Source organism: Mycobacterium sp. shizuoka-1 (genome assembly GCF_002723835.1).
In the GTDB taxonomy this organism is placed as follows: domain Bacteria; phylum Actinomycetota; class Actinomycetes; order Mycobacteriales; family Mycobacteriaceae; genus Mycobacterium.
Genome location: NZ_BEWG01000020.1, coordinates 1 through 110,587, shown reverse-complemented (window position 1 = coordinate 110,587; position 110,587 = coordinate 1). Strand labels below are relative to the sequence as shown.

Below are 110,587 nucleotides of genomic sequence, written 5' to 3'. Positions count from 1 at the left end.
CGCCGACCTGCCGCCTGCGCCGGCCGACCTGCCCCCGGCACCGCAGCCAGACGTCGTCGCCGTCTCGCAGGACGTCGTCCCGCCGGCCGCCGCGCCCGTGATCGACACCGCGCTGCAGGTTCCGGCTCCCGAGGCGCCCGTGGCGGCCCCCGACGAGCAGACGGTCACCGTCACAGCGTCGTCGATCCACTTCCTGCCGCAGGCCCCGGCCGACCCGGCGGTTCCGCCGACGTTGCCGCCGGTGCCCGCGCCGGCCCCGGCCGATCCCGCCGCCGCACCCGCGCCGGCGCCCGGCACCAACGTGGTCGCCGCAGACCAGACCGGTCAGCTCCCCCCCGACGGGATGCCCCACCTGACCAGCCCGGAGAACCTGCCGCCGGGGACCAGCGACCAGCCGGAAGGCCCGCAGGACGGTCCCAACGTGACCTACCTCAAGGAACTCTGGCACGCGATCCAGACACAGCAGATCAGCCGTGGCGACGCGCTACTGGCCCTGACTCAGCGCCCGCTGAACACCCCGGTGACCAACGACCCGAGCATGGGCACGCCGCCGGTGGACCCGAACGCTCCGGCCGCACCGCCGGCGCCGGCCGATCCGAACGCTCCGGTCCTGGTTCCGCCTGCGCCCGCCCCCGCGCCGGCACAGTAAGCGGCTCAGGCCGAGTTCACCCACTCGGCGGTACCGTCGGCGAAGAACTGGTGCTTCCACACCGGTAGCCGCTCCTTGACGGTGTCGACGAGCCGGGCGCACGCCTCGAACGCCGCCGCCCGATGATCGGCCGCCACCGCGGCCACCAGGGCGGCGTCACCGATGTGCAGCGAACCGACCCGGTGGCTCGCGGCCATCGCCCGGACTCCGGTCGCCTGAGCGGCCACCTCGGCCAGCGCTTCGAACAAGGTCTGTTCGGCCAGCGGGTGCGCGGAGTACTCCAGCCGGAGCACGTCACGGCCGCCGTCGTGATTGCGCACCACACCCGCGAAACCCACCACTGCGCCTGCGGCGTCGTTGGCGACGAGTTCCTCGTGCTCGGTCAGCGAGATCGGGCCGTCGACGAGCGCGGCTCGCAGGATGCGGGTCATGGGCGGTGGTCTCCTCCGGACAGTTGGTCCAGCGCATGGTCGAGGACGTCGGCCAGCACCGACAGCCCGTCGCGTACCCCGCCGGGCGACCCCGGCAGGTTGACCACCAGCGTGCGTCCCGCGACGCCGCACACCCCCCGGGAAAGCACCGAGGTCGGCACCTTGGGCAGCCCGGAACGCCGAATCGCGTCGGCCAGGCCGGGAATCTGGTAGTCGAGGACACCGACGGTGGCCTCCGGCGTCGCGTCTGTCGGGGAGATCCCGGTGCCGCCGGAGGTGATCACCACGTCCGGCCCGGCATCGATCGCGGTGCGCAGGGCGTCGCCGACCGCGCTGCCGTCCACCACGACGACCGGGTCGGGGACGGCGAAACCGCGCTCGGCGAGCCAGGCGACGACGATCGGGCCGGTGCGGTCTTCGTAGACACCGGTCGCGGCCCGGGTGGAGGCGATCACCACCCGTGCGGACCGGTTGTCGTCGCTCACGCCGGGCGCACCCACAGGCCGGTCTTGCCACCCTCCTTGCGCAGCACCCGGATGTCGTCGAGGCGGGCTGCAGGGTCGACAGCCTTGATCATGTCGTACACGGTGAGGGCGGCGACGCTGACGGCGGTCAGCGCCTCCATCTCGACGCCGGTGCGATCGGTGGTGCGGACCGAGGCGGTCACGCCCACCTCGCCCTCGCCGATCGTGAAGTCGATGTCCACGCCGGTCAGCGCAAGGTGATGACACAGCGGGACGAGGTCACTCGTGCGTTTGGCGGCCAGAATGCCTGCGACTCGCGCGGTGGCCAGGGCATCGCCCTTGGGCAGCCCGCCCGAGGCGATGAGGGCGACCACCTCGGCGGTGGTGTGGACAGTACCGGCGGCCACCGCGGTGCGGGTGGTGGCCGCCTTCTCGGTGACGTCGACCATGCGCGCCGCACCGTGCTCGTCGAGGTGCGAGAGCCGGGGCTGCGGGCGGCTGGTCACCGTTACTTGTTGACGACGGTGACCGGGTGCAGATACGGCAGGTCGGAAGCCGGCAGCGGGAACGTGATGTCACCGAACGGGGAGAGTGCACCCACCCGATCGGCAGCCAGTTCGCTCACGGCATGTTCTTCCGGATCGCGGGTCGGCCAGCCGTTGTCGACATACGGAGTCTTCTTCTGAGCCACGGCAACATTCTGACACTCCTGTGCCCGGCTTGTGCACACAGGCGCCTGTTTTACGCTGGTCAACAATGACTGAACAGTCCGGACGCGAAGCGACCCGGGAATCGGCCCCAGGGTTGCCGCTGGGCGCCTGGCTGGCCGATCTGCCCGACGAGCGGCTGATCCGGCTGTTGGAACTGCGCCCAGATCTCGCCCAGCCCGCCCCGGGCAGCATCGCGGCCCTGGCCGCCCGGGCGGTCGCCCGCCAGTCGGTCAAGGCGGCCACCGACGAATTGGACTTCCTGCGGCTCGCGGTGCTCGACGCGTTGCTGGTGCTGCACGCCGAGACCGCGGCCGTGCCGGTGGCCAAGCTGCTCGCGCTCATCGGGGAGCGCGCCGACGAGCACGCGGTGCTGCTCGCGCTCGACGATCTGCGCGAGCGCGCCCTGGTGTGGGGCGACGACACCGCGCTGCGGGTGTCGACCGAGGCGGCCGCCGGCCTGCCCTGGTATCCCGGCCAAGCCATCCTGGAGGACTCCTCCCGCTCGGGCGCCGAGATCTCGGCCGCTCTCGACGCGCTCGACGAACCGCAGACCGAATTGTTGGAGCGGCTGTTGATGGGCTCTCCGGTGGGCCGGACCCGCGACGCGGCTCCGGGGGCGCCCGCCGACCGGCCGGTGCCCCGGCTACTCGCCGCCGGCCTGTTGCGCCAACTCGACGCCGACACGGTGATCCTGCCGCGTCAGGTCGGTCAGGTGCTCCGCGGCGAGGAGCCCGGCCCCGTACACCTGAGCGCGCCGGACCCGGTGGCGACCACCACCACCGTCGCCGACGTCGACTCCGCGGCGGCCGGCGCCTTGCTCGACCTGATCCGCGAGATCGAGCTGGTAGTCGAAAACCTCTCCGCCGCACCGGTTCCCGAGCTGCGTAGCGGCGGGCTGGGGGTGCGCGAGGCCAAACGGCTGAGCAAACTCACCGGGATCGACGAGCTGCGGCTGGGGCTGGTCCTGGAAGTCAGTGCGGCGGCCGGGCTGATCGCGAGCGGCACACCGGATCCGGAGCCCGCCGACGGCGCGGGCCCGTACTGGACGCCGACGGTGGCCGCGGACCGGTTCCTGGAGACGCCGACCGCCGCGCGCTGGCATCTGCTGGCCAGCACCTGGCTGGACCTGCCGTCCCGGCCCGGCCTGATCGGCAGCCGCGGCCCCGACGGCAAACCCTATGCGGCACTGTCTGATTCCCTGTACTCGACGGCCGCGCCGCTCGACCGTCGGCTGCTGCTGGAGCTACTGGCCGAGCTTCCGCCAGGGTCGGGGGTGGACGCGCTACACGCCTCCCGCGCGCTGATCTGGCGTCGGCCCCGCTGGGCGGCGCGACTGCAGCCCGAGCCGGTCGCGCACCTGCTCGACGAGGCGCACACCCTGGGTCTGGTCGGCCGTGGCGCGCTGAGCTCGCCGGCTCGCGCGCTGCTGGCCGAGGGCGAGAATGCCGCCGTCGAGGCGATGGACGCGGTGCTGCCTGCACCGATCGACCACTTCCTGGTGCAGGCCGACCTGACGGTGGTGGTGCCCGGTCCGCTACAACGCGATCTCGCCGACGAACTCGCCGCGGTGGCCGCGGTGGAGTCGGCGGGTGCGGCGATGGTGTACCGGGTGAGCGAGGCATCGATCCGGCATGCCCTGGACACCGGGCGCACCGCGGGCGCATTGCACACGTTCTTCGAGCGTCATTCGAAAACTCCTGTCCCCCAAGGGTTGACCTACCTGATCAACGATGTCGCCCGGCGACACGGCCAGCTGCGAGTCGGCATGGCATCGTCGTTCCTGCGCTGCGAGGACCCGACCCTGCTGGCCCACGCGGTGGCCGCCCCGGCACTGGGACATCTGGAGGTGCGGCTGCTGGCGCCGACCGTCGCGGTGTCGCAGGCGCCGATCTCCGACTTGCTGGCCGCGCTGCGAGCGGCCGGCTTCGCCCCGGCCGCCGAGGACTCCTCAGGGGCGATCGTCGACCTTCGGCAACGCGGCGCGCGGGTGTCCGCCCCGCAACACCGCCGGCTGTTCCGCGCCATGCCCAAGCCCACCGCGGAGACCCTGGCCTCGGTGGTGGCCGTGCTGCGCCGGGTGGACTCCGCGACCCCCTTCGCCAACGTCCGCCTGGATCCGGCGGTGTCGATGGCGCTGCTGCAGCAGGCTGCCATGGAGCACAAGGACGTGGTGATCGGCTACGTCGACGCGGCCGGGGTGGCCACCCAGCGGGTGGTGCGTCCGCTGGCGCTCAGCGGCGGTCAGCTGTTGGCCTGGGATCCGACGCAGGGCCGCCCGCGGGAGTTCGCCGTGCATCGCGTCACGTCGGTGATGTCGGCCGACGCTGGATAATGGGGACATGAGCTTTACCCGAGTGGGGGCATCGTGACCGAGGGCCCCTTGATCGTGCAGTCCGACAAGACGGTGCTCCTCGAGGTCGACCACGAACTGGCCGGTGCCGCCAGGGCGGCGATCGCCCCGTTCGCCGAGCTGGAACGCGCACCAGAACACATCCACACCTACCGCATCACTCCCCTGGCGTTGTGGAACGCCCGCGCCGCGGGCCACGACGCCGAGCAGGTGGTCGACGCGCTGGTGAGCTTCTCGCGCTACGCCGTGCCGCAGCCCCTGCTCGTCGACATCGTCGACACGATGGCCCGCTACGGGCGCCTACAGCTGGTCAAACATCCGGCTCATGGCCTGACGCTGCTCAGCCTGGACCGGGCGGTCCTGGAAGAAGTCCTGCGCAACAAGAAGATCGCCCCGATGCTGGGCGCCCGCATCGACGACGACACCGTCATCGTCCACCCCAGCGAGCGCGGCCGGGTCAAGCAGATGCTGCTCAAGATCGGCTGGCCGGCCGAGGACCTGGCCGGCTACGTCGACGGCGAGGCGCACCCGATCGATCTGGAGCAGGACGGCTGGGAGCTGCGCGACTACCAGCAGATGGCGGCCGACTCGTTCTGGGACGGCGGTTCGGGTGTGGTGGTGCTGCCCTGCGGGGCGGGCAAGACGCTGGTCGGCGCCGCGGCGATGGCCAAGGCGGGGGCGACGACGCTGATCCTGGTCACCAACACCGTTGCGGGCCGGCAGTGGAAGCGCGAGCTGATCGCCCGGACCTCGCTGACCGAGGACGAGATCGGCGAGTATTCCGGTGAACGCAAGGAGATTCGCCCGGTCACCATCGCCACCTACCAGGTGATCACCCGGCGCACCAAGGGCGAGTACCGGCATCTGGAGCTGTTCGACAGCCGCGACTGGGGCCTGATCATCTACGACGAAGTTCATCTGCTGCCCGCGCCGGTGTTCCGGATGACGGCCGATCTTCAGTCCCGCCGCCGGCTCGGGTTGACCGCGACGCTGATCCGGGAGGACGGCCGCGAAGGCGACGTGTTCAGTCTCATCGGCCCCAAGCGGTACGACGCTCCGTGGAAGGACATCGAGGCCCAGGGCTGGATCGCACCTGCCGAGTGCGTCGAGGTGCGCGTCACGATGACCGACAACGAACGCATGCTGTACGCGGTCGCCGAGCCCGACGAACGCTACAAGCTTTGTTCGACCGCGCACTCAAAGATCGCGGTGGTGAAGTCGATCCTGGCCCGCCATCCCGACGAGCCGACCCTGGTGATCGGCGCCTACCTCGACCAGCTCGACGAGCTCGGCACGGAATTGAACGCCCCGGTGATCCAGGGATCGACGAAGAACGCCGAGCGGGAGCAGTTGTTCGACGCGTTCCGCCGGGGCGAGGTGAAGACGCTGGTCGTGTCCAAGGTGGCCAACTTCTCCATCGACCTTCCGGAAGCCTCGGTAGCCGTGCAGGTTTCGGGAACGTTCGGATCGCGCCAGGAGGAGGCCCAGCGGCTGGGCCGGCTGCTTCGCCCCAAGCACGACGGCGGCGGCGCGGTGTTCTACTCGGTGGTGTCTCGCGACAGCCTCGACGCCGAGTATGCCGCCCACCGACAGCGTTTCCTGGCCGAACAGGGCTACGGCTACGTGATCAAAGACGCCGACGACCTGCTCGGCCCGGCGATCTGAGAATCGCCGCGCCAAACGTTGCCACAATGTCCCGGTAGCAAAACCTCGCTCTCTGGTCAGCGCTACGGCGGTACCGCGAAAAGAATGTGTCAGCGAACACCGCGCCAACACGCTAGTCTTCGCCACGGTACGTGGTCGGGTGACAAAGGGGCGTTCGTGAGTACAGCAGGCTTCATCGGTCGGGTTGGTGGGTTGGCGGTCGCGCTGGGCGTCGGCGCCGCGGCGTTCAACGGCGCAGTCGCCTGGGCCGACAGTGCCGATTCGGGAGCCTCGGCGACGCACGCCGGTTCCGCCCGCTCGGTGTCGGGCACCGCGGGCGCCACGACGGGCCCGGCCAACAAGGGGCCGGCCAAAGCCGCCTCGGCTCGCACGCGCCCGAGCACCGCCGTGCGCACCCGGTCGACGACCATCCAGACGGTGACGTCGGCCGCTCCCACGGCGGCGTCGAGCACCCCGGCCACGCCCGATACCCCGGTGGTGCCCGCGGATTCGTCTCTGGAACTGGCCGCGCTGGCCTACAGCCGGCGTGACACGGGCGTCTCGGCTCGCCCCGCGGGCGCGGTGTCGCTGGCGCCGGAGGCCTCGGTCCAGGCGGTGACCACGCAGAACACCGCGTTGATCATGGGTCCCAGCGGGGTGCCGATCCCGAAGCCCAGCTACATCCAGAGCGTCTTCAACCTCTACATCAAGCCGAGCTACCCCGATGCCATCCCCTTCCAGCTGGACACCCCCGAAGGTCTCTACCCGATCACCGGGGTGAAGAGCCTGCCGCTGAACGTCTCGGTCTCCCAGGGCCTGGAGATCCTCAGCGCGGCGATCGCCGAGCAGATCGCCGCCGGAAACACCGCGACGGTGTTCGGCTATTCGCAGAGCGCGATCATCGCCTCGCTGATCATGAGCCAGCTACCCGCGAGCACGCCGGTCGAGTTCGTGCTGGTCGGCAACGAGATGAACCCCAACGGCGGGCTGTTGTCCCGCTTCCCGGGGCTGCAGCTGCCGAGCCTGGGACTGAATTTCTACGGCGCGACGCCTCCGAACGCCTTCCCGGTCACCAACTACACGCTGGAATACGACGGCTTCGCCGATTTCCCGCGTTATCCGCTCAACGTGGTCTCGGTGCTCAACGCCGGGCTCGGCATCGTGTTCGTCCACACCAACTACGCGAAGCTGACCCAGGAGCAGGTCGACCAGGCGATCCCCTTGCCCACGTCGTCGCCGACGCAGCACTACTACATCATCCCGACCGAGGACCTTCCGCTGCTGGCGCCGCTGCGGCTGGTGCCGGTGATCGGCAAGCCGCTGGCCGATCTGGTGCAGCCGTCGCTGCGGGTGATCGTGAACCTGGGCTATGGCGACCCGAAGTACGGCTGGTCGACCGAGGGATATGCCAACGAACAGGTGCCCTTCGGGATCGTGCCGGACGTCGACTGGGGCGAGGTGGTCCAGCTCCTTGCCGCCGGCGTCGCGCAGGGCGTTAAGGACTTCGGAACTGATGTCGGCCCGGGCGGCATGATGCAGCACGAGCTCGCCGCGCTGCGGTTGCCCGCGCCGGGTGCGATCGCGCTACCGACACCCACCGACGCCATCACCGACGTGAAGAACCTGACCACCGATATCGCCTACGTGGTCTCCCGGGGTGCGGCGTCGCTCTATGCGGCGGCGCTTCCGACCGCCGACATCGTCAACGCGATCGTGACGATGCTGCCCGCCTACGATGTCGCGCTGTTCCTGGACGGGATCACCCAGGCGCTGCGCGGTGACGTGATCAACGGGCTGATCAACGCGGTCGGCCGCCCGCTGGCGGCCAATGTCGGATTGGTGACCACATCGGCCCTGATCGAGCTGCTGGTCATCGGCCAAGCCGTCGAGGGACTGTTCGGCAAGGAGACCAACGTCTAGTTCGTCACAGCGAAAGGATTGTCGCCGAAGCGGTTCCCGGCGCACCGTACACCTGGGCCAGGCCGACCCGGGGGTTGCCCGGCACCTGCCGCTCGCCGGCCTCGCCGCGTAGCTGGCGCACCAGCTCGTGCATCTGCCGCAGGCCCGACGCACCGATCGGCTCGCCGTTGGCGATCAGCCCGCCGTCGGTGTTGATCGGCAGGGAGCCGTGGATTTCGGTGGCGCCGTCAGCCAGCAGCTTCTCCTGCTCGCCGTCGGCGCACAGGCCGGTCTCGGCCATGTGGATGATCTCCGCACCGGCGTCGGTGTCCTGCAATTGGGCGATGTCGACGTCCTCGGGCCCGATGCCGGCCACCTGGTAGGCCGCCTTGGCGGCGTAGACGGTCGGTGACACATCCTCCTCCAGCGGTGCCGACGTACCGTGTACCTCGTAGGCGCCATAGGTCCGGGTGCGAATCTCACTGGCACGCACATAGACCGGCTTGTCGGTGAACCGGTGGGCGATGTCGGCGCGGCACATGATCACTGCGGCGGCGCCCTCATCCGGAGCGCAGAACATGTACTGCCGCAACGGGTAGTTCAGCACCGGCGAAGCCATGATCTCCTCGACCGATATCTCCTTACGGCGGAACGCATTCGGGTTGAGCACGCCGTTGCGGAAGTTCTTGTTGGCCACCCGCGCCAGCGTCTCCTCGGAAATGCCGTGGTCATGGATGTAGCGGTTGGCCTTGATGCCGAAGAACTTGGTGGTGACGAATTGCCCGTTCTGGGCGTACCACTGCGGCAGAGCCAGTTTGGCCGGGTCGTCGGTGAACGCACCGCGCGGATGCTTGTCCAGACCCACCGCGATGCCGATGTCGTACTTGCCGAGCCGGATGGTGTCGGCGGTCTGCTGGATGGCGCTGGCCGCTGTCGCGCACGCGTTGAACACATTGGTGAAGGTGATCCCGGTCAGCCCGACAAGGCGGGTGACCGCGTCCGGGTTGGACACTTCGTAGCTGCCGCCGAAGCCGAACTGGATGTCTTTCCAGTCCGCGCGGGCATCCTGCAGTGCCAACTCGATGGCCTCGGCGCCCATCTGCATGGCGGTCTTGTCGAATCGGCCGAACGGGTGCAGGCCGACTCCGACGATCGCGACGTCGTTGCTCATGTACTCAGCCCTCCGCCGGCGCGAAGGCGAACGTGACGACCTCGTTGCCGTCGCCGTCGGCGGCGAACGGGATCATGGTGAGCTCGACGTCCATGCCCCACTTCAGTTTTGCCGGATCATTCTCGGTCAGCCGGCCTTCGACCCGGATCACGTCGCCGAGTTGCACCAGCCCGACACCGAACGGAACGAAGTCCTTACCGGTGGGGCCGATGTAGGGCGCCCCGGGCGGGAAGCCCTGCGTGGTCCAGGCCACCAGGGTGCCGCGCCGGGGCAGCGTGACCTCGTTCATTCCGGCCGCACTGCACCGCGGGCAGCGTTGTTGGCTGGGGAACACCACCGCCGAGCAGGCGGCGCATTCACTGCCGATGAGCGCAGGGTTTTCGTCCGGCCATGTCGAGATCTCCGGGGCCAGGGCCTTGTGCATCGCAACGATCCTCCGTCGTCCTACTCGGTAGGCGGATCGTACAACACAGTTGGCGCGATATGAAAACCTCATTCTCATCTGGGTGCACGCGCTTCTCACGCCAGCGCGGGGATCACCTCACGCTCGAACAACTCGATGCCGGAGCGGTCGTAGGCGGCCTCGGGGAAGTAGCAGATCACGTACTCGCAGCCCAGGTCCCGCAACTCGGTCAGGTTCGCGATCACCTGCTCCGGGGTACCCGCGGCCGACCCGGGTGCGCTGACCGTGGTCATCATGGCATCGGCGGCCGCATCTCCGCAGACACCGGCCAGCCGGTCGCGCACCCGTTGCACCCGCGCGGTGACGTCGTCGGGCGAGCTGCCGACGATCGCGTTGACGTTGGCCGAGCGGACGATGGCGCCGAAGTCGGTACCGACCTCCTGGCAGTGCTCGGCAAGTACCTGCGACTTGTGGGCGAAGCCGTCAGGATCGGCGGTGAAGTTGGTGTACTGCGCATACTTGGCCGCGATCTTGAGCGTCACCTTCTCACCACCACCGGCGATCCACAAGGGAATTCCGTTCTCCTGCAACGGTTTAGGCGCAACAATCGCGCCGTCGACCTGATACTGCTTGCCGGCGAAACTCACCCTGCCGTCCTGCCAGGCCTCGCGCATGATCTGCACGCCCTCGTCGAGGCGCGCCAGCCGCACGCCCGCGGACGGGAATCCGTAGCCGTAGGCCCGCCACTCGTGCTCGTACCACCCGCCGCCGATCCCCATCTGCACCCGGCCGCCGGAGATGATGTCGGTGGTGGCCGCCACCTTGGCCAGGTACGCCGGGTTTCGGTAGCTCATGGCCGTGCACATCTGGCCGAGCTTGATCCTCGAGGTGCTGACCGCGTAGGCGGCCATCAGTGTCCACGCCTCGTGAGTGGCCTCGTCGGTGGGCACCGGCACGGTGTGGAAGTGGTCGTAGACCCAGAGCGAGTCCCACGCTCCAGCGTCGGCGTGATCGGCCAGATCACGCATTACCTGCCAGTGTTTTTCGGTGGGGATGCCGACCAGATCCAATCGCCAGCCCTGGGGGATGAACAGTCCGAATCGCATGGCCCGACTCTACGGCGCGCGAGCTAGCGTGAAGAGATGGCACTTTCCACAGATGAACGTGAGCAGTTCCTGGCCGAACCACACATCGCGGCGTTGTCGGTGTACGCCGGCGATGCGCGCGGACCGTTGACCGTGCCGATCTGGTATCAGTACACGCCCGGTGGCGAGCCGTGGGTGCTCACCGGCGCCGGCTCCCGCAAGACCCGGCTGATCGAGGCGAGCGGGTATTTCTCACTGATGGTCGAGCACGTGGATCCCAGCGTGCGCTACGTGGCGGTGGACGGCCCGGTCAGTCGTATCGAACCAGGCACCGACGAGCAGCTCGTCGAGATGACGAAGCGCTATCTGTCCCCGGACAAGGTCGAGGCCTACCTCGAGTACGCACGCCGGGAACTCGGCGACCATGTGGCGATCTTCATGCGACCTCAACACTGGTTGTCCGCCGATCTCGGGGCGATCTGACCGGCGCGCCAAACCCGGATACCGACCCCCGGACGGCAATCGGCCCCTCCCATCCGGGAGGGGCCAATGCTCCCCCTTGCCTCCTCATTCCCCTGGCGTAATGCCCATCACACCGCAAAACTTATCTGAGAGCAAGCTGAGATGTTGTAGTTCAGCAAAAATTTCTCGGAACGTAGGCAAATCAACTCCGGCATGCCGCCCAAATATCCGAATTTGACAAATGTCGAGGCCAGAAGCCCTTCCGGGAAACGCCCGCGACGGCAAATCGGGGGCCAACCCGACGATAAGGCAATGCGGCCAGCAACTAGGCCTGAAAAGCTGGGGCGTGGCTGCCGGACAAATGTTTGCCGTCTCGGGCAGGCCTGGGATTTATCCGAGGTAGACCCCAACCAGGCGCCGCATCGTGGATTTGCGATCCGATCGCGATCGCCCCACGACGGGTACCGGGCGCCGCGCCGACCGCCGACAGTCCCGCCAGAGTTCTGGCAATGACCGAAACGGGCCGGGCGCCTTACGCCGAGGCGTGGGGGTACATGGCGGCCACATCGCGAAGCGCAACCTTCAGCGACGGGTTGCGGGGCAGCTCGGCGAGGACGACCACCGCGACCGGCACGCAGTGCTTGGGCAAGGCCTCCCGGACCATGCCGATCAGCTCCGCCGGCTGCGGCGCCGGGCACCCGGGAATTGTCTCCACCGCCGCGAACGGGACCTCGCCGAGCCGGGCATCGGCTACCCCGACCACGGCCGCGTCGCGGACCGCCGGGTGGGCGACCAGCACTCGGCGCACCGTCTCCGGCAGCACCTTGAACCCGCCGCGGTTGATCGCGCCGTCTGCACGGCCGTGCAGCGTGACGAAGCCGTCGGCGTCGACGGCGGCAAGGTCGTTGGTGCGGATCCAGTCCGGGCCGATGGCCGCGATCCTGGCCTCCAGCACGCCCTGCTCCCCCACCGGGAGTTCGGTCCCGTCACCGGGATCGACGATGCGCACCTGTGTTCCCGGCATCACCCGCCCACTGCTGGCCCGCTTGGCCGCGCCGAACTCGCGGTAGAGCTCGGGTGTCCAGGTGCACACTGAACCGGCGAATTCCGTTGCACCGTAGGCCAAGAGGACAGGCACGCCGTACCGCTGCTCGAACGCGTCCCGGGTCTGCGGATCCAGCGGGCCTGCCGCGCTGATCACGTATTCGAGCGAGGACAGGTCCTCGCGCGGCAGGTCGGCGTCCAGCAGCATCCGTACGGCAGCGGGCTGCAGACCCGAGCGGGCGACACCATAGGTCTTCACCACGCGCACCCATTCGGCGACGCTGAACTTCTCCAGCAGTGCGATCCGTTTGCCGACGTAGGCACCGGTGATCAGCTGGCACACCCCGCCGATACCACCCAGCGGCCAGTACATCAGCTCGGGCGGATCGTCGGCAGCGGCGCCGCCGATCGCCACGCTGCGCACGGTGTGTTCCAGCACCGCGGCGGGTATCGTGTGCCGTTTGGGCGGCCCGGTGGTCCCGCTGGTGAGGACCCGAAGGCCGGTCGAGCCATCCCGGCCGGCCGCATGCAGTCGCGGCGAAACCCGTTCGACACCGCAAATGCGTTCCGCCGCAGAAAGTTCCGCCGATACGGCGATCCCGGCGGTGCCGGTGCGGCGGGCGGCGGCGATCACCGGCTCGGTCCAGTCCTCCCGGTCGGCGACGACCGCCGCCAGTTCCAGCGCTTCGATGTCGCGACCGATCGCGTCGGCCGATTGGAAGGAATAGATCATCGACACCCACCGGCCCGCGCCGAGCAAGCCCACCACGGCGGCCGCGTGCGGTGGCCGGTTGCGGGCCACCACACCGACCGCGGCGCCGGGCGCCACCCCAGCCGCCCGTAACGCGTCCTCGATCGCGTCGGCACAGCCGGCGATCTCGTCGCCGGTGTACCACCGGCCCCCGAATTCGATACAGGGCGCGCCGCCGTATCCGCCCAGGCTGGCGGCCAGCCTGCTGCCGATCGTCGCGGCGTCGCTCACCGGCCCCACGCTAGGCCGAGCACACGCAAAAGTCCCCGAAACATCGAGGTTTCGGGGACTTTGCGGCTGGTCGTGAACGGCTACAGCAGCGACGCCGGCGGGTTGAACCGCTCGCCGTACTTGGCTGCCAGCTCTTTGGCCCGGGCCACGAAGCCGGCCTTGCCACCGTGCGGGTAGCCGACGATCAGCTGAGCGGCGCCACCGGTCCACGGCGGGAAGCCGATACCCATGATCGAGCCGATGTTGGCGTCGGCCGTCGTCGTGATCACGCCTTCGTCGAAGCACTTCTGGGTTTCCAGCGCCTCGGCGAACAGCATCCGGTCGATCATGTCCTGCAACGGAATCTGCGAGCTACCGGAGTTGAACGTCTCCCGCAGGCCGGGCCACAGCTGGGTCCGCTTGCCGTCGACGTACTCGTAGAAGCCGGCACCGGACAGCCGCGACGGACGGCCGATCTCGATCATCTTCTCGACGACCGCTTCGGCCGGATGCCCGGTGTAGGTGCCGCCCGCGTCTTCGACACCCTTGCGGGTGGCGACGGCGATCTTGTGCATCAGCTCGAGGTTGAGTTCGTCGGACAGCTGCAGCGGCGGGGCCGGGTAACCGGCCTGCGAACCCGCATGCTCGATCGATGCCGGCTCGACACCCTCGCCGAGCATCGCCAACGCCTCGTTGACGAACGTGCCGATGACGCGGCTGGTGTAGAAGCCGCGGCTGTCGTTGACCACGATCGGGGTCTTGCCGATGGCCAGCGTGTAGTCGAACACCCGAGCCAGCGCCTCGTCAGAGGTCTTCTCGCCCTTGATGATCTCCACCAGGGGCATCTTGTCGACCGGGGAGAAGAAGTGAATGCCGATGAAGTCGTCCTGACGCTTCACGCCGGTCGCCAGTTCGGTGATCGGCAGGGTCGAGGTGTTCGATCCCAGCAGCGCGTTGGGCTCGACGATGTCCTCGATCTCGCCGAACACCTTGTGCTTCAGCTCGACCGACTCGAAGACGGCCTCGATGACGAAGTCGACACCGGCGAAATCGGCGGCATCGGCGGTCGGGGTGATCCGAGCCAGCAGCGCGTCCGAGCGCTCCTTGGTGGTCTTGCCACGCTCGAGGGCCTTGGCCTCCAGCTTCTCGGAGTAGCCCTTGCCCTTCTGGGCCGCTTCCAGCGTGACGTCCTTGAGGACCACGTCGAAGCCGGCCTTGGCCGAGACATAGGCGATGCCCGCGCCCATCATGCCGGCACCCAGCACACCGATCTTGGTGATCGGGGTCTTGCCGATGCCGTCGGGCCGCGAGCCACCGGAGTTGATGGCCTGCAGGTCGAAGAAGAACGCCTGGATCATGTTCTTCGCGATCGGCCCGGTCACCAGTTCGGTGAAGTACCGGCTCTCGATACGGGTCGCGGTCTCGAAGTCCACCTGCGCACCCTCGACGGCCGCGGCCAGGATGTTGCGCGGGGCGGGCATCGGCGCGCCCTTGAGCTGCTTGCGCAGCAGCGACGGGAACGACGGCAGGATCGCTGCCAGCGCCGGGCTGCTCGGGGTACCGCCGGGCATCTTGTAGCCCTTGGCATCCCACGGCTGAACGTGCGCGTCGGGGTTGGCCTTGATCCACGCCTTGGCGGCGGGCACCAATTCCTCGACGCTGCCGACGAGTTCGTCGACCAGGCCGTTGTCCTTGGCGGCGGCCGGCTTGAACCGGGTGCCCTGGGACAGCACGTTGACGAAGGCGTTCTGGATACCCAGCATCCGCACCGTGCGGGCCACGCCGCCGCCACCGGGCAGCAAGCCGAGGGTGACCTCGGGCAGACCGATCTGCACACCCTTCACATCGGCGACGATGCGGTGATGGGTGGCCAGCGCGATCTCCAGGCCACCGCCGAGTGCGGCGCCGTTGATGGCGGCGACGACCGGCACACCCAGGGTCTCCAGCGCGCGCAGGTCGCGCTTGATGTCCTCGACCTCGTCGAAGATCTCACCGGCGTTCTCTGGGCCGGCATTGATCATGCTCTTGAGGTCACCGCCGGCGAAGAAGGTCTTCTTGCCGCTGGTGATCACCACACCGGTGATCGAATCCTTTTCTGCGACAAGCCGTTCGACGGCCTTGTGCATGGATTCCTTGTAATGCTCGTTCATCACGTTGGCCGACCCGGTCGGGTCGTCCAGCGTCAGCGTGACGATGCCGTCGGCATCCTTGTCCCACGCAATCGTGTTCTCTGCCATGACTTTTCCTTAGACCCTCTCGATGATGGTGGCGACACCCATGCCGCCGCCGATGCACAGCGTGATCAGCGCGCGCTTGGCGCCGCGGCGCTCCAGCTCGTCGACCATGGTTCCGGTGATCATGGCGCCGGTGGCGCCCAGCGGGTGGCCCATCGCGATGGCGCCGCCGTTGACGTTGAGCTTCTCGTTGGGGATGTTGAGGTCCTTCTGGAACTTCAGCACCACCGAGGCGAATGCCTCGTTGAGCTCGAACAGGTCGATGTCGTCCACGGTCAGGCCCGCGCGAGCCAGGACCTTCTCGGTGGCCGGGGTGGGGCCGGTGAGCATGATCGTCGCGTCGGCGCCGGTCGTCGCGGTGGCGACCACGCGGGCGCGCGGGGTCAGGCCCTGAGACTTGCCCGCCTTTTCACTGCCGATCAGCACCAAGGCGGCGCCGTCGACGATGCCCGAGCTGTTGCCGCCGGTGTGGACGTGGTTGATCTTCTCGATCCAGTGGTACTTCTGCAGCGCCACATCGTCGAAGCCGGCCATCGCAGCCAGGCCCTCGAACGCGGACTTCAGCTTGCCGAGACTTTCCACCGTGGTGCCGGGACGCATGTGCTCGTCGTGGTCGAGGATCACCAGGCCGTTCTGGTCCTTCACCGGGACCACGGACTTGGCGAAGTAGCCACCCGACCAGGCCGCGGCGGCGCGTTCCTGGGACTGCGCGGCGTAGGCGTCGACGTCCTCGCGGGAGAACCCCTCGATCGTGGCGATCAGGTCGGCGCCGATGCCCTGGGGGGCGATGTAGTTGTCGAAGGTGAAGGGGACGTCGGTGAACATCGCGCCGCCGTCCGAGCCCATCGGGACGCGGCTCATCGACTCGACGCCACCGGCGAGCACCAGGTCGTCCCAGCCGGAGCGGACCTTCTGCGCGGCGGTGTTGACGGCCTCCAGGCCCGAGGCGCAGAACCGGTTGAGCTGCACGCCGCCGACGGTGTCGGGCATTCCGGCCGCCAGCACGGCGGTGCGGGCGATGTCGCCGCCCTGGTCACCGACCGGGGACACGCAGCCGAGGATGACGTCGCTGATCAGGCTCTCGTCGAGGTCGGGGAAGCGCGAGCGCATTTCCTCGATCAGCCCGACCACCAGGCTCAGCGGCTTGACTTCGGTGAGCGATCCGCCGCGCTGCTTACCGCGCGGGGTGCGGATGGCCTCGTAAATGAAGGCTTCTTCGGACATGTGTGTTCTCTCCAGGTCCTGTTCGGAGTTGGTGTGACGATCGTTCGACGGGTCGTCCTCTGATCGCGAAGCTTAGCAACCTCGCCCAACCGGATGGTTGGGCGGTCGCGCGGACCGGGCCACCCGCCCCACCCCGCGACGAAACCGCAGACCACCCGCGCCCGACTAAGCTCCGCGGTTATGACGGGTTTCAGTGTCGCCGGCCGCCCCGCTCCGGTCGCGGGGCTGCAGCCCTACGCGGTGACGATCTTCGCCGAGATGTCGGCGTTGGCCGCGCGCATCGGTGCGGTGAACCTCGGTCAGGGCTTCCCGGACGAGGACGGTCCCGCCGGCATGCTCTCCGCGGCACAGGAGGCGATTGCCGACGGGGTCAACCAATACCCGCCGGGGCTGGGCATCGTCGCGCTGCGCGAGGCCATCGCCGCCCAGCGCAAGCGGCACTACGGCGTCGACTACGACCCGGAGAACGAAGTGCTGGTCACGGTCGGCGCCACCGAGGCAATCGCCGCCGCAGTCCTCGGCCTCGTGGAGCCGGGCTCCGAGGTGTTGTTGATCGAGCCGTTCTACGACTCCTATTCCCCCGTCGTCGCGATGGCCGGCTGCCGCCGCGTCGCGGTGCCGTTGGTGCCCGACGGCCGCGGGTTCGCCCTCGATGTCGACGCCCTTCGCGCCGCGGTGACACCGCGGACCCGCGCGCTCATCGTCAACTCACCGCACAACCCGACCGGCATGGTCCTGGCCGATCACGACCTGCAGGCGCTGGCCGCCCTGGCCGTCGACGCGGACCTGCTGGTGATCACCGACGAGGTCTACGAGCACCTGGTGTTCGACGGCAGACGGCATCTGCCGCTGGCGGCCTATCCGGGGATGGCCGACCGCACGGTGACGATCTCGAGTGCGGCCAAGATGTTCAACTGCACCGGCTGGAAGATCGGCTGGGCCTGCGGCAGTCCCGAGCTGATCGCCGGGGTGCGGGCGGCCAAGCAGTACCTGACCTATGTCGGCGGCGCGCCGTTCCAGCCCGCGGTGGCCTACGCGCTCAATACCGAGGACAACTGGGTTGCCGCGCTGCGCGATTCGCTGCAGGCCAAGCGAGACCGGCTGTCCGCGGCGCTGACCGAGCTGGGCTTCGCGGTACACGACAGTGCGGGCACCTATTTCGTGTGCGCCGATCCGCGACCGTTGGGCTATTCCGACAGCACCGAGTTCTGCGCGGAACTCCCGCACCGGGCCGGGGTCGCCGCGATCCCGATGTCGGCGTTCTGCGACCCCGCGTCACCGCACATCGGTGCATGGAATCACCTGGTGCGCTTCGCTTTCTGCAAACGCGACGACACGCTCGACGAAGCCATCAGCCGGCTGGGCGCCTTAAAGGGCGGCCGCGACCTCCCATAGGGTGGCGGGTGCAGCGACCTGCGATCGCAACGGGCTGAGCACGAGATCGGTTGCCCCGGCGTCGAGATAACGCCGCAGCTGGCGCACCACCGCGTCGACCGATCCGACGGCGGCGAGTTCGGCGACACCGTCGACGCCCTCGCGGGCGATCACGTTCCGATACGACGGAATGGTGGTGTAGAAGCCGAGTTCCTCCGCGGCCACCTCACGTCCCACCCGCTCGTCATCAGTGACCATAACCGGGACCGCGGCGATGATGCGCGGACGCGGGCGGCCCGCCTCGGCGGCGGCCTTACCGATCACCGGGGCGATGAATTCGCCGATCGTGCGAGGGCCGGCGAGGTACGGCAGCGTCCCGTCGGCGAGTTCACCGGTGATCGCCAGCGCTCGGGGACCCATCGCCGCCACGTATACCGGCACCGGCGTGCCACCCGGCACCCCGACCTCCCACTCCGGGTCGGCCGACAGCTCAGAGCCGTGGAAATGCACTGCGCCGGTTTCGAATACCGACCGCAGCACGGTCAGATGCTCACGCAGCCGGGTGATGGTGTTCGGCCAGACCTGGCCGAACGCCACCCGCTCCGGGGCATGGGCGCCCAGGCCCAGACCCAGGCTGAAGTTGCCGTGGCTGGCCGCCTGCGCGGTCTGCGCCAGCCCGGCCACGATCAGCGGGTGGCGCGGGTTGAGCGGAACCACCGAGGTTCCCACGCCCAGCCCGGGCACCGCCGCCCCGACCACCGCGGCCAGTGCGATGGCGTCGAGGTCGAACCGCTGCGCAAACCACACCTGCCGGACGCCCGCGGCGTAAGCACCGCGGGCTTGGTCGATGACATCGTCCACGGCGTTGTCGGCGTTGGGGTTCGGTAACAGCACCACTCCGGTCGTCATGCTTGGGCCAACACAGCCCGGCCCGGAAGACATTCCGATCTACTCGGGCTGAAGCGAACCCTTGCTGTCGAGCACATAGCGGCGAAGACCGTCGGTGGCGGCAGCGAGCACCAACTTCTTGGCGCGCTTGACCAGGAACTGCGGCAGCGGAGTGGACGGCTCCAGCGTGATGTCGAACCGGACACGGGTCGCGTCGCCTTCCCGGCGAAGGGTGTACTCGCCGTGCTGGGCGTGCTGCTGCGCGGTCCGGTCGGCGTCCCAGACCACCCAGTCGCATCCCCAGTGGTATTCCAGGACCTCGTGATCCACCAGGCCGAGCAGGCGGACGGTGACCTCCACGCGTCGCGGCCGGCCGTCGGCGTAGCGGTCCACCACGTGGGCACGTTTGTGGACCGACGACCACGTCGGCACCGCCTCGACATCGGCGAGCACGTCGAGGATGGCCTCCGGCGGGGCGTCGATCACGATCTCGCGCGATGCCCGAACCGCCACAGCAGCAAACCTAACCATCGGATCGACCGGCCGGGTCGACTTTGGCTCAGTTGGTCGGCTACCAGCCGATCTCGGACAGCTCGGTGGTGCCTTGTGGCGGTACACCGATCGATCCGGTGGCGCTGCGCGAGAACCGGGGCGCGGGCGCGGCCTGCTGGGTGCCGTCGACGTCGACCAGGGTCCCGCGTGCCAGCAGGTGTTCGCTGGCGGCGGCCTCGGCCCAGCCGAGCACCGGCGTGACGCACGCATCGGTGCCGGCGAAGATCGCCGTCCACTCGTCGCGGGTCTTGCCGGCAAATGCCGAGCTGAACAGCTCCCGCATCTCGGGGTATCGCGCGACATCGAGCTGGCCGGGCACCTCGTCGGTCGACAGCCCGAGGCCCGCCAGCAACTGGGCGAAGAACTGCGGTTCGATCGCGCCGACGGCCATGTAGCCGCCGTCGGCGGTCTCGTAGGTTCGGTAGTAGGGCGCCCCACCGTCGAGCAGGAAGGACTCGCGCTGGTCCTTGAGACTGCCGGTCGCCTTCATCGTCCACATCATCTGGGACAGCACACTGACCCCGTCGACCATGGCGGCGTCGATGACCTGGCCTTGGCCGGAGCGCTCCCGTTCGTACAGCGCGGCGACGATGCCGAGTAGCACCAGCATCGATCCGCCGCCGAAGTCGGCGACCAGGTTCAGCGGCGCGACCGGCGGACGATCCCGGTAGCCGATGGCGCTCAGCGCCCCGGTCTGCGACAGGTAGTTGATGTCATGGCCGGCGGTCTGCGCCAGCGGGCCGTCCTGCCCCCAGCCGGTGATCCGGGCGAAGATCAGCCGGGAGTTGGCCGCCATGCACTCGTCCGGTCCGATGCCGAGGCGCTCACAGGTGCCCGGGCGGAAGCAGTCCAGCAGCACGTCGGCCTTGCCGGCGAGGTCCAGTAGCGCACCGGGCTCGGATTTGACGTCCAGGTCGACCACCCGCTTTCCGCGGTGCAGCAGGTCGATGTTCTCGGCCGGCATCGTCAGCCCACCGGGACGGCGGACCCTGACCACGTCGGCGCCCAGGTCGGCCAGAATCATGCCGGCGTGCGGTCCCGGGCCGATCCCACCGAGTTCGATCACTCTCACCCCGGCCAGGGGTCCCGTATTCGTCACGGACGTAAGGTAACTCAGCCGCCCTTGTGCACCTTCAGCACCTGCTTGCGCAGCCCGTCGGTCGCGGTCTCCATTGCGCCCTTGATGGTGCGCTTGACCACGAAGCCGGGCAGCGGCACGGCCAGGTCGATGGACAGGTCGAAGCGCAGCTTGGTCTTGTCGCCGTCAGGGGTCAGCGTGTATTTGGCGTCCTGCGACCGCAATTGGCCGGCCTTGACCAGGGTCCAGCTCACCACGTTGTCGGCCCAGGTGTACTCGACGATCTGTTCGTCGGTCAGGCCGGCCGCTTTGATCTTCATCTTGACCGTTCGCGGCCTGCCGTCGTCGTAGGCCTCGAGGACCTCCGCGCTCTGGTACTGAGGCGACCAGCTCGGCGTCGACTCGACGTCGGCGATGACATCGAGGATCGCCTCGGGGCCGGCTTCGATCACGACTTCACGGGAATCTTTGACTGCCATGGCGTGACCATAGTTGGTGGCGCCGGTTTATATGCGGGTTCCTACGAGCCCGGCGGCACCAGCATGGATTGCCAGGTCTTGTTGCCGGGGTCGTGCTGGCCGATGACCAGCGGAGGCAATGCGGCGCCGGTGCCCTGTGGCGGTGGCAGGCGCGGGTCGGCGCCCGGCGGATACTGTGGCACTCCCTGCCCGGAGAAAGTCGCGTTCGGGTCACCCTTCCAGTTGAAGCCGTCGTTCAGCGGCACGTAGTTCTGCTCGCTTTCGCACATCTCGACCGTCGGCGCGCGTTTGCCCGGATTGTTCTCACACGGAATGTTGCGCACGCCACGGACATTCATGGCGGAGTCCTGCGGGATCCGGCAGTACAGGTCACCGGCGGGGCGCTCGGGGTAGTCGACATCCGACGGCGACCGTTGCTGATCGACGGGCAGGAAGCCGGTATTGCACGGCGGCGGCAGGTTGAGGTTGAGGTTGAAGTCGAGATAGATGCCCCGGTAGGCCTGTTTGACCCCGGAGTCGGCGACCGCGATGGCCTGCATGACGGAGGTGCCCTGCGGGAAGAGCACCAGCAGCTGTTCGATGTCGTTGCGATAGGTGACCGCGACGTCGCCGAGGCTCACCAGGTTGGCCAGCAACACCGGCAGGGTGGGCGCCACCCGGTCGAACAACGCCCTGCTTTCCTCGAGCGCCGGCCCACCGGTGTTGAGCAGGTCGGCGAACGCACGATCCTGGGTCTTGAGCTGACCGGTGATCGAGGCCATGTGCGCGGCCCAGGCGGCGATCGAATCGGAGGTCTGCACCTGCGAATTCAGCACCGGCGGCGCCTGGTCGATCAGCTGGGTCAGCGGTCCGACGGTCTTGCCACCCTCGATGGCCAGTGCCGTGGACCCGTCGACGATGCGGGACAGTTCGGGTCCGAGGCCGCCGACGGCGGTGGCCGCCTCATCGACGACGGTGCGCAGGTTGTCCTGGGGGATCGCCTGCAGCGCTGTGTTGGCGGCGTCGAGCAGCCGGCCGATGTCCGGCGGGTTCGCAACGTCGGCGGCCGGAATGACGTCGCCGTCGCGCAGCGCCGCGCCGGCTCCCGGTTGCGGGGTGAGTTCGAGGAACTGCTCGCCGACGGCCGAGCGGCTGTGCACCGCGGCGCGGACCGGAGTGGGGATCGGGGTGCCGGAGTCCAGCTTCAGCACGGCACGCACACCGGTGCGGGTGACGTCGATCGAGGCCACCCGGCCGATCTCGGTCCCGCGGTAGGTCACCACCGATGTCGGGTACAGCCCGCCCGAGGTGGGCAATTCGACCGTCACCGTGTAGCGCCCGACCCCGAACAACGCAGGCAGATGGACGAATCCGAACAACATCACACCGACGGAGACCAGCGTGACCGCAGCCAGGATCGCCAGCTGGGTCCAGACCTGGCGCGACAACCGCAGCATGTCAGTAGCCCCCGAAATGGTACGGGGCGATCAGCGGATTGACCGCGGTGTACGGGCTCGGCATCTGGCCGATCGTGCGGCCCCATTGCATTTCGAGCTCGGTCAGATTGCCCTCCCACCGCGTCCCGGTGAACAGGCTGCTGTCGATCCGGCTCAGAGTCAGGTCGATGATCAGGGTGATGTTCGCGAAGTCGCCCCGAAACCAGTTCGGGATCGTGCTTTTCACCCACGGATAGGTGGACAGGAAGTCCAGGCCTCGGGTCAAGGCCGGCCCGGCGTTGGCCAATTCACGCAAGACCGGAGCGATATTGCGCAGGTTGTCCACGAGCGACTGCTTGGTCTGGTGGACGGTGTCGGCGGCGATGGCACCGAACTTGCCCAGTGCGTCGATGGCGTTGGCCAGCTTGGTCCGCGAATCGGCGAGCACCGCAAGCGCTTGCGGGATCGTCGTGAGTGCCTTGTCCACTGTCTGGTCTTTGGCGGCGACCTGTCCGGCCAGATCGTTGAGTCGTTCGGTAGCGGTGATGATGTCGTCGGTCTGGGCGTTGAGCCGGTCGATGAACGTATCCAGCTGGGTGAGCAGGCTTTTCATGTCGCTCTCGCGACCGGACAGCGCGGTCGCGAACGCTTGGTTGATCTCCTGCAGCTGGCCGAGTCCGCCGCCGTTGAGCAGTACCGACACCGATGCCAGCGTCTGTTCGGTGGTGGGATAGGTACTGGCTCGCGTGAGCGGGATCAGCGATCCGTCCTTGAGTTCGCCCTCGGGCGCGACATCGGCGGGCGGTGCCAGTTCGATGTGCATGGAGCCCAAGAGGCTGGTCTGCCCGACCTTGGCGGTGCTGTTGGCCGGCAGGTGGACGTCGCCGTCGATGCGCATCGTGACCAGCGCGTGCCAGCCCTGCACCTCGATTTTGGTGACGTTGCCGACGTTGACGTCGGCGACCCGTACCCGGGTGTTCTGCTGGATGGTCACCACATCGGGCAGTTGCGCGAAGACGGTGTAGGAGCCGGGGCCGGTGCCGGTGGTTCCCGGCAGGCTCAGCGAATTTAGGCCGCGCCATTCGCATCCCGGGATTGCCGCCACGCAGCAGAGCGCCAGTGCCCATGCCACCAGCCGCCTCACGGGGAACCGTCCGGCACCATCAGACCCACCAGCCCGGCGCCGGGGTCGGTCGGCGTCGCGGGTGCTGCACCCGGCACTTCGGCGGCCAGCGCGCCGGCTCCGTCGGTGGGCCGCGCGGGCACAGCCGGCGGCAGATGGGGGTTGAGCCGGTCTTCGCTGTAGGTGATCTCGTTGGGCCGCGCGACGGTGCCGACGAATGGGTTGCCCCCCAGCGGCGGGTAGTTGTACTGGCGGTTCTTGATGATCGGCGCCAGATACTGCGTGCACAGTTTCGCGGACTGTTCGGCCCCCTCGCGCGACGCCGCCTGGATTGAGCTGCAGATGAATTGGACGGTATCGGCGAAGTTGACCGGGGCCAGGATGCCGGTGATGGCGCTCTGCGCCGGTTGGTAGATGTTGGTGAAGTTCGCGAACACCGTCGGGGCGATGTGCAATGCCTGCTTGATGTCGCCACGGCTGTCGTTGAGTGCGGTGGTGATCGCGTTGAGATGGTCGAACGTCACCCCGAGACCCTCTTTGTTCTCGGCGACGAAGCCGCGCAGATCGTTCACCGCACCATCGAGGCCGCGGGTGGCGTCGGCGATCTCGTTGGGAGAGTTGGACAGCACCGTGGTGACATCGGCCAGGTTGGTGTTGAACGAGGCGAGCAGATCACTGCTCGAGGACAGCGCGGACACCAGCAGTTGCAGGTTGCGCACGGTGCTGAAGATGTCTCCGGCGTGATCGCCGAGGGCCGATGCGGCCTGCGACAGCTTGATCACGGTGTCGCGCGCGGTGTCTCCTTCGCCCCGCAAGTTGTCGGCGGTGGTGTTGATGAACTCGCCGAGCGGGCTGGGACCACCAGGGGTGGTGGGTTGCAGGGAGCCGGTCAGCTTCTCCAGCTGACGACGTAGGTCGTCCCATTCGATCGGAACGGCGGTGCGCTCGATCGGGATGGTGGCGCCGTCGGTCAGGGTGGGCCCGGCCGAGTAGGCCGGGATGAGTTGGATCGCCCGCGCCGAGACGAGGGACGGCGACAGGATGGCGGCCTTGACGTCGGCGGGCACCTGGTACTGGCGGTCGACGGAGAATGTGACCTTGGCGGAATTCTGTTGCGGTTCTATCTTGTCCACCGTCCCGACCGCGACACCGAGGATGCGGATCTCGTCGCCGGTGTAGAGGCCGTTGGTGTTCGCGAAGTACGCGACGTAGGTGTTGCGCGCGACGGTGTGCCCCCAGGGGGTCGCGACGAGGGTGATGGCGACAGCGAGTGTCGCCAGCAGGCTGATGGCGGTGGCGAGCCGGACAATCCGGCGACGGGTCATCAGTTCGCTCCGTCCGTGGCCGGGACGGGCGGGACGGTCGGCGGCGGGAGTTCCCCGGGCGCGGGTGCGGTGGCCGGTGGGCCCGGCGGCGGACCGCCCGGCGGTGGGGCCGGCAAGGGTTCGCGATAGGGGTAGCGGCCGGGGAACTGCGTGGGCAGATTGGGATCCTGATTACCGGTGATCGCGTCGGGCAGAGTCAGATTCGGCTCACCACCTTGCCCGGTGCGAGGGAAGGGCACTGGCAGGGGCGGAGTCGCCGGCTGGCCGACACCGGGTTCGACCAGCTGCGACGGCAGCAGGGTGTTGGGATCGAGCCCCAGGTCGGAGAACGCGGCATCGATGAACGGCTGGGAGAACTGGCCCGGCACCAGGTTGACCAGTGAGGCCTTGAAGAACGGGCCGGATCCGAGCACCTCGCCGAACGACATCGCGTAGCGCCGCAACAGATAGAGGGTGCGCTGCAGTTCCTGCTTGCGCTTGTCCAGGATACCCAGCACGCCGTTGAGCTTGTCGACAGCCGGTTGGAGCTGGGTCCGGTTGTCGTTGACCAGACCGGAGATCTGCGCGGACACCGCGGCCAGGTTACCCATCAGGGCATCCACCGAATGACGTTGTGCCACAAGTTCGGCCAACAGAGCGTTGGCATTGGCCACCAGCTGCGCGATCTGATCGCTGCGTTTGGCCAGCACCGCGGTGACCTTGTTGGCGTTGGTCAGGAGGTCGCGCAGCTTGGCGTCGCGGGCGTTGAGGGTGTCGGAGAAGCGGGCCACGCCTTCCAGGGCGAGCTTCAGGTCGGGCGGGGTGTCTTTGAAGGTGTCCGCCAATGTCTCGAGCGCCGAGGACAATTGCGTGGTGTCCAGTCCGCTGATGGTGGTGGTCAAGTCCCCCAGCGCATCGGTGAGGTCATACGGGGACGTGGTGCGTTCCAGCGGAATGGGCCCGTCGAGGGTGCCCTCACCGCGCGGGGTCAGCTCCAGATACTTGGTGCCCAACACGGTTTCGGTCTTGATCGCGGCCTCGGTGCGGTCGCCGAGCTCGACGCCGTCGCGCACGGTGAAGTCCACCAGAACCTTCGTGCCGGCAAGGGTGATGTGGGAGACTCGGCCCACCCCGAGTCCGGACACCCGCACGTCGCTGCCGGTCTTGATGCCGCCGGCCTCGGCGAAGTAGGCGGAGTGGTCGCTGGTCCCCTTGAGGAACGGGATCTTGTCGTAGGAGAAGACCGCGGCCACCAGCGCGGTCAGGGTGAGGACTCCGACGATCCCGACGGTGAGCCGGTTGCGCTCGGCCAGGGGTTTGATCTTCATTTGGGTGTGCACCGTCCCGTGTCCTGGCCCGCGAGTTTGACGAACACGGGTTGGCCGCCCTTGCCGTTGACTTTGAGGATGGCGTCGCAGAGGTAGAAGCCGAAGTAGTCGCCGTACAGACCATTTCGGGCCAGCACCTGGTAGGCGTCCGGCAGGGTCTTGACCAGATCGTCGACGTAGTCGTGGTCGGCCATCACCTGGCCGGCGAACCGGTCGGTCTGCACCACGGTGTCCTTGATCGGCGTTCGTGCCTCGGTCAGCAGATCGGCGACCGACCCTGCCGCGGCGTTGATGTAGGCGACACCGTTGCCGATGTCGGTCCGGCGTTCGGCGAGGCCCGCGACGAGTTGGGAGAGCTTGTCCAATCCGCTGGAGAACTGCTCGTCACGCGCGGCGAAGGTGCCCAGCACGGTGTTCAGATTCGTGATGACCTCACCGATCAGCTGGTCGCGGCCGGCCAGTGTCGTGGTCAGCGCCGAGGTCTGGGCGAGCACCGACGAGATCGTGCCGCCCTGGCCCTGGAAGACCCGCAACAGCTCACCGGAGAGCGCGTTGACCTGGTCGGGATCCAGGGCACGGAACAGCGGGCGGAACCCGCCGATCAGCGCGTCGACATCGAGGGCGGGCGACGTGCGGGCGAGCGGAATGGTCTGGCCCGGTTGGAGTTTGCGCACCGATCCCGGGCCCTCCTCCAGCGACAGGTACCGATCGCCGATCAGGTTCTCGTAGCGCACCACCGCCCGGGTTCCCTCGGTGAGCTGCAGGCCCTTGTCGACGACGAACGCCACGGTGACCGTGCCGTCCTTGTGCAGGCTCATGTCGGTGACCTTGCCGACCTCGACACCGGCGATCCGCACGAAATTGCCGCCCTTGAGGCCGGACACGTTCGTGAACACCGCCGAATACCCTGCGCGCGAGTCGAACCGGAACTGACCGAACACCGTGACGAGGATGAACATGAACAGCAGGCACATGACGCTGAACAGCGTCACCCGGGCGATCGAGCGTGCGGTTGCCGACCTCATGGCTGCCCTGCCGGTGGCGGCGGGTACAACGGTGTGCCGTCGGGCGCGTATTCGGGTGCGCCATACGCCGGCGCCCCCGGGTACGCGGGCCAGGGTCCCGGCGCCGGACCGCCCGGGTATCGGATCTTGGGATCCTCAGGCACCCCCTTGGTCGCCGGGAAGTAGTTGGCGAACCCCGGGAAGCCGATGCCGGGGTTGGGTCGCACGTCCAGGCCGGTACCGAAGCCGGTGTCGGTGACCAGGTACTTGACCGGGAAGTTCTTGCTGGCGTCGGGCAGCGAACCGCAGCTCGGCTTGCCGCCGGGGCCGCCCTTGGCGTTGACCACCGGCAGGTTGTCCGGATAGCGGTAGGGGTCGTCACCGGCCAGCAGCGCCGCATCCATGATCACCGATTTCCCGTTGCCGCCCAAGGCATCCCGGCCACCGTTCTCCAGGAACCATTGGGCGCCCTGGAACAGGCAGGTGTAGGTGGGCGAGTACTTGAGGAAAAGGGCGGTGGTGGGGTCCAGTATGTTCATCGCGCGGACCAGGTTCGTCTGGTTGGTCCCGATCGTGCTGATCCCCGACTGGGCGAAGCCGATCGCGGACAGCAGCAGGTTGTCCAAAGCCCCGGCGTTGTCGGTGAGGGTGACACTGGTGGCGGTGAAGTTGTCCAGGATGGACAGGATGTCGCCGGCCGCGTCCGAATACGTCTGTGCGGTCTTACCGAACAGCTGCCAATCCCGTTGTACGGTGTCCATTCTCGGGTTGACGGCCAGCAGGACGGTGTTGGCGTCGGTGATGGCCTGGCCGATGCGGCCGCCCTTGCCCCGTACCGATTCGGCCACCGCGGACAGCACCGCGTTCAGCTTCGCCGGGTCGATCGATCGCACCACCGACTGCAGGTTCTCGAAGACGGTGTTGACCTCCGAGGTCACGTTGCGCGAGCGCACCAGGGCCCCGGGTGTCAGGTGACCGGTCTCGCCGGCCGGGATGATCAGGTCGACGTATTTGGCACCGAATGCGGTGCTGGACTTGATCTCCGCCTCGACGTTGCCCGGCAGGTATCCGAACGGCCCGGGATCGATCTTCAGATTCAGCGTCGAGAGGGTGGCACCGTCCGCGCCGCGCTGCGTGCCGATGCCGGACACTTCGCCGATCTGTACGCCGCGGAGTTTGACCTTCGCGCCGTCCTCCATGACCAGGCCGGCCCGGTCGGAGACCAGGGTCAGCGGAACGGTTTTGCGCAGCGCGCCGGTGAACAACAGCGCCGTCAGCGTGGTCAGCGCCGCGATCACCAGGATCAGCACGGGGGCCCACCAGATCGGATCGATCCCGCCCCGCCGGGGTGCGTCGGCCACGGCTACCCCGACAGGTGGAAATTGCCGGACTGCCCGTAGACGGACAGCGTGATGGTCAACAGGATGAAGACGCCCGCGGTGATCGATGTCCGCACCGCGCGCCCGACGGCCTCCCCGACACCGGCCGGGCCGCCGGTCGCGGTGTAGCCGTAGTAGGTGTGTACCGCCATCACGGCGGCCGCCATCGCCAGCGCTTCGACGAACGACCACAACAGGTCGGTCGGGTGCAGGAACGTGGTGAAGTAGTGCTCGTAGACGCCGCGGGATTGGCCGTAGACGATCGTCGTGCCGAACTTGGTGGCGACAAAGGACATCAGGACGGCGACGGTGTAGATGGGGATGACCGCGATGATCCCGGCGACGATGCGGGTGGAGGCCAGGTAGGTGACAGCGCGAATGCCCATCACCTCCAGGGCGTCGATCTCCTCGTTGATCCGCATCGCGCCCAGCTGCGCGGTGGCGCCGGCGCCGATGGTGGCGGCCAGGGCGACACCCGCGGTGGCGGGGGCGATGAACCGGACGTTGAGGAAGGCACCGAGAAACCCGGTGAGAGCCTCGATGCCGACGTTGGACAACGTGTTGTAGCCCTGGACCGCGATCAGGGCGCCGGTCGACAGCGTGAGGAAGCCGACGATGACCACGGTGCCGCCGATGACGGCGAGCGCGCCGGTGCCCATTCCCATCACCGCGATCAGCCGCAGCACCTCGGCCGGATAGCGCCGGATCGCCTCGCCGGTGGCGGCCAGCGCGTTGCCGTAGAAGACGGTCTGCTCGCCCAGCCTGCGGGTGGAGTCGACCGCTCGCTGATGCAGGTCGGTCACGGCGCCACCTTCACCCCGAACGCGGTGGCCAGGATGTTGATCAAGAACAGCGCCATGAACGCGAACACCACCGTCTCGTTGACGGCGTTACCGACGGCGGTCGGTCCGCCACCGACGGACAGCCCCTTGTAGCAGGCGATCAGACCGGCCGACAGTCCGAACAACAATGCCTTGGCCAGGGAGACGATCACCTGGGGGAGCCCCGTCAGCAGGGTCATGCCGGCGACGAACGCCCCGGGGGTCACATGCTGGAGGTAGACCACGAAGAAGTAGCTCCCGGCCAGTCCGACGACGGCGACCACCGAATACAGCATCAGGGCAACGAAAGTCGCGGCGATCACCCGCGGTACGACGAGTGCCTGGATGGGGTTGACGCCGATGACCTTCATGGCGTCGATCTCCTCGCGGATGGTGCGGGCACCCAGATCGGCGCACATCGCGGTGGAGCCGGCTCCGGCGACGACGATCGCCGTCACCACCGGGCCGACCTGTGTCACCGAGGCCAGTGCGGCTCCCGCGCCGGACAGGTCGCCCGCGCCGACCTCCAGCAGGACGATGTTGAGCGTGAATACGATGAGCACGGTGTAGGGAATGGACAGCACGAGCGTCGGCACGATCGATACCCGGGCGACGAACCAGATCTGGTCGAGCAGCTCACGCCAGGCGAACGGCCGACGGAAGGCGGCCGCGAAAGTCTCGCCGACCAGGACGACGAAGTCCCCCACCGAGAAAACGGGCTTGGACCACGCGGCGCTGTTCACGGATGGATGAGGGGTGACCAGCGGCGCGGCGACGACGGCGTCATCGCCGCCTCGCGCCAGCACCCCTCTGCGGATCCCATGGGTAGTCCTCTCGTCCTCAAGCCTGCGCCGGACGGTAAGAGGGCACCGATGAGCTGTCAACGCACCCCGACGGATCCCGGAGGTGGTCAACTACCGGAATCGGCTGGTTGTACCAACGGTTTTGATTTCACTCAGCCGGATTAAATCGGCCCGAGCAGAAAACGTCCCGGCAGCCTCTTCGGCCGACAGTAAGCTCGCAGCATGGGTGAAGCGGTTGATCCTTCGGTCCCGCCGAGCGGCTCGGGCTGCGTCGAATGCGATGCGGCCGGCGGCTGGTGGGTGCACCTGCGCCGCTGCGCGGCCTGCGGCCACATCGGCTGCTGCGACGATTCACTGATGCGGCACGCCGCCGCGCATTGGCGGGAAAGCGGGCATCCGATCATCCGGTCGTTCGAACCGGGCGAGGACTGGTTCTGGGATTACCAGACCGACCAGTACTACGACGGACCGGACCTGGCCCCGCCGGAGAGCCGGCCCGTCGAGGAGACCACGCCGGGCCCGCGTGGTCGCGTGCCGACCGACTGGGTGGAGATCCTGCGCAGCCGCGCCGACTGAGTCAGTGTGTCGGTGCCGCCCCGGCGGCGCAGCGACACCGTGGCGCAGGCATCGTCGGTCAGCGTGGTGTCATCGACGACCACACGCTTCTTGCGCAGTACCGCGCGCCCGCATGCGATGAACGGCACCGGAGCGGCGACGGCGTCGGCGGAGATCTGCACCGAGTCGACGTATCGGGTCCCGATCTCGGCGGCGTCGAAATGGACCAGGTAGCGGATGGTGAAAAGCCAGGTGCCATCACGGCGCTGTTCGCCGCGGACGATCAGGGAGCCGTCACCGATCCTGGCCATGCATCAGATCGTCCTCCGCCCGGCCGCCCAAACGCGGCTGCACACGCCGGGAGTTACGCCAATCCGGAGGCGGCCATTTCCTTTTCAAATTCCACGCGCATCCGCTCGGCGAACTCGGTGACCGCCTTGAGCGGACGCAGCATCACGGTGAACTCGTCGATCAGCCCGTCTTCGCGGGTGTGCAGAAAATCGCAGCCGTTGATGTCGAGGTCGCCGACCTTGGCGGTGAAGACCAGCGCGTGGTCGGCTTGTCCTTCACCACCGATCTCCTTGACGTAGGTCAGATCGGCGAACACCCGCGACACCGCACGGAGGATGACGCCGATCTGCTCGCGCCCCTGGTAGGGCTTGTGGGCGATCGGGCTGCGGAACACCACATCCTCGGTGCACAGTGCGGGCAGGGCATCGAAATCGCCGGCTTCGACGGCGGCACGGAAGGCATGCATGGGCTCAGCATGCCACGGGTGTCGATCGGCGACGACGGCGGCGGCCCGGGGAGAAATCCGAATGCGATTGGGCGCCCGATGTGACAGCGTCGCAGGTGTGGCCGGCCCGATCTCCGTATCCCCCGATGTGACGCTGCGGTTCGCTGACGATGACGACTGGCCGGCCATGAGACGGCTGGCCGCAACCTGTTTCGGGTCCTTCCGCGACCCCGACACGGTGGCGGTCTGGCGCTCCATGACACCGCAGGGTGGCGTGGTCCTGGCCTGCGACGGTCCCGATGTCGTCGGCATGGCATTGGCGTTGGATCTGGAGTTGACCGTGCCGGGCGGCCGGCCGTTGCGCACCGCGGGCATCACCTGGGTGGCGGTGGCGCCCACGCATCGCCGGCGCGGACTGCTGCGGGCGATGTTCGGCGAGCTGCACACGTGGATCGCCGGCGCGGGTTATCCGATCGCCGGCCTGCTGGCCAGTGAAGCCACCATCTACGGCCGGTTCGGCTACGGTCCGGCCACCGAGGAGATCACGGTGTCCGTCGAGCGCCGGGGCACCGAGATGCACCCGGAGATTCCGCGCCTCGGCGGTGTGCGGGTGGTGGACCCGGTCGAGCACCGCGATCAGCTCGCCGACATCTACGAGCGCTGGCGGCGGCGCACACCCGGCGGGTTGCACACCCCGGCGGCGCTGTGGGACGAGGTTCTCGCGGATCGCGAATCGGCTCGCCATGGTGGCAGTGCCTTGTTCACGCTGCTGCACGACGACGGCTTCGTCATGTACCGAACACACCTTGGCGACACCAAGTCGGTGGAGGTCACCAAGTTCACGGCCGTGACCCAGGATGCCTACGTCGCGCTGTGGCAGACCCTGCTCGGCCTGGACTTGATGGGCACCATCACCGTCGACACTCACCCCGGTGATTCGCTGCAGTACCTGCTTGCCGACCCGCGGCGGGCGCGCATCGTCGGCACCGAGGACGCGCTGTGGCTGCGCATCATCGACATTCCCACCGTCCTGGAGGCCCGGGCCTACTCCCACGATGTCACCGCGGTGCTGGAGGTGTCCGACGGCCAGCTCGGTGGCGGCGGCCGCTATCGGCTGAGCGTCGCCGACGGGAGCGCGCGCTGCGTACCGAGCGACGCGACACCCGATGTGCACCTTTATCTTTCGGTGCTGGGCAGCATCTATCTCGGCACCCACCGGCCGTCCGCGTTCGCGGCCGCGAACCGGCTGCGGTGCGCGGACCCCGCGCACCTGCGCGATCTGGACCTCGCGTTCGGCTGGGAGGTTCCCGCCGAACTGGGGTTCGGGTTCTGAGCGCTCGGCGTCAGTCTTCGACGATGCCGTCGCGCAGCGACTCCAGCGCGGTGCGACAGAGCCGGGCCAACTCGGCCAGGGACCTGTCCTCGCCGACCATCCACAGCTCCATCGCCCCGAACACCGCGGCGGCGATGCACCGGGCCGTCACGATGACACGCAACCGCTCGTCGGGTGTGGTCGGCGTGCTGCTCTGGGACAGCTGGTCGGCGATGGCGTCGGCGAACTCGGCCTCCACCTGGCGGGTGTGCCGGACGATGCGGCCGGGATCGAGTTCCTTGGCCCGCAGCGCGGCGATCTGGGCGACGGCGTCGGGGTCATATGGCGAGGCGTCGATGGCCGACTGCACCGACTCGATGATCGACTCTCCCGGGGAGCGGGCGTGCAAGGCCGCACGGAACCACTCCAGGCCGACGTCGTAATCGGCGAACAGCAAGTCCTGCTTGGACGTGAAGTGCCGGTAGAAGGTGCGCAAGGAGACACCCGCGTCGGCGGCGATCTGCTCGGCGGAGGTGTCCTCGACGCCCTGGGCGAGGAAACGCACCAGGGCGGCGCGCCTCAGCGCGTCGCGGGTGCGCTCACTGCGCGCAGTCTGAGCGGGCCGAACCACTGGAGTAACGTACCGCACAAGGAATTGTCAAAATTGACAAAACGTGGAGCGATCTTCACTACAGTTACGAAGCCATGACGCTCCTCGTTCATGCAGTGCTGGCCGTCCTCGTCATCGCGTGGATCATCGGATCCAATCCGTCGATCTTCAAACGGCCGGCCACCGGTCCCGCGGTCAGTGCGCTCGAGATCCTCTATTACGTGATCGGCCTGGCCTCGATCGCGCTCGGCTGGTATTTCAACATCCAGTTCGTGCACCAGTACGCCGACGGCAGCGGCAACGTCTTCACCGGAGCCGGCAGCTGGTGGCAGTTCATCACGCTGGGTTACGACAACCCGGCCGCGGCGTCAGCCAGTCAGGACTACACGATCGGAAACGTCCTGCTGCTGCCGTTATTCACGATCATCGACGGCTACCGGCGCGGGATCCGCCGGCCGTGGCTGTTCTTCGTGTCCAGCCTGTTCACCAGCTTCGCGTTCGCCTGGGCCTTCTATCTGGCCACGGTGGAGCGCCAGCGGCTGCACGAGAAGGCGGGTCAGACCGTCGGCGCCAGCGTCGGGTAGTCGACGTAGCCGGCCGGGCCCGGTGAGTAGAAGGTGGCCACATCGGGCTCGTTCAGCTCCGCACCGGAACGCAACCGGTCGATGAGGTCGGGATTGGCCAGATAGGCCCGGCCGACCGCGGCGGCACTGATGGCACCCCAGCTCGCCAGGTTCTCCAGCTGACAGAAGCTGGTGTCGACCTCACGGCCGGTGTTGAGGATGAACGGTCCGGGCCACAGCGCCCGCACGACGCCGAACTCGGCGGCGTCCGGATTGATCAGCACGTGCAGGTAGGCCAAGCCCAGTGGCGCGATCCGCGCCAGCAGCGCCTCGTACGCCGACACCGTGTCGATCTCGTTGACGTCCCCTGCGCCGTTGCCGGGCGAGATGCGTAACCCGACGCGGTCGGCCCCGATCTCGTCGGCGACCGCCTCGACGACCTCGGCGGTCAGCCGCGCGCGGTTCTGTGCAGATCCACCGTAGCGATCGGTGCGGGTGTTGGTCGCATCGGCGAGGAACTGGTGCAGGAGATAGCCGTTGGCGGAATGGATTTCGACACCGTCGAGTCCGGCATCGACGGCCCGGCGGGCGGCCGCGCGGAATTGCGCCACCACACCGGCGATCTCGTCGGTGCGCAGCGCACGGGGCACCGGGAGCGGCTTCTTACCGGTCGGGGTGTGCGCGACCATGTTCGCCGCGATCGCCGACGGGGCAACCGACTCCGCACCGTTGATGTCCGGGTGCGCCATCCTGCCGACATGCCAGATCTGCATGAACATCAGTCCGTCTTGGGCGTGGACCGCCGCGGCCACCTCGGCCCATTTCTGCTCGTGCCGATCGGTGTAGATGCCGGGGGTGTTGACGTAGGCGCCGTTGCCGACCTGAGCGACGGCGGTGGCTTCGGTGATGATGAGGCCGGCGGACGCGCGCTGCCCGTAGTACTCGACCTGCAGGTCGCTGGGCGTGCCGTCGGCCTCTGCGCGCGAACGCGTCAACGGAGCCATGAACAGGCGGTTGCGGGCGATCTTCGCCCCGATGGCGATCGGCTGGAGCAGAGCTGCGTCGTCGGTCAGGGTGAACGTCATGCTTGCCTACAAGTGCGCGGATGGGCGGATTCATTCCCTCGGCAGACAGTTCCACCGAACCTGTTGTTGTCGGGAGGAATCGCGAGTGGGGGTGTCGACAGTTACAGGCTGGGCGAACGAACCTCGTCGATGAAGGCGCGAACGGTGTCCTCCGACGCCGTCGCGGGCAGCCCGACCATCACCCGGTCGATGATGCCCGCGCAGTGTTCCCGCAGGGCCGCGGCCAGCCGATCGAGCGGCGCGACCACGGCGAACGTCGACAGGATCTCGTCATCGATCAGCGTCGCCATCGCGTCCCATTGACCCGCCAGCGAGAGCTGGTGCAGCTCGGTCTGAAGGTCGCCCCAGCCGTGCAGTTCCAACACTTTTCGGTACGCCGGAGTCGAGGCGTAGAACGCGATCTGCTTGCGTGTGCCCGCCGAGGCGGCCGCGATCTCGGCCTCGTCCAGCCCGGTGACCACGAATACCGGTGCCATCACTTCGAAGTCGGCGCGGGCGCGACCGGACTTGGCCATTCCGCGGTGCAGCGCCGGGATCGTCACTTCGTCGAAGTACCGCTTGGTGGTGAAGGCGTGCGCGATCAGGCCGTCGGCGACTTCGCCGCACATCTCCGTCATCAATTCGCCCACCGCGGCGATCGCGACTTTGGGCACGCCGTACGGGTGTGGCTCGGGAACGAACATCGGCGTCATCAGCCGGTGGGTGTAGAAGTCGCCGTCGAAGCTCAGCTTGGTGCCGTCTTGCCAGCAACCCCAGATCGCATGCAACGCAAGGACGAACTCACGCATCCGGCGGGCCGGCTGGCTCCACGGCATGCTGAACCGCTTCTCGATGTGCGGTTTGATCTGCGTGCCCAGCCCCAGGATCAGCCGTCCGCGGGAGAACTCCTGCAGATCCCAGCCGATGTTGGCCACCGTCATCGGGTTGCGGGCGAACGCCACCGCGATGCTGGTCCCCATCTCGATCCGGGTGGTCTGCTCGGCGACCAGCGTGAGCGGCAGGAACGGGTCGTGATTGATCTCGGCGGTCCAGCATCCGTCGTAACCGAGCCGTTCCACCTCACGCGCGGCGTCACCGACGTCGGCGAGCCGGCCGATGACACCCCGGTCGACCTTGAGACCGCCGACCTCGCCCATGGCGGCAGACGCTACAGTAAGCACTTCAGTACGGTCAACGCCGCCACGGTTAGGACACGTCGATGAGCAACGCGCAGGACTGGCAGGACACGCTCCACGACCTGAACCGCCGTCGGCAACACGCGCATGCGATGGGCGGTGAGGAACGTGTCGCCAAGCACCACGGCAAGGGAAAGCTCGACGCGCGCGGCCGAATCGACCACCTCCTCGACCCGGGCACCTTCCAGGAGTTCGGCACCCTGGTCGGCGGCGAGATCGCCGCAGACGGACTGGTTGCCGGGGCCGGCCGTATCGACGGAACACCGGTCATGGTCGGTGCGGAGGACTTCACCACACTGGCCGGCAGCATCGGACCCGGCGGTAACGCGAAGCGCTATCGGCTCGCCGAGCTCGCGCTGCGCAACAAGATCCCGCTGGTGATGCTGTTGGAGGGCGCCGGATTCCGGGCAGCGGGCGGTGAGCACTACGGCCGCACGCCGACCGACCTGATCGCGCAGGCCCGGTGTTCGGGCAAGGTGCCCACGGTCTCTGCGGTCCTCGGACCCTCCGCCGGGCACGGCGCGCTGGTTGCCCCGGTGTGCGACTTCACCATCATGAGCCACCAGGGTGCGATCTTCACCGCCGGTCCCCCGGTCGTGAAAGAGTCCACCGGAGAGGATATCTCGAAAGAGGACCCGGGCGGCCCGGACGTGGCGCTGGCCAGCGGCGTCATCCACAACGTCGCCGAGAACGACGAGGCCGTGCTCGACGAGATCCGCCGCTACCTATCCTATTTTCCCTCCAGTGCATGGTCATATCCCCCGACCCGGCTGTACGACGAGGACGCCGGCCTACGGCCGACCCCGGAACTGCTCGACATCGTCTCGCGCGACAATCGCCGCATCTACGACATGCGCACCGTGCTCGACGTCGTGTTCGACGACACCGACTGGCTGGAGATCCAGCCCAAGTACGGCCAGGCGATCATCTGCGCCCTGGCGCACCTGGGCGGCTATCCCGTGGCGGTGGTGGCGAACCAGCCGACCACGCTGGCGGGTTCCATCGATTCGGACGCCGCGGACAAGGCGGCGCACTTCATCATGGTCGCCGACTCGTTCCACCTGCCGCTCATCTTTTTGGCCGACAATCCCGGAATGCTGCCGGGCAGCAAGTCAGAGCGCAGCGGTGTACTGCGCAGCGGGGCAAGGATGTTCGCGGCACAGACCGCCGCCACGACCTTGAAGCTGCACGTCACGTTGCGAAAGGCCTTTGGATTCGGATCGATGGTCATGTCGCTGCTGGGATTCGACAACCAGGGTGCAACGTTCGCGTATCCCGGAGCCACCATGGGCGCGATGAGCGCCGCGGCGCTCAGCCGCGCCTCCCACGCCGACGAGGACGTCACCGAGATCCTGAAGAACATGGAACTCGAGGCGTCCTACCGTTCCGCGGGCACCCTCGGCTTCGACGAGCTGATCTCGCCGGAGGAGACCCGCAACGCGCTGCTGCTGGCGCTGCAGCGCGGTGTCTACAGCCGTCAGCAGGCGGCCGAACCGGTCAGCCGGACCGTCATCACGCCCTAGCGTCGGAATCGCGGTAGGCCGTGACGACCGGCTCCAGCTCGTCGGGGGTGGCGCCGTGCATGATCACCGCGTCGGCACCGTAGTCGAATTCCTTGCGGATCCGGTCGGCACACTGCTGCGCCGAGCCGGTGGCCGACGGCTCCAGCCACTCGTCGGGGATCAGCGTGGCGATGTGCTCGATCTGCTGCGCGGTCGCCTTGTGATCGATGCCGCCGCCGATGGACTGCACCACCGAGTCGGCCCGGAAGCGTTCCAGCACCGCGGGATCCCAGTTGTTGGTCCTGACCATCAGGTCGCCGTAGCCCTGCAGGTAAGTGGCCAGCCGGGCCACCGTCTTCTTCAGCCGCAGCTCCTCGGGGAGATGATCGCCCACCGTCGCGAAGCAGGACCACACCCGCACAGTGTCGGGGTCACGGCCGGCCTGCTCGGCGGCGTCCTTGACGGTCTTGACGCTGCGCGCCAACGTCTCCGGGGTGAAATAGGTATGCAGGATCACGTCGTCGAAGGCGCGGCCGCCCAGCTTGAGCGTGTTCGGACCGAATGCCACCAGTGCCAGCCGGATGTCTTCGTTGAAGTCGGGATCCAGGAACAGGATCGGATACTTGCCCAGTGGGCCGTCGTGGTTGAAGATCAACTCGCCGTGCCACAGCCGCCGCATCACGTCGGCGAAATCTTCCATCTGCGCCGTGGTGACTTCGGGTATGCCGAATGCGCCATAGATCGCCGCGATGCCCCGGCCGATGCCCAACGTGAACCGGCCACCGGAGAGCCGGTGCATCGTGGTGGCCCACGACCCGGTGATCAGCGGGTGGCGGGTGTTGTGATTGGTTGCCGCCGTGGCGATCTGCATGCGGGTGGTGACCGCGCATGCGGCGCCCACCAGCGACGACGCCTCCTTGACGTTCCAGCGTTCGGAGATGAAGCCGGTGCCGAAGCCCAACTCCTCACCGCGACGTGCCTCGTCCATCAGGGTCGCCGGACCCTCACCGCCGGCACCTGCCAACAGGTAGAAGCCGAGCTCATCGAGCACACGTTGACTCACGCCCACACTCCTTGTTTGTAGCCGCAATTCCAGACTTCGGTGATCCTGCCATCGACCACCCGGAAGATCTCCATGCTGCCGATGGTGGTCTCCATGCCGTCCTTGAGGGTCATCGGCGACTGATAGACGATCGCGACGTGTTCACCGTCGTCACCGGCGACCACCAGGTTGAGGTCGAAGCGGATCTTCGTAAACATCTCCAGGTGGTCGACCACGCGCTTGACGGCCTCATCGTGGGTGAGCACCACCGCCTCACCGACCTCATGGCGGATCACGCTGTCGCCCAACAGTTCCTCGGCAAGTGCGATGTCCCGAGTGTTCCAGACCACCAGGTTGTACAACTCGACGACCTCGCGCGCCGTGCGGCTCATCGGAACTCCGCCACTGCGTCGATGTCGGCGATGGCGGCCACCGCCCGGTCGGTCAGCGTCAGACACAGGTCGCGGGAGCGTTGCGGCAACGTGTCCCAGCCGAGCAGGGTGATGACCGGAAGCACCATCAGGAAGCCGACCGCGAGCCGGTAGTGCCGCCACGCGTCGTCGAACGAATAGCCGACGTCTCCGAGAGCGTCCAGGTAACCGTGAAGCAACGCTTCGTCGTTGCCGCGGCGAACGTCGGTCGGCAGTCCCTGACTGACCAGATAGGCGATGTCGGCCGCCCCGGCGCCGACGCAGGCGAACTGGAAATCCACCACTTTGATTCGGTCGCCGGCGAAGAACATGTTGTCGGCCCGGATGTCACCGTGCAGGAGCATCGAGCGTTCGGTCAGGCCGGCGAGCGCGGTCGCGGCGTGTTCGGTGAACCGCTCGGCGAATCGGGCCACCGAATCGGGTACCGGCGCGCTGCAGTGGGCACGGTACACGTCCCACCCGGAGCCGAAGGCGGGTACCAGCAGATCACGCACCGCAGGCATGTCGATGCTCGGAAATGCTTGTAGGACCGAGATATTGGCCGGCTGTACCGACCAGGTGTGCAGGCCGGCGAGTTGGGCGATGCACATCTGGGCCCGCTCGATGGACAGACCGGCCAGGTGGTCGGCGTTGTCCCAGTCGCGCAAATCCTCCAGCACGAGTACGAAGTCGGCGGAGTCGTCGGCCATCCGCGCGGCATAGACGTGCGGAGTGTCCAGTGGTGCACGGCCGGCGATCTCGCGATAGAAGGCCACTTCGCGGCGGTACCCACCGAGCAACTCCATCGCGCCGCGGGCGGCCGACTGCGCGGCCAGCTTGGCGATCACTGTGTCCGCAACGCCGTCGCCGGTCAGATGCAGGCGGTACAACAGCGACGAGAATCCGGTGTCCTGGGCGATCTGTTCCGCGACGACGCCGGTGACCGTCGTGCCCAGCGCTTCGGTGAGCCACGTCGCGTCGACGGCGTCGATGCCGGACGGCACCGCTGCCGTCGCTGAAGTCACCCTCGGAAGATAGTTGTCGCATGTTTAATATGCAAGGGTGCCCTCTCCAGCACGCGGCTTGACCCAACCCGAGCGCGTCGAGACCTCACGGCGTCGGTTGATGGCGGCTGCGGCGGAGCTGATCGTCGAGAAGGGCTGGGAGGCAACCACCGCCGCCGAGATCGGCCGGCGGGCGGGATACAGCCGCACGATGGTGCATGCCCGCTTCGGCGGCAAAGAGGCCATCCTGGAGGACTTCCTGCACGAGTACGTCAGCCGGCTGAGTCCGGATCGCCATCCCGGCGCCACCGGAATGGACCAGGTGCTCGCCCACATCGACCGGATCCGCGACCTCTACGCCCACGATCCCGATGTGCTGCGTGCGATGTTCGTCTCGACCTTTGAGTCCATGAAGACCACGTCCCCTTTACGGGACCGGGTCAGCGCCCAGCTGGCCGACGGCATCGCCAATGTGGCCGACGGACTGCGAAAGGGGCAACGGGACAACTCCGTTCGCTCAGGCCTCGATCTCGACCGGGCGGTCAGCGACATCACGGCGGTGTTCTTCGGCGTCGCATTCCTGTGGATCGCGCTGCCCGCGGGCTTCGACCTGGACACCGAGCTGGTGCACGCACGCGAACGCATCCTGCGGGACTACGGAACCTGAGCCACCGCGGCCAGGAACCGTTCGTCTGCACCTTGTAGTAGTTCAGTGCAATGAGCGATGAAGCGATTCCCGGCCGGTGGCCGTGGCGGTGTGAGAATGTGGTTACCACCCGGTGGCGAAAGGACTGATCGTGATCAAGGTGATGGACGGAATCCGGGTGCTGGAGGTCGCACAGTTCACGTTCGTGCCTGCGGCCGGCGCGATTCTCGCCGACTGGGGCGCCGACGTCATCAAGATCGAACACCCGGTGCGCGGCGACACCCAGCGGGGCTTTCTCTACATGGGCGGTTTCCAGCTGGACCCCAACCGTCATCCGCTGATGGAGCATCCGAACCGGGGCAAGCGCAGCGTCGGGGTCGACATCTCCACACCCGAAGGACAGGAGGTGATCTACGAACTCGCCAAGACCTCCGATGTGTTCCTCACCAACTACATGCCGGGAGTCCGGCAGAAGAACAAGATCGACGTCGAGCACATCCGGGCGGTCAACCCGAACATCATCTATGCCCGCGGCAGCGCCTATGGCGACAAAGGACCCCAACGCGATGTCGGCGGCTATGACGGGACCGCGTTCTGGACCCGAAGCGGGATCGGCTACGCGCTGTCCCCCGAGGATCTCGGCGGCATGCTGGCCCAAGGCATTCCGGCGTTCGGCGATTCCATCGGCGGGATGAACATCGCCGGCGGCATCTCCGCGGCGCTGTTGCATCGGGAACGCACCGGTGAAGCCCTGGAGGTGGACGTGTCACTGATGAGCACCGCGTGGTGGGCGGCGGGCGCGAGCGTCACGCAGGGCATGGACACCGGCGAATGCATGCGCGCCGAGATGCCGAAATCCGGTGGCTCACCATTCAATCCCTTCCTGGGCAACTACGTCACGTCCGACGGCGGCACGATCAACCTGTGCATCGTCAGCCCGACCAGGTACATCCGCGACACCTTCGAGCACCTCGGGATTCCCGAACTGGCCGACGACCCACGGTTCTGCGAGGTGATGCCGCTGATGGAGAACGCGCAGGCGGCCGGTGAGCTGATCGCGGCCGCCGTCGCCGCCAAACCGTTCGGCTATTGGCGGGACCGACTCACGACGATGCGGGGCCAGTGGGCGCCGTATCAGAGCCTGGTCGACCTGGCTGCCGACGAGCAGGCGGTGGCCAACGACATGATCGCCGAGGTGGAGGCCGCCGACGGCGGCGCTCCGTTCAAGGTGGTCCGCGGGCCGGTGCAGTTCAACCACGAGCCGCTGGAGACCACCCGGGCCCCGCAAGCCAGCGAGCACACCGAGATCGTGTTGATGGAGATCGGCATGGACTGGGATCGGATCGAGGCGCTCAAGGAGTCGGGCGCGATCGCCTAGATGCGCTCGACGCGCACCGGGACGCAGGTCAGCCAGGTGGTCTTGTGCTCGGTGGTCATCTTTTGACCGGCGGCGCGTAGGCGGGCTTGCCCAGTCCCAGGACGTATTGCGCGATCATGTTGCGGAACACCTCGAGTGTTCCGCCGTAGATCCCGGACAGCGGTGCGAACCGGTAGACGTACTCCGATGCCCCGTCGTCGGCCGCCCCGTCGGTGCCGACGGGAAGCGCGGCGGCAGCACCTAGCACGTCCATCAGGTCCGGGCCGATGTCGCGCATCGTCTGTGCGATCGCCACCCGGCCGAAGATGCCCGGTGCGCTCAGTGCGGCCTCCACGCGCGCCGCGCTGCGGCCCAACCGATAGGCCACCGCCCCGTCGTCGACCGGGCGCTTGCCATTCGGGTCGAGTCGGCCGACGTTGGCGGCGACCTTGTCCACGGCGGTGGCCATGAAGTTGGCCTGGTGCATCATGATCGACACGTCGGCCAATCCGTCGGCGGCCGCGGCCACCGCACCGTGCTCGACGTTGAGGGGTTCTCGCAGCACCGTCCAGCCACCGTTGACCTCACCGAGCCGGTAGCGGTCGTCAACGCGGACGTCGGTGTAGTAGACGATGTTGGTGCGGTCACCGTCGACGGTGCGGATGCCCTGGATCTCGATGCCCGGCAGAGTCAGCGGCACGAGAAACATGGTGAGACTCTGATGTTTCGATGCTGCCGGATCGGTGTTGGTGATCAGGAAGACGTACTGGCAATTGTGCGCCCCCGTGGTGAACATCTTCGAGCCGTTGATCACCCAGCTCGCTCCGTCCGCTTCGCGCATCGCCCGGGTCTTGCAGGTGGCGACGTCGGAACCGCCATCGGGCTCGGTGTAGCCCAGGCACAACCGGACGTGCCCGCTGAACACACCCGGCAGCACCTCGGCCTTGAGCTCCTCGGAACCGAACGTGTCGACCGAGCGCGCCACCATCGAGGTGGTCCCCCAGGTGACCCAGGGGACATGGAAGCGCCGCTTCTCCAGCTCCCAGATGCGCCGGCGCACCCGGGAGAAACCGCCCTGAGATTCCGGCTTCCACTCGGCCTCCAGATAGCCGGCCGCGCCGAGCGCCAGGTGCACGCCCTCGTGGAAGTTGTCGCCGGTCTCCCGGTCGTGCGCGATCACCTCGTCGGTGATGTGGGTCCGCAGGAAGTCGCGGACCTCGTCGAGGAAGGCCTGGTCTTCGGCATCGAGCTCGACCCGGCTGAAATCCATTGCGGTTGCCTCCTAGGCGGTTTCGCGGTCGGCGATGATGTGGGCGATCTGTGTGGCGGCCGCACCCGGGTCTCCACCGGCCAGCGGCCAGCCCCTGGCCCGCACCAGGTAAGCGGTCGCGGCGGCTTCGGACGACACCCCGAGACCGCCCTGGATGTGCACGGCCATGGTGGCCGCCCGTGCCGCCTCCTCGGCGAGGAACACGAACGCCGAAGCCGCCAGCTCGGGCCGGGTGTCCGGCTCGTTGTCGAGGAACCAGGCAGCGCGACGCGCCAGGTTGCGGCCCGCCTCGACGGTGATCACCATGTTGGCCAGCGGGTGCGAGATCGCCTGCAGGGTGGAGATCGGTACCCCGAGGGTGTAGCGGGATTTGGCGAACTCGGCGGCGATGGTCATCGTCTCCTCGATCAGGCCGACCAGCGCCGCCGCCGTCAGCAGGCGCCATTCGTCGCGCGCTCGCGCAAATCTGGCGAGCGCGTCGGGTCCGCCGCCCAGCACGGTGCGACGGTCCGCTGCTGCGGGATCCACCCAGGCCATCGGCAGCTTGCCGATGTTGTCGACCCTGACCGGACGGGTTCCGAACGTCAGCGACACCACTTCGTCACCGTCGCACACGACGATCTGATCGGCGATCGCACCGATGGGGATCAGCCGTCTTGCGGCCGTGCTCGCCGGGGCGACGTCGAATCCGGCGATGTGGTTGCCGGTCATCACCTCGTCGGTGAGCGCGTCGAACCCGGCGAGCAGTCTCGCGGTGCAGACGTGGTCGATCCAGGGCACCGGAGCGATCACGCGTCCGAGTTCCTCGGCCACCAGGGTCAGATCCACCAGCGTGGCCCCGTCGCCGCCCGCGGATTCCGGGACTGCCATCGAGGTGGCGCCCATGGCACAGAGGCGTTCCCACAGGCTCTTGTCAAACCCGGTGGCCTCGGCGGCCCGCACAGTGTCGATCGTGGCGTGGGCCTTGAAGAACTGCCGATAGGCATTCTGCACATCGGTGTGATCCTCGGTGAGGCTGTAGTCGAGCCTGCGCAGTTCGTAACGGTCCATTCAGCGCTCCCTGAAGAAGAACTCGGCGGCGTTGTTGTAGAGGTAGTTGTCGAGGACGTCGGGCGCAAGATCCAGCGCGGCGGCCTCGGGGACGACGCGCCGCATTCTCAGTACCGGCCAATCGGAGCCGAACATCACCTTGTTCGGCCCGCGAGTGCGCATGTAATGAAGCAGGTTGTCCGGCAAGCGCTTCGGTGACCACGCCGACGTCATCAGCCGCAGGTTCTCGTACTTGATCATCAGCCGGATCGCGATGTCCCACCAGGGGTCGGCACCGTGGATCATGCACAGCCGCAGCTCGGGGAACCGCACGCACACCCGGTCGAGGTGGATCGGATTCTGCACCTCGCCGGGGATCGGCGGGCCCGGCAGGCCGGTGTTGAGACACAGTGGCAGGTCCAGCTCCGCGCATTTGGTGTAGAGCGGATAGTAAACCGCGTCGCTGGGCGGATACTGCGCATCTCCCCAGAAACTCGGCCCCACAGCGGCATACACCACTGGCAGGTCTGCCACGACCGCGGCCAGCGCACGCAGGGTCGGCATCGGCGTGAGCAGGTTGAGCCCACCCATGGCCAGCGCGAATCGGTCGGGGCGAGCGCGGGCGAACCTGCGCGCGGTCACGTGCGGGGTGACGATGTTGTCCATCAAGACGGCCTTGCGCACCCCGTGCTCGTCCATCTCGTCGAGCAGCTCGGCCATGTCCACCGGGGCGAACATGGACGGTGGCCCTTTGAAATAGTCGTCGCGGACCTTGAGCATCCAGCTCGGTTGCTGTTCGGTCTCGCCGAAGTGGACGTTGACCAGACCGTCTATCACTTTTCGCGTCATGACAACGAGACCTTGCTGCCGGCCAGGAAGTTCGCCCGCGACCGGTCGGGGACAGCCTCGGCGATCGTGTCGAGCACCGCGCCGATCGTCCATTCGGGCATGCTCAGGCCGCCGATGACACCGAGATGCCGAGCAACTCCAAAGCATTGTCGCGCATCACCTTTCGGGTGTCACTCGCGCTGAACTCGGGAAACTGCGGGATGTCGGCGGTGAATGACATCGGATCGGCGAGGCCCTCGCCGTGCGGCCAGTCGGAGCCGAACAGGATCTTGTCGACGCCGATCGTGTCGGCCAGCAGCTTGACGTCGTCCTCGTAGTACGGGGCGATCCACACGTTGGTCTTCAGCTGCTCGACCGGGTCCGCCCTGAAGTGGTAGGGCGCGGTGTTGGCGGCTTTCTTCAGCCGCTTGATCAGGCGGTACACGAAGTACGAGCCGTTCTCGATGCTGGCCACCTTCAGCTTGGGGTGCCGGGTGAAAACCTGGTGCACGATCATCGACGCCATCGAATCGTGGATGGCGCGGTCGTCGAGCAGCACGTTGTCCAGCGGATCACGCCTACCGAAGCCTTCGAAGGTTCCCGCGCCGCCCCAGAGTGCCGAGATGGCAGAGTAGCCACTGTCCGAGAGGTGGAACACCACCGCAACGCCGGCCTCAGCCAACCGGGCCCACACCGGGTCGTGGGACGGGTCCCCCAGCGACCGGGGCTTGACCCGGCCCGGGACGGGTGCCGGCCGCACACACACGATCTTGGCGCCTCGGGCCAGCACGAACTCGACCTCGGCGACCGCGGTATCCGGGTCGGCCAGCGAGATGATCGGCGCCGAGAGGAACCGGTGGTCGGGCCGGTCGAATCCCCAGTCCTCGTCGAGCCACAGGTTGAAGGCGTGCACCGAGGCCATGGTTGCGTCGATGTCGCGTTTGAGGGCCTCCTCCACGCCACACGCGAACGTCGGCAACATGAAAACGGTTTCGAGATTCTGTTTGTCGAGGATCGCCAGCCGGGCGTCGCGGTTCTGGTATTCGGGGTGATCGGCCAAGCGATCGACCTTCATCAGCGACGCCGGGTCGACCCCGTCCGGGATCTCGCCGCGGAACAGCAGGTCTAGGCAGCCGGGCTCGATGATCGGGTCGAACGTGGGGTTGGGGATGAACTGGTTGACCACACCGCCCATGACGGCGAAGGTGCGCTTGCCCTGGGTCAGCATCTGCACACCGCGGCGGGCGAACTCCTTGGGCAGATGCCGGGTGAACGCGTCCAATGGCTCGTAGTAGTGGTTGTCGACGTCGATCGCCGCGTAGTCCAGGGTCATCGGTGGCGTCCTTTCAACTCAGGTCAGGGGCGGGAAGTTGGGCGGCCGCTTCTCGAAAAACGCGGTGATGCCTTCGATGAAGTCGGGGCGTTGCATCGATTCGTGCATCAGCGTCTCGGCTCGCCTGCTGGCATCGGCCGCCTCGCGCAGCGCGTCGCCGTAGACCTGGCGCTTGATCACGGCCAGTGAACTCGGTGCGCAGTTGGCGGCGATGTCCGCGGCGTATTCGACTGCACGGTGCAGCAATTCGTCGGGCGCGACGACTTCTTTGACCATGCCGAGTTCGAAAGCCTCCTCGGCGTAGAACACCCGGCCACTCATCAGCAGGTCCAATGCGGCTCCCCAGCCGACCACCTTGGGCAGGATCCACGAGATGGCGTACTCGGCGATCAAGCCGCGGCGGACGAAGGCGGTGGTGAACTTGGCCCCGGCCGCGGCGAACCGGACATCGCACATGAGCGCCTGGGTCAGCCCGATGCCGGCGCAGGCGCCGTTAATCGCGGCGATGACCGGCTTGCTCATGGTCGTCACGAACAACGGGTGGCGTTCGCCGACCACCGCACTGATGTCGGCCTCCCCCGCGCGCTCGACGCCGGCCGAGCTGATGGACGACAGGTCACCCATGTCGGCCCCCGCACAGAACGCCCGGCCACGCCCGGTCACCACGATGGCCCGAACGTCGGGGTCGGCTTCCGCCGCGTCCATTCCGGCGTAAAAGCCGGCGGCCAGCCCGCCGCCCCAGCCGTTCATCCGTTCCGGCCGGTTGAACGTGACGACCGCGACGCCGCTGTCGAGCACCTCGTAGAGAACGGGCTGGGTCGCAGCGGAATTCGCGATCCGCCCCGCCTGGGTGTCGGTCACCTACGCACACCTCCCGAACTGGCCCGCAGGATGCGGATTTGTCCATACTGTACACATATCGGTATCACCTTCCGCAATGGTGACCGGCGGGGCAGAGCCACCGGTACGCGGTCGCGATCCGGACCGTATGGGCTCAGGTGAAATCGCTCCCTCCGTCGACGTCCACAGTGGCTCCGGTCATGGAGGAATTGCGCCTCGACGCCCGGGAAGGCGACACCTCGTCGGGCAGCCCGGCGCGCGGCAGGTCCGTGGAGAGACTGGCGACCATTGCCTTGGCCGCGGTGCAGGCCGCCAGCCGCTCGCCCTGGCACGCCTCGCTAGATCACCGCCGGCGGTGGCGCCGGCCAAACCCAGGTTCACGGTCGCCGCCAACTCCCGCACCCCGGGCTCGCTGGTATCGGTAAAACCTACTATAGGCTTTACAGTAACGAGCGGAAACTGACCGGCGCCCGGACGGAGACGCACTTCACACGGCCCTCCGGAGTAGGGTTGCTAGCCGCATCTGAACGGAAGGTGGACCTGCAGTGGGCAAGCCAGCGACCGCCACCAAGCGCCCTCGGCGCGAGCGTGGGTCGATCAATCCCGACGACATCATCGCGGGGGCCTTCGAACTCGCCGAGCAGGTGTCGATCGACAACTTGAGCATGCCGTTGCTGGGTAAGCACCTCGGCGTCGGCGTCACCAGCATCTACTGGTACTTCCGCAAGAAAGACGAGCTGCTCAACGCGATGACCGACCGGGCGCTTCGCCAGTACGTGTTTGCCACTCCCTACGTCGAAGCCGCCGACTGGCGCGAAACGCTGGCCAACCACGCGCGCGCGATGCGAAAGACCTTCATGGGCAACCCAATTCTGTGCGATCTGATCCTGATCCGGTCGGCACTGAGTCCGCGCGCGGTTCGGGCCGGTGAGCAGGAGGTGGAAAAGGCGATTGCCAGCCTGGTCGAGGCGGGGCTGTCCGCCGAGGATGCGTTCGACACCTACTCGGCGGTCTCCGTCCATGTTCGGGGTTCGGTTGTGCTGCAACGGCTTTACCAGAAGAACCGGGCTTCGGACAGCGACGGGCACCTGCTCGAGGACGCGATCGTCGGCAACGCGCAGAGCACACCTCTGCTGGCGCGGGTGAGCGGCGAGGGACACCGGATCGGCGCAGCCGACGACCGCAACTTCGAATACGGCCTGGAGTGCATCTTGGACCACGCGGCCGCGCTCATCGAGGAGGGCAAGAAGCCCGCGGCCAAGGGCCGCCGCAAGAACTAGACCTCGACGACGACAGCGCCGCCCTGTCCACCGCCGGCGCACATCGCCGCGACGCCGATGCCGCCGCCGCGACGGCGCAGCTCGTAGACCAGAGTGGTGATCATCCGGGCACCGGAGGCCGCGATCGGGTGACCGAGGCTGCAGCCGCTGCCGGAGAAGTTCACCAGCTCGTCGTCGATGCCGTACTCCTTGCACGCAGCGATCGGCACCGAGGCGAAGGCCTCGTTGATCTCCCACAGCGCCACATCCGAGGGCGTGAGGCCGGCCCGGTCGAGCACCTTGCCGATGACCGCGACCGCACCGAGGCCGGTGTCGCGCGCGGGCACGCCCGCGGCTCCCCAGGCCTTCACGGTGGCCATGACGTCGAGCCCGTTGGCGGTCGCGTAGTCACGGTCGGTCAGCGCGACGGCGGCGGCGGCGTCGTTGGTGCCGCTGCTGTTACCCGCGGTGATCGAGAAGCCCTCGATCTCCGGGTGCAGCACCTTGAGGCCGGCGAGCTTCTCCACGGTGGTGTCGCGACGCGGGTGCTCGTCGACGGAGAACTCGGTGACCGAGCCGTCGACCTGCTCCACCTTCAGCGGGATGATCTCGTCGGTGAACTTGCCGGCGTCCTGGGCGGCGACGGCGCGCTGGTGGCTGCGCGCGGCCCATTCGTCGAGCTGTTCGCGGCTGATCCCGTAGGACTGCGCGGTGTTCCAGCCGACCGTGATCGACATGTCGCGCGCGGGCGCATCTGGTGATTCGACGTGGATCGGCGGCAGCCAGCGCTCCTCGAACTTCAGCTCCGGCCCGGGGATGCGCTGGTTCATCAGCGGGGTCATCGACAGCGACTGCACACCGCCGGCGATCAGCACCGTCTCCATGCCCGAGCCGATCTGGGCCGAGGCGTTGCCGATCGCGGTCAGGCTGCCCGCGCAGTGCCGGTTGACGGCCTGGCCGGGCGCATTCTCGAAGCCCGCGACGAGCGCTGCATAACGCGCGAGATCCCCGCCACCGTAGTGCGATTCGGCGATGATGATGTCGTCGATGACGTTCGGATCGACGCCTGCCCGGCGAACCACTTCGGGCAGCACGGCTGCGAGCAAGACCTCGGGCGGCGTGTTGACCAAGGTGCCCTTGAACGAACGACCGATCGCGGTACGGACGGCTCCGACGATGACTGGTTCAGGCATGACGACCTCGCTTAGACGTTGAGACGTTACAAAAATAGCAGAATATGTATTGCTGACGGTAAGTGGTCCCCGTCACTGTGCTCGGCCGACGTGGAAATGTTCGTCACGCACCCGGAAGGCCTCCTTGGCTCCGACCTGTGCCTGTTCTTGACGAAGTCGCACGGGCAACAACTGCTGGTTTGTTTCGCGGCTGGCCTGATCAGAGCGACGCGCTGGCTGCCAGCAGCGGCGCCACCGTGTACCCCAGCATCGAGGAAAATAGCCAGTCGCGGCCAACCGGCCCTTTACCCAGCCCGGGCGATCCGGTGGAATCTGTTTCATGCCAACGACCACCCAATCCCTCCCAGCTCAGGTCACCCTGTTCGGCCGGGCCGGCGACCACGCCGTGTCGTTGGTCGAACACGTCCCGACGGATCGTTGGGACGATCCGGCGCTGGGAACCTGGACGGTGCGGATGTTGGTGGGGCACATCAGCCGTTCGTTTGTCACCGTGATCGAATATCTGGGTCGACCAGCCGAACGGATCGAGGTTCGCAGCGCCGCGGCCTACTACCTCGCCGTGATGGACATGGTTGACCCGGCGCAAATCCGATCCCGCGCAGAGAATGCCGCCCTGAGCCTCGGCAGTCGACCATTCACCACAATTCTCGACCTGCGGGATCGCGCTGTGGCGCTGCTCAGTACCGCGGATGACATCGTCATCCACACCATCGCCGGCGGTATGCGACTCTCCGACTACCTGCCCACCCGGATATTCGAATTGGCCGTACACAGCCTCGATTTGGCGAGTGCGATCGGGCGGCCGGATACCATCCCTCCCGACGTTGCCCATAGCGCAACGGAGCTGGCCGTGGCGATCGCCGGCGAGCGGGGCGACACTCAGTCGCTGCTGGCGGCGTTGACCGGACGCGGGCCACTGCCGGAGGGTTACTCGGTGGTGTGAGTGCCCGCGTGCCGTCGGTGTCAGGATGCCGGCGATGAGCGACGGGGACGCGGTACGCCAATCGGGTTCGGCTCCGACATCGCCCCGCAATCGAACAACCGAGCGCTGAGCGGCGCGGCGATGTCGATGACCTCTTGTACGCCCGCCGGCCCCAACACCGTCACCGGGTCACCGGCGAGAATATCGGTGCGATCCTCTATCTCGCGCCGCAGCATGCCTCCGGAGCGAGTCAGGCGGCCGTCGACATCGATGAGTTTGCGCGCCCGCAGCCTGCGTAAGCCGGCGCACCACTCCTGGTCGCTCCAGCCCCGGTTCCGCTGCAGCACATCTCGGGTCACCGCGCCGGTGGCCACGTGCGTCAGCACCGCGTCGAGTCCACCGAGCCCTTCGCGCACACAGGCGAGGACGTGACCGTCCCCGCGGTGCTCCCGCAATACCGTCGCTGCCAGCCAGATGCGGGCGGCCACCGATTCCGGTAGCGGCACCTGCGACCAACCCGCAGCCAACGGCCGACCGTCGAATCCGCACCCTTGCGCAGCCGTCTCCAGCAGCGCCGCGAGCCTGTCGAGGTCGGCCACCGAGAGGGCTTCCAGGTGTGGCCGCAGCACAGTGACGGCCGTGTCGATTCGCGCCTGCAGCACCGTGGCCGGGTCTGCGTGTTGCCACGCCTCGGGCAGTGCCCTGGCCACTCTGCCCGGCGCGAAGCTGTAGAACATGGCGGCGACCGGGCCAGGTGCCATCGCCCCCAAGGGTGCCGACCGCGCAGAGAAATACCCCATCCAGTAGCCGCTCATCCCGAGACCGACAGCCACTGAACGCGCAGCATCGTCGAAGTAGACCGCAGCGTGCACGGGTTCGATGGACTCCCACAGCCGTCGTGCCAGTGTCGCCGCGGGCGATGCCATGAGACCTCCTTACCGATACGACCCCTTGTGGTCGTCGCTCACCACTGTCGTCTTGCCCGTTCGACGACGACAGTGCCAATGTGTCGGAATGGACCAGAACATGTGGTGGTCGACGATAGCGCTCGAGGGATGGGCCAACCTGCCGGGCGCTCGCTACTCGCAGATCGCTGAAGCCGTCCGCAACGCCGCACGACACCGCTTGATCGTCCCGGGACAACGTGTCCCAGCCGAACGCGTGCTGGCAGATCTGGTGGGCGTGAGCCGCGGAACGGTGGTGCGGGCGTTCGACGAACTGGTCACCGAGGGGTTGCTCGAACGAATCCAGGGGTCCGGGACGTATGTCCGGACTCGGCGCACCGCAGGAGTGTCGCGGCACAATGCCTTAGGCGCATCCGACGACGACGTGCTGGACCTGTCCATGGCAGGGCCGGCGTCCCCGGATGAGCTGCCCGCCTACGATCCCGTGTTCACGCCCTCGGTTCTGTCCGCCGGGGGACATCCGGCCGGTGGGATCCCGGCATTGCGACGGGCGTTGGCGCACTTCATGTCCGACACTCTGGCGGTGCCGACCGACGCCGACCAGATTTTCGTCACCAATGGTGGTCCGCAATCACTGGAACTCGCCTGGGCCGGTCTGGCACTGACCGGACGCAACGTATTCGTGGCCTGCCCTACGTGGCCGGATGCCGTGACAGTGGTCGGACAGTCGGCCCGACGGGTCATTCCCGTCCGTACCGACCAGTTCGGCGTCGACATCGCCGGGCTCCAGCGCCTGACCCGAAAGGCAGCACCGGATTCCGCACTACTGGTCTCCCCCACCACCGGACCGACCGGCGTCGGTCTCGTACAGTCGCGTCGCCACCGGCTGGCACAGTCCCTCGAACACGGCGCGGTGCTGGCAGTCGAGGATGCGTCCGACACGGCGTACCTGCGTGCGCCGGACGGGGACGGTGGCCCGCTGGCGGCATTGTCCGAACATGTGGTCACCGTGGGCCACTTGGATCAGGTGCTGTGGTCCGGACTGGGCATCGGCTGGCTCCGGATCCCAGAACCTCTGTCTGCCAGATTCCGTATGCCCGAGTATTTCCGCGGCCCGGGCGTCGGTGTGCAACTGTTGGCTGCGCGAGCACTGACGGCCGCCGACTCCGACTGGTTCGCCGGATTGCGGACCCGCACCGCCAGCCGTCGTGGGCGCCTGATCGACCTGCTTCGCGATGCGTTGCCGCCGTGGGTCCCTCAATCGCAGGGCCACGGTGCGGGCATATGGGTCCGACTTCCCGTCCCCGAAGCGATCACCTTCGCCCACACCGCCCGGCGGTTCGGCGTCGCGATCGGGGTCGGCGCCCGGTATTGCGTTGAAGGTCAACACCATGACTCCATCTGGCTGTCGGCAGGACACGATGACGGAGTCCTTGACCTGGCGGTAGACCGGCTCAGTGCCGCCTGGCACGAATACACCCATCGGGTGGCGGCCACGGTCTAGCGGCTACTCGCCGATTTCGTAACACCCGAATCCACGGACCACCAGTCCCGCTGTATTGAACTCAAGAACTTCGCAGACTCTGCGGCCGAGCTGATTTCGGTACCGGATGACAAGTGCCCGGACACCGAAATAGACGTCGACAATGTCGAAGCGCAAGTCGGGGAAGCGATCGATGCCGGCGCACCAGTACTGACGCAGGGCCGCCTTGCCCACCACCGTGCCAGTCCCGCCGGGCAGCACTGTCGCGATCAACGGTGAGGAGAACTCGACGTCCTCGGCGAAGTGGACCAGAACCTCCTCGATGTCGTGGCGGTTCCACGCCTCCGCCCACTGTCGGGCGAACAATCTGGCCTGTTCTGGGGACACGACAGCACCCTCCCTTCCGAATCGTCTTCACGATGCCAGGGCACAGATCGCGATCACAGGGCCATTTCGCCCACGCCCGCTCCCCAAGCCTGGAATTGGCTCTGTCGACCGGCGCTCGGCCAGTGTTGATTCACCCTCATGTCCGATCTTGATGGTCCTTCGCTTGACCCAGCCGTCGCCGCAGACATTCGCAGCAGCTTCGCGCGGCAGGGCTTGATGCGACATCTCGGCGCAGAACTGTCCGTGGTCCGTATGGGGCAGATCCAGGTGCGGCTGTCCCACCGGACGGATCTCACCCAGCAGCACGGGTATTTCCACGCTGGTGCCACCTCCGCCATCGCGGACACGGCGGGCGGCTATGCGGCTCTGTCCGTGCACCCACAGGGCTCCGATGTGCTGACCGTATCGTTGCACCTCAATCTCATCGCCCCCGCGCGGGGAAACGAGTTGGTGGCCGTCGGCACGGTGGTGCGCGCGGGGCGAACCCTGACCACCTGTTCCCTGCGCGTCAGTGTCAACGATGGCCAGAGCACCACCTTGGTAGCCCTCGGCCAGCAGACGATCTACCGGATCCGCCCTCGCCCATGAGCGCACCTACGGACTGCTCACGCTCTGCCACAACACATGTGCGCCGACTGCGACGGGTCCCCGCCGATCGGCTGATCATCGCCCAGGTACTGGCCGCATGTTCGGCGGACGACCTCAAAATGAGGTTCGGCAACCCGCTGCAGCGGGCCGAGAACGTGGATTGGACGTTACCGCGGGCCCCTGGCGATGTCGCCAGTCTGGTCAGGGTGGCCGGCGTGGCCTGTGGGACGTTCCTGTGCTGTCACAACGATGACGGCGGATACGAATTGGCAGGACTCATCGCCACTCCATGGCAGCGCCGGGGCCTCGGGCGCTGGGCACTGAGATGGACGTTGGCGCAGCTTCCACCGAGCGCGCTGGTCTGCGGTCAGATGGATACGGTCAATACCGCCGCCCGCCGTCTGCTGCAGTCGGAGGTTCGAGGCATCGAGATCGAATACCTCGGTGACATAATGACATTCGAGTTCCGCACCGACCAGCTGGAGACCGCACTGCCGCCGGGCTATTCGGTGGTGTGAAATCGCTGCGCCACACCCTGTTTCACCAGGTGCTCGATCAGCGGACCGGCACCGGCGGCCAGATGCGCCGACATGGCGGCTTTGGCCCGCTCGGCGTCGCGCGCTTTGAGCGCCGCCAGGATCCGCTTGTGGTCGGCGACCGACTTGGCCGGCCAGCCCTCGATGGTGGGGAATACCGATTCGGGTGCGTACCGGGTGATCTGGGACATCAGCTGCGCGAGCTTCGGCGACTGGGCAGCGACGTTGATGGCTCGGTGGAACTCATGGTTGAGCCGCACCGCGCGGGCATCGTTGGCGGCGTAGGCCGCCACCAGCTCCTCGTGGACTGCCGACAGCTCCCGCAATTGCTCGTCGGTGATGCTGAGCGCAGCTCGGGCGGCCAACTCGCCGCCCACGTAGGCCTGAAGGTTCGAGACGTCGGTGATGTCCCGGTCGGTGAACGGCAGCACCACGAACCCGCGCCGGGGCAACTGGTCCAGCAGGCCTTCCCCGCGCAACTCGAACAGGGCTTCCCGTACCGGCGTCACACTGATGCCGAGTTCGGCGGCGAGCTGATCGAGCCGGATGTATTCCCCGGCGGGGTAGGTGCCGTTGAAGATCCGGGTCCGGACGAAGCGGGCGACATCCTCGGCCAGCTGGGGGCGCGGCACGAAATCCGGGGCGCTCATCGTCAGATCCGGTAGTCGGCCAACAGCCGCTTGCTGATGATGTTCTTCTGGATCTCGCTGGTCCCCTCGCCGATCAACAGGAACGGCGCGTCCCGCATCAGCCGTTCGATCTCGTACTCCTTGGAATACCCGTATCCGCCGTGAATCCGGAAGCTTTGCTGGGTGACCTCCGCGCAGAACTCACTGGCCAGATACTTGGCCATCCCCGCGGCGACGTCGTTGCGTTCACCGGAATCCTTCAACCGCGCGGCGTTGACCATCATCAGATGGGCGGCTTCGACTTTGGTGGCCATCTCGGCCAGTTGAAAGGCGATGGCCTGATGCTCGGCGATCGGCTTGCCGAACGTGCTGCGCTGCTGGGCGTAGCGGACGGCGAGCTCGAAGGCCCGGATACCGACGCCGCAGGCCCGGGCGGACACGTTCACCCGGCCGACCTCGACACCGTCCATCATCTGGAAGAAACCCTGCCCCGGCTTGGCACCCAGGATGTCGTCGGCGGCGGCGACGTAGGAGTCGAAGATCAGCTCGGTGGTGTCGATGCCTTTGTAGCCGAGCTTGTCGATCTTGCCCGGAATCGTCAAGCCCGGCGCGACTTCGCCGAAGCCGGTGGGCTTTTCGATCAGGAAAGCGGTCAGGTTACGGTGCGGCTTGTCCGCACCCTCGTCGGTGCGCACCAGCGCGGCGACCAGGGTCGAGCTCCCCCCGTTGGTCAGCCACATCTTCTGGCCGTCGATCGTGTAGGTGCCGTCGCCGTTGTCGGCGGCCCTGGTCCGGATTGCCGCGACGTCGGAGCCCAGCTCGGGCTCCGACATCGAGAAGGCGCCGCGAACCTCGCCGGTCGCCATCCGGGGCAGGAAGCGTTGCTTCTGCTCATCGGTTCCGTGCTGGCGGATCATGTACGCCACGATGAAGTGGGTGTTGATCACCCCGGAGATGCTCATCCAGCCGCGGGCCAGCTCCTCCACGCACAGCGCATAGGTGAGCAGTGACTCCCCCAGACCGCCGTACTCCTCGGGAACCATCAGGCCGAACAGGCCCAGCTGCTTCATCTGGTCGACGATGTCCTGCGGGTAGGTGTCGGCGTGCTCGAGCTCTTGGGCGTACGGAATGATCTCCTTGTCGACGAATTGCCGTACGGTGGAGACGATTTCGGCCTGTACCTCGGTGAGGCCCAACGTTTGGGCAATGCGTGTCATCTTGCGTCCACCCTCTCGAACACCGCGGCCAGGCCCTGCCCGCCGCCGATGCACATCGTCTCCAGTCCGTAGCGGACCTGGCGTCGGTTCAGTTCGCGGGCCAGCGTGGCCAGCATCCGGCCGCCGGTGGCGCCCACCGGATGGCCGAGCGAGATCCCCGAACCGTGGACGTTCGTGCGGCCGTGATCGGCGGCGGTGAAGTTCCAGGCCCGCATGCAGGCCAGCGCCTGGGCGGCGAACGCCTCGTTGAGCTCGATGAGGTCGATATCGGCAAGGGTCAGACCGGCTTTGGCCAGCGCGACCTCGGTGGCCGGCACCGGCCCGATGCCCATCACCTCGGGTCCCACGCCCGCCGAACCCCAGGACACCAGTCGCACCAGCGGGGTCAAACCCAAATCCGCGGCCTTGTCCGGGGTGGTCACGATGCACATCGACGCGGCATCGTTCTGCCCGCTGGAGTTGCCCGCGGTGACGGTGGCGTCCGGGTCCTGCTTGAGCAGAACCGGTTTGAGCGTTGCCAGCGACTCGAGGGTGGTATCGGCGCGGGGATGCTCGTCGGTGTCGATGATCTCCTCGCCGCGGCGGCTGGCGACCGTGACGGGGATGATCTCCTCGGCCAGGATGCCATCCTTCTGCGCGGCGACCGCGCGCTGATGGGACGCCACCGCCAGCTCGTCCTGCTCCTGGCGGGAGATCTTGTACTCGCGGCGCAGGTTCTCGGCGGTCTCGAGCATCCCGCCCGGCACCGGATGGTGCTTGCCGCCGGCCGTGGTGCGGCCGCGGGCCAGTCCGTCGTGGACGCGGACCCCGGTGCGACCACCGCCCCAGCGCATATCGGTCGAGTAGAACGCGACATTGGTCATGCTCTCCGCGCCGCCCGCGACGACGAGATCGCTGTCGCCGGAGGCGACTTGCAGGCAGGCCTGGATCACGGCCTGCAGACCCGAGCCGCAGCGCCGGTCCACCTGCATGCCCGGCACCGTCACCGGCAGCCCGGCGTCAAGGGCCACGACCCGGCCGATCGCCGGCGCCTCGCTGTTGGGGTAACAGTGGCCGAGGATCACGTCCTCGACGGCGTCGGGCGCGATCCCGGTGCGCGCCAGCAGACCTTTGAGCGCGGCCACGCCCAGGTCGACGGCCGTCAGCGAGGCGAACATGCCGCCATAACGACCGATCGGCGTCCGGACCGGCTCGCAGATGACGGCCGTGCGGGTCACAGGTGCCGTCCGCCGGTGACCTCGAGGACCGTTCCGGTCATGTACGACGACAGGTCGCAGGCCAAGAACAGTGCCACCTTGGCCACCTCGGAGGGCTCACCCGCGCGACCCATCGGCACCTCGGCCACCTTCGAATCCCAGATCCGTTGCGGCATGGCCTCGGTCATCGCCGAGCGGATCAGGCCGGGCTGAATGGCGTTGACCCGCACACCCAGATGAGCGAGTTCCTTGGACGCGGCCTTGGTCATTCCGACGATGCCGGCCTTGGCGGCCGAGTAGTTCGTCTGCCCGATCATGCCGACCTTGCCCGAGATCGAGGACATGTTGACGATCGCACCGCGCTTCTGCTCCCGCATCACCGAGGATGCCTTCTTCAGGCCGTTCCAGGTCCCCTTCAGGTGCACCGAGATGACCTGGTCGAACTCCTCCTCGGTCATCTTGCGCAGGGTGGCGTCGCGGGTGATCCCGGCGTTGTTCACCATGACGTCGAACCGGCCGAACGCTTCGATGGCCGTGTCCACCAGCGCGTCGACGTCGTCGTAGGCGGTGACGTTGCATCGCACCGCACGGGCGACGTCGGCCCCGCCGAGCTTGTTGACGGCCTCCTGCGTGGCGTCGAGGTTGAGGTCACCGAGGACCACGCGGGCGCCCTCGGCGACGAACTGCTCGGCGATCGCAAAGCCGAGGCCCTGCGCTCCACCGGTGATGACCGCGGTCTGGCCGGCCAGCAACGACATGTGAACTCCCTCTACCTTCGACGAACCCCCGAATCGGCAACATCATATTTCATATATGATCTTCGGGGCAGGTGCCCCCGACCCAAGGAGCCTGATGACCGGCCCGATGACCGCCGTCAGCGACGACGACTTCCGCGAGATCTTGGCCCAGACCCGCCATTTCGTGCGGACGGCCGTGGTGCCGCGAGAAGCCGAGATCATGACCGAGGACCAGGTGCCCGACGATCTGCGGGACCAGGCCAAGGCGATGGGCCTCTTCGGTTACGCGATCCCTCAAGAATGGGGCGGCCTGGGCCTCAACATTGCCCAGGACGTCGAACTGGCGATGGAGCTGGGCTACACGAGCCTGGCATTGCGGTCGATGTTCGGCACCAACAACGGCATCGCCGGGCAGGTACTGGTCGGCTTCGGCACCGATGAGCAGAAAGGCCGCTGGCTGGAGCCGATCGCCACCGGTGAAGTGGTCGCGTCGTTCGCGCTGACCGAACCGGGCGCCGGATCCAACCCGTCGGGTCTGAAGACCAAAGCCGTTCGCGACGGGAGGAGTTGGGTGATCAACGGCCGTAAGCAGTACATCACCAACGCTCCGGTGGCCAACCTGTTCATCGTGTTCGCCCGTACCCGGCCGGCCGACGAGAACGGTGCGGGCATTGCGGTGTTCCTAGTGCCCGCCGAGACGGCGGGTGTCGAGATCGGTGCGAAGGACGCCAAGATGGGTCAGGAGGGCGCCTGGACCTCCGATGTGAATTTCACCGATGTCCGGGTCGGCGATGACACCCTGATCGGCGGCAGCGAGGACATCGGATACCGGGCGGCGATGACCTCGCTGGCCCGGGGCCGGATCCACATCGCCGCTCTGGCGGTCGGCGCAGCCCAGCGGGCACTCGACGAGTCCGTCGCCTACGCCGCGACCGCGACCCAGGGCGGGACGCCGATCGGCAATTTCCAGCTGGTGCAGGCGATGCTGGCCGATCAGCAGACCGGCGTGATGGCCGGGCGGGCCCTGGTGCGCGACGCCGCCCGGCTGTGGCTCAACAATGAGGATCGCCGCATCGCGCCGTCGGTGGCCAAACTGTTCTGCACCGAGATGGTAGGCAAGGTTGCCGATCTCGCGGTTCAGGTGCACGGCGGGGCGGGATACATGCGCGGCGTGCCCGTCGAACGGATCTATCGTGAGGTCCGACTGTTACGACTCTACGAGGGCACCAGTGAGATTCAGCGCCTGATCGTCGGTGGCGGACTGGTCAAGGAAGCGCAGCGCCGGTCATGACGGGCACGCTGCGCGGCAAGGTCGCCTTGATCACCGGGGCCGCCCGCGGCCAGGGCCGAGCTCACGCGGTCAAGATGGCCGGTGAAGGCGCCGACATCATCGCCGTCGACATCGCGGACGCGCTGCCGGACTGCGTCCCGTATAACCCGGCCACGCCGGAGGACTTCGCCGAGACGGTGCGCCTGGTCGAGGCAATCGGCCGTCGCATCGTGCCGGCCGTGGTCGACGTACGCGACTACGACAGACTCACGGAAGCCGTCCGGCGCGGTGTGGCCGAACTCGGCAGGCTGGACATCATCGTCGCGAACGCGGGCATCACCTCGCCTGCCGCGTGGGACGAGATCACCCCGGAGGCATTCCGGGATGTGCTGGACGTCAACGTGACCGGTACCTGGAACACCGTGATGGCCGGAGCGCCCTCGATCGTGGAAGGTGGCGCCGGAGGTTCCATCATCCTGATCAGTTCGGCGGCCGGGATCAAGCTGCAGCCGTTCATGGTGCACTACACGACCAGCAAGCACGCGGTCACGGGCATGGCCAGGGCGTTCGCCGCCGAACTCGGCAAGCACAACATTCGGGTGAACAGTGTGCACCCAGGCCCGGTCAACACCGACATGGGCACCGGTGACATGGTGGCCGAACTGGGCAAGGCGATGGAGACCAACCCGGCGTTGCAGAACATGATGCTGCCGTTCCTGCCCATCTACATCGCCGAACCGGAGGACATCGCCGACACGGTCTGCTTCCTGGCCAGCGACGCCGCGAAACTGATTACCGCTGAGGCGATTTCAGTCGATCAAGGCTCGACAAAGTACTGAACGTGCGGATCAGGAAGGCGATCTGATCGCCGACGGCTTTGTCGAACCAATCGTGTCCAGGCCAGACGTCAAAATGATCACATGGGTAGTGGTGCACCTGCCCCCTGCCCAGCACCGCGGTCTTCATCACCGAGTCGGCCGGCACATAGCGGTCGAAGTCGGCGACTTGAATCAGCAGCGGACACCGTAACCGCTTGGCGGCGTCCGCCGTTCGGATCGAGGCGATCTGCAGGCCGACCGCGGAGTCGACCTCGTTGCGCCAAGTCGGGCCGGCGATCGCGGTGTAGCTCTCATAGGCGCCGTCCAGCGCGAGCGCTCCGGGCTCACCCGGACGGGCGACCAACGGCATCAAGCTCGGACCGCGGCCGCGAGCGACGTCGACCCGGCTCTTCACTCCGACCAGCGTCCACTTCACCGCCTGTCCGACATCACCATGTTCCACCGCCGCGCGGCTCACGGCCGCGCCGCTGGTCAGCGGCGTCATCGCGATCACGGCGGCGACGTCGGGATGGTCGGCGGCCACCCGGATCACGTGGCCGCCGGACATCGACGACCCCCACAGCACGATGCGGTTCGGGTCGATCCCAGGCAACCGCCTGGCTGCGGCGATCGCGGCCTCGAAGTCACCGATCTGAGCGGCGACCGAAACCGTCTGGCGCGGTGTTCCTTCCGAGGCTCCGAAGCCACGGTAGTCGAAGGCCAATACGTCGATGCCCGCGGCAGCGATCCGCTCGGCGAACGGTTCCAGTCCGGAGTCCTTGGTTCCGCCGAAGCCGTGCCCCATCACCACCACCGGCCGCCCGGCGGCCCCGGTGAAGGCCGCGCTCGCTGCCGCGAAATGCCAGGCGCTGCAGCGCACACCGGCCGAGTCGAAGGTGACATCGCTGCGGCTCATACCGCCACCCTCCGGCGCCGCAGATCGGCCCGACGGATCCCGGCGGGCAACTCCCGGGTGCGGATATCGTGGTCGTAGTGGAAGTAGTCGACCTGCTGAGTGTGCCGCGGGCGGTCGGTGCAGTGCCCGGTGTAGAGCTTCTGGTCTTCGTCGATCACCCGCTCCATCTCGGCGATCGGCGGCAAGGCGTAGCGGCCGACCGCGTAAGCGGCCAGCAGTTTCGCCTGGCACTCGATGAACGGGAACAACGTCGGAACCGCTTGCGCGAAGCCGATGAACACCAGATTGTCCATGCCCGGCAGGAACATTCGCTTGTACAGCCGGATCGCGTTGTCCGGCGCGCTGATGAAGTCGGGGGCGAAGAACGGGAACGTGATGTTGTAGCCGGTGGCGTAGATGATCATGTCGAACACTCCGCTGGTTCCGTCGTCGAAGTGCACGGTGTCGCCATCGAGCCGGCTCACGTTGGGCTTGGGGATGACGTCGCCGGACCCGAGCCGCAGCGGCAACTCCACCGACTGGGTCGGATGGGCTTCGAAAAGCTTGTGATTCGGGGCGGGCAGACCATAGAGCTGTGGGTTGATGCCCATCGCCGGCGCCAGGAGCTGCTGGAATTTGCGCTGCCAGGACAACGGGATGTGCGGCGACGTGCGCGCGATGCTGTCGGCAGGCCGGCCGGCGATGTATTTCGGCACGATCCAGGCGCTGGAGCGGGTGGACAGAGTCACGGTGTTCTGCAGCGTCTTCGACGACAGTTCCACGGTGATGTCGGCCGCACTGTTGCCGATGCCCACCACCAGGATCCGCTTGCCGGTCAGGTTCAGCGGGGTCTGCGGGTCGATGTAGTGGTGGGAATGGATGGTCTCGCCGGTGAATTCGCCTGGGAAATCCGGATACCGGGCGTCCCAGTGGTGCCCGTTGCCCACGACCAGCAGGTCGAACTCCCGCGTCGCCCCGCGCTGGTCGGTGATCTCCCAGCGGCCGTCGGCGCCGAGGGCGGCGTGCTGGACGCCGTTGGTGAACTCGATGTTCTCCAGAAGTCCGAATGTCTCGGCATAGGAGTCCAGGTAGTTCTTGATGTCGCTGTGGTGCGGAAAAGACGGGAAATGGTCGGGGATGGGGAAATCACGGAACGACAAACGTTGTTTGGAGGTGTCGATGTGCAGGGAGCGGTAGGCGCTGCTCAATCCGTTGGGATTGGCGAACGCCCAGTTGCCGCCGATCCGGTCGGACAGCTCGAAGGTGGTGTACGGCACGCCGTAGTCCTTGAGCATCTTGCCCGACGTCAGCCCGCTGATACCCGCTCCGATCACCGCGGTGCGCGGCCTGGAATCACCCACGTGTGCTCCTAGCTGTCGATCAACTCGAGTGTGCGCAGGTCTCGGATGGCCGCGCAGCCGCGGCGCAGCATCGCCGCCATCATGTCGTCGCCGCGCTCGGTCTCCACCGAGAACGCGCACCCCAGTGCCGAGATCAGCGGTACCTGGATCATGCCCAGCAGGTAGTCGTGCCAGCAGGTGTCCGCGTCGTAGTCACCGACCCCGGTGGCGAGCAGTGCCCGATGGTATTCGGCCACAAGGTCCTTTTCGACCTCCGCCCGCTGGCCGGGCTCCAGGCTGGTCCCGGTGAAGTAGGCCAGGTCGCGGCCGGCCAGCCCCACCCCGAGGGTCTGCCAGTCGACCACGCTGACCCGTTCACCGTCGAAGAGCAGGTTGTCCAGCCGGTAGTCGCCGTGTAGTAGCGCGAACCGATCCGGCGCGTTGAGCAGCCAGGGGGTCACCACATCCATCGCGGCGACCAGGGTTTCGGCGTCCTGCGCGGTCAGCCGCGACCCCAGCTTCTCGATGGTGATGCCCGCGGCCATCTTGGAGATCTCCCCCAGGCCGCGGATGGCGTCCTCGCCGATGATTGACATGACCAGACCCGGAAAGGTCTGCCAGCGCGGATCGCACCACGTGGGTCCGTGCAGACCAGCCAGGGCCCGCACCGCCAACCGGGCCTCGGGTAGACCGCAGCCGGCGATCTGATCGCCCTGGACGGCCGGGGCCTGGTCGGCCAGCAGCAGCGCGTAGCTGGCCCCGTCGTCGGCGATGTCGACGTGGAAGCACTGCGGGATCGGGATCGTGACCAGGTCGGCGACCGATTGGTAGAACGCGCACTCACTGCGATACCCGAGCGTCACCCGGTCCCGGACAGCGTCATCGCCGGCGGGCAGTTTCAGGATGAAACTCTCCGGCAGATCGGTGTCGGTGGCATAGCTGGCCTTGACCCGGAAGGTGGCGCCGGTTTGCCCGGTGCCCACCGGCGTCACCTCGACCGCCTCGACCTCGACCGGCGCGCCTGGACGGCTGAGGATGGCGGCCAGCCAGCCACCGGTGACGTCGTAGGGATAGCGGGGAATCGCGGTCGCGGCGCTCATGGTGTCGGTTGCCTTCTGTCTGCGGTGCGTTGACGGTCGACGAAACGGACGGCCATCCGGTTGAGCAGGCCGGGCGCCGGGCGAGCGAAAAGCCGTGCCGCGCCGGCCTGACGGGGTGCGACCGAGAGGGCCTCGTTGCGTTCGATCGCCCGGAGCGTATCGGCGGCCAGCCGGTGTGGGCTATCGAAAGTCCCAGTGCGCAGACCCAAGCCGCCCAAGGAGATGCCCGCGTTGTTGAACAGCAGGTCGATTCGGCCGGGCCTGCTCGACGAGGTCGTCGACGAACGCCGTTGCCCGCTATCCGACACCCGCCCCTCCAGAACGCTTGCACGAACTGACACAAGTCGCATCGACTGTAAGTCATACGGCAAGCATCGCGACAGAACGCTGGCGTGGCGCGAATGGTCCCTCTAGACGATCCGCAAGAACGTGGCCGTGGTGGTGGCGCCGGTGGTCGCGTCCGCTGTGAAAGTGGTGACCAAGGCCCGAGTGTCTTGGACGTTGAAGGATGCGCCCCCACCCACTCCACCAATGATGGCGAATGTGGTCCCGATCTGGGCACCAGTCGCGGTGTCGATCGCCGCGACCCGCGTGGTCCAGGCACCGGTGGCGGAGCCCCGCGCCGTGGTGACCACAAAGGCGCGCTTCCCGTCGGTGCTCACCAGCGCTGTCACCAGATTTCCGGGCAACTTGAACGTCGCGCCGGTCTGAGCCCCAGTCGCGGCGCTGAGTACCGCGACCCGGGTGGTGTATTCCAGCGTCGTGGCGTCCCGGCTGGTCGCGGTGACCACCGCGCGTGTGGCGTCGGCACTGAACCGCGGCAACGCCCCGGGATAGTTCGGCGCACCCTCGAGCCCTGCCAGCTTGATCGGGGCCCCGACGCGGGCGCCGCTGCCGAGATCGATCAAAACGGTTTGGGTGACGTGAGCCAGTGTGGTGGGGTTCAGCGTCGAGGTGGTCACCAGGGCGCGGCTGTTGTCGGAGCTGAACCGCGGCGGTGCTGCCACGAAGTCGACCGCTCCATCCAGCTTCATCGTGGCACCGATCTGGGCACCGGTGGTGGCGTTGAGCAGCACAGTCCGGGTGGTGGCGCCGCCGGCCGCGTCATCGGCAGTGGTGACGACCAGCACACGGCTCCCGTTCGGGCTGAACTGCGCGCCACCACTGCCTGCCACCTTTGTCGTGGTGCCGACCTGTGTGCCGGTGGCGGTGTCGATCAACACGATCCGGGTGACATAGGCGCCGGTCGCCGAGTCGGGACCATACGTACTCACCAGGGCCCGGGCGCTGTCGCTGCTGAACTGCGCGCCGCCACTGCCTGCCACCTTTGTCGTGGTGCCGACTTGTGTGCCAGTGGCGGTGTCGATCAACACGATCCGGGTGACATAGGCGCCTGCTGCGGCGTCGGCACCGTAAGTGCTCACGGCGACACGTTTGCTGTTGGAGCTGATCTGCACGGCCCCAACGACTTCGGAGCCCGCCAGCTTCAGCGTCGCCCCGACCTGAGCACCGGTGCCAAGGTCCAGCAGGACGATGCGGGTGGTCGAGGCGCCGGTGACCGAATCGGGACCCTGCGTGGTGACCACGGCTCGGGTGCTGTCCGAGGCGACCTGAGCCTGGCCTCCGATGCCCGGCATTCTCAGCGTGGCGCCGACCTGAACACCGGTGGCGGCAGCAAGCAACACCGTCCGGGTGATGGCGTCACCCGTGCCAACGTCGCGGCCGGCAGCGGTGATCACGACGCGCGTACTGTCTTCGGTGAACCGGGCGGAACCGTCACCGACCAGCGACACGGCGGCGCCCACCTGACCGCCGGTGGCCGTGTCCAGCAACACGGTCCGGAGCACAGAGCCCCCGTTGGTGACGTTTGGGGCGACGGTGCTGACGACAGCACGTCTGCCGTCAGCGCTGAACAGCGCGCCGTCGAGATCACGGCCGGCCACCTTCACCGTGGCACCGATCTGTGCGCCGGTGGTGGTGTCGAGCAACACCACCCGGCTGATGTAAGCACCGGGATTGGCCGGGTCTGGGGCGAAGGCGCTGATCACAGCGCGGGTTCCGGTGGTATTGAATTGCGGTGGCCCGGCCGCCGCGTAGGTGGCGGCGGGCAACTTCACGGTAGGGCCGATCGGGAGGCCGGTAGTGGTGTTGATCAACACCGTCCGGCTCAGGTAACCGCCGGTGTCCGCGTCCGGCGCTGTGACGGTGACCAACGCGAGCGATCCGTCGATGCTGAACGTTTCTTGGCCAAAGCCGGGCGGCCCGCCGCCGGGTAAGGTCAGCGACCGGATGGGGCTCACACCACCGGTGGCCGTTGCGGTGCTCTGGCCGGAGGTCGACACGACGACAGCGGCAGGGCTGGCCCCGCGTGCGGAATGCGCCTGGGCACCGCCACTGCCGACCACAGGTGCCCGCAACATCTCCGGGCGCGAATCACGTTGCCTCATAATATGTCTCGTTGATATGATGGTCGGCCCCGACGCAGCGGCGGTACGCCGGCCGGTTGCACGTGACCTCTCGGGCTGCACCACGCGTTCGGCCTTCGGCCGCGCTGCGGTGGTGTCATGGCTGACTGCCGTCTTTCCCGAGCCGCCCTCGCCACCGGTATCGGCATGGGCCGTCCCGGCACCACCGGCCAGCGCCGCACCCACACCCAGGGTGATCGCACCGACGCCGAGCCACATATACGGCTCACAGCGCCGTCCTGACGTGGCGGCGACCCGATCACGCGCCATCCGGCCCCCCCACCACATCCACGTGTCTGGACTCCGAAACAGCTTGTGCGACATTGCGATACCTATGTGATCCTGAGCAGTGTCGTCGTCGTCACCGTGCCGGTCGCCGAGGTGGCGTCGGCACCGATGAGCGCTCTGGTCATGAAGCCAGAGAACGTCGCCCACTGGCCGGCACCACCGGCAATGGTCAACGTCGAGCCGATTTGGACACCCGTCGCGGTGTCGAGCACGATGACCTGGGTGGTCCAAGGACGGACCGCCGAAGTCGGGGCAGTCGTGACGACGAAGGTTCGTGCACCGTCGGTGCTCACTTGGAACTCCACCAGACTGCCCGGCAGTTCCACAGTCGAGCCGATTTGTGCGCCCGTGGCGACGTCGATCGCCAGCCTAAGCGTCTTGTAGGTGTTGGTCGCGACATCCGCGACGGAGGTGAACACCACAGCGCGGGTCCCTTCGGTGCCGGAAGGATCGAATCCACCGCTGCCGTCCAGCCGTACCGTCGTGCCGAGCTGAGAACCGGTGGCCACATCGATGACCACCGCCCGCGTGACAGGGGCGCCGGTGACAGGGTCCGGGGCGGTGGTGCTGACGAGCGCGCGGTCATTGCCGAGTAACCAGGCACTGCCGGCGCCGGGCAGCTTGACGGTGGGGCCGAGTTGAGCACCGGTCGCGGTGTTCAGCAGAACGACTCGAGTGGTGTAAGCCCCGGTCGTCCCATCCTGGTCACGTGAACTGATCAGGGCCCGGGCGCCGTCGTTGCTGAACTGACTGGACGGCGTCTTCCCGGCCAACTGCACGGGGGCGCCGACCTGAGCCCCGGTGACGGTGTTGATGAGCACGGTGCGGTTGGTGTAAGCGCCGGTCGCGGCGTCGACAGCAACGGTGCTCACCACTGCGCGGCTGCCATCGAGGTTGAACTGCTGGCTGGAGGCGCTCACGCCCACCACACCGGCGTTGGCCATCTTGACTGTGGAGCCGATCTGCGCGCCATTAGCGGTATTGAGCACGACGACCCTGGTGAGATAGGTACCCGTCGCGGCGTCCTTGCCGTTGGTCACGAGGAGCGCACGAGCGTCGTCGATGCTGAACGCCCGCCCGACCACCAGCGTGCCGGCCAGCTGCACCGGAACACCGAGCTGGGCTCCGGTCGCGGTGTCGATCAGCACACTCTGGGTGGCCTGGTTCGTGGGGTCACCGGCATCGAGGAAGTATGTGCTGAACAGGACGCGGCTGCCGTCGCTGCTCAGTTGCGCGAATCCCGTCGCGAATCCACTGAGGCCGGCGGCATGCGGCAACGTCATATTCATCTTCGTCGTGGCGCCGACCTGCGCGCCGGTGGCGGTGTCCAGCACCACGATCCGGCTGGTAACGGTGCCGTTCGGGGCGTTCAGCGACTTGGTGGCGACGAGCGTGCGGGCGCTGTTGCTGGACACCGTGATCAGATTGCCGGTCAGCTTGAGAGTTGCACCGACCTGAGCGCCCGTGCCGGTGTCCAGCACCACCACCCGGGTGATCGGAGTGCCGGTCACCGGATCCGCGCCTGTGGCGGTGACGGTGGCCCGAGGAGAGGTGCCGGTGGCGAACCCGGCATTGCCCGCGCCGGCCAGCTTCACCGTCGCGCCGAGTTGACCACCGGTAGAGGTGTCGAGGAGCACGGCCCGGGTGGTGTAACCGAAATCGGCAGCGTCGAAGTCGTAGGCACTGAGAAGCAGGCGGGTGCCATCGCCTGCAAACTGTGCGAATCCAGCGCCGGGCAGCTTCGCCGTCGCACCGACCTGCGCGCCCGTGGCCGCGTCGACCAGCACGGCCCGAGTGACGTAGTGACCGGGGTGAGCCGGGTCCGAGGCGTAAGCGCTGACCAGAACGCGGTTGCCGCCGGGGTCGAATTGCGCATAGGTGCCGCCGGCCACCTTCACGCTTGCGCCGAGTTGGGCGCCGGTGGCGGTGTCGATGAGGACGGCCTGGGTGAGGTAGTTGCCTGGGTTGGCCGGATCCGAGGTGTACGCGCTGATCAGAGCGCGGGTTCCGGCCAGATTGAACTGCGAGAATCCGGTACCGGCCAGCTTCACGGTCACACCGAGCTGAGCGCCGGTGGCTGTGTTGACAAGCACGGTCCGATTTATGGAGACGCTGGGGTTGGCCGGGTCCAGCGCGGTGGTGGTGATGAGCGCGCGGGTGCCGTCGGAGTTGAACTGCGCGCCACCGGTACCGGCCAGCTTGAGCGGGGTGCCGATCGGGGCCGGCGTTGGGGTGGCCGCCGCCCCCTGCTGGTCGGTGGTCGGTTTGGCAGCGAGCCGCGCGGAATAAGCTCGAGCGGTGCCGCCGGCGTCGACCTCGCGGCCCGTCGCCGCCGACGTCGTGTCGACCAACAACGTGGCGAGCTGCGTCGGCGCCCAACGGCTTTGACTCGCGCCATAGGCCCGTCGGTCGGGCGCATCCGCCGGTTTGGCCTGCCCGGCACCCGCGGGCTTCGCCCGCATCGGCGCGGCTACCCGGTGAGACACCGGAGCACTCGATGGCGCGCCGCGGCTGCCGGCCGACGTACCTGGTCCCGGGCCGCCGCCCTTGCTGTCGGCATGAGCGGTCCCGGCTGCACCGGCCAACGCCGCACCCACGCCCAGCGTGATCGCGCCGATGCCAAGCCACACGTATGGCTCGCGGCGCCGTCGCGCAGTGTGTCTCGCTCGACAACTCGTCATGTCCGCCCCCGAAGCAATTGACGATGACGTCACTGTCGCATAGCGGTCCGCCTACCAAAAGCACTCATGGCCTTTGCCAGGAAATTCACAGCTCAGACGATGCCTGGGTTGCGCGGGATGCGGTATGTAGACCACGCGTCACGGGGTGCGCGACAGTTCCCCACCGATTCGGAGGCGGCCTCTTCAGCCTGGTGGCCAGGGCCGGGATCGAACCGGCGACCTTCCGCTTTTCAGGCGGACGCTCGTACCAACTGAGCTACCTGGCCGGAAGGCACTGGTTCCATCCAGCTACAAGTGCCTCACCACATACATGGCGACCCTGACGGGACTCGAACCCGCGACCTCCGCCGTGACAGGGCGGCGCGCTAACCAACTGCGCCACAGGGCCTTGCTCTCCTGCGTGTACTGCTGTGCTCCGACGTTGCCGTCGTCGCGCGTACCCCCAACGGGATTCGAACCCGTGCTACCGCCGTGAAAGGGCGGCGTCCTAGGCCACTAGACGATGGGGGCCCGAACCGAATCACTCCGGGGTACTCACAACGCTTTCACGTTGGAGCGTCGTTAGCTTAGGGCACAGCAGCCTCAATCCCAAAACGAGCAACCTCAGCGGAGGCAGTATTGTGTGCGACGCGCCCCTATAGCTCAGTTGGTAGAGCTACGGACTTTTAATCCGCAGGTCCTAGGTTCGAGTCCTAGTGGGGGCACCATGGCGGGGTCGGCGCGGTTTGACCGGCGAGACCTCCCAGACCAGCCCCGCCGCCATCGGGGGTGACCTATCGTGAACGACATGAATGCACCGACGCCGCAGCCTGCGGACAGCGCTGGACAAGCTCCGCGCCGCGGCGTCGACCGCGCCACCGGCCGCCATGTCATCGCCCGCCTGGCCGGGCCGGACAACGATCAGACCGTTCGCGCGGTCGTGGACCAACTCTCCGGTGAGCAGGGTGCGGTCGAAGCGATCGTCGCCGAAGCGGTGTCCGATCCCGAGCGGCTGGAGACCCTCGAGCATCTCGGCTCGTACGACACCGCTCGCAACACCACCCTGGACCGGGTCGCGGTTCTGACCGCCGAGGCGCTCGGTACCCAGATGGCGGCAGTGACGATCGTGTACCCCGACCGTCAGGTGCTGGCGGGATCCAACGCCGACGACGAGCAGATGCCCCGGGTGCGCCCGATCGAGATGTCGATCTGCAAGTTCACCGTGGCAAGCCGCGAGCCGCTGGTGGTCGACGACACCAGGGCGCATCCGTTACTGGCGGATCACCCCGCGGTGCGCGACGGTGGCGTGCTGGCGTACGCCGGCATCCCGCTGATCGACAGCAAGGGATATGTCGCAGGCACGTTGTGCACGTGGGACACCCGCCCCCGGCATTGGTCCAGCGGTCAGGTGCAGATCCTCAACGATCTCGCCGACGTCGCGCGGCAGCGGCTGCTCGCCGAGCCCGGCGGCGCGTGACCTTTGCCAAAGTTTCGCCACGCGGGGGAATGCATGTCTCGACAGGTAGGCAGATCGGGTAGCCTCCGGCATGTGATTCGGTCGGTGAAGTGAGCGGATCATGGCTTTACGGATCCTCCACGCTGACAGTTCGACGGCCGCGCCGGTAGGTGGTGAGACGCTGCCCGCGCCGCGCAAGACCTTTGCCGAGCGCATCCGCACCGACCCGTTGAGCACGATCGTCACCGTCTCGATCGACGTCCTTTCGGCCTCGGTGGCCACCGTCGTCGGCGTGCGGTGGGCGATGTCGACGCACGAATACCCGCCCCAGATCTGGCTGGCCACTCTGTACGTACCGGTCGTGATCGTCATGCTCGCCTTACGAGGGGTCTACCGGCGTCGTCTCAAGCGGGAATTCCTGGACGAGATCGGCCCGATCGAGACGACGGTGGCCCTCGCCTCCATGTTCCTGCTCAGTGCCATGCTGGTCGCGCACGAGACCGGGCGCCCTGGTTCGGCCGTGCTCAAGATCTGGATCTCGGCGGCCGTGCTGATGCCGTTCGGGCGGCTGGTGCGGGTGATCATCCAACGAAGCCTGCGGCGCAACCATCACCTGGTCGCGCCGACCCTGATCGTCGGCAACGGCCGGGTGGCCGGGCACATCATCAGCCGTCTGGAGGAATCTCCGGAGTATGGCCTGGAACCGGTCGGGATCGTCGACGCCGAGCCCTGGTTCGGCCAACCCGGTGACCCGCGGCCGGACCTGCCCTACCTGGGTCCGCCGGACAACATCGAGCAGGCTATCCGCCTGACCGGCGCCCAGAACGTCGTCATCGCGTTCTCCCGCACCCAGGATCAGGTACTCACCCAGGTTGTGCGGGCCGCCCACCGCAACGGCTTGCGAGTCTGGGTGGTGCCACGCATGTTCGACACGATCGGTGAGCGAGCCCGCATCGAGCACGTCGGCGGCACGCCACTGCTGGCGCTGCCGCATACCGATCCGCGCGGCTGGCAGTTCGCCGTCAAGCACATCTTCGACCGGGTGACGGCCACCCTCCTGCTGGTGCTGATCTCACCGGTGTTCCTCACGCTGGCACTACTGGTCAAACTGAGTTCTCCGGGACCGATCTTCTTCAGTCAGCCGCGCGTGGGCCGTGACGGACGGGTGTTCGGCTGCCTGAAGTTCCGGACCATGCGGGAGGCCGAACCATCGGAGACCGGATTCGAGCTCAAGACCGGAGCCGCACCCGGCGGCGTCGAAGGCGTCGACCGGCGCACCAAGATCGGCAAGGTCCTGCGCGCCACCTCACTGGACGAACTGCCACAGCTCGTCAACGTGCTGAAGGGCGAGATGAGCCTGGTGGGTCCGCGCCCGGAGCGACCGGAGTTCGTCGAACTGTTCGAGGCCCAGATCCAGCGCTACGGCGAGCGTCACCGCGTGCGGGCCGGGGTGACCGGCTGGGCCCAGGTGCACGGGCTGCGAGGGCAGACCTCGATTGCCGACCGCGCCGAGTGGGACAACTACTACATCGAGAACTGGTCGCTGGCACTGGATCTGAAGATCCTGGCGCTGACCATCCCGGCTGTGCTGCGCCGAGCCGAATAAAGCTTCGATAACAACGCGGTTAGCGCACGTGTGAGAAATACCCCGTGCGGGTACTGGTTCAGTTAACGCATCGGGGAGCGTGCAGTCCCGATCCACGCGCGCCGCAGGAGTAGACATGAGTCACCCCTTACTCACATCGACCGACGTGATCCGCCATGCCATCGCCGAGCAGGTTCGCCGGATCGGCGGCAGCGACGAGGACATCGACGACATCGCGTTCGCCGCGTCATATGCCGTGATGTGTTGGGGTTTCACTGCAACACAGAGTATTTGACGACTGCGTCAAGGTCGTGAGCAAGAATCCCGAGTCGCGAGCTTGCTAACCGGACGTAGCCGGCTTATGCAGACGGCGTACGACCTGCCGGGCAGGCCCCACCCAGATAGTGGATCCCCTTGTCGCGGTGATCAATCGGGGGCAGATTGCGCTCCGGCGTGTGCACCAGCGGCGCATCGGCGGCGATCCTGCCGGTGGCGCGGTCCCAGCCGGCCCGGGCCCGCGGATGCATCCGGCGGCGCGGGGGTACCAGCTTGAAGGCGAGATTGACCGCGCGGCCGAACAGCCAGTGCAACCGCTCGTCACGCTTCGACCAGGAATAGCCCATCAGATCGCGGATCGGTTGATCGTAGAGCCCGACGGTCACCCACACCGCGAACGGGCCGAGAATCTTCAGGTAGGCCGACCACAGGAAGTCCGGAACCCATTGCAGCGAAGGATGTTTCGGCATCGTCGACAAATCGAGGACCTGCCGGGTGGCCCAGTTGTTCTCCAGCACATTTCGGCACATGTGGTCCCAGTAGACGCAGAACTCCTCCCAGCTGCCCGGCACCGGTCGCATGCTCATGCCGTACATCCGATACCAGGTGACGTGCTCGTCGAACAGCTGCCGCTTCTGCGCCTCGGTCAGGCCGCCCCCGAAGTGCTCGGCGGTCAGCACCGTGCCCATGAAAAACGTTGCGTGCGCCCAATAGAACACGTCCGGGTTGAGTGCGCTATACCGACGCCCTTGGGCGTCAACGCCTTTGATCGGGATGTGGTAGTCGCGAACCTCGGCGCCGGTCATCGGCGCGCGTTCGCCGTCGAAGACCACACCGCCGATCGGATACAGCGAGCGCAGCAGGCGCGGGAGGCGCTCCATGAAGAAGATCGAGTGCTGCTCGACCGCGGCGCCGAGTTGGGGGTGCATGTTCTGCATCGAGCCGGCCCACGGCCCCTGCAGCAGTCCGCGCCAGTCGCCGAAGTACTTCCAGGTCAGCGAGTCCGGACCGAGCACCTCGGGCGGGGCGTCATACGTCCCCGCGGTGACCGGGCAACCGGCGGCCGGCGCGGCGCCCTCGCTGGTGGCGGGGCACGACTCGGACGTATCTTGACTCAACTGAGGACCTTCCCGAAGGCATGCGGCGTATTTTGACTACACGCGTTGTCATTACGAGCTTAGGAGCCATGTGACGTCGGGTCAACGACGGGGCCGCTGGTCGGGCGTCCCTCTTCCGGACCGCCAGGCGCTGCGCCGCGACGAACTCGTCGCCGCCGGGGTCACCCTGCTCGGCGGCGCGGGCGGGCCGGCATTGACGGTCCGCGCGGTCTGCAAGCACGCGGGCCTGACCGAGCGGTACTTCTACGAGAGCTTCTCCGACCGGGACGAGTTCGTCCGAGCCGTCTACGACGATGTGTGCAACCGGGCCATGACCACGCTGATGTCGGCGAGCACACCACGCGAAGCGGTGGAGAGGTTCGTGGCGCTCATGGTCGACGACCCGGTGCGCGGGCGGGTCTTGCTGCTGGGACCCCAAGTCGAAGCCGTGCTCACCCACTCCGGGGCGGAATGGATGCCCAGCTTCATCGAACTACTTCAGAGCAAGCTGACCGCGATCACCGATCCGGTGCGGCAGAAGATGATGGCCACCGGCCTGATCGGGGCGTTGACGGCCCTGTTCACCGCCTACCTGGACGGCCGGCTGGCGGCTTCCCGGGAGCAGTTCATCGACTACTGCGTGGAGTTGCTGCTCACCCGCGTGGCGAGCTATCCGCCGGCGACCTGACCAGCTTCACCGGGAACGTTGCCCGTCTCGAGCAGCTCGTCGGATTCGCTCTGCTGCGCCTTGGCCTGCGCCTCGGCGAGCTGCTCCTCGTAGTCAGAGCGCGCCTGGCGGCCCTCGGGGCTGCCGACCGAGTTACCCGGCACCCCGGCGGTGGCGAACGTGTTGTTGCAGTTCAGGTACAGCAGCACCCGGTTGCCCGGATTCGTGCCACTGGAGTCCAGGAAGTCGGCATTGCGCGATCCGGTGACGATGCACTGGTCGGTCGGCAGGAAGGTGCCGACGCGGGTGGCAATGGTCGACGACATTCCGCTGTCGCTGATCGCCTGAGCGGCGTCGGCGTAGGTCATGCCCGCGTATTCATTGGTCGCTGAGGCCGTACCCGATCCAAACATCACCGCCCATGCAGCAGCAGCACCAACAGCGCCAATCCCTACGGCCAACTGCTTCTTCACGTCTGCGACCTCCGAGGATGTGCGTTGCCTGTGTATTTGCGTACCGGACACTGGTGGTGTCAGTGCGCAAATGCTACTCCAGTTCCACGTGCCCCGCAGGCCCAAGGCGTACACGCACTCCGAACCTCCAGAGGGCTAACGCGGGGCGGTCTGGCCAGGCTGTCCGGGTACCACGCCGGCCTGGAGCAACTCGTCACCTTGGTTCTGCTGCTCCTGGGCCTGCTGCTGCGCCTGCTGGTCTTGCGCCGTCTGCTCCCCTTGAGGGGGCGCAACCGGCCCCGCCGGGGCGAAGTCGGCGTTGCAGTTCAGGTCCAGCATGATCCGACCGCCCGGATTGTTGCCGCTGGAGTCCAAGAAGCTTGCCATTCTGGAGCCAGTGACCCGGCATTGAGACGTCGGCAGCTGGCCGCCGACGACGGTCGCAATCGTCTCGGTCATCCCGGCCTGCGTAATCGCCTGTGTCGCATCGGCATACGTTTGGCCGACATACTCGTTGTCGGCGGATGCGATGCCGGGAAAACCCAGCGCTGTTGCCGTACCCACGGCGGCGAGGCTCAACAGGATCGCCTTATTCATAGTCGCTGGCCTTCCTCATCGAAGGGAATGGCGTTCGATTCCGCAGCGGAAAACGAACGCCTGCCGACTACCCGTTAGACCAAGCCCGCCAGGTAGTTCACCAACTCCTTGGAGCACATGCTGTACCTGTTGCAGAAATCAGAGCAGCTCTGGGCCGAGGCCGCATTCTTGCCGCACGCCGGGGTCTTACCCTTCGCCAGCGCATCGGCCGTGTTCGAGTTCAGCTTGTCGGCCTGGACCTGGATTTTTTTGCCGAGCTTGCCCTGCGGCGTCATCACCGAGTTGCCCGGCTTGCCGGGCGCAGCGACATTGTTGTTGCAGTTCAGATCCAGCATGACGGTGGCCTTGTGGGCGACCCGTCCGCTGCTGTTGCGGGTGATCGGCCGGTAGGAGTTGACGACCACGCAGTCGTCAGTCGGGAGTTGGCTTCCGATAATCGTCGCGATGACGGGAGTGATGCCCATGCTCTGCAGGCGCTCGGCGGCCTTCGCGTACGTCTTGCCTTCGTACGATCCTGAACCCCATGCCACGCCGAAACCAAGCAAACCCATGGTCGCGACCACTCCGACAATCACGGCAAGGCCGGCGCGAACGAATCGATACATGGTCCCCCCACATTCATTCGGCTTATCGCGGCCCCCAAAGACTCGCGGGAAAAGCATACCGCGCGACGGAGGTCACCGACAGCGGACGACTCGCCCGGGACGGAACTTGAATGTCACCGGGATACACAGATATATTGAGTGCAACCACGAGGAACAGATAACTGGAGGGCTCATGTCGAAAGACTTGACCGACCTAGATCTCCTGCGCGAGCTGGAACCGGTTGCGGAGAAGCTCATCAACCGCCACATGACGATGATGAAGGACTGGAACCCGCACGATTACATCCCGTGGTCCGAGGGCAAGAACTACTACGCCCTCGGCGGCCAGGACTGGGATCCCGAGCAGTCCAAGCTCTCCGAGGTCGCCCGCACGGCGCTGGTGCAGAACCTGCTGACCGAGGACAACCTGCCCGCCTATCACCGCGAGATCGCGATGAACTTCTCGATGGACGGCCCCTGGGGCTACTGGGTCAACCGGTGGACCGCCGAGGAGAACCGGCACGGCATCTCCATCCGCGATTACCTGGTGGTCACCCGCAACTGCGATCCGGTCGAGCTCGAAGAGCTGCGGATGGAGCAGATGACCCGAGGCTTCTCGCCCGGCCAGAACCAGCAGGGCGACCTGTTCGCCGAGAGCCTGTTCGACTCCGTGATGTACGTCAGCTTCCAGGAGCTGGCCACCAGGGTGTCGCATCGCAACACCGGCAAGGCCTGCAACGACCCGGTCGCCGAGCAGCTGCTGGCCAGGATCTCCAACGACGAGAACCTGCACATGATCTTCTACCGCGACGTCAGTGAGGCCGGCTTCGACGTGGCGCCCAACCAGGCGATGAAGTCGCTGCACCGGGTGCTCAAGAACTTCAAGATGCCCGGCTACACCGTGCCCGACTTCCGCCGCAAGGCCGTCGTCATCGCCATGGGCGGCGTCTACGACCCGCGCATCCACCTCGACGACGTCGTGATGCCGGTGCTGAAGAAGTGGCGCATCTTCGAACGCGAGGACTTCACCGGCGAAGCCGCCGAGATGCGTGACGACCTGGCCATGCTGATCAAGGAACTCGAAGACACCTGCGACAAGTTCGAAGAGGCCAAGGCGCGCAAGCTCGAACGCGACGCCCGGCTCGCCGAGAAGCGCAGCGCCAAGGCACTGGCGGGGGCGGCGACATAGTCGGCACCGCACCAGCTTTCACCGGGCTGCGGATCGGGCCCTTCGCCCTCCGCAGCCCGGTTGTCTTGGCACCCATGGCCGGCGTCACCAACGTCGCCTTCCGCACTCTGTGCCGCGAACTCGAGCAGGCCCGGGCCGGAACGGTCAGCGGCCTCTACGTCTGCGAGATGGTGACGGCCCGCGCGCTCGTCGAGCGCCACCCGGTCACGATGCACATGACGACGTTCGCCCCCGACGAATCGCCCCGCTCGCTGCAGCTGTACACCGTGGACCCGGCCACCACCTACGACGCGGCCCGGATGATCGTCACAGAGGACCTCGCCGATCACATCGACATGAACTTCGGCTGCCCGGTGCCCAAAGTCACCCGCCGCGGCGGCGGGGCGGCGCTGCCCTACAAACGGCGCCTCTTCGGGCAGATCGTCGCCGCCGCCGTGCGAGCCACCGAAGGCACCTCGGTGCCGGTGACGGTCAAGTTCCGGATCGGGATCGACGACGCCCATCGCACCCACCTGGACGCCGGCCGGATCGCCGAGCAGGAAGGCGCCGCGGCGGTGGCGCTGCATGCGCGCACCGCCGCCCAGCGCTATTCGGGCACCGCCGACTGGGAGCAGATCGCCCGCCTCAAGGAGGCGGTGACGACGATCCCGGTGCTGGGCAACGGCGACATCTTCGAGGCCGACGACGCCATCGCGATGATGGCCGCGACCGGGTGTGACGGAGTCGTCATCGGCCGCGGCTGCCTGGGCCGGCCGTGGCTGTTCGCCGAACTGTCCGCCGCCTTTACCGGCTCCCCCGTCCCGACCCCGCCGACCCTCGGCGAGGTCGCCGACATCGTCCGCCGCCACGGTGAGCTGCTGGCCGACCACTTCGGCGAGGACAAGGGCATGCGCGACATCCGCAAGCACGTCGCCTGGTACCTCCACGGCTTTCCTGCCGGAGCCGATCTGCGGCGAGCATTGGCGCTGGTCAAGACCCGCGCTGAGCTCGACAGCCTGCTCGACCAGCTCGACCGGGACGTCCCGTTTCCCAAGGCCGCGACCGGCCCCCGCGGGCGGCAGGGATCCGCGTCGTCGGTCACCTTGCCGGAGGGCTGGCTCGACGACCCGGACGACTGCACGGTGCCGACAGGCGCCGACGTGATGAATTCCGGAGGTTGAAACCGAGACGGTCTCGACATCGTCGCGAGCTAGCGGTCGCGACGCTTGTCTCAGTACGATGGTGATCTTGTTGTGCAGACCGCGCTCAGGTGGCGGACCACCACCGAGTGCTGCTACAAGACATAGGACGCTTGACACGGCCGCGCATCGGCGCCCGGCCGAGGTGACGTAGACAACCGCACCGGGATTGACAAGCGCGACGACGCGCAAGGCCCTGAGTCGGAGGCGACTGGAACATGAGTGATGGCGGCAACGCCACTCCTGGCCAGCACCGCGTCCCCGACGACGGCGAACAGGTGAGCCGGGCACCCCGCCCGGCCGCGGGAGCCGCGCCGTGGGAGCGCGCACCGGCCGCGCACCGCGCCCCGGAGGCGTCCACCCCGAGCGGCAACCACACCCAGGGCGTCACCGTCGCCGATCTGATCGCCAAGATCTCCGGCTCCACCCCCGCGGTCGAACCCACCCGCCATCGCGCCGACGTAACGCCGACGGACGACTCCGAGGCCCCCGCCGACTTCGACGAGTCCGCCGACCTGACCGTGCCCATCCCGGTGGTCGCTGCCTACGCCGACGAAGTGCCCGATCTCGAGGCGCTCAACCGGGCCCGCGGCCCGCTGGCCGCAAACCCGAGCCCTGCCGCACTGCACACCAGCGCACCGGCGGCCAAGAAAAAGAAGACAAAGACCAGGGCGCGTAAGCCCGTACTGCTGGCCGGTCGATCTGCCGCAGCGCTGTTCGCGGTGTCGGCCCTGGTGCTGACCGGTGGCGCCTGGCAGTGGCAGTCGACAAAGAACGATCTGCTGCGCAACGTCGCCGCCCTGGATCCCAACTCGCGCGACATCGTCGACCCCAACGCCCAGTTCGGTGACGAGAACTTTCTGATCGTCGGCGTCGACACCCGTACCGGGGCCAACGGGGAGATCGGCGCAGGCACCACCGAGGACGCCGACGGCGCGCGCTCGGACACCGTGATGCTGGTCAACGTTCCCGCCGATCGCAAGCGCGTCGTCGTGGTGTCCTTCCCCCGCGACCTCGCGATCACCCCGGCGTACTGCCAGGCCTGGGATGCCGACACCGGCAAGTACGGCCCGGTCGTGGACAAGAACACCGGCGAGACCAGCGACGACTACCGCTACACCGAAACCAAGTTGAACTCGGCGTACGCCTACGGCGGCCCGAAATGCCTGGTGAAGGTCATCCAGAAGATGTCGGGACTGTCGATCAACCGCTTCATGGCCGTCGACTTCGCCGGATTCTCGAAGATGGTCGACGCCCTCGGCGGGGTGGACGTCTGCAGCACCACACCGCTGGAGGACTACGAGCTGGGGACGGTGCTGGCCAGCGCCGGTCATCAGACGCTCGACGGGCACACCGCGCTGAACTACGTCCGCGCCCGCCAGGTGACCACCGAGGTCAACGGTGATTACGGCCGGATCAAACGACAGCAGCTGTTCCTGTCCTCGCTGCTGCGGTCCATCATCTCCAAAGACACCCTGTTCAGCCTCAGCAAGCTCAACAACGTGGTCAACATGTTCATCGACGACACCTACGTGGACAACGTCCGCACCAAGGACCTCGTCGACCTCGGGCAGTCGCTGCAGGGTGTCAACGCCGGCCGCATCACCTTCGTCACCGTCCCCACCACCGGGATCACCGACTCCGACGGCAACGAGCAGCCCCGCACCGAGGACATCCGGGCGTTGTTCGATGCGATCATCAACGACGATCCGCTGCCGGGCGAGAACGACACCAACGCGACGACCAGCCCGATGATCGCCGCGCAGAAGACCCTGCAGGCCGCCAAGCCGAGCCCGGACGACCAGACCACGCAGACCGAATTGGTCAACGCGGTCACCACCGACCCGCAGGACATCAGTGTGCAGGTGTCCAATGCCACCGGACAGGACGGGCTGGCCGCCACGGCCGCCGCGGCCTTGCGCCAGCACGGATTCCGCGTGCTGGACCCCGATGACTTCACCGGCACCGTCACCGCCACCACGGTGATGTTCTCGGCGGGCAACGAACAGGCGGCCGCCACCGTCGCCGCGGCGTTCCCCGGCGCGAAGATGGAGCGGGTGGACGGCCAGAAGAACACCGTCCAGGTGGTGCTCGGGCCCGACTTCAGCACCGTCGGGGCGCCGCCGCCGAGCGGATCCACGGTCAGCGTGCACGTGAGTCACAACGCCAGGAGCACACCCACCCAGCTGCCCGAAGATCTCACGGTCACCAACGCCGCGGACGTCACCTGCGAGTAGGCCCGCCGGCGCGTCGCGGGCGTCTGCTTTCATTCACCGTTCGTTCACCCCGCCTCGGCATACTGGGCCTGCGTTCAGAAAGTAGGGTGGAGGCCATGCGCACCGCGTACCACGAGCAACTCGATGCTCTGACCCACCAGCTGGCCGAGATGTGCCGGATGGCCGGGCTTGCGATGGAACGGGCGACCCAGTCGCTGCTGCAGGCCGACCTCGTGCTCGCCGAGCAGGTGATCACCGACCACGAACAGATCTCCGGGGCCAGCGCCCGCGCCGAGGAGGCGGCGTTCGTGCTGCTGGCCCTGCAGGCACCGGTGGCCGGCGATCTGCGGGCGATCGTCAGCTCGATCCAGATCGTCGCCGACGTGGACCGGATGGGAGCCTTGGCGCTGCACGTCGCCAAGATCGCCCGCCGCCGCCATCCGCAGCACACGCTGCCCGAAGAAGTGAACGGCTATTTCGCCGAAATGGGTCGTGTCGCAGTCGAATTGGGTAACAGCGCCCGCGAGGTCCTGCTGTCGCGCGACCCCGAGAAGGCCCGCAGCATCCGCGAAGAAGACGACGCGATGGACGACCTGCACCGGCATCTGTTCACGGTGCTGATGGACCGCGAATGGAAGCACGGCGTTGCCGCGGCGGTGGACGTCACGCTGCTCGGCCGGTTCTACGAGCGCTTCGCCGACCACGCCGTCGAGATCTCCCGCCGGGTGATCTTCCAGGTGACCGGCCGGCTGCCTGAAGAGGAAGAGATTCCGACCTACTGAGCCTGCACCGAAAAAGGGGCTGCCGCGCGATGCGCGGCAGCCCCTTTTCGATGTGGGATCGGCTTAACCGAAGCGGCCGGAGATGTAGTCCTCGGTGGCCTTCTGGCTCGGGTTGGAGAAGATCTTCTCGGTGTCGTCGATCTCCACCAGGCGGCCCGGCTTGCCGGTGGCCTCCAGGTTGAAGAACGCCGTCTGATCGCTGACCCGGGCGGCCTGCTGCATGTTGTGGGTGACGATCACGATGGTGAACTCCTGCTTGAGCTCACCGATCAGATCCTCGATGGCCAGCGTGGAGATCGGGTCCAGCGCCGAGCACGGCTCGTCCATCAGCAGCACATCAGGCTGCACGGCGATCGCGCGGGCGATGCACAGCCGCTGCTGCTGTCCACCGGACAGACCGCCACCGGGCTTGTCGAGCCGGTCCTTGACCTCGTTCCACAGGTTGGCGCCCTTCAGCGAGCGCTCACAGGTCTCGTCGAGAACCTTCTTGTTACGCACACCCTGCAACTTCAGGCCGGCCACGACATTGTCGCGAATCGACATGGTGGGAAACGGATTCGGCCGCTGGAAGACCATGCCGATGGTCTTGCGCACACCAACCGGGTCGACACCGGAGCCGTAGATGTCCTCGCCGTCGAGCAGCACCGAACCCTCGACCCTGGCACCCGGGATGACCTCGTGCATGCGGTTGAGCGTGCGAAGCACGGTGGACTTGCCGCAGCCCGACGGGCCGATGAACGCGGTCACGTTACGCGGCGGCACCGCCAACGACACGTCGGCGACGGCGTGGAACGAGCCGTAATAGATGTTGACGTCTTTGAGATCAAGCCGCTTGGCCATCGAGGTCTCCTAAACCTTTTTGGGGGCAAAGAATTTGGCGACGAAGCGCGCGCCGATATTGAGGATCGCGATCAGCACGATCAGGGTCAGTGCCGCGCCCCAAAGCCGATCGGTGGGAACGGGATTGGCACCCGCACCAGCAGATGTCTGGTCGTACATCATGCCGGGCAGCGATCCCATGAAGCCGCTGAACATGTCGAAGTTCATCGCCTGCGAATAGCCGACCAGGATCAGCAGCGGTGCGGTCTCGCCCATCACGCGGGCCAGGGCCAGCATCACGCCGGTGACGATGCCCGACAAGGCGGTCGGAATGACAATCCGGGCAATGGTTTTCCACTTCGGCACACCGAGCGCGTAGCTGGCCTCACGCAGGTCCATCGGAACGATCCGCAGCATCTCCTCGGTGGAACGCACGATGACTGGGATCATCAGCAGCACCAACGCCAGTGACACCGCGAACCCCGAGCGCGGAAAGCCAAGGGTGGCGACCCACAGGGCGTAGATGAACAACGCCGCGACGATCGACGGCACACCGGTGAGGATGTCGACCATGAATGTGGTCAGCTTGCCCAGTCGGGTGCCGCCGCCGTACTCGACGAGATAGATGCCGACGAATACGCCGATCGGGATCGAGATCACCGCGCAGAACAGTCCTTGCAGCACGGTTCCGACCAGGGCGTGGTAAACACCGCCGCCGGCCATGAAAGCCGTCATGCCGGCCTGCGAGTTGGTCCACCAGGTGCTGTCGAGCACGATGCCGATGCCCTTGGTGATCACCGAGAACAGCACCCAGATCAGCGGTACCACCGCGATCACCACCGACAACGTCACCAGCACGGTGGCGGTGTTGTTGGTCAGCTTCCGCCGCAGGCTCACCGCCTGGAACGCGGGCGCTTTGACCGGCTTGTCCAGCGTCGAGGTCATCGGGCACCCCTTCCGGCCACCGCGGCGCGGGCCGCCGAGTTGACCACGAACGTCAGGATGAACAGCACCAGGCCGGCGGCGATGTAGGCGCCCGCCTTGTACTGGTCATTGAATTCCGAAGCGGCCGAGGCGATCTTGCTGGCGAAGGTGTAACCGGCGTCGAACAGCGACCAGCCGAACGCCTTCTGGGTGCCGCGCAGGATGATCAGTAGCGCGATCGTCTCACCCAGCGCGCGGCCGAGGCCGAGCATCGCACCGCTGATGTAGCCGGACAACCCGAACGGCAACACCGTGGTACGGACCACTTCCCAGCGGGTGGCGCCCAGCGCCAGCGCCGCCTCGATCTGGCCGCGCGGCGTCTGGACGAACACCTCACGCGCGACCGCGGTGATGATCGGCAGGATCATCACCGCGAGCACGATTCCGGCGGTGAAGATCGTGCCGCCGCCCGCCACCGAGGCATTGCCAGTGTCGAAAAGGAAGATCCAGCTCAGATTGGCGTTGAGCCACAACGCAATCGGCTTGAGAACCGGGGCCAGGACATACAGGCCCCACACGCCGTAGATGATCGACGGCACCGCCGCCAGCAGGTCGACCATGTAGCCAAGCGGCCCCGCCACCCGGCGCGGCGCGTACTGGGTCAAAAAGATCGCGATACCGAGCGCGACCGGCATCGCCAGCACGAGTGCGAACAGCGAAACGAAGACGGTCACCTGAAGCAGGTCCAGGATCCCGAACTTCATGTGGGCGGTATCGGTGGTGACCCAGTTGCCGCCGTAGGTGAAGAAGTTGACGTCGTTGCGGCCCAGGGCCGGGACCGCACGCCAGACGAGGAACAGGCCGATTGCGGCAATCAGCGCGATGACGAGAATGCCGGAACCTTCGGACAACCCGCGGAAGATCCGGTCACCGATCCGCACCTTGGCATGTGCGGACGGGTTCGTCGGCACCGCAGGTTTCTTCGGCGCAGGCTCGGCGATGACCTCGCCCGATCCGGCGTCTGCTGGATTAGGTGTCGTCACGTCTACCCCGTCGCTCACTGATCTCTCCATCGTCACCGCAATCGACCTGCCTCGCCAGCGCTGTTAGGAAATCGCGTTGACGGCGGTCAGCAACCGCTGCTTGAACGCGTCAGGCAGCGGGACGTAACCGGCCGCAGCCAAGCCCGCCTGGCCGTCGTTGGCGGCCACCGTCAGGAACGACTTGACCGCCGCGGAGGTGTCGGCGTCGTAACCCTTGGAGCAGACGATCTCGTAGGTCGCCAGCATCAGCGGGTAGGCGCCCGCTGCCTTGGTGGCGTACAGCGAGTTCAGGTCCAACACCAGATCGTTGCCGTCGTTGGCGAACTTCGCCGAGTCGATGGCGACCTTGGCGGAGTCGTCGGTCAGCGCGACCGGCCCGCTGCCGGTGTCGATTTCGGCCATCGACAGCTTGGCCTGGTCGGCGAAGCCCTTCTCGACGTAGCCGATGGCACCCGGGGTGGCCTGCACGGCCTGCACCACGCCGGCCGACTTCTGGGCACCCTCACCGGCACCGCCCTGGAACTCCTTGCCCGCGCCCTTGGTCCAGCTCTCCGGGGCCGCGGCGCCCAGGTACTTCTGGAAGTTGTCGGTGGTGCCCGAGGAATCCGAGCGGTAGATCGGCGTGATCTTCTGGTCGGGCAGCGAGACGCCGCTGTTCAACGCGGCGATCGCCGGATCGTTCCAGTTGCTGATGGCGCCGGTGAAGATCTTGGCCAGCACATCGGCGTTCACGGCGAGCTTGTCGACGCCCGGCAGGTTGTAGCCCAGCGCGACGGGGCCGAAGACCAACGGCAGGTTCCAAGCCGGATTGCCACTGCAACGCTTGGCAGCCTCATCGGGCTGATCCTTGGACAGCGGCGAGTCGGAGCCGGCGAAGTCGACCTGGCCTGCAATGAACTGGGTGACGCCGGCACCGGAGCCCGTCGGGTTGTACGAGAGGTTCTTGCCCGGGCACTTCTGGCCCCACACCTGGTTGAACACCGCGATGGCGTTCTGCTGAGCGGTCGAGCCCTCGGCGGTCACCGCGTTCTTGCCACCGCAGTCGGCCGACGCACTGGACGAGCCGGACGCGCTGGTCGACGACGCCGTTCCGGCGTTGTTGTCGCTGCCGCAGGCGGTGAGCGTCAGGCCGGTGATGGCCGTCGCTGACGCAGTCACGAGGAACGCCTTGCCAAACCTGTTCAGATTCACCTATCCCACTTTCTCCGTTGCCGTGTTCGCCCCGGTAGGGCGCATGCACCACCCCGGAAGTTAGGCGTTCGGGGTGGACGGAACCCACCCGGAATATGAACGAGAGGTGAACAGGTTGGTGAACGGCGCATTGCGGAAGGCCGCTAACTAGCTGTGACCGCCCCCAGGCGGGATACCGGCCGACGACGAGGGCCGATACGCGGTGTCGACGCTGGATACCGCAAATCCCAGCCGGTCATAGGTGGTGCGCGCGGCGGTGTTGTCGCCTTCGACGTACAGCATGACCTCGGGCTGATCGTGGGACGCCAGCCGCCGGGCCAGGTGCTGCAGGCCGATGACAGTCAGCGCGCGCCCCAGCCCCCGCCCCTGCGCGGCGGGGTCGACGCCGACGACATAGACCTCGCCGAGCCCGGGGTGGTCGGCGTGCACCTTGGTCCAGTGGAAACCGAGGAGCGCACCGCTGTCGTCGTCAACGGCCAGGAACAAGCCCGCCGGATCGAACCAGGGTTCGGCGAGACGCTCGTCGAGGTCGGCCTGTACCCAGCCGCCCTGCTCGGGATGCCACGCGAACGCCGCGTTGTTGACCCGCAGCAGCTCGGCGTCGTCGGTCGCACCCCGATAGGTGCGGATCTCGATCCCGTCGCCCACCGCGGGCTCGGGCACATCGTGCAGCGACCGGCGCATCTCCATCAGTTCCCGGACCACGGTCGTGCCGAGGGCCTGTGCGGCAGCTTGTGCCGCGGGAAGGGTGCCGTGCGCCCAGAACCGGACCGCGCCGCCCGCGGCATCGGTGGCGGTGCGAACCAACGCTGAGCCGATCCCGCGCCGACGGGCTTGCGGTTGGACGACGAGTTCTCCCATCGCATCAGCGCCGTCGCGCCCGGGGGTCAGGTTGAGATAGCCCACCACGTCCGCGCCTTCCGCGGCGACGAGATGCCGGCTGCGGTCACGCTCATCGGGCTCGGCGGCCCGCCGGAGCTCGCGTAGCACCTGCTCGCCCACTGGGGCGATCCCGTCGGATCGGGTGGCCGCGTCGATCAGGTCGCGCACCTGATCCTGTTCGGCCTGGGTGAGGGCCGTCCGCCACTGCGGCTCCGTCACTGACTGCGCAGCGGCTGGGACATCGAGCCCGATCGCACCGCCATCGAATCCGAGATCACGTCCTCGCCGTCGTCGAAGGCGTCCTCGTCGTCGTCCTCGCTGAACTCGGGCTCGGCGGCCGGCGGGCGGCCGCGGGCCGGGCGGACCGCCTTGTAGCCCACGTTGCGGACGGTGCCGATCAGAGATTCGTATTCGGGGCCGAGTTTGGCGCGCAGTCGCCGAACGTGCACGTCGACGGTGCGGGTGCCGCCGAAGAAGTCGTACCCCCACACCTCTTGCAGCAGCTGGGCGCGGGTGAACACCCGGCCTGCGTGCTGCGCGAGATATTTGAGCAGCTCGAACTCCTTATAGGTGAGGTCGAGCGGACGGCCCCGAAGCCGTGCGGTGTAGGTGCCCTCGTCGATGACCAGCTCACCAAGGCTTACCTTGCCCGCACTCTCCTGGCTGGTCATGCCGCCACGGCGGCCGACCAGCAGGCGCAACCGGGCGTCGATCTCGGCAGGCCCGGTACTGGGCAGCAGGATCTCGTCGAGACCCCAGTCCATGTTGACGGCCACCAGGCCGCCCTCGTTGACGACGGCCACCACGGGCACCGAGGTGCCGGTGGTTCCGAGCAGTCGGCACAACCCGCGGGCGGCGGCCAAATCGGTACGTGCGTCGACGATCGCCACATCCGCGGTGCCGGCTTCCAGCAGCGACGACACCTCGGTCGGGGCCGACCGGACGGTGTGCGCCAACAGCGCCAGCGACGGCAGCACCGATTCCGGGTGCGGGTCGACTGTGAGAAGCAGCAGGTCCAACAGACTCTCCAATGCCCTGGATACTCATCTCGACAGCGTCGTCGCGGTGACCCACCAGACTCATGGGCGACATATGGCCGTTACCGACCATGGGTCATCTAACTTTAACCCGCCACCTGCTATTTAGCCGATCCGAACGGTTCAGCCCGCAATCCCGGGGGTGCGCGGCGGTGGCCGCGAGCGGGGCGTGGGCCAGAATGTGCTGGTGCGAAAGCTGCTGATCACGCTGAGTGCCGCGGTCCTCGCCGTGCTCGTCGGGGCGGTCGGCGCCGACTTCGGGGCCACCATCTTCGCCGAGTATCGCTTGGCCCGCACCGTGCGCTCGGTTGCCGGGCTGTCGTTCGACCCGTCGGTGGCGATCCTGGGCTTTCCGTTCATCCGGCAGGCCGTCGACCACCACTACGACGAGATCGAAATCAAGGTCAACGGGGCGGATCACCCGGTGGTGGGCCGGGCTTCGCTGGAGGCCACCATGCACAACATCGACCTCACCGAGGCGTCGTGGTTGATCAGGCCGCAGGCGAACCTGCCGGTCGGCAAGCTGGAGAGCCGGATCATCATCGACTCCGGCCACCTGGGCCGGTTCATGGGGATCAAGGATCTGATGGTGGAAGCCCCCTCGAAGGAGAGCAACGACGCCACCGGCGGCACCACCGAGTCCGGTATTTCGGGCAGCAAGGGACTGGTGTTCACCGGAACGCCGACCAAGGCGGGCTTCGACAAGCGCGTCAGCGTCGCGGTCGACCTGTCCGTCGCGGGCGAGGATCAGACCACGCTGGTGTTCACCGCCACCGACGTCCAGACCGGTCCCGGGACCGCCGACCAGGCGGTACCCGACGATCGCAGGGCCGCGGTGCTGGCGGCCTTCAGCGGCAGCCTGCCCGACCAGAAGCTGCCCTTCGGGGTGCGGCCGACCACCGAAGGTGCGCGCGGGTCGGACGTCATCATCGAAGGCATCGCCGAGGGAGTAACGGTCCGCCTGGACGGGTTCACACAATCATGACCACGGGACTGCTCACCGCGATCGTCGCCATCGCCGCCGCTCTGGGCGTGGCCGGGGTGGCCGGCTTTCTGCACAGCCGCCGTTCGGGGGTGCTGCGCGACGCCGAACCGGCCGACCTCGACGTCAGTGACCTGGGCTTGTCCCGCACCGGACCGACGATTGTGCATTTCAGCGCGGTGTGGTGCGGACCGTGCGCGGCGGTGCGGCGAGTGGTCAACCAGACTTGCGCCGACATGCGTGAGGTAGCTCACGTCGAGATCGATATGGACGCCAATCCGGGTGCCGCGCGCAAACTTTCGGTCATGTCGCTGCCGACCACGTTCATCTTCGACGCCGACGGCCGGCAGCGATACCGCACCGCGGGTGTTCCCAAGGCCGCTGACCTGCGTTCCGCGCTCGAACCTCTGTTGGCCTGAGACCGCAGTCATTGGGTAGCATGTCTGGCGTGTCGACCCGCCTGGAGCTCTCGCTCACCAAGCGCCGCGCAGTTGATCTGTGCCGCGTCGCGGGTTGTTGCTGTTGTTGCTGTAGCTGCTGAGTAGCCGCGCCTTTCTTCGCGCCGCCACTCTGGAGCGGCCGTTTCGCGGCCTGCCTCCGTCCAGCCCCACCCCGCAACAGGAGTAGATGCATGTCGACCACCACCACCTCACCGGCCCAGGTGGACGTTCGCGGGCCCCGCTTCGCGGCCTGGATCACCACCGTGGTGCTGATCGCGGTGCTCGCGATCTCCGGGTTCAGCACGACCGCCGCGGCGGTGCTGCTTGCGTTGCAGGGCGTCGTGTTCGCCATCGGCGCGTGGCGTGGCCCACGCCAGCACCCCTACGGGCTGATCTTCGCCAACCTGGTGGCCCCGCGCCTGAGCCCGGTGTCGGAACGCGAACCCGTACCGCCGTTGAAGTTCGCCCAGCTGGTGGGCTTGGTGTTCGCCGCTGTCGGCCTCGCCGGGTTCGTCCTCGGGGCGTCGCTGGTCGGTGTGATCGCCACCGCCTTCGCCCTGTTCGCCGCTTTCCTCAACGCAGCCTTCGGTATCTGCCTCGGCTGCCAGCTCTACCCGCTCGCGGCCCGGCTACGTCACGCCCCGGCCACCACCTAAGGCTTCACGACACTTAACCGAAAGGAACCACTTCATGGCACGCTCCGACGTCCTGGTCTCCACCGACTGGGCCGAGAGCAATCTCGATGCGCCGAACACGGTCTTCGTCGAGGTCGACGAGGACACCTCGGCTTACGAAGGCGGTCACATCGCCGGCGCCGTCCGGCTGGACTGGAAGACCGAGCTTCAGGACCAGGTCAAGCGTGACTTCGTCGACCAGCAGCAGTTCTCGAAGTTGTTGTCCGACAAGGGAATCAGCAACGACGACACCGTGATCCTGTACGGCGGCAACAACAACTGGTTCGCCGCCTACGCGTACTGGTATTTCAAGCTGTACGGGCACGAGAACGTCAAGCTGCTCGACGGTGGCCGCAAGAAATGGGAACTCGACGGCCGGCCCCTGGTGACCGACGTGCCGGCCCGTCCCTCGACGTCGTACGTGGCCGCCGCGCCCGACACCACCATCCGCGCGTTCCGCGACGAGGTGATCGCCGCGATCGGCACCAAGAACCTGGTGGATGTCCGCTCCCCCGACGAGTTCTCGGGCAAGATCCTCGCGCCGGCGCATCTGCCGCAGGAGCAGAGCCAGCGGCCCGGGCATATCCCCGGTGCCATCAACGTTCCGTGGAGCAAGGCTGCCAACGAGGACGGCACCTTCAAGTCCGACGAGGACCTGGCCGCGCTGTATGAGGCGGCCGGCTTGGACGGCGAGAAGGAGACCATCGCCTACTGCCGCATCGGTGAGCGCTCGTCGCACACCTGGTTCGTGCTGCAGGAACTGTTGGGGCACAAGAACGTCAAGAACTACGACGGCAGTTGGACCGAATACGGCTCCCTGGTGGGGGCCCCGATCGAGTTGGGAAGTTGATCATGTGCTCTGCACCTAAACAAGGACAGACCCTGCCCGCCGGCGTCGACCTGGAGAAGGAGACCGTGATCACCGGGCGCGTGGTCGACGACTCAGGTCAGACCGTGGCCGGTGCGTTCGTGCGCCTGCTGGACTCCAGCGACGAGTTCACCGCCGAGGTGGTGGCGTCGGCGACCGGCGATTTCCGGTTCTTCGCGGCACCGGGCACCTGGACGGTGCGCGCGCTGTCCAAGGTGGGCAACGGTGACGCCACCGTGGCACCGTCGGGCGCGGGCATTCACGAAGTCGACATCAAGGTCGCGTGACGACGGTGGCTCGGGCGGTGCGTCCGCCCGAGCCCCGGATAGACTGAGCACGTGGTTCTGTTTTACGAGATCCTTTTGGTCGCAACCGTCGTACTGATCACCTGGTTCGCGTTGTACGCGCTGTACCGACTGATCACCGACGAGTCGTGAGTTCCGACGACATCCACGGCAGCGGCGATCGCGCGGTAGCCGCGGCCGCCGAGCGGGCCAAAGAGACGGCCGGCCGCAACATCCCGGTGTTCGACGACCTGCCGCTGCCTGCCGACACCGCCAACCTGCGTCTGGGCGCAAATCTGCACGACGCGCTGCTGGCCTTGTTGCCGCTGGTCGGGGTGTGGCGCGGCGAGGGTGAGGGCCGCGGGCCGCACGGCGACTACCGGTTCGGCCAGCAGATCATCGTCTCCCACGACGGCGGCGACTATCTCAACTGGGATGCCCGGTCGTGGCGCCTCGACGAGGGCGGCAACTACCACTCCCCCGGACTGCGCGAGACCGGCTTCTGGCGGTTCGTCACCGACCCGGCCGATCCGGGCGAATCGCAGGCCATCGAACTGTTGCTGGCCCACTCGGCCGGCTACATCGAACTGTTCTACGGCCAGCCGCGCACGCAATCGTCGTGGGAGCTCGTCACCGACGCGCTCGCGCGCAGCAAGTCCGGTGTGCTCGTCGGCGGGGCCAAGCGTCTCTACGGCATCGTGGAGGGCGGTGATCTGGCCTACGTCGAGGAACGTGTCGACGCCGACGGGGGCCTGGTCCCGCATCTGTCCGCGCGGCTGACGCGCTACGTCGGCTGATGCGCGGCCTATTTCTCGGGGCCGCCGCGGCGGCCGCGGTCCTCGCGGGGTGTACGCCGACACCGACACCGTCCCAGCCGACGGCGATCAGTCCCGCGCCGAGCAGCACCGGCAGCGCCCCGTCCGAGCATGGATCGCTGGCGCAGTGCCTGCACGACCACGGCGTTCCCGATTCGGCAGGAGGCGCCGTGCTGGGCCCGCCGGCCGGCGTCGACCCCGGGGTGTGGGAGTCGGCCCGCAAGGCGTGCTCGCCGCTGGAGCCGGGCCCGGCCGGCTAGGTCGCCGACCCGTCACCCGGCGCAGAAACCGCTGAGATCTGTCAAAACCTGTTCGGCAGAGCCTGATTCGAGGGTCCGGCCGCCATCGAGGAAGCACACCATGCCGGCGTTGGGCAGGGCGGCATCGCTGCTACTTCAGGGACAGAACGGTCTTGTTGATGGCACACCGGACCTCGTCGCGGTCCCGCGCAGGCAGCCTGAACTTCGGGTTCTGTTTGTGCATGGCCATCGCGTCCTGATAGAGCTGGAAACACGACTTCGGCGAGTCGGGGGAGGCAACCGAGGGCTGCGCATCCGCCGCCGCCCACACGGTCAGGCCGGCGCCCGCCAACCCCAGCAGCAATGGCACCACGACCCATTTGACGTAGCGAAGTGCGCGTCCCGACTTGGCTACGGCGTCGCCCGACCCCGTCGATCTCGAAACATCCGCCGACTCAGCGCGTCGCAATACGACGGCATACAAGATCAGAAAGACACCGATGAGCAAACTCGTCGCCAGCAGCGCGGCACCGAAAGCTCCCGAAGTTTTGGCGCTGATAACGCTGGTCCCCAGCCTCACCGCGATCCAAATACTCAAAGCGCAGACGAACACACCCAGCACGATCGGAAAGATCGATAAACCACCACGAGGCGGTCGATCGTCCGGCACGTCCGTGCGGACTGCGGTATCGGCACTGTCTTCGATATCGGTCCCGGCGTGTAGCCCCCCGCCGTTTCCCGTCTCCCCATGGGTTTGCATTCTGAAAATGGTATGGGCTTGCCGGTGTCATATCAGAAAAATGCACATTGTCGGCGCTACTCACAGTCACCCCACAGCAAGGCGGGAATTGACGCGCGGCGAAATTCAATTCGGCGCGGAACTGACAAACGTCGGCACCGGAAAATGGGGCGGCCCCCGAGCCGGTATTCCTTGGCAGGACTCACCAAGAGCTCGGGGGCCGGGTAGCTGCCTGGGATTCGCCAGCGCGCGCAGGGCGCAGGTGATTCCCGGCACCTGGTGCTGCTAGCGGGCAGCCACCTCACATGTCCTAGAAGCTATCAATTTTCCGGACCACCTCCTTCCCTGTGTACGGCCGACCGTACCCGCGTCACCGACCGCGCGCCAACAGGTTTTCGCTTTTCAGCGATCGCTGACGATTGCGGCGTCGACCAGCGCGGAAACCTCGGCAGCCAGTCGGTTCACCGGCAACCGCCGACCGTCGACGGTGTGCACCCGGGCCGCCAGCGTCATGCTGGACACCAGCCAAACCCCCTGCGCGTCAAACAAATCCGCGGGACGAAGTGCCCGGTAGTCACAGTCGTAACCCTTGTCGCGGGCCACCGTGAACAACGCCTGCTGGGTGGTTCCGCGCAGAATCGGATACCACGGCGGCGGGGTGAGAAAGCAGGTGCCACCGGAACCGTCGTCGGTGGCGACCACGACCGTCGAGCGGGGACCCTCGAGCAGGAAGCCGTCGGAGCTGACGAAGATGACGTCGCCGGCGCCCTGCGCGGCCGCGTGCCGCAGCGCGGCCATGTTCACCGCATAGGACAACGTCTTGGCGCCGGCCACCAGCCAGGGCATCGCGTCCACCCCGCTCGCCGGCAGCCCGCGGTCGAGCATCACCGCGGCCACGCCGTCGCGGCGGGTGGTGGCGATCCGGTCCGGGACGGGATTCACCGTCAGGTAGGCGGTGGGCGCCGTCCCACTCTCCCGGCCACGGCTGTACACCAGGCGCAGGGCCCCTTCGCCGGTGGACAGCGCGGCCCACTGCCCGACCGCGATCCCGATCGCCTGCCGCCAGGCGGCAAGATCCGGCTCGGGCAGGTCCATCATCTTGGCCGACTGGACCAGCCGGTAGAGGTGGGCTTCGACCAGGCAGGCGCGGCCGTCGCGGACCAGCAGCGTCTCGAACACGCCGTCGCCGCGCACGGCGGCCAGATCGTCGGCGAACAGCAGCGGACGGCTGGGATCGTGCACCTGTCCGTCGAGCGTGACGAGCACCGATGACTGGCCAACCATGGAGTCACAGCGTACTGGCCGGCCCGTAGAGTTGATGTGTGTCAGCCGTTCCCACCCCGGACAGTTCCCCCGACGCCGGTGCGATCTGGCATTACGGCGACCCGCTCGGCGAACAGCGCGCCGCCGCCCACGACGCGGTGGTGGTGGACCGGTCCAACCGCGCCGTGATCGCGGTGACCGGAGCCGACCGGCGCAGCTGGCTGCACTCGATCTCGACGCAGCATGTCAGCGAATTGCCCGACGGCACGTCCACCGACAACCTCAGCCTCGACGGGCAGGGCCGTGTCGAGGATCACTGGGTGCAGACGGAGCTCGGCGGAGTCACCTATCTGGACACCGAGCCGTGGCGTGGGGAGCCGCTGCTGACCTATCTGCGCAAGATGGTGTTCTGGGCCGATGTCACGATCGACACCGCCGATCTGGCCGTGCTCTCGCTGCTGGGCCCGCGGCTGGCCGACGCCGCCGTGCTCGGTGCCCTCGGTATCGCCGGGTTGCCGGCCGAATCGGCGGCCGTGCCGCTGCCCGACGCCGGTTTCGTGCGTCGGGTGCCGGCCGAGGCGGGCCAGATCGAACTGGACCTGCTGGTGCCACGCGCCGATGTCGCGGCGTGGTTGTCGCAGCTGGAGGCCGCCGGAGTGCGCCGGGCCGGATTGTGGGCCTACGAGGCCTACCGGGTCGCCGCGCAGCGACCACGGCTGGGGGTGGACACCGACGAACGCACGATCCCACACGAGGTGGGCTGGATCGGTGGTCCCGGGCACGGGGCCGTACATCTGGACAAGGGCTGCTATCGCGGCCAGGAGACCGTGGCCCGCGTCCACAACCTGGGAAAGCCGCCCCGGATGCTGGTGCTGGTGCACCTCGACGGGTCCGGTGAGCGCCCGGCCACGGGTGATCCGCTGCTGGCCGCCGGGCGTGTCGTGGGGCGGCTCGGGACGGTCGTCGATCACGTCGACCTGGGGCCGATCGCCTTGGCCCTGGTGAAGCGGGGCATTCCCGCCGAAACCCCGCTGACCACGGGCGGCGACCACGAGGTGGCCGCCGAGATCGACCCGGATTCGCTGCCGCCCGCCGATGCGGCGGGTGCCGGCCGGCTGGCGGTCGAGCGCCTGCGGCGCGGCGCAGTGTGACGTTCACCCACCGGCGAACGGGCCTGCCAGCACATCGCAGTCGGGCACGGTAAGGTGTTGGCAGGACAATAACGAACACACAGATCGGAGCCGCCTGCATCCCGGGCCGCTCCGTTATTGCGCGAGGGGGTTCCCCCATGGGCCGCGGCCGGGCAAAGGCAAAGCAGACCAAGGTTGCTCGGGAGCTGAAATATAGCTCCCCGCAGACCGATTTCGACCGGCTCCAGCAAGAGCTGTCAGGGTCGGACTCGAGAGAGCCTGACTCCGTCGACAACGGGTTCGATGACGACCCGTGGGCCGACGAGGGCAGCTGGCGGCGCTGAGCGCCGCACCCCTTCAGAAGCGTGGGTGCTGTCCCACGAGCTTGGCTCGTGGGCCGTCCTTCCCTTTGGTGACAGTGCCCAGTGTCCAGCAGTTCAGGTGGCGTGCAGTCAGAATCGCCAGCGCGCGGTCGGTGTCCTCCGGCGCGACGACGGCGACCATGCCGACGCCCATGTTGAACGTCTTCTCCATTTCGGCACGGTCGATGCGGCCACGTTGCTGGATCATCGCGAATACCGGTGCGGGAGTCCAGGTTCCGCGGTCGAGTTCGGCGACCAAGCCGTGCGGCACGACCCGCTCGAGGTTGCCGGCCAGCCCGCCGCCGGTGACGTGGCAGAAGGTGCGGACTTGGGTCTCGGCGGCCAGTGCCAGGCAGTCCTTGGCGTAGATGCGCGTGGGCTCGAGCAGTTCCTCGCCGAGCGTGCGGCCGAATTCCTCGACATGGCCGGCCAGGTTCATCCGGTCGATCTCCAGCAGCACCTTGCGGGCCAGTGAATAGCCGTTGGAGTGCAGACCCGAGGAGCCCATCGCGATGATCACGTCGCCGGGCCGAACCCGCTCGGGTCCGAGCACGTCGTCGGCCTCGACCACGCCCACGCCGGTGGCGGAGATGTCGTAGTGGTCGGGTTCCATCAGCCCCGGGTGTTCTGCGGTCTCCCCGCCCAGCAACGCGCAGCCGGCGGCCACGCAGCCTTCGGCAATGCCCGCGACGATCGCGGCGACCCGGTCCGGGACGGTGCGTCCGACGGCGATGTAGTCCTGCAGGAACAGCGGCTCGGCACCGCACACCACGAGGTCGTCCACCACCATCGCGACCAGGTCCAGGCCGACGGTGTCGTGCTTGTCCATCGCCTGGGCCACCGCCAGCTTGGTCCCGACCCCGTCTGTCGACGCGGCCAGTAATGGCTCCCGATAGCCGCCCCGCAGGGCGAACAGCCCGGCGAAACCGCCCAGGCCGCCTCGCACCTCGGGCCTGGTGGCCCGTTTCGCCAGCGGCTTGAACAGCTCGACCGCGCGGTCACCGGCCTCGATGTCCACCCCGGCCGATGCGTAGGAGATGTGGTTGTCGTCCTCGCGCTCCGTCATCGGGCATAAGGCTACCGGTCCCCGAGCGCCGCCGGTACGGGCCATGGTCAGCCGACGTTGCGGGCCAGCCAGTCGCGCAGTGGTGTCCCGGCCCGCAAGGCGGTGACGACCCGGTCCTTGGCCTTGGCGGTGCCCAGCCAGGCGCCGACGGGCCAGGTCTTCATCATCGCGATGCCCTTGTGGCGCAGCAGGTCGATGCGCGGGTGGTCTTTCGGAAAGCCCCTCGGCGCGGTCTTGAGGATCTCGTGGGCCATCGTGTCGTAGCCGTCGGCGTGCAGCGCCGCGACGATCGCGGCGAGCTCGGCCCCGGACTTCGGGGCGTCGACGGCCGCCCGGTACCGGGCCAAGGCGGCCGGCTCGGGCATGTACAGGCCGCTGCCGACGGACAGCCCGTCCGCCGAGAACGACACGTAGCCCGAGCCGAGCCGGGCCGCGCAGTTCGTCTTGTACGGCGCCTTATCGGCGCTGAACCGCACGTCGCGGTGGGGCCGGAACAGCGTGCCCGCGCCGAACTCGTCGGCCAGTTCGGCCAGCAACTCCTGCATCGGTGCCTTCACCTGGCCGTCGTAGACCGCCTTGTGGCGAGTCCAGTACACCTTGGAGTTGTCGGCCTCGAGCCCCTCGTAGAATTCGACCGCCTCGATCGGCCATCCCCGAAACGCCATGCCGACATTGTGTGACACGCTGGTCTCTCATGAAACCGTTGCAGTCGGTGGCGGCGGCACTATCCGCCGCGTCGAGCATGACACTGCTGGCCCCCGGGTCGGCGGCAGCGACGCCGAACGCCGGGATCGAGGCGACCACCATGGTGCAGTCCACGCTCGACGGCAGGGACTTCGTCACGCGTGAGCTCACTATCGCCCCGGGCGGCACCACGGGCTGGCACTATCACCCCGGACAGGTGTTCGGGCTGGTCAAGCAGGGCACGCTGACCCACTACAACGGCGACTGCTCGGTCGACGGCGTCTACAACGCCGGCGACCCCATCGCCGAGGGCAGCGGCGCCGGTTACGTGCACGAAGGCCGTAACGAGGGCCCCACACCGGTGGTGATGTGGGTGCTCTACATCAAACCCGCGGGCAGCCCGCTGGCCGTGGACATGCCCAATCCGGGTTGCCCTTTCGAATAAGTGGCAATCCCTCCGGGGCGTCCGCTCACGACACGGACACAGGAACGGAGGACACATGCCGGCGCAGCCAACCCGGTGCCTGGTCACCGGCGCCACCGGATACATCGGCGGGCGCCTGGTGCCGCGGCTGTTGGACGAGGGACATGTGGTGCGGGCGTTGGCCCGAAACCCCGCCAAGCTGGCCGGGGTGCCGTGGCGTGACCGGATCGAGGTGGCCGCCGGCGATCTGAGCGACGCCGATTCGCTCACCGACGCCTTCGCCGACGTCAACGTCGTCTACTACCTGGTGCACTCGATGGGCGCCTCCGCCGATTTCGCCGCTGACGAACGCCGCGCCGCGCAGAATGTCGTCACCGCCGCCCGCGCCGCCGGGGTACGGCGCATCGTCTACCTCAGCGGCCTGCACCCCGAAGGGGTGGAGCTGTCGACTCATCTCGCATCCCGTACCACGGTCGGGGAGATCCTGATCGCCTCGGGCATCGAGACGATCGTCCTGCAGGCCGGCGTCGTGGTGGGTTCGGGTTCGGCGTCCTTCGAGATGATCCGTCACCTGACCGATCGGCTGCCGGTGATGACGACACCGAAGTGGGTGCACAACAAGATCCAGCCGATCGCGATCCGGGACGTGCTGCACTATCTGGCCGCTGCGGCCACCGCGGCGGTGCCGATGTCGCGGACCTGGGACGTCGGCGGCCCCGATGTGCTGGAGTACGGCGACATGATGCAGATCTACGCCGAGGTCGCCGGGTTGACGCATCGGCGCATGCTGGTGCTGCCAGTGCTGACGCCGCGGATCGCCGCGCTGTGGGTCGGGCTGGTGACGCCGATTCCGTCCGGTCTGGCCCGGCCGCTGGTGGAGTCGCTGCACTGTGATGCCGTGATGGACAACCACGACATCGACAGCATCATCGCCCCGCCGCCCGGCGGGCTCACCCCGTACCGGCGGGCGGTCGTGCTCGCCCTGGACTGCGTCACCCGCGGCGAGGTCGAGACCACCTGGGACGCCGGGACCGCCGCGCAGCTGCCCGGCGATCCGGACTGGGCCGGCGCCGTGGTGTACACCGACAGCCGCTCGAGCCACAGCACGGCATCCCCCGAACAACTCTGGGCAGCGGTGCAGGCCAACGCCCCAAGAGGCTGGCAGGTGGACAGCAGCGAGCCCGGCACGGTGCTGCGGCTGCGCGCCGACAACCGCGGGCCCGGGGTGCGCTGGCTGGAGATGCGGGTGACGCCCGAGGGCGGCGGCAGCCGTTACGAGCAGCGGTCGATCTTCTATCCACGCGGGCTGCTCGGCCGGATCTACTGGTATGCGGCACGGCCGCTGCAGGTGGCGGGTCTGCGTGCGCAGCTGCGCAAGGTCACCGACGCCGCGGGGTGAGAGGTCAGGGCCGGCTGAGCGCCGAGACGTTGTCGTTGTCGGCGGTGACCGGCGTGATGGGCAGTCCGGTGCGCGCCGCGGTGGCCAGCATGTGCTCGACGACGTTCTTGCCGAGCGCGGTCTCACCGGGCAGCTCGATCGGGTACTGGCCGTCAAAGCAGGCGCAGCACAACCTGGTTGGCGGCTGTTCGGTCGCCGCGATCATGCCCTGCTGGGAGATGTAGCTCAGGCTGTCGGCACCGATCGCGTGGCGCACCGCTTCGAGCATCTCGTCCTCGTCGTCCACCGCGTTGGCGATCAGTTCGGCGGGCGTGGCGAAGTCGATGCCGTAGAAGCACGGCCACTTCACCGGCGGCGAGGCGATCCGCACGTGCACCTCGACGGCGCCGGCCTCGCGCAGCATCCGGATCAGCGCGCGCTGGGTGTTGCCGCGCACGATCGAGTCGTCGACCACGATCAGCCGCTTGCCCCGGATGACCTCTTTGAGCGGGTTGAGCTTGAGCCGAATACCCAGTTGCCGAATGGTCTGCGACGGCTGGATGAAGGTCCGTCCGACGTAGGCGTTCTTCATCAGACCCTGGCCGAACGGAATGCCCGACTCCTGGGCGTATCCGACGGCGGCCGGGGTGCCCGACTCGGGCACTCCGATGACCAGGTCGGCCTCGACCGGCTTCTCCCGGGCCAACCGACGGCCGATGTCCACGCGGGTGGCGTGCACGGACCGGCCGACCAGCGTGCTGTCGGGGCGGGCGAGGTAGACGTATTCGAAGATGCAGCCCTTGGGGGTCGGGTTGGCGAACCTGGTGGAGCGCACGCCGTCGGCATCGATGGCCAGCAGCTCGCCGGGTTCGATGTCGCGGACGAAGGACGCGCCGACGATGTCGAGCGCTGCGGTTTCGGAGGCCACCACCCAGCCGCGGTCGAGCCGGCCCAGCGACAGCGGGCGCACCCCGAACGGGTCGCGGGCGGCGTACAGCGTGGTCTCGTCCATGAAGGTCAGACAGAAGGCCCCGCGAACGCTGGGCAGCAGTTCGAGGGCGGCCTGCTCGATGCTGGAGTCCGCCGCGCCATGGGCCAACAACGCACCGAGGATGTCGGAGTCGGTGGTGGCCGCACCCGGCATGTGGGGGTTGATCAGCCCGGCATCGCGCGCCCGCGTCGTCAGTTCGGTGGTGTTGACCAGATTCCCGTTGTGGCCCAACGCAACTCCGGTACCTGCCGCAGTGTTGCGGAACACCGGCTGGGCGTTCTCCCAGGTGGTCGAGCCCGTCGTCGAGTAGCGGCAGTGGCCGATCGCGACGTGACCTTCCATCGCGGCCAGCGTCTGCTCGTCGAACACCTGGCTGACCAGGCCCAGATCCTTGAAGACCAGGACCTGCGACCCGTCGGCGACGGCGATACCGGCCGCCTCCTGCCCTCTGTGCTGTAGCGCATAGAGGCCGTAATAAGTGAGTTTGGCGACATCTTCACCGGGAGCCCAGACTCCGAAGACGCCGCATTCTTCCCGAGGTGGGTTTTCCAGTTCTTCGGTCACGATATGGGCTGCTCCCTGGCGCAGGTCGGTGACGTAACCCAGTTTACGGGCACCGGCAGGAAACGCGGAATCGAACACCGGGTGTCGGCGCCGTTTACTCCGAAAGTGTCATCACCGGGAGCCAGTCGGCGACCTCACCGGCTCGCGACCCGGACAGGCGCAGCAGCCCGCATCCGGCCGCCTCGTCGACGCCGAGCAGGCCGGTTGCGACCCGCAGCCAGGTCCGCGGATCGGTCTCGACCACGTTGGGTGGCGTGCCCCGGGTGTGCCGCGGTCCGGAGATGCACTGCACCGCAACAAAAGGGGGAATGCGGACTTCCACACTGGCACCCGGTGCCAGCGCGGCCAGCGTGCGGGCGGTCAGTCGCACGGCCGACGCGATCGCGGCACGGTCCGGGGTGGGCGCCTGCTCGTCGTGCAGCCAGGTCGCCACGGCACGGACGGCGGCCACCGTCGTCTCGGGGTCGGCAGCGCGGCGGGCAGGCACGCCATCGAGTATGACAATCCACGATTGACGTCAACCAAACTTCAGGTTCTAGCGTGGGGTGATGTCCTTCAAACCGCACGAAATCGAGTACCTGAAGTCGGCGGATCTCGGCAGGCTGGCCACGGCCGCGCCGGATGGCACTCTGCAGAACAGCCCCGTGGGCTTCACCTACAACGACACGCTCGGCACCATCGACATCGTCGGCTACCGCATGTCGCGAAGCCGCAAGTTTCGCAACATCGCCACCAACAACACCGTCGCATTCGTCGTCGACGACATCGCCTCGCGCACGCCGTGGCGGGTGCGTTGCCTGGAAATCCGCGGTAGCGCCGAACAGGCGGAGGTGCAGGCCCCCGGCGACGGCATCGACTCGGCCATCATTCGCATCACCCCCAAACGCATCATCAGCTTCGGGATCGACGACACCGATACCGAGCCGCACGAGCTGGTGCCGGACAGCCGCGACGTGCCGACGACGGCGGACTAGCGCCTGCGCCGCTGTACCACCAGGGCGGCCACCGCAGCCGACTCGTTGAACGCCACATGCGCGAGCACCGGGGCCAGCACGCTGCCCGAGCGCCGGGCGAGCCAGCCGAACACCCAGCCGGCGACGCCGGTCACCACCACGGTGCCGAGCACCGGATCGCCGACCCGCCTGGCATCGGGGATATGCCAGAGCCCGAACGCCCCGGCCTGTACCAGCGGGCCGACCGTCGGCCCGAATGCCCGCACGGCGACGGTCTGGAACAGACCCCGGAACAGCATCTCCTCGGTCCACGCCGTGGCGACCGGGATCTCCAGGGCCAGCCAGCGGACGGGATCGGCCGGGATCCGGCGCGCCTGCATGCCGGCACGCACCCGGGGCACCGCCGTCAGCGCCGCGACGCCGGTGGCCACCACCCCGGCGGTCACCACGCCGGTGCGCAGCCCCGACCACAACCGCGGCGGCCGAAGTCCCAACGGCGCACCGACCGCGGCCGCCACGGCCGTGCTGACCACCGCGCGCACGCCCGGCGTGCCAGAGTCCTTGGTGATCACTGAAATTCGGGTCCGCCCGCGGCCATCTGCGTCTCCAGCGCACGCCGGATCCGCTCAGTGTCCGCCGGCGTCCACCCGTCGGGTGCGGCCACCGCCACCCAGCCGTCGAGCTGGCTGTTGCCGTAGTTGTGGCCGTGGCCGATCGGTGACGCCTGCGAGCTGGTGACGTTGCCTGCCATGTCGGCGCTGACCTGCCAGAACGTGACGATCGGATACCAGCTCATCGCGGCGCTGCGGTCGAAGCCGGGCGGCTCCCTCAACCAGTCCGGCCGGTCGAACAGCAGGTCTGGCGTCCACCACACCACCGGATCCGATGGGTGCTGCAGGTAGAGCACCCGAGTGCCCTTCCACGGCGGCGACGACGCGACCGCCGCGATCTCCGCGGGGCCGGCCGCCTGCGCGAACCGGACCGTGCGTCCGGCGTCGTACCACGGCTGAACCTCCGGAGTACCGGGATCGCGCCGCACGGTCAGGGCCTTCCACAGGGTGCTGGCATTCGGGGGGCCGACCCACAGCACCGCGGAGAAGCCCATGTCGACGACGTCGGGCAGATATCCGAACGCACCCTGACCGGCCATCGAACCCAGGCTCTCGCCGTAGAGCATCAGCTTGGGCCTGCTGTTCTCGGGCCACTGCAGCCAGCGCTGGTGAATCGCGTCGATCATCGCCCGGCCCGCCTCGACCGACTTCTCGTGATCGGCCAGGAACGAGATCCAGCTCGGGAGATAGGAGTACTGCATGGCCACCAGTGCGGTGTCGCCGTTGTACATCGACTCGATCGAGCGGGCGGCAACCGGATCGACCCAGCCGGTGCCGGTCGTCGGGATCACGACCAACACCTTGCGTTCGAAGGCCTTGGTGCGCTGCAGTTCCGAAAGCAGCACGGCCAGCCGGCCCTCGATCGTGTCGGCGGTGTCCAGACCGGCGTAGACACGGATGGGTTCCTTGGCCGGCCTGCCGTTGAGTTCGCTCAATTCGGCGGCCCGCGGCCCGGACGCCACGAAGTTGCGGCCTTGGAAACCAAGGGTGTCCCAGGGTGCGTATGACGCTGTGCTGCCGGATCTTTCGGCCTCGACCGGCTGGGAGATCCCGGGCCTGGTGGTGTCATTCTGCGGCTGGAACATCGCACTGGCGCCCGCGACGAAGCCGCGATAGAGCACACCGTTGGCCAGCGTGATGATCAGCACCACGACGACGGCGGTGCCGATGAACATCGCCACCTCGTCGTTGAGGTTCCAGCGCCGGATCATCAGCCGGGCAAGGAACGTGATCGCGTCCTTGATCACCCGCGCCAGCCCCACCAGCAGGCCGCCGGCGACCAGTGCCACGACCAGGGTGCGCAGGTAGACCAGCGTGGACGGACCCTCGATCCCCATCACCGCCGCGATCTGGCGCTGCCAGGCGGCGGCCGGCACGAGGATCAGTACGCTGGCGCCGATCGACACCACGACCGTCGCCGCCTTGAGGCGGACGAGTGTCTTGGCACTGGGCGGCCACCACGGCCGATGGTCGAGGAAGAGCCGGCGGAACACCACACCGGCCAGCACCCCGATGCCGTAGCCGATCGCCGCGTTGATCCCGCCGATCAGCCCGGCCATCACCCAGTCGCGCGGTGCCAGCGACGGGGTCAGCGACAGGCAGAAGAACAACGCACCGAAGGCCACCCCGACGAAGTCCAGGCGCAGCAAGCTCCATGCCCACTCGATCAGAGATTCGCGGCGACGCCGTGGCACTGGCGGGGTCTGCGCCTCACCGGTGATGTCGTCGACCGCACTGGTCATCCGAAAAGCCCGGGCAGCACTTTCTCGGACGTGGAGCGCAACTCCTGCATGGTCACCGTGAACAAGTCTTGCACCTCAACGGAATCCGATTCCGGGTCGGACACCCCGATCCGGGTGGCCGGCAGCCCGCGCGCCTCACACATCGCGGTGAAGCGGCTCTCTTCGGTGCGCGGCACGGCGACCAGCGCCCGCCCCGACGACTCGGAGAACAGGAACACGAACGGATCGGCATTCTCGGGAAGGACGATGCGACAACCGGTTTCGCCGGCCAGGGCCGCCTCGATCACCGCCTGGATCAGGCCGCCTTCGCTGAGGTCGTGCGCGGCCGAGACGAGCCCGTCGCGGGAAGACGCCGCCAGCACCTCGCCCAGCAGCTTCTCGCGCGCCAGGTCGACCGTCGGCGGCACGCCCCCGAGGTGGTCGGCGCTGACCTGCGCCCAGATCGAGCCGTCGAATTCGTCGCGGGTGTCCCCGAGCAGGAACAGCGTCTCCCCCGGCTCGTTGCCCAGCCCGGTCGGAAGCCGGCGGCTCACATCGTCGATCACGCCGAGCACACCGACCACCGGTGTCGGCAGGATCGGCGTCGCCCCGGTCTGGTTGTAGAAGCTGACGTTTCCACCGGTGACCGGAATCCCCAGGGCCGCACAGCCATCGGCGAGCCCACGGACGGCCTCGGCGAACTGCCACATCACACCGGGATCCTCGGGCGAGCCGAAGTTCAGGCAGTTGGTGACTGCGATCGGGGTGGCGCCGGTCACGGCGACATTGCGGTAGGCCTCGGCCAGCGCCAGCTGGGCGCCGGTGTAGGGGTCGAGCTGGGTGTAGCGCCCGGAGGCGTCGGTGGACACCGCGATACCCCGCCCGGTGGCTTCGTCGATGCGCAGCACACCGCCGTCGGCATGCTCGGCGAGCACGGTGTTGCCGCGCACGTAGCGGTCGTACTGCTCGGTGATGAACGCGCGGCTGCACAGGTGCGGACTGCCGACCATCGCCAGCAGGGTCGCCCGCAGGTCGGCACCGGTGACTGGCCGCGGCAGGCCGGCCGAGGTGTCGGCGTTGAGCGCGTCCTGGGAGTCCGGGCGCGCGAGCGGGCGCTGGTAGACCGGACCCTCGTGGGCGACCGTGCGGGGCGGCACGTCGACGACGCATTCGCCGTGCCAGGTGATCTGCAGCCGGTCGCCGTCGGTGACCTCACCGATGACCGTCGCCAGCACGTCCCACTTGCGGCAGACCGCCATGAACTTCTCGACGTTGTCCGGCGTCACCACCGCGCACATGCGCTCCTGCGACTCGCTGGACAGGATCTCGGCCGGGGTCATGTTGGCCGCCCGAAGCGGCACCTGATCCAGCGCGATGGCCATGCCGCCGTCCCCGGCCGACGCCAACTCCGAAGTCGCACAAGATAATCCGGCGCCACCGAGGTCCTGGATACCGACCACCAGGCCGGCCGCGTACAGCTCCAGGCAGCACTCGATGAGCACCTTCTCCATGAACGGGTCGCCGACCTGCACGCTGGGCAGCTTTTTGCGGCCCGGTCCCGAGCCTTCGTCACCACCGAAGGTGTCCGACGCCAGCACCGACACACCGCCGATGCCGTCGAGCCCGGTGCGCGCCCCGAACAGGATGATCTTGTTGCCGGTGCCGGAGGCGAACGCCAGGTGCAGATCCTCTTTGCGCAGCACGCCTACACACAGGGCGTTGACCAGCGGATTGCCGGCATAGGACGGGTCGAAGACGGTCTCGCCGCCGATGTTGGGCAGGCCGAGCGAGTTACCGTACCCGCCGATCCCGCGGACCACGCCGTCAAGGACCCGGCGGGTGTCGGGGGCGTCGGCCGCACCGAAGCGCAGCTGATCCATCACCGCGACCGGGCGCGCGCCCATCGCCATGATGTCGCGCACGATGCCGCCCACGCCGGTGGCCGCACCCTGGTAGGGCTCGACGTAGGACGGGTGGTTGTGCGACTCGACCTTGAACGTCACCGCCCAGCCATCACCGATGTCGACCACACCGGCGTTCTCGCCGATACCGGCGAGCATCGCCTTGCGCATCTCGTCGGTGGTGGTCTCCCCGAAGTAGCGCAGGTGCACCTTGGAGGACTTGTAGGAGCAGTGCTCACTCCACATCACCGAGTACATGGCGAGCTCGGCATCGGTGGGCCTGCGGCCGAGGATGTCCCGGATCCGCTGATATTCGTCGTCTTTGAGGCCGAGTTCGCGGTACGGCTGCGGGTGCTCGGGGGTGGTCGCGGCATGGTCGACGGTGTCGACAGCTCCAGTGAGCCCAGATGTCACACCGGACAGTCTAGTGGCGTGGCGGCGGGCTTCCGCTCGCTCGCGCGCGGGAGCGCGCAAAGACCTGTGCGACGGGTGCGGCGGACAGGCCGTGCACCACCACGCTGCTCAACACCACCAGCACCATGATCAACAGCACCTGTTTCTCGACACCGCCCTCGAGGACGTTGAACGCCAGCAGGCCGAACACGATCGAGGTGGTCCCCCGGGGGCCCAGCCAGCCGACCAGCAGCCGCTCCGGCCAGTCCATCCGCGACCCGAGCAGCGCGACGAGCACCGGGACCAGCCGGACCACGGTCACCGCGAGCGCGGTGTAGCCGACCATGCCCCAGGTGACGCCGCCCGACATCAGCGCGATGACACCGATCCCGGCCACCACGAACCACATGAACGCGGTCAGCAGCACCGCGACGTCGTCGATGAGCTCCAGTTCGCGGTGCTTGTCCTGCGCCTTGCGCACGTAGTTGAGCGCCATTCCGCACAGGAAGGCCGACACGAACCCGTTGCCGCCGAGGCCGACGCTCAGCGAGTAGGACAACAGCGGCGCGGCGACGAAGATGATCCGCTTGGACTGCTCGGTCATCAGGTTGTGGCGTTCTGCGGCGTTGGCGAGCGTGCCCAGCACCCAACCGACCAGGGGGCCGACCACCATTGCGATGCCGACCTCGGGGACGGCCTCGGCCAGGGCGTGCATCGGGGGCTCGGAATCGTCCGGACCGGAGGCCAGCGCCAGCGCGAACACCAACACCGGCGCGATGATCCCGTCCTTGTATCCGGCCTCGACGTTGAGCAGGTCGCGCACTCGCTCGGGAATCCGCGCGTCGCGCAGGATTCGGGAGGCGGGGGCGAAGTCGGTCGGCACGACGATGCAGGCGAGGATCAGCAGCACCGGCCAGGTGACGCCGGGCAGCAGCCACCAGCCCAGCACGAACGCCAGGCCGATGCTCAGCGGCAGCCCGATACCCAGCAGTCGCAGCGCCGATCGGGGATCGCGGCCGAACAGGCCGCCGCGCACATCGGTGGCGTCGACGAACACCAGCACGGCCAGGATCAGTTCGGCCAGATGCTGGGCGACCTGGGAGTTCAGCGTGTCGGCGACGGCGTGGTAGGTGCCGTATTCGATGCCGGCTCCGACCACGACCAGCAGGATCGGCGCGGTGATCCGGCCCCGTTGCATCGGCCGGGCCAGCAGCGACCAGATCGCCAGCACCACCGACAGCGCGATCAGGGACTGCACCACGGTCAAGAATCATTCCAGTGCGCCCGGCGCAGCGTGCGGCAGCGGGTTTCGGTCGTGTCGCGGCGGCCTCAGCCGGCTGGTGACAGGAAAGCCTGCAGCGCAGCGGCATACGCGGCGACATCGGCCGCGCCCATCATTTCGCGGGCCGAGTGCATGGCCAGCTGGGGCGCGCCGACGTCCACCGTGGGGATCCCGGTGCGCGCCGACGTCATCGGTCCGATCGTCGAGCCGCACGGCAGGTCGGCGCGGTGCTCGTAACGCTGCAGCGGTACGCCGGCCTGCCGGCAGGCGAGCTCGAACGCGGCCGCGGTCCGGCCGTCGGTGGCGTAGCGCAGGTTCGGCTGCACCTTGAGCACCGGGCCGCCGTTGACGGCGATCAGGTGTCCGGGTTCGTGGCGGTCGGGGTAGTTGGGGTGGGTGGCGTGGGCCATGTCACCGGAGGCCACCATCGACGCGGTCAGCCGGCGAAGGAAGTCCTCCCGATCGCCGGCGGCGGTCAGCACGATGCGTTCCAGCGTGGTCGGCAGCAGATCGGACTGGGCACCGTGATCCGATGTCGAGCCGACCTCCTCGTGGTCGAACAGCGCCAGCACGGGCAGGTACCCGCGCGGTTCGGCGGCCAGGAACGCCTCCAGGCCGGCGTAGCAGGTGCCCTGGTTGTCCAGTCGCGGCGCGCTGACGAATTCACCGTCGGCGCCGATGAGGGCCGAGGGGGTCAGGTCGTGGGTCATCAGGTCGGCCGACAACAGGTCGGCGGGGACCACACCGGCCCACTCGGCGACGTAGTCGACGAACGACCGGGTGGTCTCCCCCAGCCCCCATACCGCGTTGACGTGGCGCTGCGGGTCGAGCTTGACCGCGGCACGGTCCTCGGCGAGGTGGATGGCCAGTTGCGGCACCCGGAGGATGGGTTCGTCGATGCGCACCAGCCGGTGCGACACCCCACCGTCGGCGTCCGGGTCGCGCACCGAGAGCCGGCCACTGATGCCCAGGTCGCGGTCCAGCCAGGAGTTGAGCCACGCCCCGCCGTAGGGTTCCAGCGCCACCACCCGCCAGCCCGCCACCACCCGGTCCGGGTGCTGTTTGACGCGCAGGTTGGGGCTGTCGGTGTGGGCGCCGACGATGCGGAACGGCCGATTGTCGCCGCCGCTGCGCTCGAGACTGTTCCAGGCGACCAGCGAGCCGGCCCGCACGGTGAAGTACTGGCCGGGGCGCTGCGGCCACCGGTCGGTCTCGGTGAGTTCGGTGTAGCCGGCGGTCCGCAGGCGCTGGGCCGCCGTGTGACAGACGTGGAACGGTGACGGCGACGCGTCGATGAACTCGCACAACCCGTGCGCACTGGCACCCGTGGACATGTTCACCATCATCGCCGACGGCATTTTCGTTAGGGTCAGATGGTGCCTTCCCCGCTACCTCAACCGGTACTGGCTCCCCTGACACCCGCCGCGATCTTTTTGGTGGCCACGATCAACACCGGTGGCGAGTCGGCGGTGCGCGACGCGTTGCCGGATCTGTCCGGTCTGGTCCGTGCCGTCGGGTTCCGCGATCCGTCCAAGCATTTGTCGATGGTGACCTCGATCGGGTCCGAGGCGTGGGACCGGTTGTTCGCCGGGCCGCGTCCCAAAGACCTGCACCCGTTCGTCGAGCTGCGCGGCCCCCGTCATCACGCCCCGTCCACGCCGGGTGATCTGTTGTTCCACATCCGCGCCGAGGTGCTCGACGTCTGCTTCGAGCTGGCCGGCCGGGTGGCCAAGGCCATGGGCGATGCGATCACGATCGTCGACGAGGTGCACGGCTTCAAGTTCTTCGACAACCGCGACCTGCTCGGGTTCGTCGACGGCACCGAGAACCCGGACGGTCCGGTGGCGGTGAGCGCCACCGAAATCGGCGACGAGGACCCCGATTTCGCCGGTGGCTGCTACGTGCACGTGCAGAAGTACGTCCATGACATGGCCTCGTGGGAATCGCTGTCGGTCACCGAGCAGGAGAATGTCATCGGCCGCACCAAGCTCGAGGACATCGAACTCGATGACGACGTGAAACCGGCCAATTCACACGTCGCGCTCAACGTGATCTCCGACGACGAGGGCAACGAGCTCAAGATCGTGCGGCACAACATGCCGTTCGGTGAAGTCGGCAAGGGTGAGTACGGCACCTACTACATCGGATACTCGCGCTCCCCCGGGGTGACCGAGAAGATGTTGGAGAACATGTTCATCGGCGACCCGCCGGGTAACACCGACCGCATCCTCGACTTCTCCACCGCGCTGACCGGCACGCTGTTCTTCACCCCCATCGTCGATTTTCTGAACGATCCGCCGCCGAGACCGGGCTCGGGCGACAGTGCGGTGGCTCCCCCGGCACCCGCCCCCACTTCCGACGGCTCACTGGCGATCGGCAGCCTGAAAGGACAGCCCTGATGAACAACCTCTACCGCGAACTCGCTCCGATCACCGAATCGGCTTGGGGCGAAATCGAATTGGAAGCAGCCCGGACGTTCAAGCGTCATATCGCCGGTCGGCGGGTGGTCGACGTCAGCGAGCCGGGCGGTCCGGTGACGGCGGCGATCAGCACCGGGCATCTGCGCGACGTCCCCGCGCCTGCCGACGGTGTGGTGGCCCACCTGCGCGAGGCAAAGCCCCTGGTGCGGCTGCGGGTGCCGTTCACGGTGTCGCGGGTCGCGATCGACGACGTAGAGCGCGGCGCACAGGACTCCGACTGGGATCCGGTCAAGGACGCCGCCAAGAAGCTGGCGTTCATCGAGGATCGCGCGATCTTCGAGGGGTACTCGGCAGCCTCGATCGACGGGATCCGCAGCTGCAGCTCGAACCCCGCGCTGGCGCTGCCGGAGGATGCCCGGGAGTATCCGGACGTCTTCGCCCAGGCGCTGTCCGAGCTGAGGCTGGCCGGTGTGGACGGCCCCTACTCGGTGCTGCTGTCCGCCGATGCCTACACCAAGGTCAGCGAGACCACCGAGCACGGCTATCCGATCCGCGAGCACCTCAACCGGCTGGTGGACGGTGAGATCATCTGGGCGCCCGCGATCGACGGGGCGTTCCTGCTGAGCACCCGCGGCGGCGATTTCGACCTGCAGCTGGGCACCGATGTCGCGATCGGCTACCTGAGCCATGATGCCGACACCGTGCAGCTGTACCTGCAGGAGACGCTGACGTTCCTGTGCTACACCGCCGAGGCGTCGGTCGCCCTGACCGCTTAGCTCCTAGCGATTTCGGCGCGTTTTCGTTCGCCCAGCGGCGTGTGGTGTCTCGGGACATCGCTGACACTTATGTCTTGGGACATCGCTGACACTCATGAAGGCGGTTTGGGTTCGCGGGTGCGGTAGGTCCGGGTGGTTTTGTCGCCGCGCTGGTAGCTGCGGGTGGGGTCGGCGGTGAAGGACCGGAC

Annotated in this window: 110 protein-coding genes, 4 tRNA genes and 2 pseudogenes; 44 read left to right on the top strand and 72 right to left on the bottom strand. The window is 67.6% G+C overall.

All coding sequences use genetic code 11. From position 1 onward, the window contains the following. Window positions 1-649, top strand: a pseudogene (locus tag MSZK_RS32835) (transglycosylase); the annotation flags it as partial. A 5-nt stretch (window positions 650-654) separates the two neighbouring features. Here the strand turns inward: MSZK_RS32835 and MSZK_RS05765 are convergent. The 4 genes from MSZK_RS05765 to MSZK_RS05750 are packed head-to-tail and all read right to left on the bottom strand — an operon-like array spanning window position 655 to window position 2,235. Next, window positions 655-1,080: a molybdenum cofactor biosynthesis protein MoaE gene (locus MSZK_RS05765; RefSeq protein WP_099245722.1), complete on the bottom strand. Its 426-nt coding sequence runs from the start codon at window positions 1,078-1,080 to the stop codon at window positions 655-657. After that, complete coding sequence (locus MSZK_RS05760; RefSeq protein ID WP_099245946.1) at window positions 1,077-1,565, bottom strand: molybdenum cofactor biosynthesis protein B; 489 nt, start codon at window positions 1,563-1,565, stop codon at window positions 1,077-1,079. Before MSZK_RS05760 ends, MSZK_RS05765 begins: the two co-directional genes overlap by 4 nt. Then, window positions 1,562-1,993: a cyclic pyranopterin monophosphate synthase MoaC gene (gene moaC / locus MSZK_RS05755; RefSeq protein ID WP_199203213.1), complete on the bottom strand. Its 432-nt coding sequence runs from the start codon at window positions 1,991-1,993 to the stop codon at window positions 1,562-1,564. Before moaC ends, MSZK_RS05760 begins: the two co-directional genes overlap by 4 nt. A 59-nt stretch (window positions 1,994-2,052) precedes the next feature. Next, window positions 2,053-2,235: a hypothetical protein gene (locus tag MSZK_RS05750; protein WP_199203204.1), complete on the bottom strand. Its 183-nt coding sequence runs from the start codon at window positions 2,233-2,235 to the stop codon at window positions 2,053-2,055. 65 nt (window positions 2,236-2,300) lie between these two features. On the opposite strand from MSZK_RS05750, the gene MSZK_RS05745 reads away from it, so the two are divergent. The 3 genes from MSZK_RS05745 (at window position 2,301) to MSZK_RS05735 (ending at window position 8,168) form a co-directional block, all read left to right on the top strand. Beyond that, complete coding sequence (locus MSZK_RS05745) at window positions 2,301-4,586, top strand: helicase-associated domain-containing protein (protein WP_099245716.1); 2,286 nt, start codon at window positions 2,301-2,303, stop codon at window positions 4,584-4,586. 33 nt (window positions 4,587-4,619) lie between these two features. Beyond that, complete coding sequence (locus MSZK_RS05740; protein ID WP_099245714.1) at window positions 4,620-6,269, top strand: DNA repair helicase XPB; 1,650 nt, start codon at window positions 4,620-4,622, stop codon at window positions 6,267-6,269. A 156-nt stretch (window positions 6,270-6,425) separates the two neighbouring features. Next, the gene (locus tag MSZK_RS05735; RefSeq protein WP_158230552.1) at window positions 6,426-8,168 is read left to right on the top strand and encodes a PE-PPE domain-containing protein; all 1,743 of its coding nucleotides are present in this window, start codon (window positions 6,426-6,428) and stop codon (window positions 8,166-8,168) included. Between the two features lie 4 nt (window positions 8,169-8,172). Here the strand turns inward: MSZK_RS05735 and MSZK_RS05730 are convergent, their stop codons facing one another. The 3 genes from MSZK_RS05730 to MSZK_RS05720 all read right to left on the bottom strand — a co-directional run bounded on the left by MSZK_RS05730 (window position 8,173) and on the right by MSZK_RS05720 (window position 10,827). Continuing rightward, window positions 8,173-9,318 (bottom strand): thiolase family protein, encoded by a 1,146-nt coding sequence (locus MSZK_RS05730; RefSeq protein ID WP_099245710.1) that lies wholly within the window; start codon window positions 9,316-9,318, stop codon window positions 8,173-8,175. A gap of 4 nt (window positions 9,319-9,322) precedes the next feature. Further along, window positions 9,323-9,742 (bottom strand): Zn-ribbon domain-containing OB-fold protein, encoded by a 420-nt coding sequence (locus MSZK_RS05725; protein ID WP_099245708.1) that lies wholly within the window; start codon window positions 9,740-9,742, stop codon window positions 9,323-9,325. Between the two features lie 95 nt (window positions 9,743-9,837). After that, entirely contained in the window at window positions 9,838-10,827 is a 990-nt protein-coding gene (locus MSZK_RS05720) for an LLM class F420-dependent oxidoreductase (RefSeq protein ID WP_099245706.1), read from the bottom strand. Window positions 10,828-10,863: 36 nt separating this feature from the next. On the opposite strand from MSZK_RS05720, the gene MSZK_RS05715 reads away from it, so the two are divergent. After that, window positions 10,864-11,289, top strand: a complete 426-nt coding sequence (locus MSZK_RS05715; protein ID WP_099245704.1) for a pyridoxamine 5'-phosphate oxidase family protein — start codon at window positions 10,864-10,866, stop codon at window positions 11,287-11,289. A gap of 511 nt (window positions 11,290-11,800) precedes the next feature. Here the strand turns inward: MSZK_RS05715 and MSZK_RS05710 are convergent. From MSZK_RS05710 to MSZK_RS05700, 3 genes are all read right to left on the bottom strand, one after another. Continuing rightward, window positions 11,801-13,294 (bottom strand): class I adenylate-forming enzyme family protein, encoded by a 1,494-nt coding sequence (locus MSZK_RS05710; protein ID WP_099245944.1) that lies wholly within the window; start codon window positions 13,292-13,294, stop codon window positions 11,801-11,803. A gap of 80 nt (window positions 13,295-13,374) precedes the next feature. Further along, window positions 13,375-15,510 (bottom strand): 3-hydroxyacyl-CoA dehydrogenase NAD-binding domain-containing protein, encoded by a 2,136-nt coding sequence (locus MSZK_RS05705; protein WP_099245702.1) that lies wholly within the window; start codon window positions 15,508-15,510, stop codon window positions 13,375-13,377. 9 nt (window positions 15,511-15,519) lie between these two features. Beyond that, the gene (locus MSZK_RS05700) at window positions 15,520-16,731 is read right to left on the bottom strand and encodes an acetyl-CoA C-acetyltransferase (protein WP_099245700.1); all 1,212 of its coding nucleotides are present in this window, start codon (window positions 16,729-16,731) and stop codon (window positions 15,520-15,522) included. Between the two features lie 180 nt (window positions 16,732-16,911). On the opposite strand from MSZK_RS05700, the gene MSZK_RS05695 reads away from it, so the two are divergent. After that, on the top strand, window positions 16,912-18,126 hold the full coding sequence (locus tag MSZK_RS05695; protein ID WP_099245698.1) for a pyridoxal phosphate-dependent aminotransferase: 1,215 nt from the start codon (window positions 16,912-16,914) through the stop codon (window positions 18,124-18,126). Here the strand turns inward: MSZK_RS05695 and MSZK_RS05690 are convergent. From MSZK_RS05690 to MSZK_RS05635, 12 genes are read right to left on the bottom strand one after another with little or no spacing between them, the layout of a single operon-like run. Beyond that, window positions 18,100-19,014, bottom strand: coding sequence for an LLM class F420-dependent oxidoreductase (locus MSZK_RS05690; protein WP_099245696.1), 915 nt, complete (start codon window positions 19,012-19,014; stop codon window positions 18,100-18,102). The two genes, MSZK_RS05695 and MSZK_RS05690, sit on opposite strands and share 27 nt — an antisense overlap. Window positions 19,015-19,053: 39 nt before the next feature. Beyond that, complete coding sequence (locus tag MSZK_RS05685; protein WP_199203203.1) at window positions 19,054-19,506, bottom strand: SRPBCC family protein; 453 nt, start codon at window positions 19,504-19,506, stop codon at window positions 19,054-19,056. A gap of 58 nt (window positions 19,507-19,564) precedes the next feature. After that, the gene (locus MSZK_RS05680) at window positions 19,565-20,644 is read right to left on the bottom strand and encodes a CaiB/BaiF CoA-transferase family protein (protein ID WP_099245692.1); all 1,080 of its coding nucleotides are present in this window, start codon (window positions 20,642-20,644) and stop codon (window positions 19,565-19,567) included. Between the two features lie 14 nt (window positions 20,645-20,658). After that, on the bottom strand, window positions 20,659-21,102 hold the full coding sequence (locus tag MSZK_RS05675; protein WP_099245690.1) for an SRPBCC family protein: 444 nt from the start codon (window positions 21,100-21,102) through the stop codon (window positions 20,659-20,661). Between the two features lie 41 nt (window positions 21,103-21,143). Next, window positions 21,144-22,538, bottom strand: a complete 1,395-nt coding sequence (locus MSZK_RS05670; protein ID WP_099245688.1) for an MCE family protein — start codon at window positions 22,536-22,538, stop codon at window positions 21,144-21,146. 1 nt (window position 22,539) lies between these two features. Further along, window positions 22,540-23,661 (bottom strand): MCE family protein, encoded by a 1,122-nt coding sequence (locus tag MSZK_RS05665; protein WP_099245685.1) that lies wholly within the window; start codon window positions 23,659-23,661, stop codon window positions 22,540-22,542. Then, window positions 23,658-24,965, bottom strand: coding sequence for an MCE family protein (locus MSZK_RS05660; protein ID WP_099245683.1), 1,308 nt, complete (start codon window positions 24,963-24,965; stop codon window positions 23,658-23,660). The genes MSZK_RS05665 and MSZK_RS05660 overlap by 4 nt, the downstream gene beginning before the upstream one ends. Then, entirely contained in the window at window positions 24,965-26,272 is a 1,308-nt protein-coding gene (locus MSZK_RS05655) for an MCE family protein (protein ID WP_099245681.1), read from the bottom strand. Before MSZK_RS05655 ends, MSZK_RS05660 begins: the two co-directional genes overlap by 1 nt. After that, window positions 26,269-27,297, bottom strand: coding sequence for an MCE family protein (locus tag MSZK_RS05650; RefSeq protein ID WP_099245679.1), 1,029 nt, complete (start codon window positions 27,295-27,297; stop codon window positions 26,269-26,271). Before MSZK_RS05650 ends, MSZK_RS05655 begins: the two co-directional genes overlap by 4 nt. Next, the gene (locus MSZK_RS05645) at window positions 27,294-28,637 is read right to left on the bottom strand and encodes an MCE family protein (protein WP_099245677.1); all 1,344 of its coding nucleotides are present in this window, start codon (window positions 28,635-28,637) and stop codon (window positions 27,294-27,296) included. Before MSZK_RS05645 ends, MSZK_RS05650 begins: the two co-directional genes overlap by 4 nt. A 2-nt stretch (window positions 28,638-28,639) precedes the next feature. Next, complete coding sequence (locus MSZK_RS05640) at window positions 28,640-29,458, bottom strand: ABC transporter permease (protein ID WP_099245675.1); 819 nt, start codon at window positions 29,456-29,458, stop codon at window positions 28,640-28,642. After that, a complete protein-coding gene (locus tag MSZK_RS05635) occupies window positions 29,455-30,183 on the bottom strand; it encodes an MlaE family ABC transporter permease (RefSeq protein ID WP_371411292.1) in 729 nt (242 codons plus the stop codon). Before MSZK_RS05635 ends, MSZK_RS05640 begins: the two co-directional genes overlap by 4 nt. Before the next feature lie 318 nt (window positions 30,184-30,501). Between MSZK_RS05635 and MSZK_RS05630 the strand changes: the two genes are divergently transcribed. Next, window positions 30,502-30,855: a UBP-type zinc finger domain-containing protein gene (locus tag MSZK_RS05630; RefSeq protein ID WP_099245673.1), complete on the top strand. Its 354-nt coding sequence runs from the start codon at window positions 30,502-30,504 to the stop codon at window positions 30,853-30,855. Here the strand turns inward: MSZK_RS05630 and MSZK_RS32585 are convergent. Together MSZK_RS32585 and MSZK_RS05625 are read right to left on the bottom strand one after the other, a co-directional pair. Next, window positions 30,738-31,145, bottom strand: coding sequence for a hypothetical protein (locus MSZK_RS32585; RefSeq protein ID WP_199203216.1), 408 nt, complete (start codon window positions 31,143-31,145; stop codon window positions 30,738-30,740). The genes MSZK_RS05630 and MSZK_RS32585 overlap by 118 nt on opposite strands. Before the next feature lie 53 nt (window positions 31,146-31,198). Beyond that, complete coding sequence (locus MSZK_RS05625) at window positions 31,199-31,591, bottom strand: nuclear transport factor 2 family protein (protein ID WP_099245671.1); 393 nt, start codon at window positions 31,589-31,591, stop codon at window positions 31,199-31,201. A 97-nt stretch (window positions 31,592-31,688) separates the two neighbouring features. On the opposite strand from MSZK_RS05625, the gene MSZK_RS05620 reads away from it, so the two are divergent. Then, window positions 31,689-32,903 (top strand): enhanced intracellular survival protein Eis, encoded by a 1,215-nt coding sequence (locus MSZK_RS05620; protein WP_255414188.1) that lies wholly within the window; start codon window positions 31,689-31,691, stop codon window positions 32,901-32,903. 10 nt (window positions 32,904-32,913) lie between these two features. Here MSZK_RS05620 and MSZK_RS05615 read toward each other — a convergent pair whose 3' ends face one another. Further along, a complete protein-coding gene (locus MSZK_RS05615) occupies window positions 32,914-33,513 on the bottom strand; it encodes a TetR/AcrR family transcriptional regulator (protein ID WP_099245667.1) in 600 nt (199 codons plus the stop codon). A gap of 74 nt (window positions 33,514-33,587) precedes the next feature. On the opposite strand from MSZK_RS05615, the gene MSZK_RS05610 reads away from it, so the two are divergent. After that, window positions 33,588-34,076 (top strand): DUF2834 domain-containing protein, encoded by a 489-nt coding sequence (locus tag MSZK_RS05610; RefSeq protein ID WP_099245665.1) that lies wholly within the window; start codon window positions 33,588-33,590, stop codon window positions 34,074-34,076. On the opposite strand, the gene MSZK_RS05605 is transcribed toward MSZK_RS05610, so the two are convergent. Together MSZK_RS05605 and MSZK_RS05600 are read right to left on the bottom strand one after the other, a co-directional pair. After that, on the bottom strand, window positions 34,049-35,140 hold the full coding sequence (locus MSZK_RS05605; RefSeq protein ID WP_099245663.1) for an alkene reductase: 1,092 nt from the start codon (window positions 35,138-35,140) through the stop codon (window positions 34,049-34,051). The genes MSZK_RS05610 and MSZK_RS05605 overlap by 28 nt on opposite strands. Before the next feature lie 101 nt (window positions 35,141-35,241). Then, complete coding sequence (locus MSZK_RS05600; protein ID WP_099245661.1) at window positions 35,242-36,276, bottom strand: LLM class F420-dependent oxidoreductase; 1,035 nt, start codon at window positions 36,274-36,276, stop codon at window positions 35,242-35,244. 62 nt (window positions 36,277-36,338) lie between these two features. Here MSZK_RS05600 and MSZK_RS05595 point away from each other — a divergent pair, with 62 nt between their 5' ends. Then, window positions 36,339-37,838, top strand: coding sequence for an acyl-CoA carboxylase subunit beta (locus MSZK_RS05595; RefSeq protein ID WP_099245659.1), 1,500 nt, complete (start codon window positions 36,339-36,341; stop codon window positions 37,836-37,838). On the opposite strand, the gene MSZK_RS05590 is transcribed toward MSZK_RS05595, so the two are convergent. From MSZK_RS05590 to MSZK_RS05580, 3 genes are read right to left on the bottom strand one after another with little or no spacing between them, the layout of a single operon-like run. Continuing rightward, window positions 37,828-38,880 (bottom strand): TIGR03857 family LLM class F420-dependent oxidoreductase, encoded by a 1,053-nt coding sequence (locus tag MSZK_RS05590; RefSeq protein ID WP_099245940.1) that lies wholly within the window; start codon window positions 38,878-38,880, stop codon window positions 37,828-37,830. The two genes, MSZK_RS05595 and MSZK_RS05590, sit on opposite strands and share 11 nt — an antisense overlap. Next, window positions 38,877-39,251 (bottom strand): nuclear transport factor 2 family protein, encoded by a 375-nt coding sequence (locus MSZK_RS05585; protein WP_099245657.1) that lies wholly within the window; start codon window positions 39,249-39,251, stop codon window positions 38,877-38,879. Before MSZK_RS05585 ends, MSZK_RS05590 begins: the two co-directional genes overlap by 4 nt. Continuing rightward, window positions 39,248-40,294, bottom strand: a complete 1,047-nt coding sequence (locus MSZK_RS05580; RefSeq protein ID WP_099245655.1) for a phosphotransferase — start codon at window positions 40,292-40,294, stop codon at window positions 39,248-39,250. The genes MSZK_RS05585 and MSZK_RS05580 overlap by 4 nt, the downstream gene beginning before the upstream one ends. Before the next feature lie 37 nt (window positions 40,295-40,331). On the opposite strand from MSZK_RS05580, the gene MSZK_RS05575 reads away from it, so the two are divergent. Both MSZK_RS05575 and MSZK_RS05570 read left to right on the top strand, forming a co-directional pair. After that, the gene (locus MSZK_RS05575) at window positions 40,332-40,940 is read left to right on the top strand and encodes a TetR/AcrR family transcriptional regulator (protein ID WP_199203202.1); all 609 of its coding nucleotides are present in this window, start codon (window positions 40,332-40,334) and stop codon (window positions 40,938-40,940) included. 142 nt (window positions 40,941-41,082) lie between these two features. Then, window positions 41,083-42,297 (top strand): CaiB/BaiF CoA-transferase family protein, encoded by a 1,215-nt coding sequence (locus MSZK_RS05570; RefSeq protein ID WP_199203211.1) that lies wholly within the window; start codon window positions 41,083-41,085, stop codon window positions 42,295-42,297. A 55-nt stretch (window positions 42,298-42,352) separates the two neighbouring features. Here MSZK_RS05570 and MSZK_RS05565 read toward each other — a convergent pair whose 3' ends face one another. The 6 genes and pseudogenes from MSZK_RS05565 to MSZK_RS32830 form a co-directional block, all read right to left on the bottom strand. Then, entirely contained in the window at window positions 42,353-43,546 is a 1,194-nt protein-coding gene (locus tag MSZK_RS05565; RefSeq protein WP_099245651.1) for an acyl-CoA dehydrogenase family protein, read from the bottom strand. Window positions 43,547-43,558: 12 nt separating this feature from the next. Then, window positions 43,559-44,596 (bottom strand): acyl-CoA dehydrogenase family protein, encoded by a 1,038-nt coding sequence (locus tag MSZK_RS05560; RefSeq protein WP_099245649.1) that lies wholly within the window; start codon window positions 44,594-44,596, stop codon window positions 43,559-43,561. Continuing rightward, the gene (locus tag MSZK_RS05555) at window positions 44,597-45,424 is read right to left on the bottom strand and encodes an amidohydrolase family protein (protein ID WP_099245647.1); all 828 of its coding nucleotides are present in this window, start codon (window positions 45,422-45,424) and stop codon (window positions 44,597-44,599) included. A gap of 103 nt (window positions 45,425-45,527) precedes the next feature. Then, a complete protein-coding gene (locus tag MSZK_RS05550) occupies window positions 45,528-46,736 on the bottom strand; it encodes an amidohydrolase family protein (RefSeq protein WP_099245645.1) in 1,209 nt (402 codons plus the stop codon). A gap of 18 nt (window positions 46,737-46,754) precedes the next feature. Further along, window positions 46,755-47,597 carry an enoyl-CoA hydratase gene (locus tag MSZK_RS05545; protein ID WP_099245643.1) on the bottom strand — a complete coding sequence of 281 codons (843 nt, stop codon included), beginning with the start codon at window positions 47,595-47,597 and terminating at the stop codon, window positions 46,755-46,757. 133 nt (window positions 47,598-47,730) lie between these two features. Beyond that, window positions 47,731-47,841, bottom strand: a pseudogene (locus tag MSZK_RS32830) (short-chain dehydrogenase); the annotation flags it as partial. Window positions 47,842-48,121: 280 nt separating this feature from the next. On the opposite strand from MSZK_RS32830, the gene MSZK_RS05535 reads away from it, so the two are divergent. Then, entirely contained in the window at window positions 48,122-48,856 is a 735-nt protein-coding gene (locus MSZK_RS05535; protein WP_099245641.1) for a TetR/AcrR family transcriptional regulator, read from the top strand. On the opposite strand, the gene MSZK_RS05530 is transcribed toward MSZK_RS05535, so the two are convergent. Further along, a complete protein-coding gene (locus tag MSZK_RS05530; protein ID WP_099245639.1) occupies window positions 48,853-50,028 on the bottom strand; it encodes a thiolase family protein in 1,176 nt (391 codons plus the stop codon). The genes MSZK_RS05535 and MSZK_RS05530 overlap by 4 nt on opposite strands. A gap of 319 nt (window positions 50,029-50,347) precedes the next feature. Between MSZK_RS05530 and MSZK_RS05525 the strand changes: the two genes are divergently transcribed. Beyond that, window positions 50,348-50,971 (top strand): maleylpyruvate isomerase N-terminal domain-containing protein, encoded by a 624-nt coding sequence (locus MSZK_RS05525; RefSeq protein ID WP_099245637.1) that lies wholly within the window; start codon window positions 50,348-50,350, stop codon window positions 50,969-50,971. 20 nt (window positions 50,972-50,991) lie between these two features. Here MSZK_RS05525 and MSZK_RS05520 read toward each other — a convergent pair whose 3' ends face one another. After that, window positions 50,992-51,876 (bottom strand): hypothetical protein, encoded by an 885-nt coding sequence (locus MSZK_RS05520; RefSeq protein WP_099245635.1) that lies wholly within the window; start codon window positions 51,874-51,876, stop codon window positions 50,992-50,994. An 88-nt stretch (window positions 51,877-51,964) separates the two neighbouring features. Here MSZK_RS05520 and MSZK_RS05515 point away from each other — a divergent pair, with 88 nt between their 5' ends. Continuing rightward, the gene (locus MSZK_RS05515) at window positions 51,965-53,359 is read left to right on the top strand and encodes a PLP-dependent aminotransferase family protein (RefSeq protein ID WP_158230551.1); all 1,395 of its coding nucleotides are present in this window, start codon (window positions 51,965-51,967) and stop codon (window positions 53,357-53,359) included. Between the two features lie 3 nt (window positions 53,360-53,362). On the opposite strand, the gene MSZK_RS05510 is transcribed toward MSZK_RS05515, so the two are convergent. Further along, entirely contained in the window at window positions 53,363-53,725 is a 363-nt protein-coding gene (locus tag MSZK_RS05510) for a nuclear transport factor 2 family protein (protein WP_099245631.1), read from the bottom strand. A 138-nt stretch (window positions 53,726-53,863) separates the two neighbouring features. Between MSZK_RS05510 and MSZK_RS05505 the strand changes: the two genes are divergently transcribed. Both MSZK_RS05505 and MSZK_RS05500 read left to right on the top strand, forming a co-directional pair. After that, complete coding sequence (locus tag MSZK_RS05505) at window positions 53,864-54,313, top strand: PaaI family thioesterase (RefSeq protein WP_099245629.1); 450 nt, start codon at window positions 53,864-53,866, stop codon at window positions 54,311-54,313. A 38-nt stretch (window positions 54,314-54,351) separates the two neighbouring features. Next, on the top strand, window positions 54,352-54,831 hold the full coding sequence (locus tag MSZK_RS05500; protein WP_099245627.1) for a hypothetical protein: 480 nt from the start codon (window positions 54,352-54,354) through the stop codon (window positions 54,829-54,831). Here the strand turns inward: MSZK_RS05500 and MSZK_RS05495 are convergent. The 4 genes from MSZK_RS05495 to fabG are packed head-to-tail and all read right to left on the bottom strand — an operon-like array spanning window position 54,816 to window position 58,649. Then, the gene (locus MSZK_RS05495; protein WP_099245625.1) at window positions 54,816-55,499 is read right to left on the bottom strand and encodes a GntR family transcriptional regulator; all 684 of its coding nucleotides are present in this window, start codon (window positions 55,497-55,499) and stop codon (window positions 54,816-54,818) included. The two genes, MSZK_RS05500 and MSZK_RS05495, sit on opposite strands and share 16 nt — an antisense overlap. A gap of 2 nt (window positions 55,500-55,501) precedes the next feature. After that, window positions 55,502-56,695, bottom strand: coding sequence for an acyl-CoA dehydrogenase family protein (locus tag MSZK_RS05490; protein ID WP_099245623.1), 1,194 nt, complete (start codon window positions 56,693-56,695; stop codon window positions 55,502-55,504). Next, window positions 56,692-57,912: an acetyl-CoA C-acetyltransferase gene (locus tag MSZK_RS05485; RefSeq protein WP_099245621.1), complete on the bottom strand. Its 1,221-nt coding sequence runs from the start codon at window positions 57,910-57,912 to the stop codon at window positions 56,692-56,694. The genes MSZK_RS05490 and MSZK_RS05485 overlap by 4 nt, the downstream gene beginning before the upstream one ends. Continuing rightward, a complete protein-coding gene (fabG, locus tag MSZK_RS05480; RefSeq protein WP_099245619.1) occupies window positions 57,909-58,649 on the bottom strand; it encodes a 3-oxoacyl-ACP reductase FabG in 741 nt (246 codons plus the stop codon). Before fabG ends, MSZK_RS05485 begins: the two co-directional genes overlap by 4 nt. Window positions 58,650-58,755: 106 nt before the next feature. Between fabG and MSZK_RS05475 the strand changes: the two genes are divergently transcribed. Together MSZK_RS05475 and MSZK_RS05470 are read left to right on the top strand one after the other, a co-directional pair. Then, window positions 58,756-59,919 carry an acyl-CoA dehydrogenase family protein gene (locus MSZK_RS05475; protein ID WP_099245936.1) on the top strand — a complete coding sequence of 388 codons (1,164 nt, stop codon included), beginning with the start codon at window positions 58,756-58,758 and terminating at the stop codon, window positions 59,917-59,919. Continuing rightward, on the top strand, window positions 59,916-60,737 hold the full coding sequence (locus MSZK_RS05470; RefSeq protein WP_099245617.1) for a mycofactocin-coupled SDR family oxidoreductase: 822 nt from the start codon (window positions 59,916-59,918) through the stop codon (window positions 60,735-60,737). The genes MSZK_RS05475 and MSZK_RS05470 overlap by 4 nt, the downstream gene beginning before the upstream one ends. Here MSZK_RS05470 and MSZK_RS05465 read toward each other — a convergent pair. The 4 genes from MSZK_RS05465 to MSZK_RS05445 all read right to left on the bottom strand — a co-directional run bounded on the left by MSZK_RS05465 (window position 60,691) and on the right by MSZK_RS05445 (window position 66,498). Next, window positions 60,691-61,632, bottom strand: coding sequence for an alpha/beta hydrolase (locus MSZK_RS05465; RefSeq protein ID WP_099245615.1), 942 nt, complete (start codon window positions 61,630-61,632; stop codon window positions 60,691-60,693). The genes MSZK_RS05470 and MSZK_RS05465 overlap by 47 nt on opposite strands. Then, on the bottom strand, window positions 61,629-62,972 hold the full coding sequence (locus MSZK_RS05460) for an NAD(P)/FAD-dependent oxidoreductase (RefSeq protein WP_099245613.1): 1,344 nt from the start codon (window positions 62,970-62,972) through the stop codon (window positions 61,629-61,631). Before MSZK_RS05460 ends, MSZK_RS05465 begins: the two co-directional genes overlap by 4 nt. An 8-nt stretch (window positions 62,973-62,980) precedes the next feature. Beyond that, the gene (locus tag MSZK_RS05455; protein WP_099245611.1) at window positions 62,981-64,051 is read right to left on the bottom strand and encodes a phosphotransferase family protein; all 1,071 of its coding nucleotides are present in this window, start codon (window positions 64,049-64,051) and stop codon (window positions 62,981-62,983) included. A 410-nt stretch (window positions 64,052-64,461) separates the two neighbouring features. Then, window positions 64,462-66,498, bottom strand: coding sequence for a hypothetical protein (locus MSZK_RS05445; protein WP_142389874.1), 2,037 nt, complete (start codon window positions 66,496-66,498; stop codon window positions 64,462-64,464). Window positions 66,499-66,615: 117 nt separating this feature from the next. Between MSZK_RS05445 and MSZK_RS32265 the strand changes: the two genes are divergently transcribed. Then, entirely contained in the window at window positions 66,616-66,759 is a 144-nt protein-coding gene (locus tag MSZK_RS32265; protein WP_158230550.1) for a hypothetical protein, read from the top strand. Window positions 66,760-66,848: 89 nt separating this feature from the next. Here the strand turns inward: MSZK_RS32265 and MSZK_RS05440 are convergent, their stop codons facing one another. The 4 genes from MSZK_RS05440 to MSZK_RS05425 all read right to left on the bottom strand — a co-directional run bounded on the left by MSZK_RS05440 (window position 66,849) and on the right by MSZK_RS05425 (window position 69,995). After that, window positions 66,849-69,434: a hypothetical protein gene (locus MSZK_RS05440; protein WP_142389873.1), complete on the bottom strand. Its 2,586-nt coding sequence runs from the start codon at window positions 69,432-69,434 to the stop codon at window positions 66,849-66,851. A gap of 240 nt (window positions 69,435-69,674) precedes the next feature. Then, window positions 69,675-69,751 (bottom strand) — tRNA-Phe (locus MSZK_RS05435). 45 nt (window positions 69,752-69,796) lie between these two features. Continuing rightward, window positions 69,797-69,873 (bottom strand) — tRNA-Asp (locus MSZK_RS05430). 49 nt (window positions 69,874-69,922) lie between these two features. Then, window positions 69,923-69,995: transfer RNA gene (locus MSZK_RS05425), tRNA-Glu, on the bottom strand. A 121-nt stretch (window positions 69,996-70,116) separates the two neighbouring features. Here MSZK_RS05425 and MSZK_RS05420 point away from each other — a divergent pair. The 4 genes from MSZK_RS05420 to MSZK_RS32580 all read left to right on the top strand — a co-directional run bounded on the left by MSZK_RS05420 (window position 70,117) and on the right by MSZK_RS32580 (window position 72,800). Continuing rightward, window positions 70,117-70,192, top strand: a tRNA-Lys gene (locus MSZK_RS05420). A gap of 80 nt (window positions 70,193-70,272) precedes the next feature. Further along, on the top strand, window positions 70,273-70,941 hold the full coding sequence (locus tag MSZK_RS05415; protein ID WP_099245605.1) for a GAF domain-containing protein: 669 nt from the start codon (window positions 70,273-70,275) through the stop codon (window positions 70,939-70,941). Window positions 70,942-71,041: 100 nt separating this feature from the next. Further along, window positions 71,042-72,526: a sugar transferase gene (locus tag MSZK_RS05410; protein ID WP_099245603.1), complete on the top strand. Its 1,485-nt coding sequence runs from the start codon at window positions 71,042-71,044 to the stop codon at window positions 72,524-72,526. 115 nt (window positions 72,527-72,641) lie between these two features. Then, a complete protein-coding gene (locus tag MSZK_RS32580; RefSeq protein ID WP_199203201.1) occupies window positions 72,642-72,800 on the top strand; it encodes a hypothetical protein in 159 nt (52 codons plus the stop codon). 64 nt (window positions 72,801-72,864) lie between these two features. On the opposite strand, the gene MSZK_RS05405 is transcribed toward MSZK_RS32580, so the two are convergent. Further along, the gene (locus MSZK_RS05405) at window positions 72,865-73,899 is read right to left on the bottom strand and encodes an oxygenase MpaB family protein (protein WP_099245601.1); all 1,035 of its coding nucleotides are present in this window, start codon (window positions 73,897-73,899) and stop codon (window positions 72,865-72,867) included. A gap of 70 nt (window positions 73,900-73,969) precedes the next feature. Here MSZK_RS05405 and MSZK_RS05400 point away from each other — a divergent pair, with 70 nt between their 5' ends. Beyond that, a complete protein-coding gene (locus MSZK_RS05400; protein ID WP_099245599.1) occupies window positions 73,970-74,566 on the top strand; it encodes a TetR/AcrR family transcriptional regulator in 597 nt (198 codons plus the stop codon). Here the strand turns inward: MSZK_RS05400 and MSZK_RS05395 are convergent. The 3 genes from MSZK_RS05395 to MSZK_RS05385 all read right to left on the bottom strand — a co-directional run bounded on the left by MSZK_RS05395 (window position 74,548) and on the right by MSZK_RS05385 (window position 76,199). Beyond that, on the bottom strand, window positions 74,548-74,913 hold the full coding sequence (locus MSZK_RS05395; RefSeq protein ID WP_233211127.1) for a hypothetical protein: 366 nt from the start codon (window positions 74,911-74,913) through the stop codon (window positions 74,548-74,550). The genes MSZK_RS05400 and MSZK_RS05395 overlap by 19 nt on opposite strands. Before the next feature lie 240 nt (window positions 74,914-75,153). Continuing rightward, entirely contained in the window at window positions 75,154-75,576 is a 423-nt protein-coding gene (locus MSZK_RS05390) for a hypothetical protein (protein ID WP_233211126.1), read from the bottom strand. 92 nt (window positions 75,577-75,668) lie between these two features. Beyond that, a complete protein-coding gene (locus MSZK_RS05385; RefSeq protein WP_142389872.1) occupies window positions 75,669-76,199 on the bottom strand; it encodes a hypothetical protein in 531 nt (176 codons plus the stop codon). Window positions 76,200-76,371: 172 nt separating this feature from the next. On the opposite strand from MSZK_RS05385, the gene MSZK_RS05380 reads away from it, so the two are divergent. From MSZK_RS05380 to phoU, 4 genes are all read left to right on the top strand, one after another. Next, the gene (locus MSZK_RS05380) at window positions 76,372-77,367 is read left to right on the top strand and encodes an acyl-ACP desaturase (protein WP_099245591.1); all 996 of its coding nucleotides are present in this window, start codon (window positions 76,372-76,374) and stop codon (window positions 77,365-77,367) included. A gap of 26 nt (window positions 77,368-77,393) precedes the next feature. Beyond that, the gene (gene dusB, locus MSZK_RS05375; RefSeq protein ID WP_099245589.1) at window positions 77,394-78,527 is read left to right on the top strand and encodes a tRNA dihydrouridine synthase DusB; all 1,134 of its coding nucleotides are present in this window, start codon (window positions 77,394-77,396) and stop codon (window positions 78,525-78,527) included. A gap of 236 nt (window positions 78,528-78,763) precedes the next feature. Beyond that, window positions 78,764-80,782 (top strand): LCP family protein, encoded by a 2,019-nt coding sequence (locus tag MSZK_RS05370; RefSeq protein ID WP_099245587.1) that lies wholly within the window; start codon window positions 78,764-78,766, stop codon window positions 80,780-80,782. A gap of 95 nt (window positions 80,783-80,877) precedes the next feature. Beyond that, entirely contained in the window at window positions 80,878-81,543 is a 666-nt protein-coding gene (gene phoU, locus MSZK_RS05365; protein WP_099245934.1) for a phosphate signaling complex protein PhoU, read from the top strand. A 63-nt stretch (window positions 81,544-81,606) separates the two neighbouring features. Here the strand turns inward: phoU and pstB are convergent, their stop codons facing one another. The 6 genes from pstB to MSZK_RS05335 form a co-directional block, all read right to left on the bottom strand. Further along, window positions 81,607-82,383 carry a phosphate ABC transporter ATP-binding protein PstB gene (gene pstB / locus MSZK_RS05360; RefSeq protein ID WP_099245585.1) on the bottom strand — a complete coding sequence of 259 codons (777 nt, stop codon included), beginning with the start codon at window positions 82,381-82,383 and terminating at the stop codon, window positions 81,607-81,609. A 9-nt stretch (window positions 82,384-82,392) separates the two neighbouring features. Next, complete coding sequence (gene pstA / locus MSZK_RS05355; protein ID WP_099245583.1) at window positions 82,393-83,307, bottom strand: phosphate ABC transporter permease PstA; 915 nt, start codon at window positions 83,305-83,307, stop codon at window positions 82,393-82,395. Next, the gene (gene pstC / locus MSZK_RS05350; RefSeq protein WP_099245932.1) at window positions 83,304-84,359 is read right to left on the bottom strand and encodes a phosphate ABC transporter permease subunit PstC; all 1,056 of its coding nucleotides are present in this window, start codon (window positions 84,357-84,359) and stop codon (window positions 83,304-83,306) included. The genes pstA and pstC overlap by 4 nt, the downstream gene beginning before the upstream one ends. 33 nt (window positions 84,360-84,392) lie before the next feature. Then, the gene (gene pstS / locus MSZK_RS05345; RefSeq protein WP_099245581.1) at window positions 84,393-85,520 is read right to left on the bottom strand and encodes a phosphate ABC transporter substrate-binding protein PstS; all 1,128 of its coding nucleotides are present in this window, start codon (window positions 85,518-85,520) and stop codon (window positions 84,393-84,395) included. Between the two features lie 147 nt (window positions 85,521-85,667). Beyond that, complete coding sequence (gene mshD / locus MSZK_RS05340) at window positions 85,668-86,621, bottom strand: mycothiol synthase (RefSeq protein WP_099245579.1); 954 nt, start codon at window positions 86,619-86,621, stop codon at window positions 85,668-85,670. Further along, window positions 86,618-87,424 (bottom strand): response regulator transcription factor, encoded by an 807-nt coding sequence (locus MSZK_RS05335; protein WP_199203210.1) that lies wholly within the window; start codon window positions 87,422-87,424, stop codon window positions 86,618-86,620. Before MSZK_RS05335 ends, mshD begins: the two co-directional genes overlap by 4 nt. Before the next feature lie 184 nt (window positions 87,425-87,608). Between MSZK_RS05335 and lmeA the strand changes: the two genes are divergently transcribed. From lmeA to MSZK_RS05295, 8 genes are all read left to right on the top strand, one after another. Next, window positions 87,609-88,424, top strand: coding sequence for a mannan chain length control protein LmeA (gene lmeA / locus MSZK_RS05330; protein ID WP_099245928.1), 816 nt, complete (start codon window positions 87,609-87,611; stop codon window positions 88,422-88,424). Beyond that, on the top strand, window positions 88,421-88,840 hold the full coding sequence (locus tag MSZK_RS05325) for a thioredoxin family protein (RefSeq protein WP_099245577.1): 420 nt from the start codon (window positions 88,421-88,423) through the stop codon (window positions 88,838-88,840). Before lmeA ends, MSZK_RS05325 begins: the two co-directional genes overlap by 4 nt. 20 nt (window positions 88,841-88,860) lie before the next feature. After that, entirely contained in the window at window positions 88,861-88,962 is a 102-nt protein-coding gene (locus tag MSZK_RS33530) for an Ms5788A family Cys-rich leader peptide (RefSeq protein WP_371411290.1), read from the top strand. Between the two features lie 90 nt (window positions 88,963-89,052). Then, window positions 89,053-89,517 carry a DUF4395 domain-containing protein gene (locus MSZK_RS05320; RefSeq protein WP_099245575.1) on the top strand — a complete coding sequence of 155 codons (465 nt, stop codon included), beginning with the start codon at window positions 89,053-89,055 and terminating at the stop codon, window positions 89,515-89,517. Window positions 89,518-89,551: 34 nt separating this feature from the next. Continuing rightward, entirely contained in the window at window positions 89,552-90,385 is an 834-nt protein-coding gene (locus tag MSZK_RS05315; RefSeq protein WP_099245573.1) for a sulfurtransferase, read from the top strand. A gap of 2 nt (window positions 90,386-90,387) precedes the next feature. After that, the gene (locus tag MSZK_RS05310) at window positions 90,388-90,690 is read left to right on the top strand and encodes a DUF1416 domain-containing protein (RefSeq protein WP_099245571.1); all 303 of its coding nucleotides are present in this window, start codon (window positions 90,388-90,390) and stop codon (window positions 90,688-90,690) included. Window positions 90,691-90,836: 146 nt separating this feature from the next. After that, window positions 90,837-91,484 carry an FABP family protein gene (locus MSZK_RS05300; protein ID WP_099245568.1) on the top strand — a complete coding sequence of 216 codons (648 nt, stop codon included), beginning with the start codon at window positions 90,837-90,839 and terminating at the stop codon, window positions 91,482-91,484. Continuing rightward, entirely contained in the window at window positions 91,484-91,762 is a 279-nt protein-coding gene (locus MSZK_RS05295; RefSeq protein ID WP_099245566.1) for a hypothetical protein, read from the top strand. The genes MSZK_RS05300 and MSZK_RS05295 overlap by 1 nt, the downstream gene beginning before the upstream one ends. Before the next feature lie 130 nt (window positions 91,763-91,892). Here MSZK_RS05295 and MSZK_RS05290 read toward each other — a convergent pair whose 3' ends face one another. Then, entirely contained in the window at window positions 91,893-92,501 is a 609-nt protein-coding gene (locus MSZK_RS05290; protein WP_142389871.1) for a hypothetical protein, read from the bottom strand. 381 nt (window positions 92,502-92,882) lie between these two features. After that, complete coding sequence (locus MSZK_RS05285; protein WP_099245926.1) at window positions 92,883-93,746, bottom strand: aminodeoxychorismate lyase; 864 nt, start codon at window positions 93,744-93,746, stop codon at window positions 92,883-92,885. A gap of 56 nt (window positions 93,747-93,802) precedes the next feature. Between MSZK_RS05285 and MSZK_RS05280 the strand changes: the two genes are divergently transcribed. Both MSZK_RS05280 and MSZK_RS05275 read left to right on the top strand, forming a co-directional pair. Continuing rightward, a complete protein-coding gene (locus MSZK_RS05280) occupies window positions 93,803-94,894 on the top strand; it encodes a folate-binding protein YgfZ (RefSeq protein WP_099245562.1) in 1,092 nt (363 codons plus the stop codon). A gap of 137 nt (window positions 94,895-95,031) precedes the next feature. Beyond that, window positions 95,032-95,217, top strand: a complete 186-nt coding sequence (locus MSZK_RS05275; protein WP_099245560.1) for a DUF3073 domain-containing protein — start codon at window positions 95,032-95,034, stop codon at window positions 95,215-95,217. Between the two features lie 13 nt (window positions 95,218-95,230). Here MSZK_RS05275 and purM read toward each other — a convergent pair whose 3' ends face one another. After that, a complete protein-coding gene (gene purM / locus MSZK_RS05270; RefSeq protein WP_099245558.1) occupies window positions 95,231-96,301 on the bottom strand; it encodes a phosphoribosylformylglycinamidine cyclo-ligase in 1,071 nt (356 codons plus the stop codon). Between the two features lie 47 nt (window positions 96,302-96,348). Beyond that, window positions 96,349-96,966: a DUF2461 domain-containing protein gene (locus MSZK_RS05265; RefSeq protein WP_199203200.1), complete on the bottom strand. Its 618-nt coding sequence runs from the start codon at window positions 96,964-96,966 to the stop codon at window positions 96,349-96,351. 29 nt (window positions 96,967-96,995) lie between these two features. On the opposite strand from MSZK_RS05265, the gene MSZK_RS05260 reads away from it, so the two are divergent. Together MSZK_RS05260 and MSZK_RS05255 are read left to right on the top strand one after the other, a co-directional pair. Then, window positions 96,996-97,430, top strand: coding sequence for a cupin domain-containing protein (locus MSZK_RS05260; protein WP_099245555.1), 435 nt, complete (start codon window positions 96,996-96,998; stop codon window positions 97,428-97,430). A 55-nt stretch (window positions 97,431-97,485) separates the two neighbouring features. Continuing rightward, complete coding sequence (locus MSZK_RS05255) at window positions 97,486-98,808, top strand: DUF2867 domain-containing protein (RefSeq protein ID WP_099245553.1); 1,323 nt, start codon at window positions 97,486-97,488, stop codon at window positions 98,806-98,808. 4 nt (window positions 98,809-98,812) lie between these two features. Here the strand turns inward: MSZK_RS05255 and purF are convergent, their stop codons facing one another. Both purF and MSZK_RS05245 read right to left on the bottom strand, forming a co-directional pair. After that, window positions 98,813-100,345 carry an amidophosphoribosyltransferase gene (gene purF, locus MSZK_RS05250; protein ID WP_099245924.1) on the bottom strand — a complete coding sequence of 511 codons (1,533 nt, stop codon included), beginning with the start codon at window positions 100,343-100,345 and terminating at the stop codon, window positions 98,813-98,815. A gap of 91 nt (window positions 100,346-100,436) precedes the next feature. Continuing rightward, a complete protein-coding gene (locus MSZK_RS05245; protein ID WP_099245551.1) occupies window positions 100,437-100,829 on the bottom strand; it encodes a sterol carrier family protein in 393 nt (130 codons plus the stop codon). A 61-nt stretch (window positions 100,830-100,890) separates the two neighbouring features. Here MSZK_RS05245 and MSZK_RS05240 point away from each other — a divergent pair, with 61 nt between their 5' ends. Continuing rightward, complete coding sequence (locus MSZK_RS05240; RefSeq protein WP_099245549.1) at window positions 100,891-101,316, top strand: PPOX class F420-dependent oxidoreductase; 426 nt, start codon at window positions 100,891-100,893, stop codon at window positions 101,314-101,316. On the opposite strand, the gene MSZK_RS05235 is transcribed toward MSZK_RS05240, so the two are convergent. The 5 genes from MSZK_RS05235 to MSZK_RS05215 all read right to left on the bottom strand — a co-directional run bounded on the left by MSZK_RS05235 (window position 101,313) and on the right by MSZK_RS05215 (window position 108,537). After that, complete coding sequence (locus tag MSZK_RS05235) at window positions 101,313-101,867, bottom strand: CPBP family intramembrane glutamic endopeptidase (RefSeq protein ID WP_233211124.1); 555 nt, start codon at window positions 101,865-101,867, stop codon at window positions 101,313-101,315. The two genes, MSZK_RS05240 and MSZK_RS05235, sit on opposite strands and share 4 nt — an antisense overlap. After that, window positions 101,864-103,648, bottom strand: a complete 1,785-nt coding sequence (locus tag MSZK_RS05230) for an alpha/beta-hydrolase family protein (protein ID WP_099245545.1) — start codon at window positions 103,646-103,648, stop codon at window positions 101,864-101,866. Before MSZK_RS05230 ends, MSZK_RS05235 begins: the two co-directional genes overlap by 4 nt. Then, window positions 103,645-105,942: a phosphoribosylformylglycinamidine synthase subunit PurL gene (gene purL, locus MSZK_RS05225; RefSeq protein ID WP_099245543.1), complete on the bottom strand. Its 2,298-nt coding sequence runs from the start codon at window positions 105,940-105,942 to the stop codon at window positions 103,645-103,647. The genes MSZK_RS05230 and purL overlap by 4 nt, the downstream gene beginning before the upstream one ends. Before the next feature lie 10 nt (window positions 105,943-105,952). Beyond that, window positions 105,953-107,179 (bottom strand): sodium:proton antiporter, encoded by a 1,227-nt coding sequence (locus MSZK_RS05220; protein WP_233211123.1) that lies wholly within the window; start codon window positions 107,177-107,179, stop codon window positions 105,953-105,955. A gap of 71 nt (window positions 107,180-107,250) precedes the next feature. After that, window positions 107,251-108,537 (bottom strand): M18 family aminopeptidase, encoded by a 1,287-nt coding sequence (locus MSZK_RS05215; RefSeq protein WP_199203209.1) that lies wholly within the window; start codon window positions 108,535-108,537, stop codon window positions 107,251-107,253. Between the two features lie 39 nt (window positions 108,538-108,576). Between MSZK_RS05215 and MSZK_RS05210 the strand changes: the two genes are divergently transcribed. After that, on the top strand, window positions 108,577-109,602 hold the full coding sequence (locus MSZK_RS05210) for a Dyp-type peroxidase (RefSeq protein ID WP_199203199.1): 1,026 nt from the start codon (window positions 108,577-108,579) through the stop codon (window positions 109,600-109,602). Then, window positions 109,602-110,399: a family 1 encapsulin nanocompartment shell protein gene (locus MSZK_RS05205; protein ID WP_099245539.1), complete on the top strand. Its 798-nt coding sequence runs from the start codon at window positions 109,602-109,604 to the stop codon at window positions 110,397-110,399. The genes MSZK_RS05210 and MSZK_RS05205 overlap by 1 nt, the downstream gene beginning before the upstream one ends. Window positions 110,400-110,587 lie beyond the last annotated feature (188 nt).

Excerpts from the sequence above, each read along its gene's own strand:
- MSZK_RS05520 (WP_099245635.1), bottom strand. The coding sequence starts at position 51,876 with ATGGCATCGCCCGCGGCGACACTGGCACGACGGCTGTGGGAGTCCATC.
- MSZK_RS05610 (WP_099245665.1), top strand. The coding sequence starts at position 33,588 with ATGACGCTCCTCGTTCATGCAGTGCTGGCCGTCCTCGTCATCGCGTGG.
- MSZK_RS05495 (WP_099245625.1), bottom strand. The coding sequence starts at position 55,499 with ATGAGCGCCCCGGATTTCGTGCCGCGCCCCCAGCTGGCCGAGGATGTC.
- MSZK_RS05720 (WP_099245706.1), bottom strand. The coding sequence starts at position 10,827 with ATGCGATTCGGACTGTTCATCCCCCAGGGCTGGCGATTGGATCTGGTC.
- MSZK_RS05515 (WP_158230551.1), top strand. The coding sequence starts at position 51,965 with ATGGACCAGAACATGTGGTGGTCGACGATAGCGCTCGAGGGATGGGCC.
- MSZK_RS05255 (WP_099245553.1), top strand. The coding sequence starts at position 97,486 with ATGCCGGCGCAGCCAACCCGGTGCCTGGTCACCGGCGCCACCGGATAC.
- MSZK_RS05470 (WP_099245617.1), top strand. The coding sequence starts at position 59,916 with ATGACGGGCACGCTGCGCGGCAAGGTCGCCTTGATCACCGGGGCCGCC.
- MSZK_RS05410 (WP_099245603.1), top strand. The coding sequence starts at position 71,042 with ATGGCTTTACGGATCCTCCACGCTGACAGTTCGACGGCCGCGCCGGTA.
- MSZK_RS05465 (WP_099245615.1), bottom strand. The coding sequence starts at position 61,632 with ATGAGCCGCAGCGATGTCACCTTCGACTCGGCCGGTGTGCGCTGCAGC.
- MSZK_RS05765 (WP_099245722.1), bottom strand. The coding sequence starts at position 1,080 with ATGACCCGCATCCTGCGAGCCGCGCTCGTCGACGGCCCGATCTCGCTG.
- MSZK_RS05700 (WP_099245700.1), bottom strand. The coding sequence starts at position 16,731 with ATGTCCGAAGAAGCCTTCATTTACGAGGCCATCCGCACCCCGCGCGGT.
- MSZK_RS05745 (WP_099245716.1), top strand. The coding sequence starts at position 2,301 with ATGACTGAACAGTCCGGACGCGAAGCGACCCGGGAATCGGCCCCAGGG.
- MSZK_RS05630 (WP_099245673.1), top strand. The coding sequence starts at position 30,502 with ATGGGTGAAGCGGTTGATCCTTCGGTCCCGCCGAGCGGCTCGGGCTGC.
- MSZK_RS05530 (WP_099245639.1), bottom strand. The coding sequence starts at position 50,028 with ATGCCTGAACCAGTCATCGTCGGAGCCGTCCGTACCGCGATCGGTCGT.
- MSZK_RS05230 (WP_099245545.1), bottom strand. The coding sequence starts at position 103,648 with ATGACCAGTGCGGTCGACGACATCACCGGTGAGGCGCAGACCCCGCCA.
- MSZK_RS05215 (WP_199203209.1), bottom strand. The coding sequence starts at position 108,537 with ATGTCCACGGGTGCCAGTGCGCACGGGTTGTGCGAGTTCATCGACGCG.
- MSZK_RS32265 (WP_158230550.1), top strand. The coding sequence starts at position 66,616 with ATGGCTGACTGCCGTCTTTCCCGAGCCGCCCTCGCCACCGGTATCGGC.
- MSZK_RS32580 (WP_199203201.1), top strand. The coding sequence starts at position 72,642 with ATGAGTCACCCCTTACTCACATCGACCGACGTGATCCGCCATGCCATC.
- phoU (WP_099245934.1), top strand. The coding sequence starts at position 80,878 with ATGCGCACCGCGTACCACGAGCAACTCGATGCTCTGACCCACCAGCTG.
- MSZK_RS05705 (WP_099245702.1), bottom strand. The coding sequence starts at position 15,510 with ATGGCAGAGAACACGATTGCGTGGGACAAGGATGCCGACGGCATCGTC.
- pstA (WP_099245583.1), bottom strand. The coding sequence starts at position 83,307 with ATGACCTCGACGCTGGACAAGCCGGTCAAAGCGCCCGCGTTCCAGGCG.
- MSZK_RS05320 (WP_099245575.1), top strand. The coding sequence starts at position 89,053 with ATGTCGACCACCACCACCTCACCGGCCCAGGTGGACGTTCGCGGGCCC.
- MSZK_RS05655 (WP_099245681.1), bottom strand. The coding sequence starts at position 26,272 with ATGAAGATCAAACCCCTGGCCGAGCGCAACCGGCTCACCGTCGGGATC.
- MSZK_RS05275 (WP_099245560.1), top strand. The coding sequence starts at position 95,032 with ATGGGCCGCGGCCGGGCAAAGGCAAAGCAGACCAAGGTTGCTCGGGAG.
- MSZK_RS05290 (WP_142389871.1), bottom strand. The coding sequence starts at position 92,501 with ATGCAAACCCATGGGGAGACGGGAAACGGCGGGGGGCTACACGCCGGG.
- MSZK_RS05670 (WP_099245688.1), bottom strand. The coding sequence starts at position 22,538 with ATGCTGCGGTTGTCGCGCCAGGTCTGGACCCAGCTGGCGATCCTGGCT.
- MSZK_RS05490 (WP_099245623.1), bottom strand. The coding sequence starts at position 56,695 with ATGACACGCATTGCCCAAACGTTGGGCCTCACCGAGGTACAGGCCGAA.
- pstC (WP_099245932.1), bottom strand. The coding sequence starts at position 84,359 with ATGGAGAGATCAGTGAGCGACGGGGTAGACGTGACGACACCTAATCCA.
- MSZK_RS05325 (WP_099245577.1), top strand. The coding sequence starts at position 88,421 with ATGACCACGGGACTGCTCACCGCGATCGTCGCCATCGCCGCCGCTCTG.
- MSZK_RS05570 (WP_199203211.1), top strand. The coding sequence starts at position 41,083 with ATGGACGGAATCCGGGTGCTGGAGGTCGCACAGTTCACGTTCGTGCCT.
- MSZK_RS05240 (WP_099245549.1), top strand. The coding sequence starts at position 100,891 with ATGTCCTTCAAACCGCACGAAATCGAGTACCTGAAGTCGGCGGATCTC.
- MSZK_RS05605 (WP_099245663.1), bottom strand. The coding sequence starts at position 35,140 with ATGACGTTCACCCTGACCGACGACGCAGCTCTGCTCCAGCCGATCGCC.
- MSZK_RS05265 (WP_199203200.1), bottom strand. The coding sequence starts at position 96,966 with ATGGCGTTTCGGGGATGGCCGATCGAGGCGGTCGAATTCTACGAGGGG.
- MSZK_RS05260 (WP_099245555.1), top strand. The coding sequence starts at position 96,996 with ATGAAACCGTTGCAGTCGGTGGCGGCGGCACTATCCGCCGCGTCGAGC.
- MSZK_RS05210 (WP_199203199.1), top strand. The coding sequence starts at position 108,577 with ATGGTGCCTTCCCCGCTACCTCAACCGGTACTGGCTCCCCTGACACCC.
- MSZK_RS05730 (WP_099245710.1), bottom strand. The coding sequence starts at position 9,318 with ATGAGCAACGACGTCGCGATCGTCGGAGTCGGCCTGCACCCGTTCGGC.
- MSZK_RS05525 (WP_099245637.1), top strand. The coding sequence starts at position 50,348 with ATGCCAACGACCACCCAATCCCTCCCAGCTCAGGTCACCCTGTTCGGC.
- MSZK_RS05715 (WP_099245704.1), top strand. The coding sequence starts at position 10,864 with ATGGCACTTTCCACAGATGAACGTGAGCAGTTCCTGGCCGAACCACAC.
- MSZK_RS05385 (WP_142389872.1), bottom strand. The coding sequence starts at position 76,199 with ATGTATCGATTCGTTCGCGCCGGCCTTGCCGTGATTGTCGGAGTGGTC.
- MSZK_RS05595 (WP_099245659.1), top strand. The coding sequence starts at position 36,339 with ATGAGCAACGCGCAGGACTGGCAGGACACGCTCCACGACCTGAACCGC.
- MSZK_RS05565 (WP_099245651.1), bottom strand. The coding sequence starts at position 43,546 with ATGGATTTCAGCCGGGTCGAGCTCGATGCCGAAGACCAGGCCTTCCTC.
- MSZK_RS05675 (WP_099245690.1), bottom strand. The coding sequence starts at position 21,102 with ATGGCAGTCAAAGATTCCCGTGAAGTCGTGATCGAAGCCGGCCCCGAG.
- MSZK_RS05690 (WP_099245696.1), bottom strand. The coding sequence starts at position 19,014 with ATGACGACCGGAGTGGTGCTGTTACCGAACCCCAACGCCGACAACGCC.
- MSZK_RS05585 (WP_099245657.1), bottom strand. The coding sequence starts at position 39,251 with ATGAGCCGCACGGCGCGCGAGGTCGTCGAGTTGTACAACCTGGTGGTC.
- MSZK_RS05695 (WP_099245698.1), top strand. The coding sequence starts at position 16,912 with ATGACGGGTTTCAGTGTCGCCGGCCGCCCCGCTCCGGTCGCGGGGCTG.
- MSZK_RS05505 (WP_099245629.1), top strand. The coding sequence starts at position 53,864 with ATGTCCGATCTTGATGGTCCTTCGCTTGACCCAGCCGTCGCCGCAGAC.
- MSZK_RS05650 (WP_099245679.1), bottom strand. The coding sequence starts at position 27,297 with ATGAGGTCGGCAACCGCACGCTCGATCGCCCGGGTGACGCTGTTCAGC.
- MSZK_RS05415 (WP_099245605.1), top strand. The coding sequence starts at position 70,273 with ATGAATGCACCGACGCCGCAGCCTGCGGACAGCGCTGGACAAGCTCCG.
- MSZK_RS05660 (WP_099245683.1), bottom strand. The coding sequence starts at position 24,965 with ATGACCCGTCGCCGGATTGTCCGGCTCGCCACCGCCATCAGCCTGCTG.
- MSZK_RS05550 (WP_099245645.1), bottom strand. The coding sequence starts at position 46,736 with ATGACCCTGGACTACGCGGCGATCGACGTCGACAACCACTACTACGAG.
- MSZK_RS05625 (WP_099245671.1), bottom strand. The coding sequence starts at position 31,591 with ATGCATGCCTTCCGTGCCGCCGTCGAAGCCGGCGATTTCGATGCCCTG.
- MSZK_RS05395 (WP_233211127.1), bottom strand. The coding sequence starts at position 74,913 with ATGACCTACGCCGACGCCGCTCAGGCGATCAGCGACAGCGGAATGTCG.
- MSZK_RS05315 (WP_099245573.1), top strand. The coding sequence starts at position 89,552 with ATGGCACGCTCCGACGTCCTGGTCTCCACCGACTGGGCCGAGAGCAAT.
- purM (WP_099245558.1), bottom strand. The coding sequence starts at position 96,301 with ATGACGGAGCGCGAGGACGACAACCACATCTCCTACGCATCGGCCGGG.
- MSZK_RS05310 (WP_099245571.1), top strand. The coding sequence starts at position 90,388 with ATGTGCTCTGCACCTAAACAAGGACAGACCCTGCCCGCCGGCGTCGAC.
- MSZK_RS05725 (WP_099245708.1), bottom strand. The coding sequence starts at position 9,742 with ATGCACAAGGCCCTGGCCCCGGAGATCTCGACATGGCCGGACGAAAAC.
- MSZK_RS05600 (WP_099245661.1), bottom strand. The coding sequence starts at position 36,276 with ATGGGCGAGGTCGGCGGTCTCAAGGTCGACCGGGGTGTCATCGGCCGG.
- MSZK_RS05475 (WP_099245936.1), top strand. The coding sequence starts at position 58,756 with ATGACCGCCGTCAGCGACGACGACTTCCGCGAGATCTTGGCCCAGACC.
- pstB (WP_099245585.1), bottom strand. The coding sequence starts at position 82,383 with ATGGCCAAGCGGCTTGATCTCAAAGACGTCAACATCTATTACGGCTCG.
- MSZK_RS05445 (WP_142389874.1), bottom strand. The coding sequence starts at position 66,498 with ATGAGGCAACGTGATTCGCGCCCGGAGATGTTGCGGGCACCTGTGGTC.
- MSZK_RS32585 (WP_199203216.1), bottom strand. The coding sequence starts at position 31,145 with ATGGCCAGGATCGGTGACGGCTCCCTGATCGTCCGCGGCGAACAGCGC.
- MSZK_RS05380 (WP_099245591.1), top strand. The coding sequence starts at position 76,372 with ATGTCGAAAGACTTGACCGACCTAGATCTCCTGCGCGAGCTGGAACCG.
- fabG (WP_099245619.1), bottom strand. The coding sequence starts at position 58,649 with ATGTCGTTGCTGGCCGGCCAGACCGCGGTCATCACCGGTGGAGCGCAG.
- MSZK_RS05205 (WP_099245539.1), top strand. The coding sequence starts at position 109,602 with ATGAACAACCTCTACCGCGAACTCGCTCCGATCACCGAATCGGCTTGG.
- MSZK_RS05295 (WP_099245566.1), top strand. The coding sequence starts at position 91,484 with ATGCGCGGCCTATTTCTCGGGGCCGCCGCGGCGGCCGCGGTCCTCGCG.
- MSZK_RS05560 (WP_099245649.1), bottom strand. The coding sequence starts at position 44,596 with ATGGACCGTTACGAACTGCGCAGGCTCGACTACAGCCTCACCGAGGAT.
- MSZK_RS05455 (WP_099245611.1), bottom strand. The coding sequence starts at position 64,051 with ATGAGCGCCGCGACCGCGATTCCCCGCTATCCCTACGACGTCACCGGT.
- MSZK_RS05555 (WP_099245647.1), bottom strand. The coding sequence starts at position 45,424 with ATGACGCGAAAAGTGATAGACGGTCTGGTCAACGTCCACTTCGGCGAG.
- MSZK_RS33530 (WP_371411290.1), top strand. The coding sequence starts at position 88,861 with ATGTCTGGCGTGTCGACCCGCCTGGAGCTCTCGCTCACCAAGCGCCGC.
- moaC (WP_199203213.1), bottom strand. The coding sequence starts at position 1,993 with ATGGTCGACGTCACCGAGAAGGCGGCCACCACCCGCACCGCGGTGGCC.
- MSZK_RS05370 (WP_099245587.1), top strand. The coding sequence starts at position 78,764 with ATGAGTGATGGCGGCAACGCCACTCCTGGCCAGCACCGCGTCCCCGAC.